Source organism: Pseudomonas sp. 86_A (assembly GCF_017491705.1).
Classification (GTDB): domain Bacteria; phylum Pseudomonadota; class Gammaproteobacteria; order Pseudomonadales; family Pseudomonadaceae; genus Aquipseudomonas; species Aquipseudomonas koreensis.
On sequence record NZ_JAFGYS010000005.1, the window covers coordinates 224,712 to 338,288 of the forward strand.

Below are 113,577 nucleotides of genomic sequence, written 5' to 3' on the forward strand. Positions count from 1 at the left end.
ATTTGTCCAAGTTTGATTTTGATCCATTGGATGCCACCAAGATCTGGCCAAATGTTCCAGAGCGAAAAGTTGGACAAATGGTGTTGAACCGTAATCCGGCGAATGTATTCCAGGAAACCGAACAAGTTGCCATGGCACCGGCCAATGTTGTTCCGGGTATCGAACCTTCCGAAGATCGTCTGTTACAAGGACGAGTGTTCTCTTATGCCGATACGCAGATGTATCGCCTGGGTGCCAATGCTCTGCAGTTGCCGATCAATGCGCCAAAAGTTGCCGTCAACAATGGCAATCAGGACGGTGCGATGAACTTCGGCGCCACCCAGTCTGGCGTCAACTACCAGCCGAGCCGTCTGCAACCGCGTGAAGAGCCACAAAGCGCGCGCTACAGCCAGTTGGCGCTGTCGGGCAGCACCCAGCAGGCGAAGATCCAGCGTGAGCAGAACTTCAAGCAGGCCGGCGATCTGTACCGCTCGTTCAGCCAGCAGGAGCGTCAGGACCTGATCAACAGTTTCGGCGGTTCGTTGGCGACCACCGATGACGAGAGCAAGCACATCATCCTGTCCTTCCTTTATAAGGCCGACCCGGAATATGGGACCGGCGTGACCAAAGTGGCCAAAGGCGATCTGAGCCGGGTCAAGGCACTGGCAGCGAAACTGGTCGACTGATCTCGACGCCATGCAACGCGGGGCCTGTTTCAGGCCCCGTTCTGCCAGGAGAGTGTTTATGCGTGTTTGTCTTTTACTGTTGCTGGGTTGCCTGTGCTGGACAGCGCAGGCCGAGCAAAGCCCTGAGGCGATCAAGGCGCAGTTGCAGGATTACTACTTCGATGCCGCGCGGCGCGGTGATGTGCCGATGCTCGACACCTTTATCGAGTCCGGTTACTCCCTCGATACCCGCGACAGCAAGGGTTACACCGCGCTGATTCTGGCGGCGTATCACGGCCAGGGCGCGGCGGTTGAGCGCTTGCTGGCGGCGGGCGCGGATGCCTGCGCGCAGGATCAACGCGGCAACACGGCGTTGATGGGCGCAATTTTCAAAGGTGAGATGCAGATTGCCCGGCGGTTGATGGCGACTGATTGCAGCCCCGATCAGCGCAACGGCGCGGGGCAAACTGCCGCGATGTATGCCGGACTGTTCAAGCGTGTCGAACTGCTCGATGCGCTCAAGGCCAAGGGCGCCGACCTCAATGCCGAGGATCCTCTGGGCAACAGTGCCGCGCGTCTGGCCAACGGCGAAATCCACACCGCCGCGCCGCGCTGATCGGTGGCTGCGTTATCATCGCGGTTTTTGCCGGGGGATCCAGATGGCCAAGGCCAAGCGCATGTACGGCTGCACCGAGTGCGGCGCAACCTTTCCCAAGTGGGCGGGCCAGTGCGGCGAATGCGGCGCCTGGAACACCCTGACCGAAACCATGATCGAAAGCGGCGGTGCCACGGCGCCCACCGGGCGTACCGGCTGGGCCGGGCAGCAAGCGCAGATCAAGACCCTGGCCGAAGTCAGCATCGAAGAGATCCCGCGCTTCTCCACCGCGTCCGGTGAGCTGGATCGGGTGCTCGGTGGTGGTCTGGTCGACGGTTCGGTGGTGCTGATCGGCGGTGACCCGGGCATCGGCAAGTCGACGATCCTGCTGCAGACCCTGTGCAACCTCGCCAAGAGCATGCCGGCGCTGTACGTGACCGGCGAAGAATCTCAGCAGCAAGTCGCCATGCGCGCCCGCCGGCTGGGGCTGCCACAGGATCAACTGCGGGTGATGACCGAAACCTGCATCGAAACCATCATCGCCACCGCCCGCCAGGAAAAACCCAAGGTGATGGTGATCGACTCGATCCAGACCATCTTCACCGAACAATTGCAGTCAGCCCCCGGTGGCGTGTCGCAAGTGCGCGAGAGTGCGGCGCTGCTGGTGCGGTATGCGAAACAGAGCGGTACGGCGATTTTCCTCGTCGGCCACGTCACCAAGGAAGGCGCGCTCGCCGGCCCGCGCGTTCTGGAACACATGGTCGACACCGTGCTGTACTTCGAAGGCGAGTCCGATGGCCGTTTGCGTCTGCTGCGCGCAGTGAAAAACCGTTTCGGCGCGGTCAACGAGCTCGGCGTGTTCGGCATGACCGACAAGGGCTTGAAAGAAGTCTCTAACCCTTCGGCGATTTTTCTGACTCGCGCTCAGGAAGAAGTCCCGGGCAGTGTGGTCATGGCGACGTGGGAAGGCACCCGGCCGATGCTGGTGGAAGTGCAGGCGTTGGTCGATGACAGCCATCTGGCCAACCCGCGTCGTGTAACACTGGGGCTGGATCAGAACCGCTTGGCAATGTTGCTGGCGGTGCTGCATCGCCACGGCGGCATTCCGACTCACGATCAGGATGTGTTCCTCAACGTGGTCGGCGGGGTCAAGGTGCTGGAAACCGCGTCCGACCTGGCGTTGATGGCGGCGGTGATGTCGAGCCTGCGCAACCGGCCGTTGCCGCACGACCTGTTGGTGTTCGGCGAAGTCGGGCTATCGGGTGAAGTGCGTCCGGTGCCGAGCGGGCAGGAGCGCTTGAAGGAAGCGGCCAAGCACGGTTTCAAACGTGCGATCGTGCCCAAGGGCAATGCACCGAAAGAGGCGCCGGCGGGGTTGCAGATCATCGCTGTGACCCGGCTGGAACAGGCCCTCGATGCACTCTTCGAGTAACCACAATCCCTTGGACGAATGAAATCATGTGGTGAGGGGATTTATCCCCGATGGGGCGCGGAGCGGCCCTGAAACAACGGGTCTGCTGCGCAGCCCATCGGGGATAAATCCCCTCGCCACAGGGTTCATTCCAACCTTTGTTTTTTTGGGTGGGTGCTAGATGTCGATCAGGGCACCCAACTCGCGCTCAAGTTCGGCCTCATCCGCCAGATTGAGTTCGATCAAGCGCCGCAAGCGCTGGATCGACTCCAGGCCGATATGCCGGCAGACAAACCCCAGTTGCCCATGATCTTCATGGGCCAGATGCACGTCCATCTGGATATTCACGTCATCGCTCAGATGAATGTCGACGAAAAAATCCTTCTCCCTACCCCCAAGCCACGGCTCCGGCCGCTCAATCAGCAGCCCCTTGAGCGACAGATCGATCAGCTTTACCGGCCAGATGAATTGGTCCTGACTCAGCTCGGTTCTGGCATCGAACGCAATACGTTTGAAGCGACGGCGATTGGCTGGGTGTTCGCTCATGGCGCAATCCTCGGAAGAGTTCGCTGACTATAGACCCGACCGATGGGGGGCTGCCAATCAACAAGGCGTCTAGACCAACGTCGGGGTATGGCCTTTGGCGCCGTAAGCGCTAAACTCGGGGTGGCTGTCTTTCTTGTCCACCCTGGCTGGAATAATAAAATGAAAAATAATAATAGCCTGCTACGCCATCTACCCTGGCTAGTGCTGGCAATCGTAGGAGCGTGCGCCCTGGGCGTAGTGGCATTGCGCCGAGGAGAGGCGATCAACGCCTTGTGGATCGTGGTCGCGGCAGTGGCCATCTATCTGGTCGCGTACCGTTACTACAGCCTGTTCATCGCAAACAATGTGATGCAACTCGATCCGCGTCGGGCCACCCCCGCCGTGCTCAACAATGACGGTCTGGACTACGTTCCAACCAACAAACACATTCTTTTCGGTCACCACTTTGCGGCGATTGCCGGCGCAGGCCCGCTGGTCGGCCCGGTGCTGGCGGCGCAGATGGGTTATCTGCCCGGCACGCTGTGGCTGATTGCCGGGGTGGTGCTGGCGGGGGCGGTGCAGGACTTCATGGTCCTGTTCATGTCGACCCGGCGCAACGGCCGTTCCCTGGGCGACATGGTGCGTGAAGAAATGGGCCGCGTGCCTGGCACCATTGCCTTGTTCGGCTGCTTCCTTATCATGATCATCATCCTCGCGGTGCTGGCGCTGATCGTGGTCAAGGCGCTGGCGGAGAGCCCGTGGGGCATCTTCACCGTGATGGCGACCATCCCGATCGCGATGTTCATGGGCATCTACATGCGCTACATCCGTCCGGGCCGCATTGGCGAGATCTCGGTCATTGGCGTGTTGCTGCTGCTCGCTTCGATCTGGCTGGGCGGGCAGATTGCCGCTGATCCGGTGTGGGCCAAGGCCTTCAGCTTTACCGGCATTCAAATCACCTGGATGCTGATCGGTTACGGGTTTGTCGCGGCAGTCTTGCCGGTGTGGCTGATTCTGGCGCCACGCGACTACCTCTCCACGTTCCTCAAGATCGGCACCATCATCGCCCTGGCGATCGGCATTCTGGTGACCATGCCCGAGCTGAAAATGCCGGCGCTGACCCAGTTCGTCGACGGCACCGGTCCGGTGTGGAAGGGTGGTCTGTTCCCGTTCCTGTTCATCACCATCGCTTGCGGTGCGGTGTCCGGGTTCCACGCGCTGATCTCTTCGGGCACCACGCCGAAGCTGCTGGATAACGAAACCAACGCCCGCTACATCGGTTACGGCGGCATGCTGATGGAATCGTTTGTCGCGATCATGGCCATGGTTGCCGCTTCGGTGATCGAGCCAGGCGTGTACTTCGCCATGAACAGCCCTGCGGCAGTCGTGGGCGGTGATGTGGCTTCGGTTGCGCAAATGGTCAGCAGTTGGGGCTTTGCGATCACCCCGGAAGCGCTGCAAGCCGTGGCGCACGATATCGGCGAAACCACCATCCTGGCCCGTGCCGGCGGTGCACCGACCCTGGCCGTCGGTATTGCGCAGATCCTGCACAGTGTCCTGCCGGGTGAAAACACCATGGCGTTCTGGTACCACTTCGCGATCCTGTTCGAAGCGCTGTTCATCCTGACCGCGGTCGACGCCGGCACCCGTGCCGGACGCTTCATGCTGCAGGATCTGCTCGGCTCCTTCGTTCCGGCGCTGAAACGTACCGAATCGTGGACCGCCAACCTGATCGCCACCGCCGGTTGTGTGGCGATGTGGGGCTGGCTGCTGTACCAAGGCGTGATCGATCCACTGGGCGGCATCAACACCCTGTGGCCGCTGTTCGGTATCTCCAACCAGATGCTGGCCGGTATCGCGCTGATGCTCGGCACCGTGGTTCTGATCAAGATGAAGCGTCAACGCTACATCTGGGTCACTCTGCTGCCAGCGGCCTGGCTGCTGATCTGCACCACGACGGCCGGCTTCATCAAGCTGTTCGATGCCAACCCGGCGATCGGCTTCCTCTCGCTGGCCAAGAAATACAGCGATGCGCTGGCCAATGGTCAGGTGCTGGCACCGGCAAAAAGCGTCGAGCAGATGCAGCACGTGATCTTCAACGCTTACACCAACGCAACGCTCACCGCGCTGTTCCTGTTCGTGGTCTTCAGCATCCTGTTCTATGCACTCAAGGTCGGCATCGCCGCCTGGGGCAAAAAAGAGCGTACGGATAAAGAATCGCCATTCCAGGCCCTGCCGGACGCGTAACCAGAGGATTGCACCATGTTCAATGACCTGAGTCGCCTCGGTAAATACCTCGGTCAGGCCGCACGCCTGATGGTCGGCATGCCCGACTACGACACCTACGTCGAGCATATGCAAACCAAGCACCCGGACAAACCGGTGATGAGCTACGAGATGTTCTTTCGCGAACGTCAGGAAGCGCGTTACGGTGGCAAGGGTGGGCCGAAGTGCTGTTGAGCTGACAGCCAGAGGTTGATGCAATCCCCCTGTGGGAGCGAGCCTGCTCGCGAAAGCGGTGTGTCATCGAGCAATGATGTCGACTGACGCTACCCCTTCGCGAGCAGGCTCGCTCCCACATTTGTTTTGTGTCGTTCATTCATTTTGTGAAGGGGATCAGTTTTGTCTTCTCCCATACCCGTAACGGTACTCAGCGGTTTCCTCGGCGCCGGCAAGACCACCTTGCTGCGCCATTTGCTCAAGGCCGAGCACGGCCTGAAGATCGCCGTGATCGAAAACGAATTCAGCGATGCCGGCATCGACACCCAACTGCTGGGCGATGAGCCGGTACAAGTCATGACCCTGGCCAACGGCTGCGTGTGCTGCACCATTCACACCGACCTGACCAAGGCCCTGTACCTGCTGCTCGAACGCCTGGACAGCGGCGAGATCGCCTTCGACCGACTGGTGATCGAGTGCACCGGCCTGGCCGACCCGGCCCCGGTGGCGCAGACCTTTTTCATCGATGAAGAACTGCGCGAGCGCTATCTGCTCGACGGCATCATCACCCTGGTGGATGCTGCTCACGCCGACCTGCACCTGACCCAGACCATCGCCCAGGCGCAGATCGGTTTCGCCGACCGCTTGCTGGTGAGCAAGACCGATCTGGTGGACGAGGCGACGTTTACCGCGCTGAGCGAACGCCTGACACGGATCAACCGGCGTGCGCCGATCCGCGTGGTCGAGCATGGCAACATCGATCTGGCCGAACTGCTCGACGTACGCGGCTTCAATCTCAATGCCGACCTTGGCGGCGGGGTGAGCCTGCGCCCGGTGAGCAAGGCGCCCTCCATCGACCGAATATCCAGCCTGGTGCTGCGCACCGACCAGCCGCTGGATATCGATCAGCTCAGCGAATTCATGAATGAGCTGCTGGAAGAGCACGGCAAGCAATTGCTGCGCTACAAAGGCGTGTTGAACATCGCTGGCGAAGATCGGCGTCTGGTGTTCCAAGGCGTTTTGAAGTTGTACGGCTTCGACTGGGACACTGAGTGGGCCGAGGGTGAGGCGCGGGACAGTGTGATTGTGTTTATTGCTGATGATTTGCCGGAAGAGAAGATCCGGGCGGGGTTTGCGAGGGTAGCGGCGGGCTGATGATTTTGCAGCCTCAATGGTGACGCCATCGCGAGCAGGCTCACTCCTACAGGGGAATGCATTTCAAATGTAGGAGTGAGCCTGCTCGCGATAGCCATTTAACCGACAGCACAATGCCCAAAGTCTGAATCCAGCAGTGTCTGCTCAAGATGATCCAGATGCCGATTCATCAGTAACCCGGCCTTGGCAGCATCGCCGCACTCCACCGCCATCACCAGCGCCACATGCTCCTGCCAGACACAACAGCTGTGCGTGTTGCGCGAGCTTCGCGCAATCGCCAGCGACGTCAGCGGCACCAGGCTGCCGAGAAAATGCGCCAACGGTGCATTCCCTGCCATTTGTGCCAACTGCAGGTGAAACTCCCCTGACAACCGAATCGCCGTGCCACGTTGACCCAGCTCCACGGCCTGACGCTCACGTTCGATCAAGGCGCGCAGACGCTTGAGCCCTTCAACCGACGGCCGCTGACAAGCCAGCCGCACCAGCGTGCTTTCGGCAAGTCGGCGTGCGTGCAACGTCTGCCTGGTGTGCTCCGCGTCCAGCTCGGCAACGCGTGGCCGATGATTGGCGCGCAGCACGATGATGTGCTCATGCGCCAACTGCGTAAGCGCTCGCCGCACATCGGCGCGGCTGACGCCGAACATCTGCTTGAGGCTCTCTTCGGTGAAGCGGCTGGCGGGTGCGATACGTTGTTCCAGAATTGCATCGAACAGCCGTGGATACAAATCCTCCACCGGCGCTCGCAGGCGGGAGAAGGGCAGGGCAGTCGACATCTGGCGGTTGTGCGACGGCGTGGCAAGACTGTTCATGGCCGGTCTCCAGTGTGAAGGAATTCAGTTGCTCAAGTTGTCGTCCGGAATGTTCAGCTCGATGCCCATGCGCTGACCTTCACGCAGAATGTGCCGGCGCATTTCGGCGCTGGCCTGGGCGCTGTTCTTGCTGCGGATTGCACGCACTACGGCTTCGTTTTCTTCGAGGCGTTCGGCGAGGTGTTCCGGGGAATTGCGCAGCACTTCGGCGCTCTGCTTGAGGGCATCGCTGGTCTGCTGCACCACGCTCTGGAAGATCGGGTTCGACGTCAGGGTGAACAGCTCTTCGTGGAACGCGATGTAGGCGCTGACCCCGGCTTCGCTGTCGCCAGCTTCGAGGGCTTCGCGCATGTCCATCAGGGTCAGGCGCAATTGCCCGACTTCCTTGCTGCTGATCGACTGCGCCACCAGGCCAACGATAAACGGCTCCAGGGTGTAGCGCAGTTGCAGCACGTCTTCGAGGCTGGCGCCGGCCACGGCGCTGTCGTGGCTCTGGCTGTCGCAGAGCTGGGCGTCGAGTACCACCACGCCTTTGCCCGGCATCGAGCGCACGAGACCGAGGGTTTCCAGGACGATCACCGCTTCGCGCAGGCTCGGGCGGCTGATCCCCAGTTGTTCGGCCAGTTCGCGCTGGCCCGGCAGCATGTCGCCGGAGCGCCACTGACCGCGCGCGAGGGCGGCGCGCAGTTTTTCTACGACTGAGTTGACGACGGTTGATGTGGTTATCACTTGTCTAGCTCCGTAAGCCCATAGGGGATGCCGCCAACGAGATCAAAAGATCGCAGCCTGCGGCAGCTCCTGCAGGGTTGAAAATCAGAACTCTTGCTGGTGCGCCGGAGTTCCGGTTTTACGCGGTTGAAAGGTGTAGCCCTGCTGACCGCTGAGTACTTTGTTTGCCCGTTGCACATCGATGTCCTTTTCCCAGCGGGCGATGGCAACGGTGGCGACGCAGTTGCCGATCAGGTTGGTCAGCGCCCGGCCGATGCCCATGAACCAGTCCACCGCCAACACCAGCACCAGACCCACTACCGGAATCGCTGGAATGGCTGTCAGTGTCGCGGCCAGAATCACCAGTGCCGAGCCGGGAATGCCGTGGGCGCCCTTGGAGGTGATCAGTGACACCAGCAGAATCGTCAACAGGTCGGTCATCGCCAACGGCGTACCGGTGGCATTGGCGATAAACACGATGGCCAGGGTCAGGTAGATCGAAAAGCCGTCGAGGTTGAACGAGTAGCCGGTGGGAATCACCAGTCCGACCGTCGAGCTGCCGATGCCCAGGTGTTCGAGTTTGCGCATGATCTGCGGCAGCACGGCGTCGGAGGAGGCGGTGCCCATGACGATCAGCAGTTCTTCACGCAGGTATTTGAGCAAGGGCCACATGCGCAGGCCGGAGGCGCGCATCACCAGACCCAGGATCACACTGACGAAGGCCATGCAGGTCAGGTAGAACAAGCCAACCAGACTGCCCAGGTGTTGCAGCGAATCGAGGCCGTATTTGCTGGTGGTGAAGGCGATAGCGCCGAACACGCCGATCGGCGCCAGACGCACGATCATGCCCATGATGCGGAAGATCACGTGGCTCAGCTCGTTGATCAGTCGCGAGATGCCCGAAGCGGCTTCGCCCACCAGATTCAAAGCGCTGCCGAACAGCACCGAGAACAGCAGCACTTGGAGGATGTTGTTGTCGGCGAAGGCACCGATCACCGAGGTCGGGATCAGGTCCATCAGGAACTGCGTGGTGGTGTGCATGTGCTGACCGCGCTCGGCGAGGTCGCCCATGTCGGCGGCGGACAACTGCTCCAGATGGATATTTGCGCCGCTGCCGATCCCGGTGCTGAAGGCGAACACCAGGCCGATCACCAGCGCGATGGTGGTCAACACTTCGAAGTAGATCACCGACTTGAGGCCGATGCGCCCGACCTTCTTCAGATCACCCGCACCGCTGATACCACTGACCACCACGCAGAACACGATCAGGCCGATGAGCATCTTGATCAGTTTGATGAAGCCGTCGCCCAGCGGTTTGAGCTGAGCTGAGTATTCAGGAAGGGTCAGCCCGCAGACGATGCCAAGCACCAGTCCGAGAACCACTTGAAGGAAGATTGAACGCGAGCACCATCTGAGCATGGGAGGAATCCTGGTCGGTGTCCTGGCTGCCGTGTGCGGGGCACATCAGATTCAGGACTTAATTATTGTGGTCTTACCGGTATGTCCAGTGCAGGCGCAGTCTACGCCCGGATTTTTCTGGAACACAAGGGGGAAACACAAAATTGGCATGACCGGTCTGACCAGTGGTGCAGGCGTCAGGATTTCGCTGAGGACGACGATGGCTGGCAGAAGCCCGGCCATCATCGACCGGGCGGTGTTGCGCTTACCCTGTGACTCAATAAGGCACGTTACGCTGAAGGATATTCAACTTGAATTCGATAGGACTTGCACTGCGATACGGGTCGGTGCGGACGAAAGTACCGACCACAGGATCGTATTTGTTACGGCTTTTGCCTGCACTCAGCAGATCCCCGCCGCGTGTCTGGATTCTGACGGTGGGTGTGTCGGTATCGATCTGATCCAGGGTGATAATCTTGCCTTTGGAGTTCAGCAAGTTGAACGTGGTCTGGTCACCGTCTTCAGTTGAATAAGCATTCAGGAAGTCCTTTTCCTCTCGGCTGAGCGTTCGGTAGTAATACGCGCCGGGGGTGAAGATATAGATTGTGTAGTAGTCGTCGAGGCAGCGGAAATAGAACGTCAGCGCGTTTGGTGCGACATCGGGTTTGAGAAAAAGATAATCGGAAACATCGATGTGGTGAGAGAAAGAAAAAGTCTCATAATCGGGTCGTAGCGTCTTGGTTGTTCCGCCATAGGTCAACTTCGGGAAGTGCGGATAACCAAAGCGAGTGCTCATGGTTGCAGTAAAGGATTTTTCCTGATCGGTGCTCATAAGTATTTCTCAAATGTCTGAAGTGAGGTAATTGATAGTCGGGGTATGCAGGGCGCAAACAGTAAATGTTTACGGTGTAGTGTCAGACTTCGTCGGGATCACTGAGGAATGAAGCATTGCGTTCAATGATTCGTAGAGTGAACGGAATACCGTCGTTATCGGTCCCGGCGAGGTAGTTGTAGGGCGCGCCTCGGCGGCGCACGGCGCCGATGTGATCGGCGTTGCGGGCCTTGAGCCGAACCCGCTGGATGTCCCGGCCCATGTTCTCCAGGGTGATGGTCCGATTGTCCAGACTCAGCAGGTTGAACGAGGTGGTGTCGCCGCTATCCGGCAGGAACGCACCCAGCACGCCGGCGGCGTCCTTGCTGATGCAGTGGCCGGTGTGAGTGGCGTGGGAGCGGATGTAAAGGTGGTAGTAGTCATCCGTGCAGCGGAAGTAAACCGTCAGTGGCGAAGCATTTCTGACTTCCCCGTGCGGACGGCGACCTAATAGATGCGCATCATCGCGTTCGATGGATGCTCCGGTATAAAAACCACCCGAGAAGGATGCGTCAGTTCGCAAGATCGGGGTTTCGTATAACGCCCCAAGAATGTCCAGGTGATCGTGGTCAAGTTCCAGTGTTGCTATGAAGGATTTCTGTCTGTTAGTGGTCATGAGCTCTTCCTTGAGTTTGAGATGTTTCGATGTTTGATAGTTTTCGTATGGTTTGATAAGGCTTTGTTAGTTGCTTGTTTGTTTGTCTCGGATAAACCCTAACAGCTAAGTTTTATCGAGGGTGATGTTTTTATCTGTGTTGTTGTTTCAAGTTTTTAAGCGGTGATGCTGATAACCCCGAAGTGCGGGATTCAGGGTCACTTTGTTACAGACGAAAAAAAACCGGCCAATCACTTGGCCGGTTTTTTATGCTGCGGGTTTAACGTCGCGATTAAGCGCCGTACACCGGCAGTTTCTTGCAGATGGCTTTGACTTTCTCACGAACGGCGTCGATCACCGCTTCGTTGTTCAGGTCAGCCAGGATGTCGCAGATCCAGCCGGCCAGTTCTTTGCACTCTGCTTCCTTGAAGCCGCGAGTGGTCACAGCCGGGGTGCCGAAGCGCAGGCCGGAGGTGACGAACGGCGAGCGTGGGTCGTTAGGCACGGAGTTCTTGTTCACGGTGATGAACGCTTTGCCCAGAGCGGCGTCGGCGTCTTTACCGGAGATGTCCTGCTTGATCAGCGACAGCAGGAACAGGTGGTTCTTGGTCCCGCCGGACACCACGTCGAAACCGCGGTCGATGAACACTTCGGCCATGGCCTGGGCGTTCTTCACCACTTGTTCCTGGTAGGCCTTGAACTCAGGCTGCAGCGCTTCTTTGAAGCAGATCGCTTTAGCGGCGATCACGTGCTCCAGCGGGCCACCCTGGGCACCCGGGAATACTGCGGAGTTCAGCTTCTTCTCGATCTCGGCGTTGGCGCGCGCCAGGATCAGGCCGCCACGCGGACCGCGCAGGGTCTTGTGCGTGGTGGTGGTCACGACGTCAGCGAAAGGCACCGGGTTCGGGTAGACGCCAGCGGCGACCAGACCGGCTACGTGAGCCATGTCAACGAACAGGTAGGCACCGACTTTGTCAGCAATGGCGCGGAAACGCGGGAAGTCGAGGATCTGCGAGTAGGCAGAGAAACCGGCCACGATCATTTTCGGCTTGTGTTCAACCGCCAGACGCTCGACTTCGTCGTAGTCGATCAGGCCGTTGGCGTCGATGCCGTACTGCACGGCGTTGTACAGCTTGCCGGAGGAGGAAACGCTGGCGCCGTGGGTCAGGTGACCACCGTGGGCCAGGCTCATGCCCAGAATGGTGTCGCCACCTTGCAGCAGGGCCAGATAAACCGCGGCGTTGGCTTGCGAACCGGCGTGCGGCTGAACGTTGGCGTAATCGGCGCCGAACAGCTCTTTGGCGCGGTCGATGGCCAGTTGTTCAACAACGTCGACGTACTCGCAACCACCGTAGTAGCGCTTGCCCGGGTAGCCTTCGGCGTACTTGTTGGTCAGTACCGAGCCTTGAGCTTCCATCACCGCAGGGCTGGTGTAGTTTTCCGAAGCGATCAGCTCAATGTGCTCTTCCTGGCGCTGAGCTTCTTGCTCCATGGCGGCAAAGAGATCGGCGTCGTACTTGGCAATAGTCAAATCACGGCTGAACATGGCGGTCCTCAAGGATCGGGGGCAGAAAAGGGGGGCATTCTAACCCAATGGGTTTTGGATGGCATATGAAACGACATCATGTCGCAGACAAGTGGCGTTCATGACAGATGTGCGGTGCTTTTACCGGCCTGAAAAGATCGCAGCCTTCGGCAGCTCCTACAGTAATCGGAGCTGATCCCGCATATCGTGACCGACATCAATCCCTGTAGGCGCTGCCGAAGGCTGCGATCTTTTCGGCCACTCAACAGGCTCTCAGTCGAACATGAACAGCGCGTCGTTACTGAACTGCGCCTCGAACCGGCTTGCCGGCATCGGCCGCCCAAACAGATAGCCCTGCACCTCGTCGCAACCATGCTCGCGCAGGAAGTCCAGTTGCTCATGGGTTTCCACACCCTCGGCGATCACCGCCAGATTGAGGCTGTGGGCCATGGCGATGATCGCGCGGGCGATCTGCGCGTCCTGTTCGCCGGACGGCAGGCCGTCGACGAAGGTGCGGTCGATTTTCAGTACGTCGATCGGGAACTGCTTGAGGTAGTTGAGCGAGGAGTAACCGGTGCCGAAGTCGTCGACCGCGATGCTCAGGCCGAGGTTTTTCAACCCGGCAAGAATCTGCATCGCCTCGCTGACTTCGCGCATCAGAATACTTTCCGTCAGTTCCAGCTCCAGGCACGCCGGCGGCAGACCGGTTTCGCGCAGGATCGTGGCGATCCGCGTGCCGAGCTGGCCGTCGGAGAACTGTCGCGCGGAAATGTTCACCGAGACTTTCGGCACGCGCACCCGGCTCTGGTGCCAGGTCTTGAGCTGACGGCAGGCCTCGCTGATCACCCAGTCGCCAACGTCCACCACCAGCCCGAGTTCTTCCAGTACCGGAATGAAATCCCCCGGCGGCACCAGCCCACGGCGCGGATGGCGCCAGCGTAGCAACGCTTCGGCGCCGGTCAGGCGTTTGCCGTCGCCGCTGAATTGCGGCTGGTAATACAGGACGAATTCGTTCTGCTCCAGCGCGTGGCGCAGGTCGCTTTCCAGCTCCAGACGCTCCAGCGCACTGGCGTTCATGTCGGCCTGATAGAACTGGAAGTTGTTCTTGCCGCGCTCCTTGGCGTGGTACATCGCGGTGTCGGCGTTCTTCATCAACTGGCTGAGCTCGTTGCCGTCCTGCGGGCTCAGGGCGATGCCGATACTGGCGGTGACGAAGAATTCGCGGCTTTCCAGCACGAACGGTCGCACCAGACTGGCGAGAATCTGCTCGGCCACGTGAATCGCCCGGTTCAGCGCCATTTCACGACTGGAGCGGTGTTGCAGGAGCAAGGTGAATTCATCGCCGCCCATGCGCGCCACGGTGTCGTCATCGTCGACACAGGCCAGCAGACGCGTGGCCATGTCTTTCAACATGCGGTCGCCGGCGGCGTGGCCGAGGGAATCGTTGATCGGTTTGAAGCGGTCGAGGTCGAGGAACATCAGCACCACCCACGACTTCTGCCGCTCGGCCGATTGCAGCGCGGTGTGCAGGCGATCCTGGAACAGCGTGCGGTTCGGCAGGTGGGTCAGGGCGTCGTAATAGGCGAGGCGATGGATGCGCTGCTCGCTGGCCTTGCGCTCGCTGATGTCGCTGAAGAAGCACACGTAACTGGCGAGGTCGCCTTCATCGTCGAGCACCGCGGTGATGCCGACCCACGCCGGGTAATGCTCGCCATTGCGCCGCTTGAGCCAGACTTCGCCTTCCCAGGTGCTGTGCTGATGCAGTTGCTTGAGCACATAGCGCAAGTGCGCGTCCTGTTGCTCGTCGACAGTAAGCATGTTCGGCAATTGGTCGAGAACTTCGGACACGGCGTAACCGCTGACCCGGCTGAACGCTTCGTTGGCCTGGACGATGTAACCGGCCGGGTCGGTGATCAGGATCGCCGAGGTCGAGTGTTCGAATACCGTGGCCGCCATGCGCAGGTCTTTCTCGGCGCGGCGCTGCTGGCTGATGTCGCGGCCGACGCCGAGCACGCCTTCGAACGCACCGTGTTCATCCCACACCAGCACCAGACGCAACTCGATCGGGATCTTGCGGCCGTCGGCGCGCAGGCAGTCGAACAGGAACATCTGGGTCTGCACCTGGCTGCGCAACAGCGCCAGTTGCTCGGGTTTGTCCAGCGACTTGCTGACCCGGTCCATCAGGGTGTAGATGCCGCTCAGTTGCTGCGGATTGGCGATGGTCGATTGCCAGCCGTTCTGGAAAATCCATTCGGCGTCGTAGCCCAGCACGGCTTGCACCGACGGGCTGACGTAGTTCAGCGACAGCTTGCTGTCGGTGGAGAAAATCACGTCGCTGATGCTTTCGGCGAGCATCCGGTAGCGCTGTTCGCTGTCACGCAGCGATTCGCTGGCTTCGATCTGTTCGGTGATGTCCTTGGCGACGCCGATGATCCGCGTGACCTGATCGTGCTTGTCGCGAGCCAACGCCTGCTCACGGATGTCGAAGCGCCGCCACTTGCCGTCGCGATGGCGGAAGCGCAACTGGCATTGCAGCAACTGACTGTAGCCGGCGTGCCGCTGCATCTGCCGCGAACGGTGGTAATAGTCGGCGTCTTCCGGGTGCAGGAGGATTTCCCAGAAATACTCGCCCATCTGGTGCAACTCGGAGCGGTTGTAACCGAGGGTCTGGCCGAGGTGGTGGTTGCTGAAAATCATCCGCTGGCTGATCACGTCCTGCACGTACAGATGATCCGGCACGGTACGCACCACATCCGACCAGAAGCCTTCGCGCTCCAGCAACGACAGTTCGATCAGCTTGCGGCTGGTGATGTCGTTGATGCTCAGGATCACCGCTTTGTAGTCGTGCTGTTCCTGAGGCAGGCGCAGCACCATCCACAGGTGCTGGTCGCGCCCGTTGATGTCCGGCAGCCTGATTTCCAGTTCCAACTGATTCTGTTGCTGCAGGACGGCGTCGAGCACCTGATTGCCGATGGCGCACTGGGTGTGTGGCTGACCGTCGATCAACAGTTGCCAGGCGTGCTCGCAGGAATTGACGTTGAGCAGTTGCAGCGCCACCTGATTGACCTCGGTGACGCGCAGCTCCTGCAGCAATTGCTGGCGCTGGGCCGGTTGGTCGAGCCAGGCCTTGAGCTGGTCGCTGGTCTGGATCTGCGCTTTGTCGAAGACCTGCTTGAGACCGGACAGGTCGAGCACGCACAACGCCACGCCGGTGCCTTCGAAGATGTCCTGATAACGTCGACGGCCTTCATGCAACTGGCGCTGGCGCCGGCGCATGTTGAGCAGGGCGATCACCGGCAACATCGAGAACGCCAGGCCCAGCAGGCATTTGCCAATGAACGCCGGCAGCAGTTCTTCGAGCACGCGCTGGCGATCAAACAGTCCGCGCAACTGCCAGTCGCTGCTGCTCAGTGGCACGGTCAGCACGGTGTTGGCCATGTCGTCCGGGCTCAGCACGCCAGGTCGGGCCAAAGGCTGTGCTTCGTCGCGGCTGATGATCTGATGGTTGAGGCGGTTTTCCACCAGCCACAACGGACGGATGCCGGTTTCGCCCTGTTTGGTCAGCGAGTCGAAGAACGTCGGGGTCAGGCGCAATGCCCAGTAGCCGCGCGTGCTGCCGCTGGCCTGATGCAACAACAGATGCACCACCGAGCCGTCGTCGGCGTTGCTGAAGTAATGCGCCTGGGCGCGGCTGCGGCGCACCAGTTCGCTGAGGTAATCGGCGTCGTGGCTGTCGCCGGCACTGTCGCTGATGATTTTGCCGGAAGGGCTGAGCAGGGCCAGGCTGCGCAGGTCCGGCAGCGATTGCTGGAGTTTGCGCAGCAGCGCCTGCTGTTCGTCGGAGGACTGCGGCTGTTCGACGATCGGTAGCAGGTTGAGGGCGATTTGTGCGTTCAACGACATGTTCAGGCTGACCTGCGAGGCGAGGTCGGCGGTGTAGTCGATGGTGTACTGGCGCTGGTTTTTCTGGGTTTCACGCAGCTGATCGAGCAGTTGCCAGAACAGCAGCGCCAGCAGCAAAAGCACGAGTGTCGCCAGCGCGCCCTTTAATGTTCCGCGCAGGGGCGAACCGGTCCCCGGATTGGACGCGCTCACAGAAGCTGGCGGGGTAACGTTGGACAAGCTGTAATCCTGCGGTTTGGCTGGACTGGCGCGACGTGCACTATAAGCCGGACGCCCGAAGGGCGGCTAGCATGCCTTGAGTTGTGGCGAAGTGCCAGCCCCACTCGGCTGGACTGCCTTCCGTCATTAAGGTAGCTTTGCCGGTTACGCGGGAGCGTTCCAGCTCCTAGAATCAGACTTTTTTCAGCGCGCACGCATTGATGGCCATCAAGTGGTCTAGTGAACGACGCGCATCGGTCTGGCCGGGCATCGCCTGCGCTCCAATCATTCATCTGTCACTGACCCAAGGTTCTCCATGGCTCAATACGTATTCACCATGCATCGGCTGGGCAAAGTTGTTCCGCCGAAGCGGGAAATCCTGAAAAACATTTCTCTGTCGTTCTTCCCCGGCGCCAAGATCGGCGTACTCGGCCTCAACGGTTCGGGTAAGTCCACGCTGCTGAAAATCATGGCCGGCGTCGATACCGAGTTCGAAGGCGAAGCCCGTCCGATGCCGGACCTGAACATCGGTTATCTGCCGCAAGAGCCACAACTTGATCCGACCAAGACCGTGCGTGAAGTGGTCGAGGAAGCGGTTAGCGTGATCAAGGATGCGCAAGCGCGTCTGGACGAAGTCTACGCCGCCTACGCCGACCCGGATGCGGACTTCGACAAGCTGGCCGCCGAACAGGCCAAGCTCGAAGCGATCCTGCAGGCCAGCGATGGTCACAACCTGGAGCGCCAACTGGAAGTCGCGGCCGACGCCCTGCGTCTGCCGGCCTGGGACGCCAAGGTCGAGCACCTGTCCGGTGGTGAAAAACGCCGTGTCGCCCTGTGCCGTCTGCTGCTGTCCGCCCCGGACATGCTGCTGCTCGACGAACCGACCAACCACTTGGACGCTGACTCCGTGGCGTGGCTGGAGCACTTCCTGCACGACTTCCCGGGCACCGTGGTCGCGATCACGCACGACCGTTACTTCCTCGACAACGTCGCGGGCTGGATTCTGGAACTCGACCGCGGCGCGGGCATTCCTTACGAGGGCAACTACTCCGGTTGGCTGGAAGCCAAGTCCGATCGTCTGGCGGCCGAATCCAAACAGCAGTCGGCTCACGAAAAAGCCATGAAGGAAGAGCTGGAGTGGGTGCGCAAAGGCGCCAAGGCCCGCCAGTCGAAATCCAAGGCTCGTCTGCAACGCTTCGAAGAAATGCAGTCGCAGGAATTCCAGAAGCGCAGCGAAACCAACGAGATCTACATCCCGGCCGGTCCGCGTCTGGGCGACAAGGTCATCGAATTCAAGAACGTCACCAAGGGCTACGGCGATCGAGTGTTGATCGACAACCTGTCGTTCTCCATGCCGAAGGGCGCCATCGTCGGCGTGATCGGCGGTAACGGTGCCGGTAAGTCGACCCTGTTCCGTATGCTGATGGGCAAGGAAACGCCGGATTCGGGCACCATCGAAGTTGGCGAAACCGTGCAACTGGCCTGCGTTGACCAGAGCCGCGAAGACCTCGACGGCAGCAAGACCGTGTTCCAGCAGATCTCCGACGGTTCCGACCAGATCCGCATCGGCAACTACGAGATCCCGTCGCGCACTTACGTGGGTCGCTTCAACTTCAAGGGCGGCGACCAGCAGAAGTTCGTCAAGGACCTGTCCGGTGGTGAGCGCGGTCGTCTGCACCTGGCGCTGACCCTGAAGGAGGGCGGTAACGTCCTGCTGCTCGACGAACCGTCCAACGACCTCGACGTTGAAACCCTGCGTTCCCTGGAAGAAGCCCTGCTGGACTTCCCGGGCGCCGCCATTGTGATCTCTCACGATCGCTGGTTCCTGGACCGCGTCGCGACCCACATCCTGGCGTACGAAGACGACTCGCAAGCGGTGTTCTTCGAAGGTAACTACACCGAGTACGAAGCCGACCGCAAAAAGCGTCTCGGCGAAGCGGCTGCCCAGCCACACCGGGTACGCCACAAGAAACTGGCCTGATTCGGGCTGGTGGCATGAAAAAGCGGAGCCTTCGGGCTCCGTTTTTTTTTGCCTGGGTTTTTCAGCAATACCGCGCCGTGGCCATCGCGAGCAGGCTCACTCCTACAATTGAAATGCGTCCCCTTGTAGGAGTGAGCCTGCTCGCGATGGCAGTGTAACTGTTGGTGCATGACTTGAATTTGATCTCCCCATTCAGGTGCAAAATCAGCCCAAAAAACCGCCTTATTTATATCCTGTGCACCATTTAATTTCATAACTGCGACATTTTGCGCTGTTGCTGTGCGCAATTCGTTTGTTACAGTCCGGCTCAATCGCTTCCAACGACAATAAATTTGCCGAGACTTTTCCCATGATCGAATCCGTCGAATCCTTCCTCGCCCGGCTGAAAAAACGCGACCCGGATCAACCCGAATTCCACCAGGCCGTCGAAGAAGTCTTGCGCAGCCTGTGGCCGTTTCTCCAAGCCAATCCGCATTACCTGAGCTCGGGGATTCTGGAGCGCATCTGCGAGCCGGAGCGAGCGGTGGTGTTTCGCGTGTCGTGGGTCGACGATCAGGGCAAGGTCCAGGTCAATCGCGGTTTCCGCATCCAGATGAACAGCGCCATCGGCCCGTACAAGGGCGGCTTGCGATTCCATCCTTCGGTGAACCTGGGCGTGCTGAAGTTTCTCGCCTTCGAACAGACCTTCAAGAACTCCCTGACCTCACTGCCCATGGGCGGCGGCAAGGGCGGTTCGGACTTCGATCCCAAGGGCAAGAGCGACGCCGAAGTCATGCGGTTCTGCCAGGCATTCATGAGCGAGTTGTACCGCCACATCGGCTCGGACGTTGACGTGCCGGCCGGTGACATCGGCGTCGGCGCGCGGGAAATCGGTTTTCTGTTCGGCCAGTACAAGCGCCTGAGCAACCAGTTCACCAGCGTGCTGACCGGCAAGGGCATGACCTATGGCGGCAGCCTGATTCGTCCGGAAGCCACCGGTTTCGGATGCGTCTATTTCGCTGAAGAGATGCTCAAGCGCCGCGGGCAGACCGTCGAAGGCAAGCGCGTGGCGATCTCCGGCTCCGGCAACGTCGCCCAATATGCGGCGCGCAAGGTCATGGACCTCGGCGGCAAGGTGATTTCGCTGTCCGACTCCGAAGGCACGCTGTACTGCGAGTCCGGCCTGAGCGAAGCGCAATGGCTGGCGCTGCTGGAATTGAAGAACGTCAAACGCGGACGCATCAGCGAGCTGGCCGCAGCGTTCGGCCTGGAATTCCGCGCCGGGCAGTTGCCGTGGTCGCTGCCATGCGACATCGCGCTGCCATGCGCTACCCAGAACGAACTCGATGCTGAAGCTGCGCGCACGTTACTGCGCAACGGCTGCGTGTGTGTGGCTGAAGGCGCGAACATGCCGACCACGCTTGCGGCTGTGGATATCTTCATCGAGGCGGGGATTCTGTTCGCCCCGGGCAAGGCTTCGAATGCTGGCGGGGTTGCGGTCAGTGGATTGGAGATGTCGCAGAACGCCATGCGCCTGCTATGGACGGCGGGCGAGGTGGACAGCAAGCTGCACGCGATCATGCAGTCGATCCACCACGCTTGCGTGCATTACGGCGAAGAGAACGGGCAGGTCAATTACGTCAAAGGCGCGAACATCGCCGGCTTCGTCAAAGTGGCCGATGCGATGTTGGCGCAGGGCGTGGTTTAAGCCGGTTCGATGCGGATCACTTCAATCACTTGATCGCCGGCGGGGCGCTGCCACAGCACCTCATCGTTGAGTCGCGCGCCAAGCAATGCCCGGCCCAACGGTGAGCCCCAATTGATCAGGTCTTTGCTGGCGTCGGCCTGATCTTCACCGACCAGTTGCACCCGGCGTTCGGTGTTGTGTTCATCGGCGTAGGTCACCCAACTGCCGATCTGTACCTTGTCGGTGGAGGTGGCTGTGGTCGCGACCTGCGCGCTGCCCAGACGCTGGTTGAAATAGCGCAGATCCCGTTCCAGATCGGCCAGACGTTGCTTGTCGGCCTGTTCGCCCTTGGCCGATTGCTCGGCGTGCAGGCTTTGCAGCTCGGCGACTTTGGCCTGCAGCTGGGCCAACCCCTGCGGTGTGACGTAATTGGGCTGCGCGCTGACCTGTCGTTCGACGGGCTGATCGGCTTGCGCGGCGGCGTTGTCTTCGTTGACGAAAGCGCGGCTCATGGTGTCCTCCTCTGCATAGAGTTTGGGCCATGGTCGCCGGCATTTGGTTTCACTGGATGTCTGGAAACGACCTATTGCGAGCGATACGCCCGTCCGGCGTCCTGATCTTTTTGCTGCTGCCAGGCACGTTCGCGTTCGTCCCAGTGCTCGTTGCGGTACTCCTCGCGATCCTTGTTCTCCAGCATCGCCTGACACTGGCGGAAGCCGTCGGTCCAGCCTTCGGCGTATTGCTTGTCCTTGAGATAGCGCGGCACGTTCTTGCGAAACTCGCCGCTGATCGAGCCGGCGGCTTGTCGCCCACTGACGCAACCGTCATCGAAACCATCGGCGAAGGCCGGCGGATAACCTTTGGCGATCAAGTCTTCATGGGTGGTCTGGCAACCCCCGAGCAACAACAAAACACTCAACAGTCCCGCACACCGCCACATCGCACTCTCCCGCGCCGATATTCGGCTGATAGGGAAAGTCTAGAAGGGGATTCGTTGATGGGGTGTGAAAGAAAGATCAAAAGATCGCAGCCTGCGGCAGCTCCTACAGTTGGAATGCATTTCCCCTGTAGGAGCTGCCGCAGGCTGCGATCGTTTCAGTAGTGATACCACTTCACTTCAAGCATCACTTCAGTCTCCGGCGTCGCCAGATGACTGAATTCACGCTGCGCACTCAGGCGCAAACCGAGGTTGCGCGACAACTCCCACTGCTGGTTCAGGCTCAGGCTGCGACGCACTTCGCCGTTGGTGAAGTAATCGCCCTTGGCCTCGACACTGAGATTGCCCAGCGGGTTTTTCCACAGCACGCCGGTGTTGAAACCACCGGCCGGCGTGACGAACCCGGCGAAGTCACTGTTGTGCTCGATGCGCACGGTACCGAGGGCAAACCCGAGCGTGTCTTCGCCCAACTGCCAAGTGCCGCCACCGCCGCCGTTGACGTGGCTGACCAGGGTTTCGTCATCATGCTTGCCCGGCACGCGCTCAAGGCCGCCGGTGACTTGCCATGACAGCGGTTGCAGCAACTCATTGCGCGGCGTCAGCGAGCGGATGGTCGCCAGGTCCAGTTGCTGGAACTGCCACTGGTTGCCTTCGTATTGGCGCAGTTTCATCTGCAGGATTTCGATCTGCGCGCCGAGGGGGAAGCTTTCGGCGTTGTCGTTGAGGTCGTGATAGGCCATGCGCAAGCCGTACTCACCGAAGGCGCGATCGCCCCGGGTACCGACGCCGGCCTGCCAGGTGCGCGATTCGTGGCCGTCTTCCGGCAAGCCCGGTTGCGGAATTTCCAGCTCCGGCGCCGGGTTCTTGTTGATCGCGCGCAGCAGTTCGAAGCTGCGCTGCGCCCGTTGCGCATCACGTTCCTGACCGTTGGCGCGGTAGCGCTCCAGACGATACGCGGCATCGATGATCAGCGCCTGACGATCCCGGGGCAGGGCCTTGAAGGTCGGGTCCTGCAGCACCTGTTGATCGGCGCTGACTTTCAGCACCCATTGTTGTTCGTCGCTACTCAAGGGCTCGGCGCGGCTGAGCAGTTCGCGCTCGCGGGACGGGCGGTATTCGATACTTTCCACCAGCCCGGCCTCTTTCACCGCTTTGACCGTGTCGGTGGGAATGGCCGTCAGCGGGAATTGCTCGGTCAGGCGCAGGCTCGGGCGCGCCACTTGCAGCAGTTCGAGCAGGCGATACGAGCAGTTTTCGTCGAAGAAGAAATAGTCGAACTGGATCTGCTTCAACTCCCACACGTGCTCGACCATGCGCGCGGTTTCGGCTTGGGTCAGGTTCAGCCGGTATTCCCACAGGTCGCGGTTTTCCAGGCTGCGGTACTCGGAGAGTTTTTCCTGGTAAGGCACCAGCGCGAACAGCCCCGGATAGCCGCCCATCAAACCTTTCCAGGCGTAAAGAATGCTGTTGTCGGAACCCTCGATGTAGGCGCCGAAATTGATCGCGTAGCTGAGCAGCGAGGTCTTGTCGGCCTGCACATCGGCCTGATCGATGCGCAGCAGGGTGTGGCCGAACATCGATGACGGGCTGTTGAGGTACGCCGCCGGGAAGATCATCACCGCGCTGTGCGGCGAGACATCCTTGAACCACTGTTTGAATTCGGCGCAATCGGGGGCGGGCAGGTCGCTGAGGTTGAGCTGTGCTTTCAGCCAGCGCGTGCGCGCCGGGTAGACGCACTGCGCATGTTGCTCGCCGAGACTGGCCGGGGCGTACAGCGCTTGCACGGTGGCGGCCAGTTCATGGTCAGGGTGTTCATTGCCGTCGGCGGCAAGAAAGAATTTCTTGTCGCTGACATAGCTGCGCCAGCCGCCGAGCTTGGCGGTTTCGTAATGGCCGAGGGAAATCCAGAAGCGATCGTTGGCCAGTTGCTGCAAACGTTGAGGGTCGATGTGGGGCGCGGCGGACAGCGGGGCGCAGACACAGAGCGCCAGCCAGGCAAGGCGTTTGAGCATAAGTGGCAACTTAAGTCGAAAGAAAAACAAAGACCCCAAGCAGGTAATACCAGGTCAATTCTGTAAGGAACCTGTGGCGAGGGAGCTTGCTCCCGCTGGAGTGCGCAGCGCTCCCGGCTCTTGAAGGGCGGGGCCGCTGCGTGCGCTAGCGGGAGCAAGCTCCCTCGCCACAGGATTCAGCGTAATGCTTCAACTGACCTGGCTTCGCTCAAAAAGGGCGGGCCGAAAAAAACAAAACCCGCTTCCCGAAGGAAGCGGGTGGGTCGAGCTTAAGCCTGAGTTGCGTACTTGGCCAGACGAGGGTCCGATTTCAGTACGGCCAGGGTGTTGGTATGCACGTCTTCGGCGGTCACGTCAGCCTTGCTGAAGATCTGCTGGAAGTGCTCGTGAGTGACAGCGGCGAAGTGCGCACGGTCTTCCGGCGCCACGCCCAGTACCACGGCATAAGTCGTCAGCGCTTCGCCGTTGCCTTTTGCCATGTCTTCGGACAGCTCGTTCATCATGCCATTCATGGCGAACCAGGATTTACCGCCGTAAGTCAGCGACGCGTTGGTCGAGCAACCGTTGGTGCCGGAAGTCATACCAAACGTGGCGTTACCGGAGGTGCCGTTGGTGGTGGATGCCAGGAAGTGTGCCGGGGTGCCACGCTGACCTTCGAACAGCATGTTGCCCCAACCGCAATCCGGACCGCCTGGCGCTTGAGCCATGGCATTGAGGGAAACAACGGTGAAGAGAGTACCGAGAAGAATCCGTTTCATAGCTTTGTTCTCTTTATGTGCATACCAATGGACAGGGTTCTGGCCCCCCAAGTGCTGCCTAGACAGACCCTTTTGAAGCCAGTGGGCCGGTTATTAGTTCCAGCCGCGCAGTTTGGAGTTTAGGCACGTTCCTGTGGTTCCGTGATTTTTTGCTGATTATTCGTTGAAAACCCCGGTTTCACGGGGCGGGCCGCGCGGCACGGCGTTTGTCTATGCTTTGACACGTGGCGCGCCTTGCCAGTGGGGCACGGGCAGCGCCAGAATGCCGCTATCTGCCCCGCCTGATTGTTAAGGAAGTCCGATGCCTGATCCTGTTGCTGCCAGCTTGCGTCTAGCGCCTGAAGCGCTGACCCGTCCGTTTTCCGCTGAACAGTTCAGCTTCACTACCACCAATGATCTGGAGCCCTTTCGCGGTGTGCTTGGCCAGGAACGTGCGGTCGAAGCCTTGCAGTTCGGTGTGGCCATGCCACGCCCCGGTTACAACGTGTTTGTCATGGGCGAACCCGGCACCGGCCGCTTCTCGTTCGTCAAACGCTACCTGAAAGCCGAAGGCAAACGCCTGCAGACCCCGGCGGACTGGGTCTACGTCAACAATTTCGATGAACCGCGCGAACCCCGCGCGCTGGAGCTGCCTTCGGGCACGGCCGCTGCGTTCATCGGTGACATCGGCGGCTTGATCGACAACCTGCTGGCGACGTTCCCGGCGGTGTTCGAACACCCGTCTTACCAGCAGAAGAAGAGCGCCATCGACCGCGCCTTCAACCAGCGCTACGACAAGGCGTTGGACGTCATCGAGCGTCTGGCCCTGGAAAAGGACGTCGCCCTGTACCGCGACAGCAGCAACATCGCCTTCACCCCGATGCTCGAAGGCAAGGCGCTGGATGAGGCCGAGTTTTCGCAATTGCCGGAAGCCGAGCGCGAACGTTTTCACGAGGACATTTCCGGTCTTGAAGAGCGGCTGAACGAAGAACTCGCCAGCCTGCCGCAGTGGAAGCGTGAGTCGAACAACCAACTGCGTTCGCTCAACGAAGAAACCATCACCCTGGCCTTGCAGCCGCTGCTGTCGCCGCTGTCGGAGAAGTACGCGGAGAACGCCGCGGTCTGCGGTTATCTGCAAGCGATGCAGGTGTACTTGCTGAAAACCGTGGTCGAGCAACTGGTCGACGACAGCAAGACCGACGCCGTCGCCCGCAAGCTGCTGGAAGAGCAATACGCGCCGAGCCTGGTGGTCGGTCATCCACACAGTGGCGGTGCGCCGGTGGTGTTCGAGCCACACGCGACCTACGAAAACCTGTTCGGGCGCATCGAATACACCACCGATCAGGGTGCGCTCTACACCACCTATCGCCAGTTGCGTCCGGGTGCGCTGCATCGCGCCAACGGCGGCTTCCTGATTCTGGAAGCGGAAAAAATGCTCAGCGAGCCGTTCGTGTGGGATGCGCTGAAACGCGCCCTGCAATCGCGCAAGCTGAAGATGGAGTCGCCGCTGGGCGAGATGGGCCGCTTCGCCACCGTGACCCTCAATCCGCAGCACATTCCGCTGCAGGTCAAAGTGGTAATCATTGGTGCACGGCAGTTGTATTACACGCTGCAGGACCTGGATCCGGACTTCCAGGAGATGTTCCGGGTGCTGGTCGACTTCGACGAAGACATCCCGATGGTCGACGAAAGCCTGGAGCAGTTCGCCCAGTTGCTGAAAACCCGCACCTCGGAAGAAGGCATGGCGCCGCTGACCGCCGACGCGGTTGCGCGTCTGGCCACCTACAGCGCGCGTCTGGCCGAACATCAGGGACGTTTGTCGGCGCGGATCGGCGACTTGTTTCAGCTGGTCAGCGAGGCGGACTTCATTCGTCACCTGGCCGGCGATGAAATGACCGACGCCGGACACATCGAACGGGCGCTGAAAGCCAAGGCCACTCGCACCGGCCGCGTATCGGCACGGATTCTCGACGACATGCTCGCCGGGATCATCCTGATCGACACCGACGGCGCGGCGGTCGGCAAATGCAACGGCCTGACCGTGCTCGAAGTCGGTGACTCGGCATTCGGTGTGCCGGCGCGGATTTCCGCCACGGTTTACCCGGGTGGCAGCGGCATCGTCGACATCGAGCGCGAGGTCAACCTGGGTCAGCCAATCCACTCCAAGGGCGTGATGATCCTCACCGGGTATCTGGGCAGCCGTTATGCCCAGGAATTCCCGCTGGCGATTTCCGCGAGCATCGCGCTGGAGCAATCCTACGGTTACGTCGATGGCGACAGTGCGTCGCTGGGCGAGGCGTGCACGCTGATTTCGGCGCTGTCGAAAACCCCGCTCAAGCAGTGCTTCGCGATCACCGGTTCGATCAACCAGTTTGGTGAAGTGCAGGCGGTCGGCGGGGTCAACGAGAAGATCGAAGGTTTCTTCCGCCTCTGCGAAGCACGCGGGCTGACCGGCGAGCAGGGCGCGATCATTCCGCAGGCCAACGTTGCCACGCTGATGCTCGACGAGAAGGTCCTGGCGGCGGTGCGCGCGGGGCAATTCCACGTGTACGCCGTGCGTCAGGCTGACGAGGCGCTGAGCCTGCTGGTGGGCGAGCCGGCCGGTGAGCCGGATGCCGATGGTCAGTTCCCGGAGGGCAGTGTCAACGCACGGGTGGTGGAGCGGTTGCGGGTGATTGCCGAGATGATCAGCGAAGAAGACCTGAAGGAAGCCGAGAAGGAACTGGCGCAGGAGGCGTTGGCGGAAGCCAAGCCGGCCTAAGCCTGGCGCGGTCAAACTGTAGGAGTGAGCCTGCTCGCGATGGCGGTGTGTCAGTCGGCAAAAATGTTGCCTGACGCGCCGCCATCGCGAGCAGGCTCACTCCTACATTTGTTTTCAACATTGGTTATTGCGGTGATCTTCAGGAAAAGTGCCACTACTCTGACGTCAGAATTCACACAATGACCATTCGGCGCCTTCTGGTTCTATCTGGCTTGCGCGGCGGACTTTTCTTCTATTCTCAGCTCAAGGACATCGACAGTATCACTGGATCGAAACAGCCTTCGCGTGAGGGCTGAATACAGGTTTTACCGAGGGTCGCCGCCATGTCGCGCAACCTCTGCCTCACCCGTCAATGCCTGGGTCTTGTGACCCGTATCGAGTGCGCCATCAAGCCGTTGGCCGGCGATAACGGCATGTGGACTCTGCTCTTCGCCGCCGGCATGGCCGGTGAGCAACCTTCCGCGATCAAGGCCCAGGGCCCGTTCCACGGGCCGGTCGCCGCCGAGTCGATTCTCGACACCATTGTTGAAAGCCTGACCATGCACGGCTATGAGTTGGCCGACGATCCGCAGATCTGGAGCCTGCACCTGCAGGCACAGCTGCGCCAGATCAACGGTGGACGCGGGCGTCCGGTCGGCGTGTTCGACCATTAGGCGAAATCACGGCGCAGTGTCGGGCAACTGCGCCTTGTCGAGCTTGACCTCAAAGCCGTATTGCACGGTATTGAGTTCGGTTCGCTGATAGGTCTCCACGCGCGTTGGACGGCCATAGAAATAATGCACGCCAAACAGCGCCGGGCCTTCCGCGCTCGCATCGTGGCTGACCGAGAGAATCTGTTTCAGGTAGTTGCCACTGTCATCCTTGACGAAGAATCGCCAGGCGTTGGCCGGGAACCGTTTCAGGTCCACCACCAACATGTTGTTCTTGATCTCCAGACCTTTAGGCAGCGATTTGGCGTCGTAGGCTTGTTTGTCTACGGTCGCGAGGAACAGCGGCATCGAACCCACGGCAATCGCCGGGGTTTCCGGGAACAGGTTCAAATCATAGGTGATGGTCGCTTGCAGTGGATCGACCTGATACGCCTCGGGCGGCAGTTCGATTGGCTCGTCGAGTTTGCCACTGCGTTTCTCAGTGAAGAACGTCACCGGGCTTTCGCCTGGGCTGAAGTCATCGCCGAGCAATTCATCGTTGAAGGTTCTGCGGTGGGAGAACTCGATGCGTGCAGCGCTCGGCTCTTCTACGGACTGATGGATGCGAACGCCGGCCTTCAGCTCTTCCTCGGTCAGGCTCGCGCCCTTGAGCCAGTTCGGCGCCAGATCGTCATACACCACCACCGGCAGGTCCAGCGGCTGGATGGCTTTGTCCGTGGTGTGTTGGTCGAACGTGCGCACCGGCAGGTCCAGGGCCTTGCGGGTCACGGTCACCGACGAGAAATCGAGCACGCTGACTTCCAGGGTCTCGACAGGGCCGTTGAAGTAGACCTTGTTGTAGCGGCGCGGGTGCTGCTGCTCGAAGGCGTGCTGCTCGTCCTCCAGCTGTTTTTCCAGGATCTCGCTCCAGGTTTTCTGCTGTTGCAGATGCGCCAGTTGTTTCTCGTAGAACGCCACTTGTGCCGGGCTCTCGTTGATCGAGCCGGCGCGCACCAGGTATTGCCCGGTAGTGTCGCGGGCCTGAACGATCAACGGATTGAGCTGCGCCCCTTCGACCTCGGGGGCCAGGGGCAGGCTGTTACTGAATTCGACTTCGGCGTAGTTCTTTTCCAGCTTCAGCAGGGTGACGCTGAGGTTGTCGTCGGTGCGGGTCTGGCCGACGTCTTTCTGGCTCAGGTTGAAGCTGAACAGGCGGCGCGGGGTGATGACTTCGACTTTACCTTGCAGGCTCACCGGTTGCGGCTGGTTCTTCTTGTCCACGTCCAGGCCTTCGATGAACGGGTAGGTCACGGTCAGGTCATCGGGGTTGTTGACGTTGGAACTGGACGGGCTCAACTGGATGCCGGGGTCGGTTTCCGACCACTCCGGCTGATAGGCGATCACGCGTTTGTTGCTCAGCGTCACCGACTGCCATTCCACGCCGTGGGGAAACAGGAAGCCGCCGGGAATGTTGAGATTGAGGGGGAATACCGGTTGCAGGTCGGTGAGGTAGTCGGAGCTGGCGTCCTTGTGCAGCACGAACAGCCCGTTGATGAAGGTATCGACCAGCGTCTGCGGGGAAGGGTAGTGCTTGAGGATGCCCAGGGTGTCTTCGCCGTACACGGTTTTCAGCGGTGTGCTGTCGAGCTTGAGCTGCGCGCGCTCCAGCAACAACAGTGAGCCGCCGAGTTCGGTCACGGCGTCCTTGAGCTTCGGATCGGTAATCGCGTCCAGTGAATGTTCGAACGTCGCCGTTTTGGCTTCGAGGCTGACCGAGGGTTTTTTCTCCTCGCCGGGAGAGCAGCCACCGAGCACCAGCGCGAGGCAAATTCCGGCAGTCGTCAACGGCAATCGCACATCCATTTCCAGTCGTCCTGTCCACTTTCGCTAGGCGGTCAATGGTTTGGACAGTAGCAGAAAAAAAATCATGCACACACGCAGGTTGCGCTGATTTGAGATGCGAGCCGGGCGGTTTCTGGCGGTCACAGGTGACTGTTATACTCGCCCCCGATTACAACCCCCCCTTGTGTGAGATTCAATGGAACGCTTTTTCGAAAACGCAATGTACGCCTCGCGCTGGCTGCTGGCGCCGATCTACTTCGGCCTGTCCCTCGGGTTGCTGGCGCTGGCACTGAAATTTTTCCAGGAAGTCTTCCACGTCATCCCCAACGTGTTCTCGATGGCCGAATCGGACCTGATCCTGGTGCTGCTGTCTCTGATCGACATGGCGTTGGTCGGCGGCCTGCTGGTGATGGTGATGATTTCCGGCTACGAAAACTTCGTCTCGCAACTGGATATCGACGACAACAAGGAAAAGCTCAACTGGCTGGGCACCATGGACTCTTCGTCGCTGAAGATGAAAGTGGCGGCCTCCATCGTGGCGATTTCCTCGATCCACCTGCTGCGGATTTTCATGGATGCCAAGAACGTCGATCCCGAGCACCTGATGTGGTACGTGATTATCCACATGACCTTCGTGATCTCGGCGTTCGCCATGGGTTACCTGGACAAGGTCACCAAGCACTGATCACTGATTGATCGCTGCAAAAACACCGCCCGTCTGTTGCGAAACAGACGGGCGGTGTCGTTTGCGGCTTGTGCTTTGGTGCGCGCGGGCATATCCCTGTAAGGGTCTTCGCTCGCCACCACGTGAGGTGCGTTCATGAACCTGCAAGAGTTGAATGCGTTTGCCATTGCCAGGAAGGTCGATGAGCTGAACCTGATCTCCATGGAGGGCGGGATTTATCTGCTCGAGGCGCGGATGCACGGGGCGGCGTACCCGCTGAGTGATCCCAAAGGGAAGATGCTGACGCTGCGTTCGGTGGAGCATGCGCGGGATTTGCTGCATAACTTTCCGGTGCTGCCGTTCAACCTCGTGCACACCTCGGTACACGATGAAATGTGCGGACTTGGTGCCAGTGACGAGGAAAGCCTGAAAGTGCCGCTGGTCTGGCGCTCGGCCCTGTAGGCCTTGCGCGCCATCGCCAGGCATCTGTGCTAGTCTGCTCGCCCTTTTAGGTTCCGGGCGCGCCGGGACGCGCTGTGCACGCACGGCAAGTCTGATGGCCGTCCGCACAGCGGAGCAGTGTCATGTCCGAAGTAAATCTGTCCACCGACGAAACCCGCGTCAGCTACGGCATCGGCCGTCAGCTGGGTGACCAGCTGCGCGACAACCCGCCACCGGGTGTCAGCCTCGACGCTATCCTGGCCGGTCTGACCGACGCATTCGCCGGTAAGCCAAGCCGCGTGGATCAGGAAGCAATGTCCGCCAGCTTTAAAGTGATCCGCGAGATCATGCAAGCCGAAGCCGCCGCCAAAGCTGAAGCCGCCGCAGGCGAAGGCCGTGCGTTCCTGGCTGAAAACGCCAAGAAAGAAGGCATCACCACCCTGGCTTCCGGTCTGCAATTCGAAGTGCTGACCCAGGGCGAAGGCGCCAAGCCATCCCGTGAAGACACCGTGCGTACTCACTACCACGGCATGCTGATCGACGGCACCGTGTTCGACAGCTCCTACGATCGTGGTCAGCCAGCAGAATTCCCGGTAGGCGGCGTGATCGCCGGCTGGACCGAAGCCCTGCAACTGATGAATGCCGGCAGCAAATGGCGCCTGTACGTGCCGAGCGAACTGGCTTACGGCGCACAAGGCGTTGGCAGCATCCCGCCGCACAGCGTTCTGGTATTCGACGTCGAGCTGCTGGACGTTCTGTAATCCCGGGCCTGCCTTGATGGCAGGCTAATGTAGGAGTGAGCCTGCTCGCGATGGCGTGTTTTCAGTCGACTGATGTGTTGTCTGACACACCGCTTTCGCGAGCAGGCTCACTCCTACAGTTTTTACCGCGTTTCATAGTTCTATCTTGTGATGCAGCTCATGGGTCGGGCGCAAGGCCCGGGCATAGCAGAACAGGAACAGATTGCGCACCAGCTCCTTGAGCACCAGCGGTTCGCTGGAATTCAGGCTGCTGACGTCCAGATCGCCTTGATCCTGCAGCTCATGCAGGGCTTCTTCTTCCAGTACCGCACAGACTTCTCCGGTTTCCCGATGCAGGATCCTGAGGTACGGGTGTGGGCGATCCAGCCAGGCGTCGATCAAATAAGTCATGGGTCTCATCTCCTTGAAAGGTTTCAATGAGAATAATTCTTATTCGTCAAATAGCAAGTGCCTATTGGCGGATTGCGATTTTTTCCGGATAAAGATTGCGTAAGGTCAAAACGGCTGGCGTCTGGCTATTACGCGTCGGTGCAGGAGCAAAGCGGGGAGGGCGAAGCACCATCCCACGCCGGGCGCGGGATGGCTGACATCAGGATCAGACTTTTCTGACGAACTCGGACTTGAGCTTCATCGGGCCGATGCCGTCGATCTTGCAGTCGATGTCGTGATCGCCGTCACACAGGCGGATGTTCTTGACCTTGGTGCCAACCTTGACCACCAGTGAAGTGCCTTTGACCTTCAGGTCCTTGATCACGGTGATGGTGTCGCCATCCTGCAGGACGTTGCCGACCGAATCCTTTTTCACGGCATCATCGGACGCCACTTCGGCTTCGCCGCTGGCCGACCACTCGTGGGCGCACTCAGGGCAGATCAGTTGGGCACCGTCTTCGTAGGTGTATTCGGAATTGCATTTCGGGCAGGGTGGCAACGTGCTCACTAAGGCTCCTTGAGGGATGTGGTTCGCTAAAAGTCGCACATTATATAAGGTTTTAGCGCTCAGAGGGCAGGCAACAAAAAGCCGCAGGCTTCTGGGGAAGGCTGCGGCTCTTTGATTGCGCGGTGATCAGTGTGTGCGGGCGACCGCAAATTCACTCAGTTCCACCAGTGCATCGCGGTACTCGCTGGCCGGCAGTGCGTCGAGGCACTTGATCGCACGGGCCACGTAGTCGCGGGCCAGTTGCGCGGTGTACTCCAGCGAGCCCGAGGCTTCCACGGCAATGCGGATGCTTTCGAGGTCTTCGATCCCGCCTTTCTGGATCGCCTGACGCACCAGCGCCGCCTGTTCAGGGGTGCCTTCGCGCATGGTGTAGATCAGCGGCAGAGTCGGCTTGCCTTCGGCCAGATCGTCACCGACGTTCTTGCCAAGGGTCTCGGCGTCGCCCTTGTAGTCGAGCAGGTCGTCGACCAACTGGAACGCCACGCCCAGGTGATCGCCGAAGGTGCGCAGGGCTTCGCTCTGCTCGGCGGTGGCACCGGCCAGCGCCGCCGCGCTGTGGGTCGAGGCTTCGAAGAGCATCGCGGTCTTGCCGCGGATGACTTCCATGTAGGTTTCTTCGGTGGTGCTGGCGTCGCGCACCTTGGACAGTTGCAACACTTCGCCTTCGGCGATGATGCGCGTGGCCTGGGACAGGATCTTCATCACCGGCATCGAGCCCAGTTCGACCATCATCTCGAACGAGCGCGAGTAGAGGAAGTCGCCGACCAGTACGCTCGGGGCGTTGCCCCACATGGCGTTGGCGGTCGAGCGGCCGCGGCGCATGCCGGACATGTCGACCACGTCGTCATGCAGCAGGGTTGCGGTGTGCAGGAATTCGATGGTGGCGGCCAGCAGACGCAGGTCATCGCCTTCGCGGCCGAGCGCCTTGCCACACAGCAGCACCAACAAAGGACGCAGGCGTTTGCCGCCGGCCGAAGTGATGTAATCGCCGATTTTCGATACCAGCGGCACTCGGGAAGTCAGCTGCTTCTTGATGATGCCGTCGACGGCGCTAAAATCGTCCGCCACCGCGCGGTAGAAAGCTTGGGGTTGCATCAGCGACAGTTGCTCCAGAAGGGTTGCGCGGCATGCTAGGACCCCCACCGGGGCCTGTCAAGGCGCGATGGACGGCCACTTGCGTGACTCTCGCGGCTTGCGTACAATCGCGCACCCTGAACTTCCTGGGCAGCACCTGCCTTACGCAATTGCACTTGGGCCGTTCCAGCCCCATGCAGCCATGCCAGCCAATACCTCTTCTTATAAAGAGCTGGGTGAGCAGGATTATCGGAGAAATACCATGTACGCAGTAATCGTTACCGGCGGTAAGCAATACAAGGTCGCTGAAGGTGAATACCTGAAGATCGAAAAACTGGAAGTCGCTACTGGCGAATCCGTGACTTTTGACCGCGTTCTGCTGGTCGCCAACGGCGACGACGTGAACATCGGCGCACCTGTTGTTGCTGGCGCAACCGTCAAGGCTGAAGTGATCTCCCAAGGTCGTCACGATAAAGTCCGCATCATCAAGTTCCGTCGCCGTAAGCACCACATGAAGCGTATGGGCCACCGCCAGTGGTTCACCGAGATCAAAATCACCGGTATTCAGGCTTAATTACAGCCTAATTCCTCACTAGGAGAATTGAACTCATGGCACACAAAAAAGCTGGTGGTAGTACCCGTAACGGTCGCGACTCAGAAGCCAAACGCCTTGGCGTGAAGATGTATGGCGGCCAGGTCATCAAGGCCGGCAACATCATCGTGCGTCAGCGCGGCACCCAATTCCACGCTGGCTACGGCGTTGGCATGGGTAAAGATCACACCCTCTTCGCGAAAATCGAAGGCGTGATCAAGTTTGAAGTAAAGGGCGCCTTCGGTCGTCGTTACGTGAGCGTTGTCGCGGCTTAATCGCGAGATCGCTGGAAGAGCCCTGTCTTGCGACGGGGCTTTTTCGTTTGTGGGGTGAGTCTCTTGCAAAACTGTTTGTATGGGCTGTCGGCGTGCGATGCAGGTCGTGTTTTGGAGTCGCTGCGCTCATTTTTGCAAGAGTCTTATGTCTTGATTGTTTTTCGGCTCGTCCGTATGGCGAGAGGCGTTGAGTTATGAAGTTTGTAGACGAAGTATCGATCCGCGTAAAAGCTGGCGACGGCGGCAATGGCTGCATGAGTTTCCGTCGGGAAAAATTCATTGAAAACGGCGGCCCGAACGGCGGTGATGGCGGTGACGGCGGTTCCATCTACATGATGGCCGACGAAAACCTCAACACCCTGGTCGACTACCGTTACACCCGGCACTTCGATGCCGAGCGTGGCTCCAACGGCGGCAGCACCGATTGCACCGGCAAGAAGGGTGAAGACCTGATCCTGCGCGTGCCGGTCGGTACAACCGTGATCGACTCGGCCACCCAGGAAGTGATTGGCGATCTGACCAAGGCCGGCCAGAAACTGATGGTGGTGCAGGGCGGCTGGCACGGTCTGGGCAACACCCGTTTCAAATCCAGTACCAACCGTGCGCCACGCCAGACCACTCCGGGTAAGCCGGGTGAGCAGCGTGACCTGAAACTGGAAATGAAAGTGCTGGCCGACGTCGGTCTGCTGGGCTTGCCGAACGCCGGTAAAAGTACCTTTATCCGTTCGGTGTCGGCCGCCAAGCCGAAAGTCGCCGACTACCCGTTCACCACGCTGGTGCCGAACCTCGGTGTGGTCAGCGTTGACCGCTGGAAAAGCTTCGTCATCGCCGACATTCCGGGGCTGATCGAAGGCGCTTCCGACGGTGCTGGCCTGGGCATTCGTTTCCTCAAGCACTTGGCGCGTACCCGCCTGTTGCTGCACCTCGTCGACATGGCGCCGCTGGATGACAGCAGCGCGCCGGATGCGGCTGAAGTGATCGTCAACGAGCTGGTCAAGTTCAGTCCGTCACTGGCCGAGCGTGATCGCTGGCTGGTACTGAACAAATGCGACCAGATCCTCGAAGAAGAGCACGAAGAGCGCGTCAAGGAAATTGTTGAGCGTCTGCAGTGGGAAGGCCCGGTCTATGTGATCTCGGCCATCGCCAAAGAAGGCACTGAGCGTCTGACCCGCGACATCATGCGTTATCTGGAGGATCGTGCCGATCGCCTGGCCAACGATCCTGCGTACAAGGAAGAGCTGGCCGATCTCGATCAGCGCATCGAAGACGAAGCCCGTGCTCAGTTGCAGGCGCTGGATGACAAGCGTGCCCTGCGTCGCAGCGGCGTGAAGTCGGTCCACGACATCGGCGACGATGACTGGGACGAAGAAGATGTGGATGATGAAGACGGTCCGGAAATCATTTACGTGCGCGACTGATTCGTTGCAGTAAACTTAAGCGCCGCTCAATCGAGCGGCGTTTTAGTATCTGGAAATCGATCGCTGGTCACCAATAGCCACGATTAACGTCATGGGCAGCGCTGGGTCGCGCTGTCCTCAAGCTAAGGTTGAAGATGATGCGGAGCAAAGTGACAGGTGCGCAGCGTTGGGTCGTGAAGATCGGCAGCGCTTTGCTGACGGCGGACGGCAAGGGGCTGGATCGCAAGGCAATGGGTGTCTGGGTTGAGCAGATGGTGGCCCTGCATGAGGCGGGCGTCGAGCTGGTGCTGGTGTCTTCCGGTGCCGTGGCTGCCGGCATGAGCCGCCTGGGCTGGACCGCACGACCCAGTGCGATGCACGAGCTCCAGGCTGCCGCTGCAATCGGCCAGATGGGGTTGGTGCAGGCCTGGGAGTCGAGCTTTGCCGAGCATGGTCGTCACACCGCGCAGATTCTTCTGACTCACGACGACCTGTCCGACCGCAAGCGCTACCTGAACGCCCGCAGCACCCTGCGTGCGCTGGTCGAGCTGAAAGTCATTCCGGTGATCAATGAAAACGACACCGTGGTGACTGACGAAATCCGTTTCGGTGACAACGATACGCTGGCGGCGCTGGTAGCCAACCTGGTCGAGGCTGACCTGTTGGTGATCCTGACCGACCGCGACGGCATGTTCGACGCCGATCCGCGCAACAATCCTGACGCGCAGCTGATTTACGAAGCGCGCGCCGATGACCCGACCCTGGATGCAGTGGCGGGCGGTACCGGTGGTGCGCTGGGCCGTGGCGGTATGCAGACCAAGTTGCGTGCGGCGCGTCTGGCGGCGCGTTCCGGGGCACATACGATCATTGTCGGTGGTCGCCTGGAGCGTGTGCTCGATCGGCTCAAGGCCGGCGAGCGCATCGGCACGTTGCTGTCGCCTGAGCGCGGCATGCTGGCGGCGCGCAAGCAGTGGCTGGCCGGGCATCTGCAGACTCGCGGCACACTGGTGCTGGATGAGGGGGCGGTGTCGGCATTGTCGCAGGGCAACAAGAGTCTGCTGCCGGTCGGCGTGAAGCGGGTGCAGGGTAGCTTCCGTCGTGGCGAGATGGTGGTTTGCGTGGCGCCGGACGGTCGTGAGATCGCCCGTGGCCTGGCCAACTACAGTGCTCTGGAAGCGCAAAAAATCATCGGTCAGTCGTCAGATGCGATTGTCGGCGTGCTGGGCTACATGGCTGAACCGGAGCTGGTTCACCGTGACAACCTGATTCTGGTCTGAGGGGAAAAACACATGCGCATGGCAAAAGGATTGTTGGGCCTGCTGATGGCGTTGCCATTGCTGGCCTCGGCCGAGGAAATCGGTCAGGTGTCGACGGTATTCAAGTTCGTTGGCCCGAATGACCGGATCGTGGTCGAGGCCTTCGATGATCCGAAGGTCGACGGCGTAACGTGCTATCTGTCGCGCGCCAAGACCGGTGGAGTGAAGGGTGGTCTGGGTCTGGCGGAGGATCGCGCCGAGTCGTCGATTGCCTGTCGTCAGGTCGGCCCGATCAAGTTCAAGGGTGAGCTGAAGGATGGCGACGAGGTGTTCAAGGAGCGCACGTCGCTGGTGTTCAAGACCATGCAGGTGGTGCGTTTCCTCGACAAGAAGCGCAATACGCTGGTGTACCTGGTCTATAGCGATCGCGTGATTGAGGGCAGCCCGCAGAATGCGGTGACGGCGATCCCGATCGTGCCGTGGGTGCCGGTTCAGCAGTAACAGCGCAAAACCCATTGTAGGGGTGGGCCTGCTCGCGAAGCGGTGTGTCAGTCAGTGATGATTTATCTGACAGATCACTTTGCGAGCAGTCTCGCTTCTACATTTTTTTGCGCTGGATTTGCCAAATCGCAGGCAATAAAAAACCGACCCTAGGGTCGGTTTTTTAATGACTACGTCGATTAAGCAGCTTCTTTCAGTGCCTTGACGTGGCCATTCAGACGGCTCTTATGACGAGCAGCCTTGTTCTTGTGGATGATGCCTTTATCGGCCATACGGTCGATAACTGGCACAGCCAGAACGTATGCAGCTTGAGCTTTTTCAGCGTCTTTTGCGTCGATGGCCTTAACTACATTCTTGATGTAGGTACGAACCATGGAACGCAGGCTGGCGTTGTGGCTGCGACGCTTCTCAGCCTGTTTTGCACGTTTTTTGGCGGAAGGTGAGTTGGCCACCGTCGAGCTCCTCGAAAGACTTTTTAGGAAATAGCAAACAAAATAGGCCGCGAATCATGCCGATGAAGACTTGTCTTGTCAAGGGCACTTGAATCGTTCCGCTAAGTGGTAGGTATGAAGAGGCGGGATATTTATTTCCGGCGCTTGACCTGTAAACTCGCGAGCTTTGGCTCTGTGCTGTTGCGGCGCGGAGTATCGCACAAGTGGGCGCATTGTTCGCCTGCTGTTTATCGACAGGCACAAATTCCCTCAATGAATCTGCTCAAATCGTTGGCCGCTGTCAGCTCTATCACGATGCTTTCCCGGATTCTCGGGTTCGTCCGTGACACGCTCATCGCTCGCACATTCGGCGCCGGAATGGCGACGGACGCCTTCTTTATTGCCTTCAAATTGCCCAATCTGCTGCGACGAATCTTCGCCGAGGGCGCGTTCTCCCAGGCATTCGTGCCGATTCTGGCGGAATACAAAAGCCAGAAGGGCGAGGAGGCGACCCGTACCTTTATTGCCTATGTTTCCGGCTTGCTGACATTGGTGCTGGCGCTGGTCACGGTGCTGGGCATGATCGCCGCACCGTGGGTGATCTGGGCCACGGCGCCCGGTTTTACCGACACGCCGGAAAAATTCCAGCTCACTTCCGACCTGTTGCGGGTGACCTTCCCTTATATATTGCTGATTTCCCTGTCCTCGTTGGCCGGGGCGATCCTCAATACCTGGAACCGCTTCTCGGTGCCGGCCTTCGTGCCGACGCTGCTGAACGTCAGCATGATCGTGTTTGCGCTGTTCCTCACGCCGTATTTCGATCCGCCGGTCATGGCCCTTGGCTGGGCGGTGCTGGTCGGGGGCCTGGCGCAGTTGCTCTATCAACTGCCGCACCTGAAAAAGATCGGCATGCTGGTACTGCCGCGCCTGAACCTGCGTGATAGCGGCGTATGGCGGGTGATGAAGCAGATGCTGCCGGCGATCCTCGGCGTGTCGGTCAGCCAGATTTCGCTGATCATCAACACCATTTTTGCCTCGTTCCTGGTGGCCGGTTCGGTGTCGTGGATGTATTACGCCGACCGTTTGATGGAATTGCCGTCCGGCGTGCTCGGCGTAGCGCTGGGTACGATCCTGCTGCCGACCCTGGCCAAGACTTACGCCAGCAAGGATCGTCACGAGTATTCGCGGATCCTCGACTGGGGTTTGCGCCTGTGCTTTGTGCTGGTGCTGCCCTGTTCGCTGGCGTTGGGCATTCTCGCCGAACCGTTGACCGTTTCATTGTTCCAGTACGGGCAGTTCAGTGGCTTCGATGCCGAGATGACCCAGCGCGCGTTGATTGCTTATTCTGTCGGTCTGCTGGGCATTATCGTGATCAAGGTGCTGGCGCCTGGCTTTTATGCGCAACAAAACATCCGTACGCCGGTGAAAATCGCAATCTTCACGCTGGTGTGCACGCAGCTGTTCAACCTGGTGCTGATCGGTCCGTTGGCTCATGCCGGTCTGGCATTGGCGATCAGTGCCGGGGCCTGCCTCAATGCCGGCCTGTTGTTCTATCAACTGCGCAAGCAAAAGATGTATCAGCCGCAACCGGGCTGGTACATGTTCGGCTTCAAGCTGGTAGTGGCGGTGGTGGTGATGTCGGCGGTGCTACTGCTGGGCATGCATTTCATGCCGGCCTGGGATCAGGGGCACATGCTGGAGCGCTTCCTGCGTCTGGGAGCGCTGGTGGTCGCTGGCGTGGTGGCTTATTTCGGCATGTTGCTGCTGCTCGGTTTCCGCCTGCGCGACTTCAATCGCAAGGCCTTGAGCTGAGGTTTCATCCTTTAAAGACGGGCACGGGCCGGCAGTTTTGTCGGCTCGATCACTTTGCATTACGGTGTTGCCTGTCGTCTGCCGTCGGGTGTGGTTATAATCGACCACTTTATGAGCAAGAAGCGCGTTATGCAGCTGGTTCGAGGCCTCCACAACTTGCGCCCCCAGCATCGGGGCTGCGTCGCCACTATTGGCAACTTTGACGGTGTTCACCGTGGTCACCAGGCTATCCTGGCCCGGCTGCGTGAGCGTGCGCTCGAGTTGGGCGTACCCAGCTGCGTGGTGATTTTCGAGCCGCAGCCACGGGAATTCTTTGCCCCCGAAACCGCTCCGGCGCGTCTGGCCCGCTTGCGCGACAAGCTGCAGCTGCTGGCCGCCGAAGGCGTTGACCGGGTCTTGTGCCTGGCGTTCAACCAGCGCCTGAGCAAGCTTAGCGCCAGCGAGTTCGTCGACACCATTCTGGTGGACGGTCTCGGCGTGCAGCATCTGGAAGTCGGCGACGATTTCCGTTTTGGCTGCGACCGCCTCGGTGATTTCGATTTTCTGATGCAGGCCGGACAAGTTCACGGTTTTACCGTGGAAGCCGCGCAAACCGTCGAGCTGGACGGCATTCGTGTCAGCAGCACCCAAGTGCGCAACGCGTTGGCCGCCGCCGATTTTGCCTTGGCCGAACGCCTGCTCGGCCGCCCGTACCGGATCGCCGGTCGCGTGCTGCATGGCCAGAAACTGGCCCGGCAACTGGGTACGCCCACTGCCAACATTCAACTCAAGCGTCGTCGCGTGCCGTTCACCGGGGTGTATCTGGTGGATGTGGACATCGACGGCAAGACCTGGCCCGGCGTCGCCAACATTGGCGTGCGGCCCACGGTGCAAGGTGATGGCAAGGCCCACCTTGAAGTTCATCTATTGGATTTTGCCGGCGATCTGTATGACCGGCGTCTGACGGTGGTTTTCCACCAAAAGCTGCGTGAAGAGCAGCGCTTCGCCTCCCTGGAGGCACTGAAAACGGCGATCAACGCGGATGTCGCCGCCGCCCGTGCACTAGCCGCACCTAGCGCCCATCGCTAATGAAGAGCCTTAAATGACCGACTATAAAGCCACGCTAAACCTTCCGGACACCGCCTTCCCAATGAAGGCCGGCCTGCCACAGCGCGAACCGCAGATCCTGCAGCGCTGGGACAGTATTGGCCTGTACGGAAAGTTGCGCGAGATTGGCAAGGATCGTCCGAAGTTCGTCCTGCACGACGGCCCTCCGTACGCCAACGGCACGATCCACATCGGTCACGCACTGAACAAGATTCTCAAGGACATGATCATCCGCTCGAAGACCCTGTCGGGTTTCGACGCGCCGTATGTTCCGGGTTGGGACTGCCACGGCCTGCCGATCGAGCATAAGGTTGAAGTGACTCACGGCAAGAACCTGGGCGCGGACAAGACCCGCGAGCTGTGCCGTGCCTACGCCACCGAGCAGATCGAAGGGCAGAAGACCGAGTTCATCCGCCTCGGCGTGCTGGGCGACTTCGCCAACCCGTACAAGACCATGGACTTCAAAAACGAGGCCGGTGAAATCCGCGCCCTCGCCGAAATCGTCAAGGGCGGTTTCGTGTTCAAGGGCCTCAAGCCGGTGAACTGGTGCTTCGACTGCGGTTCGGCCCTGGCCGAAGCGGAGGTCGAGTACGAGAACAAGAAGTCCTCGACCATCGATGTGGCCTTCCCGATCGCTGATGAAGCCAAACTGGCTGCCGCGTTCGGTCTGCCGTCGCTGAGCAAGCCTGCCTCGATCGTGATCTGGACCACCACCCCGTGGACCATTCCGGCCAACCAGGCGCTGAACGTTCACCCGGAATTCAACTACGCGCTGGTTGATATCGGCGACAAGCTACTGGTGCTGGCAGAAGAGCTGGTTGAGGCCTGCCTGGCGCGCTATGGCGTCGAAGGCTCGGTCATCGCGACCACCACCGGTAAAGAACTGGAACTGATCAACTTCCGTCACCCGTTCTACGACCGTCTGTCGCCAGTGTATCTGGCTGACTACGTCGAACTGGGCGCTGGCACCGGCGTGGTTCACTCCGCCCCGGCCTACGGTGTGGACGACTTCGTGACCTGCAAGAAATACGGCATGGTCAACGACGACATCCTCAACCCGGTGCAAAGCAACGGCGTTTACGTGCCGTCGCTGGAATTCTTTGGCGGCCAGTTCATCTGGAAAGCCAACCCGGCCATCGTCGACAAGCTGACCGAAGTCGGTGCGCTGATGCACACCACGGTCATCGAACACAGCTACATGCACTGCTGGCGCCACAAGACCCCGCTGATCTACCGCGCCACCGCGCAGTGGTTCATCGGCATGGACAAAGAGCCGGTCAGCGGCGACACCCTGCGTGTGCGCTCGCTCAAAGCCATCGAAGACACCAAGTTCGTTCCGGCCTGGGGCCAGGCGCGTCTGCACTCGATGATCGCCAACCGTCCGGACTGGTGCATCTCCCGCCAGCGCAACTGGGGCGTGCCGATCCCGTTCTTCCTCAACAAGGAAAGCGGCGAACTGCACCCACGCACCGTCGAACTGATGGAAGAAGTCGCCAAGCGCGTTGAAGTCGAAGGCATCGAAGCCTGGTTCAAGCTCGACGCCGCCGAACTGCTGGGCGACGAAGCGCCGCAGTACGACAAGATCAGCGACACCCTCGACGTCTGGTTCGACTCGGGCACCACCCACTGGCACGTGCTGCGCGGTTCGCACCCGATGGGCCACGAGAGCGGCCCGCGTGCCGACCTGTACCTGGAAGGTTCCGACCAGCACCGCGGCTGGTTCCATTCATCGCTGTTGACCGGCTGCGCCATCGACAACCACGCGCCGTATCGTGAACTGCTGACCCACGGTTTCACCGTCGACGAGTCCGGCCGCAAGATGTCCAAGTCGCTGGGCAACGTGATCGCGCCGCAGAAAGTCAACGACACCCTGGGCGCCGACATCATGCGTCTGTGGGTCGCTTCGACCGACTACTCCGGCGAAATGGCCGTGTCCGAGCAGATCCTGCAACGCAGCGCGGACGCCTATCGCCGCATCCGTAACACTGCGCGCTTCCTGCTTTCCAACCTGACCGGTTTCAACCCGGCCACCGACCTGCTGCCGGCTGAAGACATGCTGGCGCTGGATCGCTGGGCCGTGGACCGTACGCTGCTGCTGCAACGCGAGTTGCAAGAGCACTACGGCGAATACCGTTTCTGGAACGTCTACTCGAAGATCCACAACTTCTGCGTGCAGGAGCTGGGTGGTTTCTACCTCGACATCATCAAGGACCGCCAGTACACCACCGGCGCGGATAGCAAGGCCCGCCGCTCGTGCCAGACCGCGCTGTTCCACATCTCCGAAGCGCTGGTGCGCTGGATCGCCCCGATCCTGGCGTTCACCGCCGACGAGCTGTGGCAGTACCTGCCGGGCGAGCGTAACGAGTCGGTGATGCTCAACACCTGGTACGAAGGTCTGACCGAACTGCCGGAAGGCTTCGAGCTGGGTCGCGCGTATTGGGATCGCATCATGGAAGTGAAGGTTGCGGTCAACAAAGAGATGGAAATCCAGCGCGCGGCCAAAGCCGTCGGTGGCAACCTGCAGGCCGAAGTCACGCTGTTCGCCGAAGACGCGCTGAGCGCCGACCTGGCCAAGCTGAGCAACGAACTGCGCTTTGTCTTGATCACCTCGACCGCCAGCGTTGCGCCGTTCGTTCAGGCACCTGCCGACGCGGTCGCCACTGAAGTCAGCGGCCTGAAACTGAAGATCGTCAAATCGGCCTTCCCGAAATGCGCCCGTTGCTGGCACTGCCGTGAAGACGTTGGCGTGAACCCGGAGCACCCGGAAATCTGCGGTCGTTGCGTGGACAACATCAGCGGCGCCGGCGAGGTCCGTCACTATGCCTGATTCCGTTGGCCGTTTCGGACGGCTGAGCTGGCTCTGGTTGAGTTTGCTGGTTCTGGTCATTGACCAGGCCAGCAAGTTCTACTTCGAAAACAAGCTCGAAATGTTCCAGCAGATCGTGATCATTCCCGATTACTTCAGCTGGACCCTGGCTTACAACACCGGCGCGGCGTTCAGCTTCCTGGCTGATAGCTCCGGGTGGCAGCGCTGGCTGTTCGCCCTGATCGCGATCGTGGTCAGTGCGGTGCTGGTGGTCTGGCTCAAGCGTCTGGGGCGCAACGATACCTGGCTGGCTATCGCACTGGCACTGGTGCTGGGCGGTGCGCTGGGCAATCTGTATGACCGTATTGCCCTGGGCCATGTGATCGACTTCATCCTGGTGCACTGGCAGAACCGCTGGTACTTCCCGGCGTTCAACTTCGCCGACAGCGCCATCACCGTTGGCGCGATTATGCTGGCCCTGGATATGTTCAAACCGAAGAAAACCGGAGAAGCCGTTCATGACTGAACAGGTATTGGCTGAGCAACGCATCGGTCAGAACACGGAAGTCACCTTGCACTTCGCATTGCGCCTGGAGAACGGCGACACGGTCGACAGCACCTTCGACAAAGCCCCGGCGACCTTCAAGGTCGGCGACGGCAACCTGCTGCCGGGTTTTGAAGCGGCACTGTTCGGTTTCAAGGCCGGCGACAAGCGCACGCTGACCGTCGAGCCGGAAAACGCCTTCGGCCAGCCGAACCCGCAAAACGTGCAGATCATCCCGCGTTCGCAGTTCGTCGACATGGAGCTGTCGCCGGGGTTGCTGGTGATCTTCAACGATGCGGCCAATACTGAGCTGCCGGGTGTGGTGAAAGAGTTCGACGACGCGCAAGTGACCATCGACTTCAACCACCCGCTGGCCGGCAAGACGCTGACCTTTGACGTCGAAATCATCAACGTCAAAGCGCTGTAAAAGTACACGGGAGCCTTTGTGGTGAGGGGATTTATCCCCGATGGGGTGCGAAGCACCCCCAATACCTGATACCGCGGATCCATTCAGAATCGCAGTGACGGGATCGGGGGCGCTTCGCACCCATCGGGGATAAATCCCCTCGCCACAGGGCTCGCTCCCACAGTTTTCGTTATTTCTTGCGCGCAAGACACGAGGCACAGCATGCAAATCAAACTCGCCAACCCACGTGGCTTCTGCGCCGGCGTGGACCGGGCGATCGAAATCGTCAACCGCGCCCTGGAAGTCTTCGGGCCGCCGATCTACGTGCGTCACGAAGTGGTGCACAACAAGTTTGTCGTCGAAGACCTGCGCAGTCGTGGCGCGATCTTCGTCGAGGAACTGGATCAGGTGCCGGACGACGTCATCGTGATCTTCAGTGCCCACGGCGTTTCTCAGGCCGTGCGTAGCGAAGCCGCCGGTCGTGGCCTGAAAGTATTCGACGCCACCTGTCCGCTGGTTACCAAGGTACACATCGAAGTCGCCAAATACAGCCGCGACGGCCGTGAGTGCATCCTGATCGGCCACGCCGGTCACCCTGAAGTCGAAGGCACCATGGGCCAGTACGACGGCAGCAATGGCGGCGCGATCTACCTCGTCGAAGACGAAAAAGACGTAGCCGAACTGCAGGTGCGTAACCCGGAAAAACTGGCGTTCGTGACCCAGACCACGCTGTCCATGGACGACACCAGTCGGGTGATCGATGCCCTGCGCACACGTTTCCCGGCCATCGGTGGTCCGCGCAAGGACGACATCTGCTACGCCACACAAAACCGTCAGGATGCGGTCAAGCAATTGGCCGACGAATGCGATGTGGTGCTGGTGGTGGGCAGTCCGAACAGCTCCAACTCCAATCGCCTGCGTGAGCTGGCCGAACGCATGGCCACGCCGGCCTACCTGATCGACGGCGCCGAGGATCTGCAGAAGAGCTGGTTCGATGGCGTCGAGCGCATCGGCATCACCGCCGGTGCCTCCGCGCCGGAAGTGCTGGTGCGCGGCGTGATCCAGCAACTGCAGGAGTGGGGCGCGACCGGTGCTGATGAGCTGGCCGGGCGCGAAGAGAACATCACGTTCTCGATGCCGAAAGAACTGCGCGTTCGCTCGATTTAACGCTTTTCGTTTTCTCGCACAGCGCCTGCGCGTTTTTTTCCCGGGTCAGGCGCACTCGACCGGTCGCCGCCAGCACCACCTGAAGCTGGCTGACCGGCTCGCGTGCCGAACACAGATGTAACGTCCCTGCCTGAAACGCCCGCCCGGGCATCAACGGTTGCCCCAGACTGCTGAAACGCACGTAACGACTGACCGCCCAGTTGCCGACAATCGGTACCCGCCTGTCATTCGCCTGCTCCTGCAGCAGCGGATTGTCGCGGTCCTGCGGGCCCTTGCCGCTGATATCCAGAATTATCCGCCAGCCCTGACTCCAGTCGTCGTTGATACCGTGAATCACCACGCTCTGATTGCGCGTGATGGCCTGCGTGCGGGCATTGCGAATGCCATCGAGCAAGGACTGCGCCGCGTGGTCACGCTGGGTCGATTCGCTGAAGGCGGCAAACGCCGGACTGACCAGCGCCAGAACAATCGCGCCAATCGCCAGTCCCATAAGCAATTCAATCAGACTGAAACCCTGTTGTGGCATGAGCAGTTCCTCCCTGAAGCATGAGGCCCGACGCAATCCTTGCGCCGGGCAGGGCAAATCAACCGACACGGGCCGGTTGAATGTTCTAGTTTGTAGAGGCAGGTATAGCCGACGGCAACGGAGGGCATCGATGGATCATCGTACAAAAGGTTTCACGCTGCCCGAGTTGCTGGCCGCGGTCGCCGTGATGGTGATTCTCATCACCCTGGCGGTGCCGGGTTTTACCCGTTCGATCCAGAGCAGCAAGGCCGACACCGAAATGGGCGATCTGCAGCGGGCCATCAACTATGCGCGGCTCGAGGCGATCAATCGCGGCGTGACCACGCGGCTGCGGCCCAGCGCTGGTGGCAGTGTGTGGACCGGCGAGTTGTCGGTTTACGACAGTACTGGCACTCCGGCCAATGTATTGCGGGTTGTTCCAGCGATGAGCAGCGGCGCGACTCTGACGCTACCCTCAGGAGTGACCGCACTGGATTTCAATAATCTGGGTGGTCTGGCGGCCCCGTCGACGGCGGTGGCCATCAGTTACGTGTTGGGAACGCAAAGCAGGACGCTGAACGTGTGTCTGAACGGACGAATTCAATCGGGTGGAAGTTGCGGATGAGGGCAGGGAGTAAGCAGGCACAGGAGGGCATGTCGCTGATCGAGGTGTTGGTCGCGTTGCTGATTTTGACCGTCGGCATATTGGGCGCGGCAGCCGTGCAACTCAATGCGCTGAAGTACACCGACAGTTCGCGGATGACCAGCCAGGCGAGTTTCATCGCCTACGACATGATGGACCGCATCCGCGCCAACGCCGCCGCCGATTACACGATTACGCCGCCGACTTCGGGCAACCTCAGCGTCGCCCGCGATCAGGATCTCTACGACTTCAGCACCAACATCGTCAATTTCGGCGGGCCGACGGCCACCGGCACGATCAGCCTGAACCAGCGGGTGTACACCATCACCATCAACTGGAATGACTCACGGGCCGCGAATGCCACTGGCACCACGCGCAGCTTCGTCCTGACCAGCCGTGCCACGGTCGATCCGGTGGCCACGCCATGAAGCACTCCAATCGTGGCTTTGGCCTGATCGAAATGCTCATCGCTTTGGCGCTCGGGCTGATCATCGTACTCGGGGTAGTGCAGACGTTCCTTGCCGCGAAAAACACTTACCTCAGCCAGAACACGGCGGCGGCGATGCAGGAAGACGCCCGCTTTGTGTTGAGCAAAATGATTCAGGAGCTGCGCATGGTCGGCATGTTCGGCTGTCTCGGCAGCATTACCGACGCGAGTTCCGCAGGGGATTTCAACGCAGCACAAATCACCCCGATCAGTTGGGACAACAGCAACCTCAAGCTGACCCTGGTCACCGCCGACGTCGGCGGCAATGGCGGCACGCCGACCTGGACGGTGGTCTCCGATTGTCGCAACAGCGCCACGGCGTATACCGGGTTGCGCGCCGCTGCCAGCGGGCAGATCGCCTTTCCGATTCGCCGCCTGATCTACAGCTTCAGCAACAACCAGATCCTCATGGGCACCGGCAGCGGCACCCCGACCCAGCAGGTGCTGGTGAACAACGTCAGTGCCTTCAGCGTCATGTTCGGCTTGGCGACATCAGCCACCGATGTCGCGGCGTCCTCCTACAGTGCCAACCCCAGCGACCCGGCGCGCATCCGCAGTGTGCGCCTGAGCCTGACCCTCACCGACCCGAACAACCGGGTGGCCAATCAAACCTTCAACGTGGTTGCCGCGTTGCGCAACCGCTTGCAGTGAGGGCCGGGTCGATGAGGATTTCTTTGCAGCAGAGGCAATCCCAGCGTGGCATGGTGCTGCTGGTCAGCCTGGTGTTTCTGTTATTGCTGACATTGGTTGGGCTGTCATCGATGCAGAGCGCCAACCTGCAGGAAAAAATGGCCGGCAGTGTCAGCTTGCGCAATCAGTCGTTCCAGACTGCCGAAGCAGCGTTGCGCATCGGCGAAAGTGCGGTGCAGCTCGACGGTTTTTCGCTGGCCGTGTGTGCCAGCACCACACAATGTGCGCCGCCGGCAGAGTCCTCGGTGGTCAGTGCGGCGGGGCTCAATTCGACTTCCGGGGTAACGTGGATCGCTGCCGGTAACGGCTTTTATGGTGTGCAGAACATCGGTACCACCCTGACGGCGGTGAATGTGCCGAGCAACACGTCGGCGACCCTGTATCGAGTGACTGCGGTCGGTATCGCCGGCACTTCGCGCAGCGTGGTGGAGAGTGTCTATGCGAAGTATTGAGCGTTGCTGGACGTTATTGGCCGGCATGCTGCTGAGCCTGTATCTGGCGGCGCCGGCGTATGCGTTCACGCCGTCCGATTCGCCACTGTTGAGCGCTGCGGCGGTGCCGCCCAACGTGATGTTGTTGATCGACGATTCCGGCAGCATGAACAGCATCATTTACGCAGCGGGATTCGATCCGAACGTCACGCGTACACCGGCCCGGCAGTGCAATGCGTTCCTTGGGCTGTGCTCGGCATTGAATGCGCCAGCGATTACTGGCGATCCGGTGTTTTTATCGAGTCTGCCGACCTCTGGTTGTTCCGGCGGCGCCTTCGCCTTCTACAACAACAGCATTGCGCCGTTGTGCCTGAAGCTGCCGGACCCAGTGGGCGGCGGCAACACCCGCTACACGGGTGATTACATCTCCTATGTGGTCGGGCTGGCGATCAACAACGGCACGCACGACTTCACCACCGGCGCAATCCCCAACGACTACCGGATCAACGTGGCGCGCAACGTGTCCACCGCACTGGTCACCAGCAACCGTACCTTGCGCATGGGCCTGTCGACCTTCAACCCGGTGACCAGCAACAACCCCGGCAATGGCGGTTACATTGCCCGCGCCATCAGCGACCTGGCGCCGGTCTCCGGCAGCGTGACCCAGGCCCAGGCCGATACCAACTACAACGCGCTGATTTCATCGATCAACGGCTTGAGCGCCGTGGCCAACACGCCGCTGGCAGAAACCTATTACGAAATCACCCGCTACATGCGCGGCATGGCGCCGTACTACAACAGCACGCCGACGACCTACACCAGTCCGATCCAGTACCGCTGCCAGAAAAACTATGGCGTGGTGATCACCGACGGTCTGCCGACTTACGACCGCACCTTCCCGAGCAACGACCCGCTGGGTGGCAGTCGCCTGCCGAACTGGGACGGCATCAACAATGACGGCAACAACCTCAATGGCGATAACGAGGGCGACACGCTGTACTTGGATGACATCGCCAAGTTTGCCTTCGATATCGACATGCGTTCGACAGGCACCGATCTCGCGGGCAAGAGCTGGAGCTCGGCGGATTTTCCCAAGCAGAACATGAACACCTACACCGTGGGTTTCACTGCCGACAACGACATGCTTTCGGATGCGGCCAGCTACGGGCAGGGCCGTTATTATCAGGCGACCGACAGTGCCGGCCTCAATGCTGCGCTATCCTCGGCGTTGAGCGACATCACGTCCAAGGCAGGCTCCGGAGGCAGTGGTGTCACCAGCGGCACCACGCTGGCCAGTGGCACCAGTTACTTCCAGACCAGCTATGACCCCAAGGACTGGCGCGGCACGATCAAGTCCTTCGGCTTCACCTCGGCTGGCGCGGTGAATACCGCGGCGGCCTTGTGGACCACCGACACCACTATCGTTCCGGGCGCGACCGCACCGACCTATCAATCGTGGAACACCACCAGCAACGCCGCTGTGACCCTGGCCTACGGCAACTTTTCCGCTGCCCAGCAGACCACGCTCAGCCAGAGTCTGCCCAGCGGCATCAGCGGCAACGATCTGGTGGAGTGGAGCAAGGGCACCAACAAGACCGGGCTGAAGGTACGCAGCGTATTGCTCGGCGACATCATCAACTCGCCGCTGGTGCTGGCCTCGCCCAGCGATAAAACCGCCTCTGACCTGTCGGGCGACACTACCTACACCACGTACCTGACCACCAAAGCGGCGAACATGAACGCCAATCTGGTGGTGAATGCCAACGACGGTTTCGTCAACGTCATCAACTCGGCCAACGGCACCCGGCGCTACGCCTACATGCCGTCCAGCGTGTTGCCGTCGCTGCGGCTGATTGCCGACCCGGCGTACATCAATGGCGTCAGCCATAAGTTTCTGGTGGACGGTCAGGTCGGGGTTTACGACCTTCAGTTCAACAGTGCCTGGAAAACCGTCGCCATTGGCGGTACCGGCGCCGGCGGCAAGACCTTCTATGCGCTGCAACTGTTCGATGCGGCCGCGGGGAATGTTCTCAATGCCCTGTGGGAAGTCAGTGCACCTGCCACAGCGAACACCGCCAACGCCTTTAATGATCTGGGTTACGCCTACGCCCGGCCGGAAGTGGCACGCTTGGCCGATGGTCGCTGGGCGGCGTTCATCGCCAATGGCTATGGCAGCAACTCCGGAGTGGCGGCGTTGTATGTGCTGGATGTGCGTGACGGTTCACTGATCAAGAAAATCGTGATCGACAGCAGCGAAACCACCAATGGCCTGTCGTCGGTGAAGCTCAAGGTCAACTCTTCGAACGTGGTGCAGGCCGCTTACGGCGGAGATTTGAAAGGGCGTTTGTGGAAGTTCGATCTGAGCGCGACCACCACTGACAGTTGGGGCGTGGCGTTTTCCGGCAAGCCGTTGTTCACCACGGCGGGCGGGACAACCCAGCCGATCACCGCGCAGCCGCTGCTGGCGGACAATTCACTGGGGGGCAAACAGGTTTTTTTCGGCACCGGCAAATTCAACGAGACCGCCGACAAGACCAACAAGGATTTGCAGGCGTTTTATTCGGTGTGGGATGCCGATGGTGGTTCCGGGCAACTTACGGTCAGTAGTTTGCAGGCGCAAGCAGTGACCGGGGTGTTCTCCGGCAGCACCGGACAGTTCATCACCACCAGCCAGAACGACACGACTTATCCGGGGGAGAAGGGCTGGTATCTGCCCTTGGTGTACAACAACGTACTGACCGGTGAACGGGTGATCAATCAGGCCAGCCTGGTGCTCGGGCGCATCGTGTTTACCACCGCCAGTGTCGACACCACGGACCCGTGCGCCAGTTTCGGTACCGGCAAACTGGTCGAACTCGATGCGTTCAGCGGTAAGATGCTCAACTACGCGGTGCTCGACACCAACGCCGATGGCGTGGTCGACAGCAACGACACGATCTCCAGCGGCGTGGTGTTCACCGGTGGCATTCCGACCCTGAACGCCATCGTCAACGGCGCTACGCGCAAGATCGTCAACGATTCCAGTGGCACCGTTACCACGCTGGTGGAAAAATCCGGCGGCGGCAGCCGTCGTATCATGTGGCGGCAAATACAGTAAGTGAGAGTTTGAGGCATGCGCAGATTCAACCGAGGCTTCACCCTGATCGAAATCATGATCGTGATTGCGATCATCGGGATCATCATCACCATCGCCGCACCGAGCTACACCGAATACCTGAAAAAGGGCCGGCGCGCCGAGGTGGTCTCGTTGCTCTCGGAGCAGGCGCAGAGCCTCGAACGCTTCTATACCAAGAACAACGTCTACACCGGCATCACCGGCCTGAGCACGGGCAATGACTTCTACACGCTCACCCCGACCATTGCCGACCAGACCTTCCTGCTGACTGCCACCCGCAAGGCTGGCACTGCCATGGCGACCGACAAGTGCGGGGACTTCACCCTGACCAATACCGGCGTCAGAAGCATGAACAACGCTACCACCGGGCTGACCACCAAGGATTGCTGGGGCCGCTGAGGTACCTTCTTAAGGGCGCCTTTTTGCGCCCACTGTCTTTTTTACGGTTGGATCAAACATGACCAGGCAACAGCAAGTGGTGATTGTCGGTGGCGGGGTGATTGGCCTGCTGACCGCCTACAACCTCGCCTCCGAAGTGCGCAGCGTGGTGCTGCTGGATCGCTCGAATGTCGGCCAGGAATCGTCCTGGGCCGGTGGCGGCATCGTTTCCCCGCTGTACCCGTGGCGCTACAGCCCGGCAGTCACCGCGCTGGCGCATTGGTCGCAGGATTTTTATCCACAGCTGGGCGAGCGCCTGTTTGCCGATACCGGCGTTGATCCTGAAGTGCACACCACCGGCCTGTACTGGCTGGACCTGGACGATGAAGCCGAAGCGCTGGCCTGGGCAGTGCGGGAAAACCGTCCGTTGCGGGCTGTGGATATCTCGGCGGCGCACGACGCGGTCCCGGTGCTGGGCGGCGGTTTTTCTCGGGCGATCTACGTGGCCGATGTGGCCAACGTCAGAAACCCACGACTGGTGAAGTCACTGAAAGCGGCGTTGCTGGCGCTGCCGAATGTGACTATTCACGAGCAATGCGAGGTCAGCGGGTTTGTGCGTGACGGGGCGCGGGTGGTGGGCGTTGAGACGTCCAAGGGCCTGATCAGCGGCGATCAGGTCGTGCTGACGGCCGGGGCGTGGAGCGGTGATCTGCTCAAGACCTTGGACCTGACCCTGCCGGTGGAGCCGGTCAAAGGCCAGATGATTCTCTACAAGTGCGCGGCGGATTTCCTGCCGAGCATGGTGCTGGCCAAGGGGCGTTATGCGATTCCGCGTCGCGACGGGCACATTCTGATCGGCAGCACCCTGGAGCATGAAGGTTTCGACAAGACTCCGACCGATGTGGCCCTGGAGAGTCTCAAGGCTTCGGCCGTCGAACTGCTGCCAGCGCTGGCCGAGGCCGAAGTGGTGGGGCATTGGGCGGGTTTGCGTCCAGGTTCGCCGGAGGGGATTCCCTACATCGGGCGGGTGCCGGGCGTTGACGGCTTGTGGCTGAACTGCGGGCATTACCGCAACGGGCTGGTGCTGGCGCCAGCGTCGTGCCAGTTGTTTGCCGATGTGATGCTGGGGCGTGCGCCGATTATCGATCCGGCGCCGTATGCGCCTGCGGGGCGGATTTAGAGTCAGGATCAAAAGATCGCAGCCTTCGGCAACTCCTACAGGGAACGCATTCCAATGTAGGAGCTGCCGAAGGCTGCGATCTTTTAGGGGCTAATCCAGTCCCAACTTCTTCAGCCGATAGCGCATCGACCTGAACGACAGACTCAAGCGTTGCGCCGCCGCCGTGCGGTTCCAGCGGGTTTCCTCCAGCGCCTGCAGGATCAGTTTGCGCTCGACGTTCTCCAGATAGTCCTCAAGGTTGTCGATCTGCGTCAGGTCGGCAATGCTGCCCTCGACCGCGCCATGCCCTTCGCTCAAACGCAAATCCTCAGCCTCGATCAACTGGTTTTCGCACAGCGTGTGCGCTCGTTCGAGGACGTTCTCCAGTTCCCGTACATTGCCCGGAAAGCGGTAGCGTTTCAGTGCTTCAAGCGCTTGCGGATGCAGGCGCGCAGCCGCCTGGCCGCTACCGCTGGCCAGACGCTGGAGCATGTGCGTGGCCAGCGCTTCGATGTCGTCGCGCCGCTCGCGCAAAGACGGCACCCGCAGTTCGATCACGTTCAAGCGGTAATACAGATCCTGGCGAAAGCGCCCGGCGGCGACTTCCGCTTCGAGGTCCTTGTGGGTGGCACAGAGAATGCGCACATCGACCACGGTTTCCTGCTGGCCGCCGACACTGCGCACAGCCTTTTCCTGAATGGCCCGCAGCAGTTTGACTTGCATCGACAGCGGCAGGTCCGCCACTTCATCGAGAAACAGGGTGCCGCCGTGCGCGGCCTGAAACAGGCCGGGTTTGTCGTCCACCGCGCCGGTGAAGCTGCCCTTGCGGTGGCCGAAAAACTCGCTTTCCATCAGTTCCGACGGAATCGCCCCGCAGTTGACCGGCACGAACGGCTGATGGGCGCGTGGCCCCTGTTCGTGAATCAGCCGCGCGACCAGCTCTTTGCCGCTGCCCGACTCACCGCTGATATAGACCGGGGCCTGACTGCGGGCGAGCTTGTCGATTTGTTTGCGCAGCGTGCGCATCGGTTGCGAGTCACCCAGCAGTCGACGGTCGATCGACGTGACGCTGCCGCCGGCGGCAGGCATGCGCAGTGCGGTGTTGACCAGTTCGCGCAGGCGGGTGAGATCGACCGGTTTGGTGAGGAAGTCGAAGGCCCCGGCTTTCAAGGCGTTGATCGCGGTTTCCAGGCTGCCGTAGGCGGTGATCATCGCCACGGGCAGTTGTGGATAACGTTGCTGGATGTGCTGCACCAGTTCCAGCCCCGTACCGTCTGGCAGGCGCATGTCGGTCAGGCACAGGTCGAACGTATTGCGCTGCAACAGCGCCTGGGCCTCACCGAGGTTACGCGCGCTGAAGGTGTCGAGTTTCATCCGTCCCAGGGTGATTTCCAGGAGTTCGCGGATATCCGGTTCGTCGTCGACGATGAGGATTTTTTGCCGTGGGCTCGTGTTCAACTTTGTTTCCGTCCGTGAGCAAAGGTGATGCGAAAGCAGCCGCCGCCTTGGCGTGGTTTGAAGTCTAGGCGCGCCTGGTTGCTTTCGCACAGCTCACGGGACAGATAAAGCCCAAGGCCGGTGCCCTGGCTGCTGGTGGTGAAGAAGGGTTCGAACAGATGCGGTTGTTGATCCACCGGCACGCCGGGGCCGTTGTCCTGGACTTCGAGCACCGCCAACTGGCTGTCAGGATCGATGAACAGCACCAGCCAGACTTCGGCTGGATCATGCAGCAGCGCGCTGTGGCGCCAGCCATTGCGTAACAGGTTGTCGAGAATTTGCGTGAGCTGGTCAGGGTCCATCAGTGTGATGAAGTCCCCGGAATTGATCCGCAAATGAATCAACTGCCGGTCAGTGGCCTGTTCGCGGCTTTCAGCGACGAACTGTTCCAGCCACGGCTTGAGATCCAGTCGTTGCGGAGCGCTCTGCTGGCGACGCGACAATTGCAGGACGTTTTCGATGACTCGGTTCATGCGCTGGGAGTGGTCTTGAATGATCTGCGTCAGACGCCGATCAGCGCTATCGAGTTCCTCGGACTCCGCCAATAGCTGCGCGGCATGACTGATGGCGCCCAGCGGATTGCGGATTTCATGGGAAATCCCGGCGGTCAGGCGCCCGAGCGCGGCCAGTTTGAGCTGCTGGGCTTGCTGGGCGACTTGCGCCAGATCTTCAAGAAACACCAGGGTTTGCTGGTTGGGGCTTTGTTCAAGGGCGATGAAGTTGGGTTGCAGCTCCAGGCCGTTGCCGGGAATCTTCAGGCTTTGCGGGCGCAGGGTCGGGTTGTTCAGCCACAACTGCAGGCGATCGACCAGCGGCTTGGAGTAGTCGTCGATCAAATGCCCTTCAAGATGCGACTGGGCCAGCAGGCTTTTCGCGCTGTGGTTGGCCAGTTGCACCCGGCGCTGTTCGTCGAGCACCAGGATGCCGGTGCGCATGCGTTGCAGAATCAGGGCGTTGAGGGCTTCGAGGCTGATGACTTCGCTGGCGCGCTGTTCGGCGAGGTGCTCGCTGACTTCCAGACGCCGGACCAGGCCCTGGACCAGCCATGAGGCGGCAAAGCACAAGGCGCCGAGGGTGCCGGCCTGCAGGTAATCGTTGGCGCTCAGGGGATGGCTGAAACCCAACAAGAAACTTGAACCGACAATGCCGAGGGCGCCGATGGCGGCAATCAGCAGGCCGATGCGCCGCCGCAGCAAAGTGTTGCTGATCGCCACCGAGACAATCAGCAGGTTGCCGATGGCGCTGGCGACCCCGCCCGCCGCGTAGAACAAACCGCACAGCAGCAGGACATCCACCAGCGCCAGGCTGAACAGCTGCGCCGGGCGGCGGGTGTTTTCCAGAAACACCACCAGCAGGATGTTCAGCACCAGATACAGCCAACTGCCGCTGCGCAGCAGGTCGTCGTCGGCCGACGTCAGCAAGCGGTTGTCCATGTTGCTGGAGATCAACAGCACCAGCGTGATGCCGACGCTTAAACGGTAGAGATGATAAAGGCGCAGCAGACGCTGAGCCTGTTTGCTGTCGGCGTTGTCGGCCTCAGCGATCACTGGAGCCTGGGCCTTGCTCAAGGTGAGCCTGGCTGCAATACCACTGTTGCTGAAGGTTCAGCGCGCGATCGCGCGGCAGGTGCACGCCGCAATGGGCGCAACGCACCATCGGCGCGGCGTCCTGCTCGCGGGGCGCTTGGGCAGACGAGGCGGGCGCCTTGAATTTACGCCACAGCCATACCGCAGCGAAAATCAGGACAATCCAGAACAATAAACGAAGCATGATGGGCGGCTTTTCGGCTAATGATTCGGCAGTTTAGCCAAGGAGCCGGCAGGCGCACAGACTATTAACGCGCAGGTATGAAAAAGGGAGATCCGCAGATCTCCCTTTTTTGGACAGCCGGTGTGATCAGTCGAACACGCCGAAGGTCATGTAGCTGAACCACGAGCGGTCGTCATTGTTGCCGGTGGCTTCGTGTTCTTCTTCGATCACGTCGCCATTGTCGTCTTTAGGCTTGAGCTCGTTCGGGATCGCGTCTTTCGCGTCCTGGAACTGCTTCTGCACGTCCTGGTTGGCGCGGGTTTCTCCCGGCGGCAGCGGTGGACGCGATTCGATCAGGCCCAGGGTTGCCTTGCTCAGGAACGAACGGTTGTCGGCTTCGGCAACCGAAGGCACGAACTGACCATCCTGCAGGCTTGGGTGGTTCGGGTAGTTGAGTTTCAGGGTTTCCAGGCTGGTGGCGGCCAGGTCGTCCAGGTGCAGACGCTGGTAAGCCTCGGTCATCACCGCCAGGCCGTCGCCGACCGATGGGGTTTCCTGGAAGTTTTCCACCACGTAACGGCCACGGTTGGCGGCAGCCACATACGCCTGACGGGTCAGGTAGTAGTCGGCCACGTGGATTTCGTAGGCAGCCAGCAGGTTGCGCAGGTAGATCATGCGCTGCTTGGCGTCCGGCGCGTAGCGGCTGTTCGGGTAGCGGCTGGTCAGTTGGGCGAACTCGTTGTACGAGTCGCGGGCAGCGCCCGGATCACGCTTGGTCATGTCCAGCGGCAGGAAGCGCGCCAGCAGGCCGACGTCCTGGTCGAACGAGGTCAGGCCCTTGAGGTAGTAGGCGTAGTCCACGTTCGGGTGCTGTGGATGCAAACGGATAAAACGCTCGGCGGCGGACTTGGCAGCTTCCGGCTCAGAGTTTTTATAGTTGGCATAAATCAGTTCAAGCTGTGCCTGATCCGCGTAGCGACCGAACGGATAGCGCGACTCCAGAGCCTTCAGCTTGGCCGTGGCACTGGTATAGCTGTTGTTGTCCAGGTCGGTCTGAGCCTGCTGGTACAGCTCGGCTTCGCTCAGGTTTTCGTCGACGACTTCCTTCGATGAGCAAGCAGCGGTCAATGCGAGGATGGCGATCAGCAGCAGGTGTTTCACTTGCATGGCGGCTTGCGTCCCTATGACGGCCGCTGTCTTGGGCGGGGCCGTCCTGTTATGATGAGCGCCCCGTTGAAAAGCCTCGGGGCAAAAGACGCCGTATTTAACCACAAGCGCGCAGCCGAAACCAAAGGCTGTGCCGACGCCCAGTCAGAGCATGTCCGATAAAATTGAACTTCGCGCAGAGGTGCCGTCCGATTTGGGCGGCCAACGCCTCGATCAAGTCGCCGCCCAACTCTTCGCTGAGCACTCACGCTCGCGCCTTTCCGCCTGGATCAAAGAAGGTCGCCTGACTGTGGACGGAGCGGTCATCCGCCCCCGCGACATCGTGCACGGCGGTGCCATCCTTGAGCTGACTGCCGAGCAGGAAGCCCAGGGCGAATGGATCGCCCAGGACATCGAGCTCGACATCGTCTACGAAGACGACGACATCCTGGTCATCAACAAGCCTGCGGGCCTGGTTGTGCACCCGGCTGCCGGCCATGCCGATGGCACCTTGCTCAACGCCTTGCTGCACCACGTGCCGGACATCATCAATGTCCCGCGCGCCGGTATCGTGCATCGCCTGGACAAGGACACCACCGGTCTGATGGTGGTGGCCAAGACCATTCAGGCGCAGACCAAACTGGTTGCACAGCTGCAAAGCCGCAGCGTCAGCCGGATCTACGAGTGCATCGTGATCGGCGTGGTGACGGCCGGTGGCAAGATCAACGCCCCGATCGGCCGTCACGGCCAGCAGCGCCAGCGCATGGCGGTGATGGAAGGCGGCAAGCCGGCCGTCAGCCACTACCGCGTGCTGGAGCGGTTCCGTTCGCACACCCATGTGCGGGTCAAACTGGAAACCGGTCGGACCCACCAGATCCGTGTGCATATGTCGCACATCAACTTCCCGTTGGTCGGCGACCCGGCGTACGGCGGTCGTTTCCGCATTCCGCCTGCCGCGAACCCGACCATGGTCGAGTCGCTCAAGCACTTCCCGCGTCAGGCCCTGCACGCGCGTTTCCTCGAGCTGGATCATCCGACCACCGGTGAGCGCATGAGCTGGGAATCGCCGCTGCCGGAAGATTTCGTCTGGCTGCTGACCCTGCTCAAGCAGGATCGCGAGGCATTCGTCGGATGAACTGGCTGACGCCGGACTGGCCTGCGCCGGCCAGCGTCAGGGCCTGCGTCACCACCCGCGAGGGGGGTGTCAGCGAGGCGCCGTTCGACAGCCTCAACCTCGGCGATCATGTCGATGATCGCCCGGAGGCCGTTGCCGAGAATCGTCGGCGTCTGACCGATCACTTCTCGATCAAGCCTGCCTGGTTGCAGCAAGTGCACGGGATCGTCGTGGCCCATGCTGATCCGGCTGTGGTCGCCACCGCCGATGCCAGTTGGACGGCCACTCCGGGTATTGCCTGCGCGGCCATGACCGCTGATTGCCTGCCGGCATTGTTCTGTGATCGTGCCGGCACGCGCGTTGCGGCGGCTCATGCCGGTTGGCGCGGGTTGGCGGCGGGTGTGCTTGAAGCTACCCTCGATCATCTCGACACCGCTCCGGCGGACGTGCTGGTCTGGCTCGGCCCGGCCATCGGCCCGACAGCGTTTGAGGTCGGCCCGGAAGTACGTGAAGTCTTCGTCAATCAACTCCCCGAGGCGGCATCAGCCTTCGTCCCAAGCCACAATGCTGGCAAGTTCATGGCCGACATCTACCTGCTGGCGCGCCTGCGTCTGGCTGAGCGAGGTGTCACTGCGGTTTATGGCGGCGGTTTCTGCACCGTGAACGATCCGCGCTTCTTTTCTTACCGCCGTGCGTCGCGCACCGGTCGCTTTGCCTCCCTCGTTTGGCTCACCCGCTAGACTTGCCTGACCTGAATCAACTCTCTGACGCTTGAATCTCCCAGAATCGACCGCATCTACAGTGGTATCTGGCAGGTTTCTTTATTCAGGATGGTTTCTTAGGTCCGGCCTGCTCAAAAGGAAGGTGACCCATGCGTATAGACCGTTTAACCAGCAAATTACAGTTGGCGTTATCCGACGCCCAATCCCTGGCCGTTGGCCACGATCATCCGGCCATCGAGCCGGCGCACTTGATGCAAGCCATGCTTGAACAGCAGGGTGGTTCGATCAAACCCCTGTTGATGCAAGTAGGCTTTGACGTCAACAGCTTGCGCAAAGAGCTGACCAAAGAGCTCGATCAATTACCGAAAATCCAGAACCCGACCGGCGACGTCAACATGTCGCAGGATCTGGCGCGCCTGCTCAATCAGGCCGATCGCCTGGCCCAGCAAAAGGGCGACCAGTTCATTTCCAGCGAACTGGTGCTGCTCGCCGCGATGGACGAGAACAGCAAGCTCGGCAAACTGCTGCTCGGCCAAGGTGTGAGCAAGAAAGCCCTGGAAAACGCGATCAACAACCTGCGCGGTGGTGAGGCCGTCAATGACGCCAACCACGAAGAGTCGCGTCAGGCGTTGGACAAGTACACCGTTGACCTGACCAAGCGCGCCGAGGAGGGCAAGCTCGATCCGGTGATCGGCCGTGACGACGAAATTCGTCGCACCATTCAGGTTCTGCAACGCCGGACCAAGAACAACCCGGTGCTGATCGGCGAGCCTGGAGTGGGTAAAACCGCGATTGCCGAAGGTCTGGCCCAGCGCATCATCAACGGCGAAGTGCCGGATGGTCTCAAGGGCAAGCGTCTGTTGTCGCTGGACATGGGCGCGCTGATTGCCGGTGCCAAGTACCGCGGTGAGTTCGAAGAACGCCTGAAATCCCTGCTCAATGAACTGTCGAAGCAGGAAGGTCAGATCATTCTGTTCATCGACGAACTGCACACCATGGTTGGCGCCGGTAAAGGCGAAGGCTCGATGGATGCCGGCAATATGCTCAAGCCGGCACTGGCGCGCGGTGAGCTGCATTGCGTCGGCGCCACCACGCTCAACGAGTACCGCCAATATATAGAGAAGGACGCGGCCCTCGAACGGCGCTTCCAGAAAGTCCTGGTGGACGAGCCGAGCGAAGAAGACACCATTGCCATCCTGCGTGGCCTTAAAGAACGTTATGAGGTGCACCACAAGGTGGCGATCACCGACGGCGCGATCATCGCCGCGGCCAAGCTCAGCCATCGCTACATCACTGACCGGCAGTTGCCGGACAAGGCCATCGACCTGATCGACGAGGCCGCCAGCCGCATTCGCATGGAGATCGACTCCAAGCCGGAAGTGCTGGATCGTCTGGAGCGCCGCCTGATTCAGTTGAAGGTGGAATCCCAGGCACTGAAGAAAGAAAGCGATGAAGCGGCCATGAAGCGCCTGGAAAAACTCCAGGAAGAAATCGTCCGCCTTGAGCGTGAGTACTCGGACCTGGAAGAAATCTGGAACTCGGAAAAAGCCGAGGTGCAGGGTTCGGCGCAGATTCAGCAGAAGATCGAGCAGTCGCGTCAGGAACTGGAAGCCGCGCGCCGTAAAGGCGACCTCAACCGCATGGCCGAATTGCAGTACGGGGTGATCCCGGATCTGGAGCGCAGCCTGCAAATGGTCGACCAGCACGGCAAGAGCGAAAACCAGTTGCTGCGCAGCAAGGTGACCGAAGAGGAAATCGCCGAAGTCGTTTCGAAGTGGACCGGTATTCCGGTATCGAAAATGCTCGAAGGCGAGCGCGACAAGCTGATGAAGATGGAAAGCCTGTTGCACCAGCGTGTGATCGGTCAGGACGAGGCGGTGGTGGCCGTGTCCAACGCGGTACGGCGTTCCCGTGCCGGGCTGGCGGATCCGAATCGTCCGAGCGGCTCGTTCATGTTCCTCGGCCCGACCGGTGTCGGTAAAACCGAGCTGTGCAAGGCGTTGGCCGAATTCCTCTTTGATACTGAAGAGGCGATGGTGCGGATCGACATGTCCGAGTTCATGGAGAAACATTCCGTGGCACGACTGATCGGTGCACCACCGGGCTACGTGGGCTACGAGGAGGGCGGTTATCTGACCGAAGCGGTACGTCGCAAGCCTTACTCGGTGATCCTGCTGGATGAGGTCGAGAAGGCGCACCCGGATGTGTTCAACATCCTGCTGCAAGTGCTGGAGGATGGACGACTGACCGACAGCCACGGGCGCACGGTGGATTTCCGCAATACCGTGATTGTCATGACCTCGAACCTCGGTTCGTCGCAGATCCAGGAACTGGTGGGAGATCGTGAGGCGCAGCGGGCAGCGGTGATGGACGCGCTGACCAGTCACTTCCGTCCCGAGTTCATCAACCGGGTCGACGAAGTGGTGATCTTCGAGCCATTGGCGCGGGATCAGATCGCGGGCATTACCGAGATCCAGCTGGGCCGTCTGCGCAGCCGTCTGGCCGAGCGCGAGCTGAAGCTGGAACTGAGTCCGGAAGCGATGGACAAGTTGATTGCCGTTGGCTACGACCCGGTTTATGGCGCACGTCCTCTCAAACGTGCGATCCAGCGCTGGATCGAAAACCCTTTGGCGCAGTTGATCCTGTCGGGGCATTTCCTGCCGGGCGACACGGCGACCGGCAAGGTCGTGAACGACGAAATCGTTTTCGACTGAGCGGCAAAGCCAATGAAATAAGGAAGGCCTCGCTTTGCGAGGCCTTTTTTTCGTTAGGCTGTTGAACTCTAAGGAAAAGGCTTGTAAAGTGCGCCCCGCAGTCAGTCACCCGCAGCATCTCAGCTCACTGAGCTGAAATCTGAAATAAGTTGCAAATCATTAACTTGAAAGCGATTTAGGGGGTTGACAGAGGTGTTCTAGGTTGTAGAATAGCGCGCCTCAGACACACGAACGCAGCGATGCGAACGATGTCTGGAAGCTGTAAGATTCACCGTTGTAAATTGAAATATGTAGTTCCGTGATAGCTCAGTCGGTAGAGCAAATGACTGTTAATCATTGGGTCCCAGGTTCGAGTCCTGGTCACGGAGCCAATTTCAAACCGGGGTATAGCGCAGTCCGGTAGCGCGCCTGCTTTGGGAGCAGGATGTCAGGAGTTCGAATCCCCTTACCCCGACCATTTTTGGGTCGTTAGCTCAGTTGGTAGAGCAGTTGGCTTTTAACCAATTGGTCGTAGGTTCGAATCCCACACGACCCACCATTTTTGAAACCAGGTTACACTGGGATCGAATCTTAAGATCAGAGGCCAAAAGCGCTGATCGAAGAAGGCGATCTTTGAAAGATCGCCTTTTTTTTACCGGGGTATAGCGCAGTCCGGTAGCGCGCCTGCTTTGGGAGCAGGATGTCAGGAGTTCGAATCCCCTTACCCCGACCATATTAAAAATCCTCGTATCGAAAGATACGGGGATTTTTTTTGCCTGCAAAAAACTCTCGATCGCACCGCAGAAACAAATATGGGAGCGAGCCTGCTCGCGAAGGGGGTGTGTCATTCAACAATGGCGTCGACTGACACACCGCTTGCGCGAGCAGGCTCGCTCCCACATTTTTTAGATCAGTGCAGCTTCAGGCGTGGCTCAGTCCCGCGACCGATCTTGCTGCCCAGCATCAGCATTGCCGTGCGGAACGGCCCGTACAGCGCCATCTGGTGCATGCGGTACAGCGAGACGTAGAACATCCGCGCCAGCCAGCCTTCGAGCATCACGCTGCCGGTCAGGTTGCCCATCAAGTTACCCACAGCCGAAAAACGCGACAGCGAAATCAGCGAGCCGTAGTCGGTGTACTTGTACTCCGGCAGGGATTTGCCTTCGATGCGCAATTTCAGCGATTTGGCAAGCAGCGACGCTTGTTGGTGCGCGGCTTGTGCACGTGGCGGCACGTTGCGATCCGAACCCGGTTGCGGGCAGGCGGTGCAATCACCGAAGGCGAAGATGTTTTCGTCACGGGTGGTCTGCAGCGTCGGCAATACTTGCAGTTGATTGATGCGGTTGGTTTCCAGACCATCGATGTCCTTGAGGAAACCCGGCGCACGGATACCGGCGGCCCAGACTTTCAGGCTGGCCTTGATCTCATTGCCATCGGCCGTGATCAGACTGTCGGCGGTCACTTCGCTGACCGACGCGTTGGTCATCACGTTGACCCCGAGCTTTTCCAGAGTCTTGTGCACCGGCCCGCTGATGCGCTCCGGCAGGGCGGGCAGCACCCGTGGGCCGGCTTCGATCAGGGTGATGTGCATGTTTTCCGGTTTGATCCGGTCCAGACCGTATGCCGCCAGCTCATGCGCGGCGTTGTGCAGTTCTGCCGCCAGTTCGACACCGGTGGCGCCGGCACCGACGATGGCCACGCTGATCTGTTCGATCACGTCGGTCTGCCCGGCATGGGCGCGCAGGTAGTGGTTGAGCAGTTGCTGGTGGAAGCGCTCGGCCTGTTTGCGGGTGTCGAGAAACAGGCAGTGCTGCGCTGCGCCCTGGGTACCGAAGTCGTTGGTGGTGCTGCCGACGCTGATCACCAGCGTGTCGTACGGCACTTCACGAGCCGGCACCAGCTCTACGCCGTTCTCGTCGTAGGTCGCCGCCAACTGGATTTTTTTCTCTGCGCGATCAAGCCCGCTCATGCGCCCCAGCTGGAACTCGAAGTGGTTCCATTTGGCTTGGGCAACATAGTTGAGTTCGTCTTCGGAAGAGTTCAGCGATCCGGCGGCCACTTCGTGCAGCAGTGGTTTCCAGATGTGCGTCAGGTTCGCGTCGACCAGCATCACACTGGCCGTGCCGCGCTTGCCCAGAGTCTTACCCAGACGGGTAGCCAGCTCCAGACCGCCGGCGCCGCCGCCGACAATAACAATACGATGGGACATGGGGATAACTCGCAAGGTTTTTAAAGGAAATCGGTGCGGTTACCCGAGCGAGCGCGAGGCAGCTCATAGCGTCAGGTAACTGATAAGTCGGCTCAGCAGGCCCAGACCAACGGTCACTGCAACCACCAGCACGAGGAGCATCCACGGCCGGAAAGGCCGGCGCTCGACTCGGTGTTGGGACAACTGCAGGTACTCTTCGACATGCTTCTGGTCTTCGGGGTTCAGGCGGCTGGTCATAAAGGCCTCGTCAGGTAGACGTTGCTGAAGGTGGGGAAGCTACAGCAGTTTTTATCCCGGGTTGAACGCAGCATAGCCACTGGCCGGAACCGGTTCGACCGAAACACCGTCGTCGAGGCGAATGATCCCGCTTTGTAACACTCGTGCGGTAATTCCGCCATGCCCGCGCACCGCTTGAAAGGTGCCGGGGCCGAGGTTGTTTTGCAGGCGCGCGCAGGGCTGGCACCAGCCAGTAGTTTCGAATATGGCCTGACCAATGCGAAAGCGCCGCCCCTTGAGACTGAACAAATTGATGCCGCTGATGACCAGATTGCGCCGCAGATCTTCAGGCCTCACCGGTTGATCTTCAGGCCGGCCCATCAGCGCGCTGATGACGGCCAGGTGTTCGAACTGAATCAGCGTGACTTGTCGCGCGTTACGCGCCCCGGGACGGGCGTGATCGCCGGTTAATCCGGCCTCCAGACGTGCCTCGACGGCATCGAGTTCGAGCATCGGGCCACGGGATTGCGGGCGCACGCCGATCCAGCGTACGCGGCCGGTCTGCGGGACGTCGGCAATCATCTGCTGCAGTGGTGTCACAGGCTGATCCCGACATCGAAGACGATGCTGCGTCCCAGGTTGCTGCGCAGAAAGTCCGGCGCATCGGGATGGGCGAACAGCACCCGGGCGAAGGTCGGGCCGACCAGCGACAGCGAGCGCCAGCCCTGGCGCAGGTATTCGGTGGGCGGCGGAAAGTGGCTGTTGAGGTCCAGCACTTCGCGCTTGAGGCTGGCGAAGGCAATGATGTCCAGCTCGCCCAGATCCATACCGCGTTCCTTGTAGTTGTGTGCTTTTTTGCGCAGGGTCGGCGCCAGGCGCAACAGAAATTCGTTGGCCGGAATCCGCCGCGGCTTGGCTTCACGGCGCACCAGTTGACTGAGCGAGAACGCGCTGCGCCGCCGCTGCAATTCGTCGCGCCATTCGTCGTTGAGCCGGCGCCCTTCATCGAGGACGAAGAATACTTCGAAGTTGGCGTCGCGAAACAGCACGTCCGGCGGCTCGCCGGCAGGGGCGAACTCGTCGGCGCGGTAAGGGATGTTCAAGCCTTGCAGCAGGCGCTGGCAGACCCAACGCTCACGCTCCCATTTGCGGGCATTGGACAGGAACGCGTTGGCTTGCTCGGCCGCAATGGTCAGCAGGCGTAAGTAATCTGAGTCATCCATAAGCCCAAGCTTAGCGTTCAAATGCGACAAGCTGAAAGCACCGCGCGGCAAAGTGTGTCAGTGGGCAGCCGGAAAGGGCGGTGTAGACTGATGAAAACCGTCCGTTAATGCCATATCGAGGGGATGAACGTGAAATATCGCTGGCTGCTGCTGTTGGCTGTTGTTCCGCTGTGGGCCCAGGCCCTTGAAGTCGGCGAACGCCTGGCGCCCTGGACGTTGCTTGATCAGTACGATCAGGCGTTCACCCTCGACAACCGCACCACGACGCTGCTGGTGGCGCGCGACATGGACGGCGCCAAGCTGATCAAGCAGGCGTTGAAGGATCAGCCCAAAGGCTATCTGGAAGCGCGTCACGCGGTATTCGTCGCCGACATCCAGCGCATGCCGGCATTGATCGCCAAAATGTTCGCCGTTCCGGCCATGCGCGACTTTAGCTATCGGGTCCTGCTCGACCGCGAGGGCCGGGTGGCGTCGCGCTATCCGGGCGCCGAAGGCTCGGTGCTGTGGCTGCAACTCAGGGACGGCCGACTGCTCGAACAACGTGAGTATGCCGACGCGGCCCAGTTGCACGAGGCACTGGAGAAGGCCCGCCCATGATCGGCGCCGAACTGCTGTCACCTGAAAGCCTGACGGTGGGCTGGCTGATTTACGCGCCGGTGCTGGTCTGGGCGATCTGTCGTGCGCCGTGGGTCGAGTTGTTCAGTGACAGTCGCCGTCAGCATTTGCTGTTCGGCACTGTGTTCGCGCTATTTCTGTTGTGGATGGTGCGCAGGGATTTCGACACCGGCGTCTCTTACCACTTCATCGGTATGACCGCCGTGACACTCTTGCTCGACTGGCCACTGGCGATTGTCGGCGGGCTGGTGGCGCAGATCGGGCTGGTGTTGCTCGGGCGTCAGGATCTGGTGGCGGTCGGGGTCAACGGTACGCTGCTGATCTTGTTGCCGGTGTTGATCACCGAGTGTGTGGCGATCGTCGTCGAGCGCGCCCAGCCACGTAATCCGTTTGTGTATATCTTCTGTTCCGGATTCTTTGCGGCGGCGTTGTCGGCCTTGTTGTGCCTGGTGCTGAGCCTGAGCCTGCTCTGGTACGACGGACTGTTTGCCATGCCGGAATGGCTGGAAGATTTTATCGGCTACCTGTGGCTACTGATTTTTCCCGAAGCGTTCATCAACGGCATGGTGATCAGCGCGCTGGTGGTGTTCAGTCCCGAGTGGCTGGAGACCTTCAACCGTACCCGCTACCTTTCGGCGCCGTGGAAGGACGACGATCCCAAGTCTTGATCCACATCAAATCCGCCAACCGCGCGGCATTTCATGCTCGGCCAAATTCCTTCAGGAGCAGCGGCATGAGTGTGTACGAGTGGGCGAGGCAGGAAACGCGGCAGAGTCTGGAGATGGCGCAGGAGGTGGGTTTCGATCCGGGCCTGAGCTTGCGCGCCTTGCTCAGCGCAGTGGTGCAACAGAGCAAGACGGTGCGCAACGCCGAAGACCTGGCGGACGAGTTGCGCTTTCTGGCGGAAAACCTCGACGACGATCAGGACTACGGCTTCATGCGGCCCTGATGGCGATCAGTGGCGCGGGTCGAAATCGCCGGAGAACATTTCGTCTTCGGCGTCCGGTGCCACCTGGATCTTGTGTTCTTCCGACGCCCAGGCACCCAGGTCGATCAGCTTGCAGCGATCAGAGCAGAACGGACGGAATTTGTTCTCGGGGGTAAATTCCACGGGGGCGCCGCAGGTTGGGCATTCGACGGTTGTAGGGCTCATGACTGGCCTCCGGATAAAGTCAGGTAAAAGTGATGCAGGCGCTCGACTTCGCTGTGCAGCCAGGCGAGGTCGCGGTCGTTGACCACCACATCGTCGGCACGGCTCACGCGCTCTTCGCGGCTCGACTGGGCCTTGAGGATCGCCTGGACCTGCTGTTCGCTGGTCTGGTCACGCTGCAAGGTGCGTTCGATCTGCAGTTGTTGCGGGGCATCGATCACCAGGATGCGCTGGGTCATCGTGTATTGCCCGGATTCGATCAACAGCGGTGACACCAGAATCGCGTAAGGCGATTTTGCCAGTGCCAGATGCTGGGCGATCTCCTCGGCGATCAACGGATGCAGTAGGGCTTCGAGCCAGCGGCGTTGCTCCGGCAGTTCAAAAATCAGCTGGCGCAGGGCCGCACGGTTCAGCGTGCCGTCGGCCTGCAACACCTGCGGGCCGAAGTGTTCGGCAATCTTCGCCAGCGCCGGACGTCCCGGCTCGACCACCCAGCGTGCCGCATGGTCGGCGTCGACCACGTGGACCCCGAGGTCGATAAAGTGCTGGGCCGCAGCGCTTTTGCCGCTGCCGATGCCGCCGGTCAGGCCGAGAATCCAGGGTTTTTCCACAGGGGTATTCATTTCAAACCGACAAACTGCCAATAGAAGTCGGTTATTTGACCACCCCAGAGCAAGGCAATCCAGCCGGCAATGGCCAGATACGGGCCAAAGGGGATCGGCGTCGAGGTTTTCTGCTCGCGCAGACGCAGCAGAATCACTCCGACAATCGCGCCCACCAGCGATGACAGCAGGATCGTCAGCGGCAGAATCTGCCAGCCGCCCCAGGCGCCGAGCAACGCCAGCAGCTTGAAATCGCCATGGCCGATGCCGTCCTTGCCGGTCAGCAGCTTGAACAGCCAGAACACTGACCACAACGCCATGTAACCGACCACCGCACCCCACAGCGCCGCGTGCAGTGAGACAAATACCCCGAAACTGTTGACGATCAACCCCAGCCACAGCAACGGCAGCACCAGCACATCGGGCAGCAGTTGATGCTCGGTGTCGATCAGGCTCATCGCCAGCAGCCCCCAGGTGAGGACGATCAACAGGCACGCCGCCCAGCCAAAACCCACCTGCCAGGCGATGAACGCCGAGAGCAGGCCGCAGGCCAGTTCCGTCAGGGGATAACGCTTGCTGATCGGTGTGGCGCAAGCGGAGCAGCGCCCGCGCAGGGCCAGATAGCTGAGCAGGGGAATGTTCTCCCACGCACGAATCCGATGGCCGCAGTGCGGGCAAGTGGAGTGCGGCAGCATCAGGTTGTAGGTGGGCAGGGGTGTGTCGGTCGGCAGGCCGAGGACGTCCTGGGCCTGCTGGCGCCAATCGCGCTCGAGCATTTTCGGCAGACGCCAGATCAGCACGTTGAGAAAACTGCCGACCACCAGACCCAGCAGCAGTGCGGTGCACACAAAGGCCAGCGGATACAGACTGAAAAGTTCGTCGATAGGCATGTCAGATCGCTGAGCCGAGTTGGAAGATCGGCAAGTACATGGCCACGACCAGACCGCCGACGATGACCCCGAGCACCACCATGATGAACGGCTCCATCAGGCTGGTGAGGTTGTCGACCATGTTATCCACTTCGTCCTCATAAAAACCGGCGACTTTGTCGAGCATGTCGTCCAGCGCGCCGGACTCCTCGCCGATGGCAGTCATCTGCACCGCCATGTTGGGGAACACGCCGGTGCTGCGCATGGAAAAATTCAGCTGCATGCCGGTGGCGACGTCCTGGCGGATGCGCAGCACCGCGCGCTTGAACACCACATTGCCGGTGGCGCCGGCCACTGAATCGAGCGCTTCTACCAACGGCACGCCAGCGGCGAACGTGGTCGACAGGGTGCGGGCGAATCGCGCCACCGCCGACTTGTACATCAGCGTGCCTACCAGCGGCAGTTTCAGCAGCCAGGTGTCTTTGCGGTCACGCAGTGCCTGGGATGTTTTCAACGCGCGACGCGTACCGAAAAACACCGCAACCAGTGCGCCAAGCACCGCCCACCACCATTGCTGCATGAACTCGGAAATGCCGATCACCATCAGCGTGAAGGCCGGCAGTTCCGCACCGAAGCCGGAGAACACCGCCTGAAACTGCGGCACCACCTTCACCAGCAAAATCCCGGTGACGACCATCGCCACCAGCACCACCGCTGTCGGGTAGGTCATGGCTTTCTTGATCTTGGCCTTGAGTGCTTCGCTTTTTTCCTTGTAGGTCGCGACCCGCTCAAGCAGCGTGTCGAGGGCGCCGGATTGCTCGCCGGCATCCACCAGGTTGCAATACAACTCATCGAAATACTGCGGCTTCTTGCGCAGGGCAGTGGCGAAGCTGTTGCCGGCGGCCACTTCCTGCTTCACCTCGTCCACCAGTTTGCGCATCGCCGGATTGTCGAAGCCTTCGCCAATGATGTCGAACGACTGCAGCAAAGGTACGCCAGCCTTCATCATGGTCGCCATCTGCCGGGTGAACAGCGCGATGTCCTGGGCCTTGATGCGTTTGCCGAAGCTCAGCAGGGACGCGGATTTCTTGCGCACCTTGCCGGGGTTGATCCCTTGCTTGCGCAGTTGGGCCTTGATCAGCGCGGGGTTCTGCCCACTCAATTCGCCGGTAACCTTGCTGCCTTTGCGGTCCGTGCCTTCCCAGGCGTAGACACTGATTTTTGCTGCCTTGACCGCCATGTTCAGTCCTTGGTGACCCGGTTGATTTCTTCCAGGCTGGTAATGCCTTGCATGGCCTTGTGCAGGCCCGAGGTGCGCAGATCGTCGAAACCGTCGCGACGCATCTGGCTGTCGATTTCCAGCGAGTTGCCTTCGGCCATGATCAGCCGTTGCAGCTCGGGGGTGTTTTTCACCACTTCATAAATTCCCACGCGTCCTTTGTAGCCGCCGTTGCAGTGATCGCAACCGACCGGCTCATAGATTGTGAAACTGCCGATCTGTTCCGGCGCAAAGCCCTCCTTGATCAGTGTTTCGCGAGGGATCTCGATCGGTGTCTTGCAGTGGCTGCACAGCTTGCGCGCCAGGCGCTGGGCGATGATCAGGCTCACCGAGGTGGCGATGTTGAAGCCGGGGATACCCATGTTGTGCAGGCGGGTCAGGGTTTCGGCGGCGCTGTTGGTGTGCAGCGTGGACAACACGAGGTGCCCGGTCTGCGCAGCCTTGATCGCGATCTCGGCAGTTTCCAGGTCGCGGATCTCGCCGACCATGATCACATCCGGGTCCTGGCGCAGAAACGAGCGCAGCGCCTGGGCAAAATCCAGCCCCTGTTTCGGATTGACGTTGACCTGGTTGATGCCTTCCATGTTGATTTCCACCGGGTCTTCGGCGGTGGAAATGTTGATGTCGACGGTATTGAGGATATTCAGGCCGGTGTACAGCGATACGGTTTTCCCCGAGCCGGTTGGCCCAGTCACCAGAATCATCCCCTGCGGTTGCTTGAGCGCCGCCATATACAGGTCTTTCTGCGCCGGCTCGTAACCCAGCGCATCAATGCCGATCTGCGCACTGGACGGATCGAGGATCCGGATCACCACTTTTTCGCCCCACAGGGTCGGCAGGGTGTTGACCCGGAAGTCGATCGACTTGCTCTTCGACAGACGCATCTTGATCCGCCCGTCCTGGGGTTTGCGTCGTTCCGAGATATCGAGGCTGGCCATGACTTTCAGGCGTGCGGCAATCCGGCCGGCCAACTGGATCGGCGGTTTGGCCACTTCGCGCAGGATGCCGTCGGTCCGCACCCGCACCCGGAAGTTCTTTTCGTAGGGTTCGAAGTGCAGGTCTGAGGAACCACTCTTGATCGCGTCGAGCAGCATCTTGTGCACGAAGCGAACCACCGGGGCATCATCGGCATCGAGTCCGCCGATGGCGTCCTGGCGGCTGTCGTCGACGGATTCGACATCCACGCCGTCAAGATCAACATCGGCCATGTCTTCGAGTCCGCTGGCGTGGGTATCGAAGAATTTCTCGATGGCATCGGTGAGCTTGTCGTCCTCTACCAGAATCGCTTCGGTGCTCAACCCGGTGCTGAACTGGATGTCGTTGATCGCCTGGTGATTGCTCGGGTCGGAAATGCCCACGAACAGTTTGTTGCCGCGCCGCCACAAGGGCAGGGCGTGATGCTGGCGCACCAGTTTTTCACTGACCAGGCCCTTGGGCTGGGTTTCCTTGTCGAGGCAATTGAGGTCCATGAAGGCCATGCCGAAATGCTCGGAAGCGATTTCGGCCACCTGTGAACTCTTCACCAGTTTGTTCTGCACCAGATAGCTGACCAGCGACAGCCGATTGCGCTGCGCCTGTTGCCAGGCCTGCTGGGCGCTTTTTTCCGTCAACAGTTCAGCCTGTACCAGTTGCTTGGCCAGACCGCTCAAAGCGATGTCATTCATGGGGATTCCGCACGCTTGCCGTTCATGACTTATAGCCTAGTCAAGTGACAGCGCCAAACACGTCGGGCACAGGTGACAAAAAGTGTCAGATAGTGCGGTTGTCGGTTGTAGGAAAGGCCGTCGCATCGCGCTCATGCCGAGTATTCGGGGGCATGGCACGGTTGGCATGGGCTATGCTGAGCCCATCTCAGATCATGAGATTCCGACTCATGCATGGAGCGTGGCTATGAAAAAACAACAGGGCTTTACTCTGATCGAGCTGCTGATCGTCGTGGCGATCATCGGCATTCTGGCGACCATCGCCTTGCCGCAGTATTCCAAGTACCAAGCGCGTTCGAAAGTGACGGCGGGTCTGGCGGAGATCAGTGCACTGAAAGTGCCGTTCGAAGACACCATTAATCAAGGCACGGATCCGACTTTGACGCTGGTCGCCGGTAGCGCCACGGCAACGACGTCCAATTGCACGCTGGCCGCTAGTGGCACCGCATCGACGGGTGCTGGCACGATTACCTGCACCTTGGTGAACGCTCCAGGCCCGGTACTGGCTAAAACCATCACGCTGACTCGTTCCTCTGGTACCGGTGCAGGCGTATGGACTTGCGGCACTACTGTTGCACCGGACTACTCGCCGAAAGGCTGTGTCGCAAGCGGTACGTAATTCCAGCTCTTTGCTGATAAATGAATGCCCCGCCAATGCGGGGCATTTTTCATTGCGCAAGGGTTCTCAAAAGCTCCAATATTTTCAGCACCTTAGGAACTTTTCAAAAAGCCGCAACTTGCATGTGAATATTGCGCAAGTCATGCAAATTGCATGAATCCGAAAATTCATGATATTTGTAAGCTATTGATTTATATGGATTTTACCTTGTTTTAAAAGTTGGCACAGCGTTCGCAATATATCCAGTAACCCTGCTGACAAGACAACCAGCAGACTTTCCAGAAAAACAGGAGTTACTCGTATGAAGAAGTTCGCTATCACTGCCGCTGCTGCTACCGCGCTGACCCTGACCATGGCTTCCGGTGCCTTTGCACAATCCACCCAGGCTACTCAGGCTCCAATGACTCTGGCTGCTGGTGAAGTCACCAAGGCTAAAGAAGCTACTTCCGATACCTGGATCACTACCAAAGTCAAAAGCGACCTGGTAACCGAAAAAGGCATTCCAGGCACCGACATCAAAGTTGAAACCAATAAGGGCGTTGTATCGCTGTCCTCTGAAGTCGCTATCACCGAGGCTCAGAAAACCACCGCAGTGAACATCACCAAGAAAATCAAAGGCGTTAAAGCGGTCTCCGCTGACGGCCTGAAAGCCGAGTAAGGCATGACTTCTCGCCTGGACCGGGAGAAGGCGCGACAGACGGGCCGAGCAATACGTCTGCCGCAACTTTAGAGTTCATGCGAACGGTCACACGGATGTGACCATTACAGGCCCCGGCACTTGTGTCGGGGCCTGTTCTATTTCAGGGGCACCACAAAACAACTGTACGAATGAGCCTGCTCGCGATAGCGGTGTGTCAGTCAGCAAAACGTGCCGCTGAAAGACCGCTATCGCGAGCAGGCTCACTCCTACAGAGGGATGGTGTGACTCAATTGCCGCGCTTGCTGTTGATCTGTCGCAGGCGATTGCCTTCAAAGCGCAGGTACTGGTACATGCCGTTGCTCGGGCCGTAGGTCCATTCCTCGACCTGAAACTCTTCGCGGCGATTGGCGCTGCGCTTGTAGCCGAGGGCGTCGCGACTGACCGGCTCGCCGCACTTCTGCAGCACTTCGCTGGCGCGGTCGCCGAGGCTGACCAGTTGGCTGCCACAGCGCAGCGTGTCGGAGGCCAGGGCAGGGCTGGCGGCGAGTATCAACGTCAGCGCAACCAGCCATTTGTGGTTCATCATTCGGCGTCCAGATGCATTTGCGTCACGACCCGGCCATCGCTTTCGGCCTCACCCAGATTGGTGTCGATGAAGTACACCCGATCATCCGCCAGTTGACCTTTGTCGACCAGATAGTCCTTGATGCTGCTGGCGCGTTCCTGACCCAACTGGCGCAGCAGCACATCGCTGGAACTCCAGAACTTGATGATGCCTTCACGCATTTTCGCCGTGCGCTCTTCTTTGCCCAGGTCCTTCCATTCGGCCGGTGGCTGGGTTTTCAGGCGGGTGCGGTAGATGCCTTCGAGCAACGGGCCTTTCTCGTTTTCCGGGACCTGCAGCAGCGAGGCTTGCGCCGGCACCTTGTCGCCACGGCGCTGGAGCATCTTGTAGTAGTTGTATTGATATTCGCGTTCCAGACGCTGTTCGGCGATCAACGGACCGTCGCTGCTTTGCGCGGCGGTGCCTTCGATTTCCAGGCGCAGGGCCGGACGCTCCTTCAGGGCTTTGGACAGTTTATCCAGGGCCGACTCGGCGTCCTTGCTCAGGTCGCTGGAACCCGGGGCAAAGGACACGGTGCCGAGGTCTTCGGAACCGCCGCCGTTGATCAGCCCGCCAATCATCTTGAACGGTGCTGCAGCCGCTTTGACGATCAGATTGCGCAGGGTTTGCCAGACAATCGGCATCACGCTGAACTGCGGATTGTTGAGGTCGCCGGTGACCGGTAGCTCGATGGAGATTTTGCCGTCGACATCCTTGAGCAGGGCAATCGCCAGTTTCAGCGGCAGGCTCACGGCATCCGGGCTGTCGACTTTCTCACCGAGTTGCAGTTGTTCCACCACCACTTTGTTTTCAGCCTTCAACTGGCCCTTGGTGATCAGGTAATGCAGGTCAAGGTTGAGACGGCCCTTGCGGATGCGGTAACCGGCAAATTTGCCCGAGTACGGGGTCAGGGTGGTCAGCTCGACACGCTTGAAGCTGGTGGCGATGTCGAGGCTGGCCATTGGGTCGAACGGATTGACGGCCCCCTTGATGGTGACGGGCGCATAGCGGTCGACCTTGCCCTTGATGTCGACGCTGGCCGGTTTCGCCTGACGACTGTCGATGGTACCGATCTGGCCGTTGAGCTGTTGAACTGCGGTGGCGAAGTTCGGCGTCAGGCTGAAGTCGGCGAAGTTGGCCGAGCCGTCGTTGATTGCAATCGCGCCGATGTGAATGCCCAGCGGCTTGTCCTTGCTGGCCGGTTTGGCGGCGGCAGTCTTCGCACCGCTGTCGGGCGGTTGCGGGATCAGCAGATCGTCAATGTTGGTGGTGCGGTCATCGTTGATCATGAATCGCACGTACGGCTGGAACAGGTTGACCTTGTCGATCGACAGGCTGTCACCGTGTTGATAGTTGATGCCTTCAACCACCACTTGCTGCCACTTGAGGAAGTCGCGGGTTTTCAGGGTGTCGAGGGTATGCAGTTGATCGATCTGCGCACGTCCGGTCACGCCGAGTGCCAGTGGCTCGGTGCTCTTGAGGTTGACCTTCAGGTCGCTGCCGAGCATGCCGCTGCGCAGTTCAAGGCGAATGAACGGATTGATGTAGGACTGCGCGACGCGCAGGTCGATGTCCTGGGTTTTCACGTTGAGCTGGGCGGTGACCGGGGCGAGGTTGACCACGCCGTCGGCGTTGATCTTGCCTTGTTTGCCCAGCCCGCTGTCGAGTTTGACCTTGAAGGGCGAACCGTTGAGGCTGTCGAAATCCTGCAGATCAATGTTCAGCGGCGTGACATCCAGCGCCACCGGCGGTTTCGCCGAACGGTCGGCCAGATGCACCGTGTAGTTGCGCAACTGCACGTCTTTGAGCAGCACTTGCCATGGCTTGCTCGGCGCGGGCGATGTTTTCGGAGAGTCGGCGGCTGCCGGGGTATTGGCAGGTTCCGCCGCGGCTTTGGCTGCGGGTTTGGACGGTTGGCTGGCGAACAGTTTCTGCCAGTCCAGTTGACCGTCGGCCTCGAGCGCGGCCCAGGTTTCCAGTTTGTTGCTGCGAATCTTGCCGACCACCACTTGTTGTTTGGCCAGGTCCACCGAGGTTTCGCTGACGTCGAGGCGTTCAAGTTTTGCCAACGGGCGGCCGTCCGGCGCCTTGATCGCGAATGGCGCAATGCTCACCGCGACGTTGTTGAGCAGCAGTTCGGTTTCTTTCGACAGATTGAGTTTGTACTCGGTGCTGAGGTTGATCACACCGTCTTCGAGCACCAGCGGCAGCGCGTCACGCACGTAGGGCCAGAACGATTTCATCTTGCCATCGGTGACCTTCAGCGTGCCTTCAGAGGTGAAGGGGATCAGGCTGAAGTTGCCCTTCCAGTCGATCTGCCCACCGGCCGGGCCGGCAGCCACCAGCGTCATGTCGGCATTGTCTTCGGGCAGGGTGCTGAGGTTTTTCAGTTCGAAGTCGAGCTTGTCGTAGAGGAACTCGATCGGCTCGCTCGGCCGGGCGTCTTCGAAATGCACATTGCCACTGGCCAACTGAATGCGGTCGATGCGCAGCGGGAACGGCTTGGCATTCGGATCGGCCGGGGTCGGCTCGCTGGCGGGGAGTTTGAACAGGCCCAGCAAATTCAGCTGACCGTCCTTGGCGAAGAGGATTTCAGTCTTCGGCTTGTCCAGCTCGATATCGGCCAGGTGCAGGGCTTTGGTCCACAGGCTGTCGAGTTGCAGGTTGGCGTACAACCGCTCGAAGCCGACTTGTTCCTTGCCCGGCTCACCAATGATCAGGCCCCACAGGGTGACTTCAAGGCTGAACGGATTGAGTTCGATGCGCTGGATATGCGCAGGCACCGTGGCGTAGTTGGCCAACTGCTGGTTGGCAATGCGCAGGGCGATGCCCGGCAAAATCAGAAACCCCAGCAGGCTGTAGAGGGCCAGAGCAGTCAACAAGGCGCCAATCGCGCGAATCAATCCTTTGGGCATGTGCGGCTTCATCTGTCTGAATCGGAGTGCCTTGGAGTATGGCACGCGATTCCGGTTCCGAAGTACATCGTGGGGGGCAGGATTGTTCAGATTTGTCCGCAATCGTTGTAGGAGCTGCCGCAGGCTGCGATCTTTTGATCTTGTTTTTTTAACAATCAAAGTCAAAAGATCGCAGCCTGCGGCAGCTACCACGGGGGATTACTATCAGAGCTGGAGGATCAGGGTTTTCAAAGGTGGTTGCTGGTCCATGGAAGGGAAGTCCGCACCCGGGGTCATCACACTCCACTCGCGTACCGGACGCCCAGCTTTTTCCGCGCAGCGCAGGACCTGTTCGCGCCAGTCGTCCATGCTGACTTTTGCCAGGTTGTTGCAGCAGATCAACACGCCGTTGTCGGCGGTGGTCAGCAGGGCCGGTTTGAGCAGGCTCTGATAGTCGCGCAGCAGGTCGACGGTGCCGAATGCGCTCTTGGCCCACGCCGGCGGATCAAGCAGGACGAGGTCGTATTGACGCTGTTCGAGACGCTGATAGCTCGGCAGTTTCTGCCCGCGCCGTTGGCTGATGGGCAGACCGGCGAGTTGGCGGATTGCCGGGAAATAATCGGACTGGATGAATTGCATCTCGGGCAGTTGCGGGTTGAGCAGACCGTTTTCGCGACCGACCGCCAGGTTGCCTTCGGCAAAGTCCAGGTTGCACACCTCACGCGCACCGCCGGCCGCCGCGCTGAGGCCAACGCCGCAGGTGTAGGCGAACAGGTTGAGGACGCTTTTGCCTTTGGCGTGATCCTTGACCCAGCCGCGGGTGTTGCGCAGGTCGAGGAACAGCAGCGGATCCTGCCCGGCATGGCGCCCGCGCACGCGGTAATTGAGGCCCCACTCATGACCGATGAGATCCGCCAGCGCGGCGTCGTCGGCTTTGTAGACGCTGTCTTCGCGATCAATCCGCGAGTTGCCGCGGGAGCGGTCGTTGTAGACCAGCAGGGTATCGAAGCCCAGCGTCTGGTTGACCATGGCGTGCAGTTGCAGCAGGTCATCCCGTTCCAGCGTCTGGTGGAAACTCTGCACCAGCAATTGCGCACCGTAGCGGTCGATGGTCAAGCCACCGGCGCCTTCCTGGCTGCCGTGGAACAGCCGATAGCAATCAGTGCCCTGACTGTGCAATGTCGCGAGCAGGTCCTGGCGTTGGTCGAGGGCGGCGCGCAGCGCCTGATTCAAGGAAGACATGCGGGCGCCTTGCTGGAGAGAATTGGGGCGCGGGAGTTTAGCAGTTACCGATGCCCTGAGACATTGCGCAGATTTGTGGCGAGGGAGCTTGCTCCCGCTCGAGTGCGAAGCGCTCGCAACATTCCGAGGGTCGCTGCGCAATCCAGCGGGAGCAAGCTCCCTCGCCACAGGTTCTGTGCATAGATCAGGTCAGCAGCCCCATTCGGCGTTTGGCCCGCTGTAGCGAGCCATTGCGCATTGCCCAGCGCAGCATCGGCGCACTGCGTTTGACGCTGGCGCGAATCAATTGGCGCTGCAGCAAACTCTGGTGGACATCAAGCATGGCGCTGGCCCAGTCCGGCAGCAGGTCGATACCGGCCTTCATCATCAGATCGCCAAACGGTCGCGCCAGCACACTCGGAGCCGGAGCGTCGAGCAGCAGGCGCAGGACTTCGCGGCTGCGATCATCAAACAGCAACTGTGGACGCATGCGTTGCAGATAATCAGCCACGGCGTGGCGGGATTTCGGTACGTCCCGCGCACCGAGGCGCTCGGCGACCACGGCGATTTCCGCGTAGTAACGGTCCTGATCCGCCAGCGACAGCTGCGGGTTGCGGTAACGCAAATGCGCGGCGAGGAAGTTGCTGACTTCGGCCACATGCACCCAGGTCAGCAAGTCCGGATCGCTGGCGGCGTAAGGCCGGCCGTCCGGCGCGGTGCCGACCACTTGCAGGTGAATGGTGCGCACTTTTTCGATCAGCCATTCGGCGTCGCGGCGCGAGCCAAAGGTGGTGCCGGAGACAAACTGGCTGGTGCGGCGCAAGCGTCCGAGCATGTCCTGACGAAAATTCGAATGGTCCCAGACCCCGGCCAGCGCCAGCGGATGCAGGGCTTGCAGCAACAACGCGCTGATGCCGCCGATCAGCATGCTGCTGAAGTCGCCATGAACTTGCCAACTGATCGAATCGGGGCCGAACAGCCCGGGATCGCCCTTGGGATTTTCCAGGTCAAGCTGACCCAGCGACAGCCCGGTCAGGCTCATGAGTTGCTGTTCGATACGGCTGCGGATGAATTCCATGACAACTCATTGCGGGTGGACGGGCGCGGCCGGTTGACCGCGCCGCAGACGTTACTGATTCAGGCGCTTGTCGATCAAGCCCTGTACGACGCTCGGATCGGCCAGGGTCGAGGTGTCGCCAAGGCTGTCGAGCTCATTGCAGGCAATCTTGCGCAAGATGCGGCGCATGATCTTGCCTGAACGGGTTTTCGGCAAGGCCGGCGCCCATTGGATCAGGTCCGGTTTGGCGAAGCTGCCGATTTCCTTGCTGACGTGGGCCAGCAGTTCTTTCTTCAGCTCATCGCTCGGCTCGACGCCGTTCATGGGGGTGACGAAGGCGTAGATGCCCTGACCTTTGACGTCGTGCGGGTAACCGACCACGGCGGCCTCGGCGATGCTGTCGTGCAGCACCAGCGCACTTTCCACTTCGGCGGTGCCGATGCGATGGCCGGAGACGTTGATCACGTCGTCGATGCGCCCGGTGATCCAGTAGTCGCCGTCCTCATCGCGGCGCGCGCCGTCACCGGTGAAGTAATAGCCGGGGTAGGGTTTGAAGTAGGTGTCGACCATCCGTTGCGGGTCGCCGTAGACGCTGCGGATCTGCGCCGGCCAGCTCGACTTGATCGCCAGCACGCCGCTGCCGGCGCCTTTGATTTCCTTGCCGTGCTCGTCGAGCAGCACCGGTTGCACGCCGAACATCGGCTGTGTGGCGCAACCCGGTTTGATTCGCTGCGCACTCACCAGCGGGCTGAGCATGATGCCGCCGGTTTCGGTCTGCCACCAGGTATCGACAATCGGGCAACGCTGTTCGCCGACCACGTTGAAGTACCATTCCCACGCTTCCGGGTTGATCGGCTCACCGACGCTGCCGAGCAATCTGAGGCTCGCGCGCGACGTTTCCTGCAATGGCCCGGCACCCTCGCGCATCAGCGCCCGCAAGGCCGTCGGCGCGGTGTAGAAGATGTTGACGTGGTGTTTGTCGATCACCTGCCAGAAGCGCGACGTGCTCGGGTAGCTCGGCACGCCTTCGAAGATCAGCGTGGTCGCGCCATTGGCCAGCGGGCCGTAGACGATGTAGCTGTGGCCGGTGACCCAGCCGACGTCGGCGGTGCACCAGAACACTTCGCCGTCGCGGTAATCGAGCACGTACTTGAAGGTCATCGCCGCTTGCAGCAGGTAGCCGCCGGTGGTGTGCAACACGCCTTTGGGTTTGCCGGTGCTGCCGGAGGTGTAGAGGATGAACAGCGGGTCTTCGGCGTCCATCGGCTCTGGCGGGCAGTCGTCGCTGACGTCACGCACGGCCTGGTGATACCAGAGGTCACGGCCCTCGACCCAATCGACCTGGCCTTGGGTGCGTTCGACCACCACCACGGTGCTGACGTCCGGGCAGTTTTGCAGGGCTTTGTCGACGTTCTGCTTGAGCGGCACGAACTTGCCGCCGCGCACGCCTTCATCAGCAGTGATCACCGTGCGGCAGTCGGCGTCGAGGATGCGGTCACGCAACGAATCCGGGGAGAAACCGCCGAACACCACCGAATGAATCGCGCCGATCCGTGCGCAGGCAAGCATGGCGTAGGCCGCTTCGGGGATCATCGGCATGTAGATGCACACCCGGTCGCCTTTTTTCACGCCACGGCTTTTCAGCACGTTGGCCAGTCGGCAGACATGGTGATGAAGTTTTTTGTAGGTGATCTGCGCCGATTCGGCCGGGTCGTCGCCTTCCCAGAGTATCGCTGTCTGTTCGCCGCGTTGCGCGAGGTGGCGGTCGATGCAGTTGTAGCTGACGTTCAGTGTGCCCCCGGCAAACCAGGAGGCTTCACCGGTTTTCAGGTCGTAGCGCTGGACGGTCTGCCACGGCGTGCTCCAGTCGAGGAAGCGGGTAGCCTGTTCGGCCCAGAAGGCACTGGGGTGTTCAATGGATTCGCGGTACAGGCGCTTGTAGTCGTCCTGACTGAGTTGAGCTGCCCGGCGGACGGCATCGGCTTTGGGGAACGTGCTGATATCGAACATGACGGTTCCTTATTCTTGTTGTGCGAAGAATAAAGATGCGCCGAGAGCACCGCAGGTTCAAGTCATCCCCAAAACAACTGTGGGAGCGAGCCTGCTCGCGAATGCGCAGTGTCAGCCAACAAAGATGCTGAATGACAAACCGCATTCGCGAGCAGGCTCGCTCCCACTGTGGAGAAGTGTTGCCCGCAGGATCTGTGGGCAACACAGTCCAATCACCCGCGGTGACGACCGCGGAAGTAGTTGATCAGGCCTTGGGTGGAGGCATCGTCAGCGCTGGTTTCATCGCTGCCGACCAGACGGTTGTAAACGCCTTTGCCCAGTTCCTTGCCCAGTTCCACGCCCCACTGATCGAAGGCGTTGATGCCCCAGACCACGCTTTGCACGAACACTTTGTGCTCGTACATGGCGACCAGCGCGCCGAGGCGACGCGGGCTGATGCGTTCGACCACAAGGGTGTTGCTCGGACGGTTGCCCGGGATCACCTTGTGCGGAGCAAGCTTGTGCACCTGGTCTTCGCTCATGCCTTTGTCACGCAGTTCGGCCTCGGCTTCCGGCAGGGTCTTGCCGAGCATCAGCGCCTGGCTCTGCGACAGGCAGTTGGCGTACAGCCACTGATGGTGGTCGGAGACCGGGTTGAAGCTGACGATCGGCACGATGAAATCGGCCGGAATCAGTTGGGTGCCCTGGTGCAGCAACTGGTGGTAAGCGTGCTGACCGTTGCAGCCGACGCCGCCCCAGATGACCGGACCGGTATCGGTCGACACCGCGGTGCCGTCCTGACGCACGCTCTTGCCGTTGGACTCCATGTCCAACTGCTGCAAGTGCTTGGTGATGTTGCGCAGGTAGTGGTCGTACGGCAGGATCGCGTGGCTTTGCGCGCCCCAGAAGTTGCCGTACCACACGCCGAGCAGGGCCAGCAGCACCGGCATGTTCTGTTCGAACGGCGCGCTCTGGAAATGCTGGTCCATGGTGTAGGCACCGGACAGCAGCTCCTTGAAGTTGGACATGCCGATGGCCAGGGCAATCGGCAGGCCGATGGCCGACCACAGCGAGTAACGACCGCCGACCCAGTCCCACATCGGGAAGATGTTTTCTTCACGGATGCCGAACGCGACCGCTGCGGCGTTGTTGCTCGATACCGCGATGAAGTGGCGATACAGCTCGGCTTCCGAACCACCTTGAGCCAGATACCAGGCGCGCGCGGCCTGGGCGTTCTTCAGGGTTTCAAGGGTGTTGAAAGACTTCGACGAAACGATGAACAGCGTGGTTTCGGCGCGCAGCTTTTGCGTCAGTTCGTGGAACTCACTGCCGTCGATGTTCGCCAGGTAATGGCAACGCACGCCTTTCTGCGCGTAGGACAGCAACGCCTCGGAAACCAGCTCCGGGCCGAGGAACGAACCACCGATGCCGATGTTCACCACATCGGTGATCGGCTTCTCGGTGTAACCCCGCCACAGGCCGTCGTGAATGCGGCCGACCAGATCAGTGATCTGGTTCAGCACCTTGTGCACTTCCGGCATCACGTTGACGCCATTGACCGACAGCTTGTCGCCCACCGGACGGCGCAGGGCCGTGTGCAGGGCCGGGCGGCCTTCGGAGGCGTTGACGATTTCGCCGTCGAACAGCGCTTTGATCGCGCCTTTCAAATCGACTTCATTGGCCAGGCCCACCAGCAGATTGCGGGTCTCGGCGTTGATCAGGTTCTTCGAATAATCGAGAAACAGTCCGCAGCTGCTGAGGGTGAATTGATTGAAGCGCTGCGGATCGGCGTTGAAGGCTTCGCGCATGCTGAAATCCTGCATGGCTTGGCGGTGATCTTTCAACGCTTGCCAGGCAGGCAGAGCGGTAACGTCGTGAGGAGTGCGGTAGTACGCCATCGCTGCGGTTTTCCTTTTTACTTGAACGGCCTTTTGAACACAGAACAGACCGATACGCCATGTTTGGGCGAGGGTCAAATGCGTCGACACGATTTTTCGATGCAGGGCGAATACAGTAAACCTCGCGCTGCGATCTGTCTTGACTTCTTCTGACCTGTTCCCTGTACTTTTTTAACATCGATACCGGGAACAAGCCGACCAACGGAAGGGGAGTGGCACGTCGAAGCGGCTCAGGCCACCTGCACCGGGATGGCGTTGCTGGTGTGACTCAGCTCATTGCCGGGTGCCATGTACAGCATGCGTGGCTTGAAATTCAGCAGTTCCGCTTCGCTGTAATGGGCGTAGGCGCAAATGATCACCCGGTCGCCGACCTTGGCCTTGTGTGCGGCTGCGCCGTTGACCGAGATCATCCGCGAACCTTCTTCACCACGGATCGCGTAGGTGGTGAAGCGCTCGCCGTTGTCGACGTTGTAAATCTGGATCTGCTCGTACTCACGGATGCCGGACAAGTCCAGCCACTCGCCATCAATGGCGCAGGAACCTTCGTAATCGAGTACCGCATGGGTGACTTCGGCGCGATGCAACTTGGCCTTGAGCATGATGGCGTGCATGAGGGATTTCCCGGGTTGGAAGCGAACGGCGGGCAGTGTGCCCGAAGGCTTTGGGGGCGGCAATACGCCTTGAAATGCAATCTTGCGGACAATGAAAACCACTGTAGGAGTGAGCCTGCTCGCGATAGCGGACTGTCATTCAACCATGATGTCGAAAGTCAGGCCCTCATCGCGAGCAGGCTCACTCCTACAGGGGGTATTGCGGTGTTTTTCAGACAGAGCTATCGAGGTTCAGGTGCAGGTTGTCGATCAACCGGGTAGTGCCGAGGAACGCGGCCACCAGAATCACCAGATCGCGGTCTTCAGCCGTCGCCGGGCGCAGGGTCAGAGCATGGCGGATTTCCAGGTAATCGGGGCGCAGGCCGGCGGCTTCCAGCTGTTGCACCTGGGCGGCGATCAGCGCCGGGTAATCGCGCTCACCGTGCTTGATCGACTCGGCGATGGCGCTCAGGGTGCGATAGACCACCGGGGCCACCGCACGTTGGTCTTCGCTGAGGAAACCGTTGCGCGACGACAGCGCCAGGCCGTCGGCCGCACGCACGGTCGGTTCGCCGATGATCTGGATCGGCATGTTCAGGTCGTGCACCAGCGCGCGAATCACCGCCAGTTGCTGGAAGTCTTTCTGGCCGAAGATCGCCAGGTCCGGCTGGACCATGTTGAACAGCTTGCTGACCACCGTCGCCACGCCTTCGAAGTGCCCCGGACGGCTGGCGCCGCACAGGCCTTCAGACAGCTGCGGGACGCTGACCCGGGTCTGCCCGGCCATGCCGTCGGGGTACATCTCTTCGACCGTCGGGGCGAACAGCAGATGGCAGCCGGCTTGCAGCAGCTTTTCCTGATCCGCCGCCAGGGTGCGCGGGTATTTGTCGAGGTCTTCGCCAGCGCCGAATTGCAGCGGGTTGACGAAGATGCTCGCGACCACGAAATCCACCCGTTGGCTGGCTTTGGTGATCAGCGCGATGTGGCCGCTGTGCAGGTTGCCCATGGTCGGCACGAAGCCGATGCGCTTGCCTTCACTGCGGGCGCGCGCCACGGCTGCGCGCAGTTCGCGTACGGTTTTAACGGTGTTCATGCAGAGAATCCGTGTTCGATGCCAGGGAAAGTAACGCCTTTGACTTCGTTGACGTAAGCCTTCAGTGCGGACTGGATGCTGTCCTGACCGTGCATGAAGTTCTTGACGAATTTCGGTACGCGGCCGGTGATCGACAGGCCGAGCATGTCGTGCAGCACCAGCACCTGACCGTCGGTGGCACTACCGGCGCCGATGCCGATGACCGGGATCTTCACGGCCTGGCTGATTTCCGCAGCCAGTTCGCTCGGTACGCATTCGAGCAGCAGCATGGCCGCGCCAGCCTGTTCCAGCGAGATCGCGTCGGCACGCATCTGCCGTGCCTGGTTCTCGTTGCGGCCTTGCACTTTATAGCCGCCGAGAATGTTCACCGCTTGCGGGGTCAGGCCCATGTGCGCGCAGACCGGCACACCGCGTTCGGCCAGCAGGCGGATCGACTCCGCCAGCCACAGCGCACCTTCAACCTTGACCATGTGCGCACCCGCCTGCATCAGCATGGCGCTGTTGGTCAGGGTTTGTTCGACGGTGGCGTTGGCCATGAACGGCAGGTCGGCCAGGATCAGGGCATCGGTGTTGCCGCGTTTGACGCAGGCGGTGTGGTAGGCCATTTCTGCGATGGTGACCGGCAGGGTGCTGTCGTGACCTTGCAGAACCATGCCGAGGGAGTCGCCCACCAGCAGCACTTCGACACCGGCCTCGTTGCAGGCGTGGGCGAAGGTCGCGTCATAGCAGGTCAGCATGGTGATCTTTTCACCTTTCTGCTTGAGGCTCTGGAGCGTGGTCAGGGTGATGGCTGGCATGTAAAAAATCCTCGTTCAGGCGCTCTGAAAACTACTGCGAGTAACGCGCGTGATTCTTCGTCTACTCAGGCGCACGGTCTTTTGTCGTGCTTATAAGGCCTGGATTGCGCCCGTATGTGCCGGGTTGGCGGCAGCGGGACGCCTATAGTCGTGATGAGCCAACAGGAAGTCAATTGCGTGTGTTACCGCATTGTTACGAGGGGAGTGTTACCGGCGTTACTGATGCGATTCAGCGGCGCGGCGGGCCTGATTCGAAGGCTTTTTGTCCGACAAAAATGGCAATGCCGCATGCTCTCTGTGTAGGCGCTGCCGGAGGCTGCGATCTTTTGATCTTGCTCTTGTTTCTAAACAAACAGGATCAAAAGATCGCAGCCTTCGGCAGCTCCTACAGGGGATTTCTGTCAGGCGTGGGAGAGGCGTTCCAGGCCGACGAACGGGCACGCGGCCAACAGGTCGGGCAGTGCGCGACCATCGGCCAGGCGCAGATCCTCGGGGGCCAGTTCGGCCAGGGGATAGAGAACGAACGCGCGTTCCTGAATCTGATAATGCGGGACTTTCAGACGTGGCTCGTCGATCAGGCGATCGCCGTACAGCAGGATATCCAGATCCAGCGTGCGCGGTCCCCAGCGTTCCAGGCGCTCGCGACCCTGATCGTTTTCGATGGCTTGCAGGGCATCGAGCAGATCCAGTGGCGCCAGTTCACTGTCGAGGGCCGCAACCGCGTTGGTGTAACGCGGTTGGCCCGGCAGCAGTGAATCGCTCTGATAAAACGCCGAGACACCGGCGAGGCGGGTCTCTGGCAATTGCTCCAAGGCGTTGAGCGCGCTGCGCAATTGTTCGGCTGGGTCGGCGAGGTTGCTGCCCAGGCCGATATAGATGCGTTCCATGCCTTATTCGCCCGATGCGCTCGGAGCTCCGGCGCGCTTGCGCTTGGAACCGCTGCTACGGCGACGTTTGCGCGGAGCGCCACTGGCGTCATCACCCTTGCCGCTGAGGTCGCGGATCATGTCGCGACGTTCGCTGTCGTTGGCGTCCTGATAGTCGGTCCACCATTCGCCCAGACCATCGGTCTGCTCGCCGGCGCTTTCGCGTAACAGCAGGAAATCGTAGCCGGCGCGGAAACGCGGGTTGTCCAGCAGCAGGTCGGCACGTTTGCCGCTGCGGCGTGGCAGGCGTTCCTGCATGTCCCAGATCTCGCGGATCGGCATGGTGAAGCGTTTTGGAATCGCGATGCGCTGGCATTGTTCGGCGATCAACTCGTGCGCGGCTTCCTGCATCGCCGGAATCGGCGGCATGCCGCGCTCTTGCAGACGCAACACGCGGGCTGGCAGGGCAGGCCACAGCAGGGCGGCAAACAGGAACGCCGGGGTCACCGGTTTGTTCTGCTTGATGCGCAGGTCGGTGTTGGTCAGCGCTTCGCTGATCAGCGTATGGGTGTATTCCGGGTTGTGCTCGAGTGCATCGGCACTGGCCGGGAACAACGGAGCGAACAATTGCAGATCGACCAGCATCTCGAAGGTGATCGCGCCGTGGCCGGAGAGGAACAGCTTGAGCACTTCCTCGAACAGACGGGCTGATGGGATCTCGCGCAGCATCGGCGCCAGTTCACGGATCGGCTGCACGGTGTGCTTCTCGATACCGAAATTGAGCTTGGCGGCGAAACGCACGGCGCGCAGCATGCGCACCGGGTCTTCCTGGTAGCGCTGCTTCGGATCGCCGATCAGGCGGATCAGGTGATTGCGGATGTCGTGTACGCCGTTGGCGTAATCGAGAATGCGCTCGCTGACCGGATCGTAATACAGGGCGTTGATGGTGAAGTCGCGGCGTTGCGCGTCTTCTTCCAGGGTGCCGTAGACGTTGTCGCGCAGAATCCGCCCGCTCTCGTTACGCGAAGACTGATTGCTGTCTTCTTCGTCTTCGTTTTGCGGGTGATTGGCGCGGAAGGTCGCGACTTCGATGATTTCGCGACCGAAATGGATATGCACCAGTTTGAAGCGGCGACCGATGATCCGCGCATTGCGGAATTCGGCACGGACTTGCTCGGGGGTGGCGCTGGTGGCGACGTCGAAATCCTTGGGTGTGATGCCCAGGAGCATGTCACGCACGCAACCACCGACCAGATAAGCCTGGTAACCGGCACCTTGCAGGCGTTCGACGATATTGACCGCATAGCGGCTGAATTGCCCTTTTTGCAGCGAATGTTGGCCGCTGTTGAGGACTTCAGGCGTGCTACGGATGTGTTGCGTACGACGCAGGGGAGTTCGGAATGACTGGAACAGCTTCTTCAGCATGGGATGCACTGTTTGAAGGAATGTTCGGCCATACCAAAGAATGACCGCATGATGGGCGCAGATTCTAGCATTTAGTCGGGGGATGGTGTAGGAGGCTGCCGATTTGCCCTGAAAGCCGCTGGCTACAGGCGTCGAGCGGGATGTAGGCCGAGGATTTTGCCGAAAGGCAGAAACCACAAGGGGAGCCGAAGCTCCCCCAGAAGTAGTTGCGTGCTCTTTTTATTATTGATTCGGGCTTCTTGTTTTTGTTGAGTGCCCTCGCCATGAAGTGTTTCCTTCATGACCCTCCCAATCGGGAGCCAAGAGCAAACGGATTGCTTTGGTCGCTGAGTTGCAGTGATCTTGCGATCCAACCAGTACAGGCTCTGTCTTAGGACAGTTTTTGTTGTTCTCGGCCTGGTCGCGGGGCTAGCCCCAAATACAACGCCTCTCCAAAAGAATCAGTTAGCTGCGCCTCTCGCCGTCTTGTTTTTATTGTGCGTGAGTCGATTCGTCTTATTTTTATTGTCTTGTGCATTGCTTGTTATTGTTCTTGTACCAAACATATAGCAGGTGCCGTGCCAACTTTTGCGAGGTCCAATAAAACAAGGGGTTAGGTCGATATAACCGTTTTCTCGGGGCGTAAAAAAGCCGGGGTTTCGTTACCGATAACCCCGGCTTCTGTTACGTGAAAGGACTGAGGTAACAGTTTTTTCACATCTTCAAGCGTTACCCGCACACTCGACAGGTAACGTTCAGCTCTCGCTGGTGACGCCGGTCTTGCGTCGTGGAATGCCCAGGCGCTGACGGCGTTCCCACAGACACTTGCGGCTGACGCCCAGTTTGCGCGCCAGTTCGGTCTCGGTCATGTGGTCCTGATGCTCAAGCACGAAGTGCTGGAAGTAGTCTTCCAGCGACAGGTCTTCGGTCGGCTCATGGCTGCTGTTGCTGGTGTTACCCGCGGTTTGCGCCGGCAAGCCGATGAACTCGTCGTCTTCCAGATCGCTCAGCTCGATGTCGATGCCCAGCAGTTCGGCAGAGATTTCCGGGCTTTCGCTCAGGATCACCGCACGCTCGACCGCGTTTTCCAGCTCACGCACGTTGCCCGGCCACGAATAGTGACGGATGGCCTGTTCGGCATCGGCGGCAAATTTCAGGTCGGTACGGTTGATGCGCGCGCTCTGGCGGGCGAGGAACGCCGTGGCGATTTCGTTGACGTCGGCGCCACGTTCGCGTAACGCCGGCAGTTTCAGGGCGATCACGTGCAGACGGTAATAAAGGTCTTCGCGGAACTGGCCGATTTTCGCCAGGCTCTTGAGGTCCCGGTGAGTCGCGGCGATCAAACGCACATCGACCTTTTGCGACTGCACCGAACCCACGCGGCGAATTTCACCTTCCTGCAGCACTCGCAGCAGACGTGCCTGGGCTTCCAGCGGCAGTTCGCCGATCTCGTCGAGGAACAGCGTGCCGCCGTCCGCCGCTTCCACCAGACCGGCACGACCGGCGCTGGCGCCAGTGAACGCACCTTTTTCGTGGCCGAACAGTTCGGACTCGATCAGGCTTTCCGGGATGGCTGCACAGTTCACCGAAATCATCGGTGCCTTGGCGCGCTTGGACAGGTTGTGCAGGGCGCGGGCGACCAGCTCTTTACCGGTGCCGGATTCACCCTGGATCAGGACATTGGAGTCGGTCGGCGCGACTTTGCGGATCTTGTTGTACAGATCCTGCATCGGCGGGCACGAACCAATGATACCGATCTCGCCGTTGCTGTTGTCGACAGACGACTTGCCGCTGCCATTGGCCGCTTTGCCGGCAGGCACTTCGCCGGCAGCAGGTGCCGACTGGTGATCTCGCAGGATCCGTGCGACCGCCTGGAGCATTTCATCGTGATCGAAAGGCTTGGCGATGTAGTCCACCGCGCCCATCTTCATCGAGTCCACGGCCGAACGCAGGCTGGCGTAACTGGTCATGATCAGCACCGGCTTGCCCTGACCAAGCTTGATCAGCTCGGTACCGGGGGCGCCAGGCAGGCGCAGGTCGCTGACGATCAGATCGAATGTGGGAATACTGAAGCGTTCTTGTGCTTCCTGCACAGAACCGGCTTCGCTGACCTGATACTGGTTGCGTTCCAGCAGGCGGCGCAAGGCGGAGCGGATAATGGTTTCGTCTTCGACGATCAAAATGTGCGGCATTGATTCGATACTCTCGACGGTCTCAGTTCACAGCGGACGTCGCTTCGACATGACGCGGTAAGGTCACCCGGATACGGGTGCCGCGCTGGCTTTGTACATCAGCCGGGCTGTCGATGGTGATTTGTCCATAATGCTCTTCAACGATGGAATAGACCAGTGCAAGGCCCAGACCGGTACCTTCACCCGGGTCCTTGGTGGTGAAGAAAGGTTCGAACAATCGATCCATGATGTTCTGCGGAATGCCACTGCCTTCGTCCTCGACGATCAGATCGACCGTGTGTTCGCCGGCTTCGCTCTTGACCCGCACCGCACTGCCCGCAGGCGAGGCGTCACGGGCATTGGAGAGCAGATTGATCAGTACCTGGGCGAGCCGTTGCGGGTCGCCTTCGACCCAGTGATCCGGGTCGCACAGGTTGTAGAACTGCACTTCGAAGTTGCGCCGGTTCAGCGCCAGCAGGCCAATCGCATCCTGCGCGACTTCGGCCAGGCAGACGGGCTCGTCGCTGTGCTGGTGGCTGCCGGCGTGGGCGAAGCTCATCAGCGACTGCACGATGCGCGACACGCGCTTGGTCTGTTCGAGGATCTGCCCGCTGATTTCCGTCAGCTCGCCGTCTTCTTCGCGCTCTTCGCGCAGGTTCTGCGCCAGACAGGCAATGCCGGTGATCGGGTTGCCGATTTCATGGGCCACACCCGCCGCCAGTCGGCCGATGCTCGCCAGACGCTCGGAGTGCACCAGTTTGTCTTCGAGCATCTGGGTTTCGGTCAAGTCTTCCACCAGCAGCACCAGGCCGCTGTTGCCCGGCGCCAACGGTTCATCGATCGCCGCTTTGTGCAGGTTCAACCAGCGGGTCTGGCCGTCGAGGGCCAGGTGCTGCTTGTGCAAATGCTCGTCGGGCAGGTTGATGAAGCCTTGCAGCAATTGCTTCCACGGATTGGCAATGGTGCTCAGGCGCGAACCGACCACCCGTTGCGCAGCGATCCCGGTGAGCTCTTCCATGGCCTTGTTCCACATCAGGATCTCTTGATCCTTGGCCAGCGAACAGACGCCCATCGGCAGTTCCTGCAGGGTCTGGCGGTGGTAGCGGCGCAGGGCGTCGAGTTCGGCGGCCAACCCGGTGAGCCGCGAGTGGTAGTCCTCGAGGCGGCTTTCGATGAAGTGGATGTCTTCGGTGACGTAGTTTTCACCTCCGGCCTTGTACGGCAGGAAGGTTTCGACCATGTCTTGCGCCACGCTCGGGCCCATCAGGCCGGAGAGGTTGGCTTCGATCCGGTCGCGCAGGCGGCGCAGCGCATAAGGGCGGCGTTCGTCGAACGGCAGATACAGATCGCGCAGCGCCTGCTCGACTTCTTTCTGTGCCGCTTTGGCGCCCAAGGGTTTGGCCAGTTGCGTGGCGAATTCCTGGGGCGAGGCCGCGTGCAGTTCGCGGCGTTGCGGACGACGCACGTTATCAACCGCGCAGGCTTCGGCAGCGCTGGCTTCTTCGGGGCTGGCGTTGGTGAACAGCGAGATCAGGGTGAACATCAGCACGTTGGCCGCCAGTGAGGCAATGGCCGCCATGTGCCAACTGGTGTCGTCCAGCACGTAAATCATGTTCAGCAGGGGAATGTAGAAGCCCTGCAGATTGCCGACCAGCGGCAACAGCATGGTCACCACCCACACCAGAATCCCCGCCAGCAGACCGGCGATAAAGCCGCGACGGTTGGCGGTCGGCCAGTACAGCACCGAAAGCACGCCGGGCAGGAATTGCAGGGTCGCGACGAAGGCGACGATGCCGAGGTTGGCCAGATCCTGTCCGGCGCCAAGCATCAGATAGAAGCAGAAACCGGCCATGATGATCGCGACGATCAGCGCCCGGCGCGTCCACTTCAGCCAGCGATAGATATTGCCTTCGGCCGGCGGCTGATAGAGCGGCAGCACCAAGTGGTTCAGCGCCATGCCCGACAGCGCCAGGGTGGTGACGATGATCAGGCCACTGGCGGCCGACAATCCGCCGACATAGGCCAGCAGGGCCAACGGCTTGCTGTTGGCGGCAATGCCGATGCCGAGGGTGAAGTATTCCGGGTCGGTGGTGGCGCCGAGCTTCAGGCCGGCCCAGAGAATCAGCGGTACCGCCAGGCTCATCAGCAACAGGAACAGCGGCAGGCCCCAGCTGGCGCTGACCAGCGAGCGCGGATTGAGGTTTTCGGTGAAGGTCATGTGATACATGTGCGGCATCACGATCGCCGAGGCGAAGAACACCAGCAACAGTGTGCGCCATGGGCCTTCCTGCAGTGGCGTATGTAACGCGGCGAGGGCGGTCTGGTTTTGCAGCAGCCACAGTTCGAGCTGTTGCGGACCGTCGAACACGCCGTACAGCGCATACAGACCGACGCCGCCGAGGGCGATCAACTTGATCACCGATTCGAAGGCAATCGCGAACACCAGCCCTTCGTGCTTCTCGCGGGTGGCGATATGCCGGGAGCCGAAGAAAATCGTGAACAGAATGATCAGCGCACAGAACGCCAGTGCGACCCGGCTCTGGATCGGCTCGCCGGTGAGGATGCCGATGGAGTCGGCCACCGCTTGAATCTGTAGAGCCAGCAGCGGCAGCACGCCGATCAGCATGAAGATCGTGGTCAGCGCGCCGGCCCAGGTGCTGCGAAAGCGGAAGGCGAACAGATCCGCCAGCGACGACAGTTGATAGGTGCGGGTGATTTTCAGGATCGGATACAGCAGCACCGGCGCCAGCAGAAACGCGCCGGAGACCCCGAGATAACTGGAGAGAAAGCCGTAGCCGTATTGATAGGCCAAACCCACCGTGCCGTAAAACGCCCAGGCACTGGCGTAGACCCCCAGCGACAGGGTGTAGGTCAGCGGGTGGCGAATGATCGCCCGCGGGATCATGCCCCGTTCACTGATCCAGGCAACGCCGAACAGCACCGCCAGGTACGCGGCGCTGATCAGGATCATCTGGGTCAGGCTAAAGCTCATCGGCATCTTTTTGGCTCTGCAGGATGAAGGTCACGACAATCAGGATCAACCAGAGCAGATACGGCCGATACCAGGCGCCCGTGGCGTCGATCCACCAATCCATGATGGCTGGCGAAAACAAATAGATTCCCACGACCAGAAGCAGGACCAAGCGATAGATGTACATCCCGGCCTCTCTTTTTTATGCGCGTGCCCGAAAACGTGCGGCGATGGTAACGGATGGCGGCGCGACTGCAAGTGTCGTCATTGCAGTTGCGCCTCGGGCAACGTCAGTGTGCGCGGGATCCTGGATGCATCCCAGTGGGCTGCGCCCCATTTCAGCAACTCCTGCGGTGAAGCGTGGGCCAGTTCGGTGCCGGGGTTTTGCCCTAGTGCACGCAGGGCCCGCAGCAGCAGCGGGGTGGCTTGATCGGCCTCAAGGGGCGGCGAACGGTAGGATTTGCCGAGCTTGTTGCCGTCCGGCTGCGTAATCAGTGGCAGGTGCAGATAGCGCGGCTGGCGCAGTCCCAGCAGTTCCTGCAGGTAGAGCTGGCGCGGCGTGGAGTCGAGCAGGTCGGCGCCGCGCACGATGTCGGTGATGCCTTGCCAGGCGTCATCCAGCACCACCGCCAGTTGATAGGCGTAGAGGCCGTCGCGGCGGCGAATCACGAAATCGCCGACATCACGCCCCAGATGCTGGCGAAACTCGCCCTGCACCCGGTCGATGAAGTGATATTCCAGCTCCGGCACGCGCAGGCGGATCGCCGCGTCTTGCTTTTCATGCCCGGCATTGCGGCACAAGCCCGGATAAATGCCGTTGTAAGACTCCAGCTGTTTGCGCGAACAGGTGCAGGCGTAGGCCAGGCCGTGATTGAACAGGCTGTTGAGGACTTCGCCGTAGGCGGCATGCCGGTCACTCTGACGCACCATCTCGCCGTCCCATTCGAACCCGTAGCTTTCCAGCGCCTTGAGGATTGCCGCCTGCGCGCCGGGCTCTTCCCGGGGAGGATCGAGATCTTCCATGCGCACCAGCCAGCGTCCGCCCACCGCGCGCGCGTCGAGGTAAGAGGCGAGGGCAGCGACCAGCGAACCGAAGTGCAGGTGGCCACTGGGGGTGGGGGCGAAGCGGCCGATGTAGGCGGGGGAGGTTTTGGCAGTCATGGAGTGAAACTACTTTTCAGGGCGTTCGCAGGTCAACTTGTAGGAGTGAGCCTGCTCGCGATAGCAATAGGTCAGACAACATAGACGTTGAATGTCAGGCCGCTATCGCGAGCAGGCTCACTCCTACAGGGCAAAAGGCAGAAACAAAAACGGAGCGTTCGCACGCTCCGTTTTTCGTTCAGGTCGAGATTACTTGCCGACCTGCTTTTCCTTGATTTCAGCGAGGTTCTTGCAGTCGACGCACATGTCCGCTGTAGGACGGGCTTCTAGGCGCTTGACGCCGATCTCGATGCCGCAGGATTCGCACCAGCCGTAATCTTCGTTCTGGATCAGATCAAGCGTCTTGTCGATCTTCTTGATCAGCTTGCGCTCGCGATCGCGGGCGCGAAGCTCCAGAGCGAATTCTTCTTCCTGGCTGGCACGGTCGGCCGGGTCAGGGAAGTTGGCCGCTTCGTCTTTCATGTGGTCGACAGTACGGTCTACTTCCTGCATCAAGTCCTGCTTCCACTTGTTCAGGATCTTGGTGAAGTGGGCGCGCATCGGAGCGCCCATGTACTCTTCGTCTTTGGCCTGAACATAAGGTTCGAAACCGCTGACGGTCGGATTAGCCTGTTGCTTTGCTTGGGTGGGCATGAAATGGACCGCCTCTACTCTTGTAATCCATTGCGCAGGATTGCTCCATCACCGACACCTGCCGGCCCTGCGGCTGCAAGCGGGCGAACTTACCAGATCAATTCGGCCTGCGCTACTCCCGGATGTCGAGGCCCCGGCGAGTGGCGCTTGCAAATGTTTGGCAAGCCGTGTCTGGCGGTGTGGGAGACCTGTTCAATCACTGATTTTAGTCAATCCTGGAGCGTACGTGCGTATCGTTACAGTCCAGCGTTCTTGAGGCTGTGACCGCGACGGGTTCTCGCTCGTTCCGGCAGATGGGTAGAATCGTCTCTTTTTCGCCGCCGAAGGAAAACCAATGGCTCAGCCCTACAGTGCGCGCAGTCGTGCGATCGAACCGTTCCATGTGATGGCGCTGCTGGCGCGGGCCAACGAATTGCAGGCCGAGGGTCACGACGTGATCCACCTGGAAATCGGCGAGCCGGACTTCACCACGGCCGAGCCGATCATCCGTGCCGGGCAAGCGGCGCTGACGGCGGGCAAGACTCGCTACACCGCCGCGCGGGGCATTCCCGAGCTGCGCGAGGCGATCTCCGGTTTCTATCAAACGCGTTATGGCCTGAACATCGATCCGCGGCGGATCCTGATCACGCCCGGCGGCTCCGGCGCCCTGTTGCTGGCCAGTGCCTTGCTGGTGGATCCCGGCAAACACTGGCTGCTGGCCGACCCGGGTTATCCGTGCAATCGGCACTTCCTGCGTCTGGTCGAAGGCGCGGCGCAGTTGGTTCCGGTCGGGCCTGAGGTGCGTTATCAACTGACTCCGGATCTGGTGGCGCGGCACTGGGACCACGACAGCGTGGGCGCCTTGGTGGCTTCGCCGGCCAACCCGACCGGGACAATCCTGACCCGTGATGAACTGGCCGGGTTATCCACGGCGATCAAGGCGCGGCACGGGCATCTGGTGGTGGACGAGATTTATCACGGTCTGACCTATGGCACCGACGCAGCGAGCGTGCTGGAAGTCGATGACAGCGCGTTTGTCCTCAACAGTTTCTCCAAATATTTCGGCATGACCGGTTGGCGTCTCGGCTGGCTGGTGGCGCCAGAGGCGGCCGTCGGCGAGCTGGAAAAACTCGCGCAGAACCTCTACATCAGTGCCCCGAGCATGGCGCAGTACGCTGCACTGGCCTGTTTCGAGCCGGATACCATCGCCATCCTGGAAGAGCGCCGCGCCGAGTTCGGCCGCCGCCGTGACTTCCTTCTGCCGGCGTTGCGCGAGTTAGGTTTCAACATCGCCGTTGAGCCGGAAGGGGCGTTCTATCTTTACGCGGATATCAGCCAGTTCGGCGGCGATGCCTTCGCGTTCTGCCGACATTTCCTCGAAACCGAGCACGTAGCCTTTACGCCGGGGCTGGATTTCGGTCGTTATCAGGCCGGTCACCATGTGCGTTTTGCCTACACGCAAAACCTCCCTCGCTTACAAGAAGCGGTGGAACGAATCGCCCGTGGCCTGAAGAGCTGGCAAGGCTGATGCGCTTTTATCCGGCTCTGGAGGAGGCGCGGCTGATCCGCCGCTATAAACGTTTTCTCGCTGATGTTGAAACGCTCAACGGCGAACTGTTGACCCTGCACTGCCCGAACACCGGGTCGATGCTCAATTGTCAGGTCGAGGGCGGGCAGGTGTGGTTCAGCCGCTCCAACGACCCCAAACGCAAGCTGCCCGGGACCTGGGAAATCGGTGAAACCCCGCAGGGCCGGCTGTTTTGCGTGAACACCGGGCGCGCCAATGCGCTGGTCGAAGAAGCGTTGCAGGCTGGGGTTATCAGCGAGTTGAACGGCTTCACGGCGCTTAAGCGAGAAGTGGCGTACGGCCAGGAAAAGAGCCGCATCGACTTTCGCCTCGAATACCCGAGCGGCCCGGCCTACGTGGAAGTGAAAAGCGTCACTCTGGGGTTCGACGGGACAAATGTGGCGGCGTTTCCCGACGCAGTCACCCAGCGTGGCGCCAAGCATCTGCGGGAACTGGCGCATCTGGCCCGTGACGGCATTCGTGCGGTGCAGCTGTATTGCGTCAATCTCAGCGGGATCGACGCGGTGCGTCCGGCCGAGGAAATCGATGCGGCCTACGCGGATGCCCTGCGCGAGGCCGTCGCGTGCGGGGTCGAGGTGCTGGCGTACGGCGTGCGGTTAAACCATGAGGAGATGGTGATCGACCGCCGACTGGACGTCTTGCTCAACGGTTAAACATCGATCCACAGCCCTTCGGCATCTTCGCGGCAAGGGATAGCCGTCAGTGATTGCCCGGCACAGGGGCCGGCAACACATTCGCCGTCCTCGATCAGAAACAGTGCGCCGTGGGTGGCGCACTGGATCAGGCTGTTGCTGTGGTCGAGAAACTGGTCGGGCTGCCATTCCAGGCCAACGCCGCGGTGCGGGCAACGGTTGATATAAACATAGGCCTGACCATTGCGGCGCACGGCAAACAGTTTGTTGCCGTCGATGTCGAACCCACGGCTGCCGGCCTCGGCCAGATCGGCCCCCGCGCACAAAAACTTCATGGCTATCCTCAAGTGTCGGCTCGTAACGGGAAATGTCCAAGCTTGACGTTTAAATGCAAACAATTATCAAATGGCCGCCTTCATTCGCCATACGGTGACCGATGCCTAGGATACTGGGCCCGTTGTCCGGCTGCGCGGAAAAACCTGTTCAAGGAAGCTGTGTATGCGCCTGAAAACCCGCGTGGCTGTGCTGTGTGTCGGACTGCTCGCCAGCCTGCAGGTGCTGGCCGCCGATTTGCCACAACGCTGGGTCAGTGCCGGTGGGGCGCTCTCGGAGTGGGTGAGTGCCTTGGGCGGCGAATCGAAACTGGTCGGCGTCGACACCACCAGTCAGCATCCGCAGTCCCTGCAGGCACTGCCAAGCATCGGTTATCAGCGCAGCCTGTCGGCAGAAGGCATTCTCAGCCTGCGCCCGGACATTCTCATCGGCACCGAAGAAATGGGGCCACCGCCGGTCATCGCTCAAGTGAAGAGCGCCAAGGTGCGGGTCGAACTGTTCTCGGCGCAACCGGATCTGCCGACGCTGGAGAAAAACGTTACGCATCTGGGGCAGTTGCTGGGGGCGCAAGCGCAGGCGACGCAGTTGTTGGAGCGTTATCAACAGCAGCTGACGGCGCAGCAATCCCGGGTCGCCAAGTTACAGGCCCAACATGAAGCTCCCGGTGTGCTGGTGCTGATCGGGCATGCCGGTGGCAAACCGTTGATCGCCGGCAAGGACACCGCGGCCGACTGGCTGTTGCAACAGGCCGGCGGGCATAACCTGGCGACGCATACGGGTTACAAACCCTTCTCCGTGGAGTCGCTCGCCGGGCTCGATCCCGAGGTGCTGGTGTTCGCTGATCGCGCGCTGAGCGGTGAGGCGGCGAAAGCGGCGCTGTTCAAGGAAAACTCGATTCTCCAGGCAAGTCGCGCAGCCAAGGCCGGCCGGGTGCTGGAGCTGGATCCGACGCTGCTGGTTGGCGGGCTCGGGCCACGTTTGCCAGCGGCGGTGCAACGTCTGGCTGACGGTTTCTACCCGGCCAAGGGCAACCCATGACCCCATTGGTCAAACCGCGCAGCCTGTTCCTCGGCCTGACACTGCTGTGTCTGCTGGCCATCTGGCTGTCACTGGCGCTGGGGCCGGTCAGCCTGCCTCTGTTCGATACCTTGCGCGCTGCATTACGCATGCTCGGCTTGCCGCTGGCGCCGGACGGCCTGGAGCAGGCTGAGCTGATCCTCGGGCAGATTCGCTTGCCCCGCACCTTGCTCGGGCTGGCGGTCGGCGGCGTGCTGGCGCTGTCCGGTGTGGCAATGCAGGGCTTGTTTCGCAATCCGTTGGCCGACCCCGGGTTGGTCGGGGTGTCCAGCGGTGCGGCGTTGGGCGCGGCGGTAGCGATTGTTGGTGGCTCGTTGTTTGGCGGTTTGCCGGAGTGGTTCGGGCCGTATCTGTTGTCGTCGTGTGCGTTTCTCGGTGGGCTCGGGGTGACCGCGCTGGTTTATCGGCTCGGCCGCCGCAACGGTCAGACTAATGTGGCGACCATGCTGCTGGCGGGGATTGCCCTGACGGCGCTGGCAAGCTCGGCGGTGGGACTGTTTACCTATCTGGCGGATGACGCGACCCTGCGCACGCTGACGTTCTGGAACCTCGGTAGCCTCAATGGCGCCAGTTACGCGCGGCTCTGGCCGTTGCTGATCATCAGCACCGGTGTGGCACTGTGGTTGCCGCGTCGCGCCAAGGCCTTGAATGCCTTGTTGCTCGGTGAGTCCGAAGCGGGGCACTTGGGTCTTGATGTCGAGCGACTCAAGCGCGAGTTGGTGTTTTGCACGGCGCTGGGTGTCGGTGCGGCCGTGGCGGCCGCGGGGATGATCGGCTTCGTCGGGCTGGTGGTGCCGCACCTGGTGCGCTTGCTGGCCGGGCCGGATCATCGCGTGCTGCTGCCGGCCTCGGTATTGGCCGGGGCCAGTCTGTTGTTACTGGCGGATCTGGTTGCGCGGCTCGCGTTGGCGCCGGCGGAGTTGCCGATCGGTATTGTCACTGCGTTTATCGGTGCGCCGTTCTTCCTTTACTTGCTGTTGCGAGGACGTGCCTGATGCTGCGTGCGCACAATCTGCACGTCCGTCGCGGGCGCGAAACAGTGCTCAGCGATGTGACCCTGCACCTTGAACCGGGTGAAGTGCTGGGTGTGCTCGGGCCGAACGGTGCCGGTAAAAGCACACTGCTCGGCGCACTGTGCGGAGAGCTGGCGGCCAGTGAAGGCGAGGTTTCGCTGGAGGGGCAGGCCTTGAGTCACTGGGCGGGCACGCAGCGCGCTCAGCGTCTGGCGGTATTGCCGCAGGTGTCGACGCTGGACTTTGCCTTTCGCGTCGAAGAAGTGGTCGGCATGGGCCGCTTGCCTTACCAGAGCGGTCGGGTGCGCGATGACGAGATTGTCGCGGCAGCCCTGAATGCCGCGGATGCCGGGCATCTGAGCGGTCGCAGTTATCTGGCGTTGTCGGGCGGCGAGCGTCAGCGCGTGCATCTGGCGCGGGTGCTGGCTCAGTTGTGGCCGGGGCAGGCCGGGCAAACCCTGCTGTTGGACGAACCGACATCGATGCTCGATCCGCTGCATCAGCACACGACGCTGCAAGCGGTGCGCGCATTTGCCGACCGCGGCGCGGCAGTGCTGGTCATCCTGCATGATCTGAATCTGGCGGCGCGCTATTGTGATCGTGTGCTGTTGCTTGCAGGCGGACGCCCGGTGGCGCTGGATACACCGCAGCAGGTATTGCGACCGGATACGCTCAAAGCCGTGTTCGGTCTTGAAGTCTTGGTGCAGCCGCACCCGGAGCGTGGGCATCCGCTGATCATCGCCCGCTGATTCTCATCGAGGTGATGGCATGCGTGGGATGTGGCTATTGATCGTGTGGTTGCTGGCGGGGTGTCAGCATGTTGCCGCGCCGCCGCCGATCAGCGGCGAGATTCGCGATCTGCGCAGCGGTCAGGTGCTGACGGCGCAGGAACTGCTGACGCGTCTGGCCAAGCCGCAACAGCTGATCATTGGCGAGCAACATGACAACGCCGATCACCACGCCGCGCAGTTGTGGCTGTTGCAGGCGCTCGGTGAACAGCGGCCCCAGGGCAGCCTGCTGCTGGAAATGCTCACGCCAGATCAACAGCCGAAAGTTGATCAAGTTCGTCACGCGCCAGCGCCGCCCACTGATCTTGCCGGCGCCTTGGCCTGGCAGGACGGTTGGGACTGGAATCTCTATGGTCCGATCGTTCGGTTCGCCCTCACGCAACCGTATCCGCTGTTGGCGGCCAATCTGGATACCAGCGAAATTCGCGCGTTTTATCGTCAGCCGCCAGATTTGAGCGGTGCGCGCAGCAATGCGGCCTCGGTGCAGGCCACGCTGCTGGAGCAGATCAGCGACTCACACTGCGGCTTGCTGCCCACATCGCAGATGCCGGCGATGCTCGCCGTTCAGCAGCAACGTGATCGGCGCATGGCTCATCGGTTGCAGGCAGCGCCCACGCCAGCCGTGCTGTTGGCGGGGGCCTGGCATGCGCGCAAGGATGTTGGCGTGCCGCTGCATGTTCTGGATTTGGGCGCTGCTCAGGCGCCGACGGTGCTGCTGTTGGCCGAGCAGGGGAGCGAAGTCAGCGCAGCGATGGCTGATTACATCTGGTACACCCCGGCAACACCCAAGCAGGATTACTGCGCGCAGATGCGCAAACAGTTCGGCCAATGACTTTTCCACAGGCAAAAAAAGACCCGGTAAAAACCGGGTCAAATAACCGTGATTAGCCTGATGAGGAGATAATCTGAGAGTCCGAACCAAGGGCTTTTCAGAATATCGACTGATCTCGCGACCAGTTGTGATAATCATAGCGATTCTCATTACCGAGTCAACCACTGTTTTTGCATTTGCTTGATTTAGTCATGCCGACGGTCGCAGCGCCCCGGAAACACGGGGCCTGGCGCTAACCTTTGAGTGCGCTCAGCTGGGTGATCTGCTGGTTGAGTTGGCCGATCCGGCGCGCCATGCTCTCAATCAGGCTGTGAGCGATTTTCGGATTGTTGCGGGTCATGCTCAAAAACTGATCGCCGGGAATCAGCATCACCGTGCTCGGCTCGCGAGCGATGACCGTGGCATTGCGCGGCTCACCGGTGAACACCGCCATGGCACCGAAAATCTCGTCTTTGGGCACGTCGCCGACCTTGTGCCCGTCAACAAATGCTTCGGCATGCCCATCGATGATCACAAAGACGTGATCGGCCACATCGCCCTGCTGGATCAACACCTCACCGCTCTCGACCCGCTTGAAGCCATTGGTGCTGCGAAACTCCCGCGGCTTCAGCTCAGCCACCGCGTGGGCCAGCATTGCCATCTGCCCCAGCAGATACTCCAGCAGTTGCTCGGCCCGTTCGGGTTCAGCAAACACATGTTGCAGCAGTTCAGTGCGCCTATAAGGCAGCAACCGCAATGGCCCGTCACTGCACAGACGGCAGTCGGCCCAGGCTTGACCTTGCTGCAGACCGATCAAGTCGCCTTCCTGCCAATAAAAAACCGCGCGGCCTCCGAGGCAGCCGTTGATCACGCCTTCTGTCAGCAGAAACAACTGATCGGCAGGTAATTGTTGCAGCAGATCGTCAGTAGTTTGCAGCTCCAGCGCCGGCCCGCACGGCGTAAGCCCTTCGAGCCAGCGTCCAGGCAAGCTCTGCAAACGATTGATCAGTGCATCGACCGGTGCCGATTGTTCCCCGAGCAAATACATGGCCGTCAGCGCCCGTTCAATTCTTGTGCCGCGCGGAAATGGCCTCGAGCTGCTTGTTCAAGGCGTCTTTGCGTTCGGCCGGGATGTCGTTCCAATGCACATCCATCAGCGCCCCTTCGATCGCATACAGCAACACCTTCGATGCGCGAAACCCACGGGTACGCACCGCCCGATAGGCGTCCACCGCCCCCAGGCGACGCAAGTCCGAGGCGCTGTGGATGCCCACGGCATGCAGCCACTGCGCCGACGTCTTGCCAAGATTCTTCAAGTGTTGCAGTTCATCATTCATCAAGCCTCCTTGCGACGGCCGAATGGTGCGTGGGCGAGCTTCTCAGGAGTGTAGCCATCAGTAGGAAAAGCGTGGTTGTTTGGTCGGATTAGACGCAAACGCTTCTAAGAAAGGGTGGTGTAGGAGGGGGCGAAAGGTCTGCGGACGCAGGTAGACGGGGAGAGTTGCCAATAAATGTGGGAGCGAGCCTGCTCGCGAAAGCGGTTCAACTCTCACATTCATGTCGACTGACACTGCGTATTCGCGAGCAGGCTCGCTCCCACCGGGCGGGTGTCGTGTCGGAGAAACGGGTGTATCAGCGGGTGCGATAACGCAAGCGGGTACCAAAATTCATCGACATCAGGATTTCGTCGGCACTCAGTTCCGGCGGGAAGTACGCTCCGGAAATCTGTGCGTGGGCCAGGCTTGCGCCTTCCAGTGATGAATTTCGGAAATCAATGCCACGCAAATCGGCGGAACGGAAGTACGCGTCCCGGAAATCCACGCCATCGGCATTCAGTTCACGCAGATCGAGACCGCGGAAATCGCCACCGACCATGTCGATCGGGCCGTCTTTCGGGCGTTCCTTGTTGAAGCCTGCGATGTCGTCTTTGTGCAGCAAGGCATAAAGCGGGGTGTCGAGAAGTTTCGGCTGGCTCATGTCACATCACCTGTTGGTTTTATGACGCCAGTATAGTGCCACTATTTGACGGCCGTGAAGCAAGCGAGGGCTTCACGGCCGAAATAGTTTCTTACAGGCCCGGCAGACGCTGGCGGATTTGCGCTACGACGGTGTCGAGGGTCCCGCTTTCATTAGTTTGCACGCGTTTGCTGCGCAGGATTTCTTCTGGCGTCAGGGCTTCGCGGTTGGCCTGTTGCGCCTCGATCACGGCCAACGTGGCGTCAGACGGATCTTTTTTGTCGGCCTGACGAATCGCCAGCCAGCTCTCGATCACTGCTTGCGGCGCGTTGCAGTCAAGGATCAGGAACGGTGTGCCAGTGGCTTCGGCCACTTTCGCGGCGTCGTCGCGTTGCTCGCGCTTGAGGTAGGTCGCATCGATCACCACCGGGAACCCGGCGTGCAGGATGACGTCAGCGATTGTGTGCAGGCGGGCGTAGGTGGCAGCGCTGGCATCGGCGCTGTAAATCCCGGCCTGCACGTCGTTGGCCACGGTTTGCTCGCCGAACAGGCGCTTGCGCTCGACGTCGGAACGCAGGCGAATCGCGCCCAGTGCTTCGACCAGGCGCATCGCCACATGGCTCTTGCCGACTGCCGATACACCGTGGGTGATGGCCATGAAACGCGAAGGAATGGTGCTGTAGCTTTCCGCCAGGTTGGCGTAGTTGCGGTACTGGCGCAGGGTGGTGGCGCGCTGCACCGGGGTAGCGTCCGCTGGCATGCTGAACAGCGCAACCTTGGCGCGAACCAGGGCGCGGTAGGCTTTGTAGAAGTTCAGCACTTCCAGGCCTTGATAGTCGCCGGTCAGTTCCAGGTATTGACTGATGAAACGACGGGCCAGGGATTTCAGGCCACGGTCTTCAAGGTCCATCGCCAGGAAGCCGGTGTCGGCCCAGACGTCGGTGAAGCGGAACGGTTCGTTGAACTCGATGCAGTCGAAGATCACCACTTTGCCGTCGATGACCGTGGCGTTGCCCAAGTGGATGTCACCGTGACATTCGCGGGTGAAACCCTCGGCCTTGCGCTGGGCGAACAGTGGCTTGAGGCGTTCGAAGCTGCTTTCGGCCCAGGCTTTCAGCGCTTCGAGTTGCAGCAGATCGTTCTTGTCGCTGAGGAACGGCAGGATCTGTTCGAAGTTTTGCGAGACCGGGGCCATCACTGCATCCGGTGTGCCGGCTTCGTGCTCGGCCGGAACCTTCGGTGCGCTGAGGTGGAAGTGGGCGATCTGCTCGGCCATTTCATCGATGTGCTGAGTGGTCAACTCACCGTTGGCCTGCAGGGTGCTGAGCAGGCCGGCCTGCGGGAACTGACGCATTTTCAGCACGTATTCGATCACCGGGCCGTCGCCGCCCAGTTGTGGCGCCTCGACGCTGCCGGTGACCGGCAACACGTCCAGATACAAATCATCGGTCAGGCGCTGGTTCAGGCGCAGTTCTTCAGCGCAGAAATGTGCGCGCGATTCCAGACCGGTGAAGTCGAGGAAACCGAAATTCACCGGCTTCTTCACTTTATAGGCAAAGGGACCGGTGAGGATCACCCAAGAGATATGGGTTTCGATGACCTGGAACCCTTCGACGGGGTGCGGGTAGAGGGCCGGGTTTTGCAGGGCAGCGATCAGGGACTGGCTCACGGGCGATCCTTCAGAGACTGGGAAATTCGAGGTCGCCATTATGGCCGCTCGCCAGCCTGACGCAAACCTCGGAGCGCTCCTGTTGAGTATGAATAAAGTGCGTATAATCCGCCGCCATGACTCGAACTCGATCCCCCCGTACCAAGAAAAAACCACCTGCCAAGGGCCTGCGCCCGTGGTTGGGCTGGGCCATTAAACTCAGCCTGGTCGGCCTTGTGGTGCTGGCCGGCTTCGCCGTTTACCTCGATGCCGTGGTGCAGGAGAAGTTCTCCGGCAAGCGCTGGACCATCCCGGCCAAGGTATACGCGCGTCCGCTTGAGCTGTTCGTCGGACAAAAGCTCAGCAAGGACGATTTCCTCACCGAACTCGACGCCCTCGGCTATCGCCGCGAAGCCGTGAGCAATGGCCCCGGCGCTGCTGCAGTCAACGGCAATACCGTTGATCTGAACACCCGCGGCTTCCAGTTCTATGAAGGCCTGGAAAAAGCCCAGCCGGTGCGCGTGCGTTTCTCCGGCGACTATGTGGCCGAACTCTCCGGGCTCAACGGTTCGAAACTGTCGGTGGTGCGGCTGGAGCCGCTGATGATCGGCGGTATTTATCCGAAAAACCTTGAAGACCGCATTCTGATCAAGCTCGATCAGGTGCCGCCGTATCTGCTGGATACCCTGGTAGCGGTGGAAGACCGCGACTATTACAGTCACTGGGGCGTATCGCCGAAATCGATTGCCCGGGCCATCTGGGTCAACACTTCTGGCGGCAAAATGACCCAGGGCGGCAGTACCCTGACCCAGCAACTGGTCAAGAACTTCTACCTCACCAACGAACGCAGCCTGAGCCGCAAGCTCACCGAAGCGATGATGGCGATGCTGCTGGAGCTGCATTACGACAAGAAAGAGATTCTTGAGGCCTACCTCAACGAAGTCTTCGTCGGTCAGGACGGTCAGCGTGCGGTGCACGGTTTCGGTCTGGCCAGCCAGTTCTTCTTCGGCCAGCCTCTGTCCGAGCTCAAGCTGCATCAGGTTGCGTTGCTGGTCGGCATGGTCAAAGGCCCGTCCTACTACAACCCGCGTCGTAACCCGGAACGTGCGCTGGAGCGGCGTAACCTGGTGCTCGACGTGCTTGAGCAGCAAGGCGTGGCGACGGCCGAACAGGTTGAAGCGGCGAAGAAAATGCCGCTGGGCGTGACGACGCGCGGCAAGCTCGCCGACAGCTCGTTCCCCGGCTTTATCGATCTGGTCAAACGTCAATTGCGTGAAGACTATCGCGACGAAGACTTGACCGAAGAAGGCCTGCGGATCTTCACCAGTTTCGACCCGATTCTGCAGATGAAGGCCGAGGCGTCGGTCAACGACACCTTCAAGCGTCTGGCGGGGCGCAAGGGCTCCGATGACGTGGAAGCGGCGATGGTCGTGACCAATCCGGAAACCGGCGAAGTCCAGGCGATGATTGGCAGCCGTCAGGCCAGTTACGCCGGTTTCAACCGGGCGCTGGATGCCGTGCGGCCAATCGGTTCCCTGGTCAAGCCGGCGGTATATCTGACCGCGCTGGAGAAACCGAGCCACTACACGCTGACCAGTTGGCTGTCGGATGATCCGTTGTCGATCAAAGGCGCGGACGGCCAGGTGTGGAAGCCGCAGAACTACGACCGCCGCTCCCACGGTACGGTGTTCCTCTATCAAGGGCTGGCGCACTCCTACAACTTGTCGACATCGCGTCTCGGCCTGGAAGTCGGTGTGCCGAATGTGCTCAAGACCCTTGCGCGTCTGGGCGTGACCCGGGAATTCCCGGCGTTCCCGTCGATGCTGCTGGGGGCCGGCGGCATGACCCCGATTGAAGTGGCGACCATGTACCAGACCCTCGCCAACGGTGGTTTCAATACACCGATGCGCGGGATTCGCAGCGTCCTGACCGCCGAGGGCGAGCCGCTCAAGCGTTATCCGTTCCAGATCGAGCAGCGTTTCGATCCGGCGTCCATTTACCTGATCCAGAACGCCATGCAACGGGTGATGCGTGAAGGTACCGGCAGCTCGGTCTACAACGTACTGCCCAAGACCCTGACCCTGGCCGGCAAGACCGGTACCAGTAACGATTCGCGTGACAGCTGGTTCGCCGGGTTCAGTCAGGACCTGCTGGCGGTGGTCTGGCTCGGTCGTGATGACAACGGCAAGACTCCGTTCACCGGTGCGACCGGTGCGCTGCAGGTCTGGACCAGTTTCATGCGCAAGGCCGACCCGCTGCCGCTGGACATGCCGCAGCCGGACAACATCGTTCAGGCGTGGGTCGATTCGCGTACCGGACAAGGCTCTGATGCCAACTGTCCGGGGGCGGTGCAGATGCCGTATATTCGCGGCAGCGAACCGCCACCCGGCGCCGCGTGTGCAAGCGAAACGCCTGCTTCACCGGAGTCGGTGATGGATTGGGTCAAGGGCTGGATGAATTAAGCAAAGAGGGTTTCAAGTGAACAAGTGGTTGATTCCAGCGGTGACCGCCGTGGCTTTGCTCAGCGGCTGCTCTACCGTACAGCGTGGTTCGATCCCGGTGGTGGACTCCGGCACAGCCGTATCCAACAGCGAACGTCTGTCGTCCAACGGCGGTTTCCGCAAGACGACAGTCAAGCGTCCGGTACAAGGCCAGGCGCAATCCCAGGCCATCCCGCAGGGTGATACCGGCGTGGTGGTGATGGTGCCGGGTGGCGGCGCCACGACATCGGCGCCGATCAGCACCTCGCCGATCGTGCCAGGTCCGGCTTCCGGCGGTATCACCGCGGGGCCGTACAATCCGTCGCCGGTCGAGTCGGCGCCGATCAACACCGGCAGCTACAGCATGCCGTCGACACCAAGCGGAATTCCTTCGGCCAGCAGCGGCGGTGGTCTGTCGGCAGACGAGCAACTGGACGGCCCGGTGCTCGCCTTGCTGACCACCGCACAGCAACAGCAGGCCGGCGGCGACCTCAATGGTGCGTCCTCCAGCCTGGAGCGTGCCCAGCGCGTTGCCCCGCGTGAGCCGCAAGTGCTTTATCGTCTGGCGCAGGTGCGCATGGCGCAAGGTGATGCGCCGCAGGCCGAGCAGTTCGCCCGTCGCGCGCTGACCATGGCTAACGGTCGTCCGGATCTGCAAGCCAACCTGTGGGAAATCATCGCGCAGTCCCGTGAGAAGCAGGGCGACTCCGCCGGTGCAGCGCTGGCCCGTCAGAAGGCCAAGGTTTCGCTCTGATGGATACTCGTTTCCCGAAAATCGCCGATCAGTTGCTGCTGATCGAACGTGAACTGCGCACGCAGGGTTGGTGGGATGAGGTTCAGCCGTCGCGCGAAGCCCTGAGCAGTGTCGAGCCGTTTTCGGTCGACACGCTGGATTTCGAGCAATGGCTGCAATGGATCTTTCTGCCGCGGATGAAAATGATCCTCGAACAGGACCAGCCGCTGCCCAATGCCTCGGGCATCCAGGAAATGGCTGAAATGGTCTTCGCCCAGCGCAATCTGCAGGGCAAGGATCGACAACTGCAGGTGCTGCTCAAAGAGTTCGACCTGCTGATCACGGCCTCGCGCTAGCGCCGATCCCTGTAGGAGCTGCCGAAGGCTGCGATCTTTTGATTTTGCTTTCAAAGATCTAAAGATCGCAGCCTTCGGCAGTTCCTACAGGTACCTAGTTACAATTCTCGGCTATCTGTTTCTGAGCCTCGACAATACGCTCCTGTCGCTGCGCATCATCCAGCCTTCGCAACTGTCCCTCGACCTCTTCCCTCAACCGCGGATTGTTCTGCAATTGCGCCAGGTTCGTCCGCGCCTGCTCGCAAAACTGTTTGAGCTGCGCCTGTTGGTCGGCCACCTGTTTCTTGACCTTGTCGTCGATGGCTTTCTGATCGCCCAGCGCACCGCTGCCAGGCATCGCTGCGGGTTTGGGCGGGGGCGAGGAGGGCGTCTGCACGGTCGTCGTCGGCAAACCTTGCGGGGGCTGTGCATCGAAGTGCGTGACGCCTTGGGCATCGACCCATTTGTAGATTTGAGCGGCCGAGCACCAGGGGCTGAGGCCGATCAGCAGAGTTAACAGAAGCGTTCGCATGCTGATTCCTTGGCAAAATTGCGCAATTGACGCTAACAGAGTAGCGGTTTTCAGGTTTTTTCTTGCGTTCTCATGTGCTTACCCACAATTAAGCACATTGACGGCTTGACTTGGAGAGGGCGAAACAGAAGAATCCAAAGTCCGCTGTAGAGGGACTGCCAGAAGCAGACCCACTCGGTAGATCATGAGGCGCATATCCGCGTCGACCTGTTACACCCGCAACGCGTTACCTCGCGCTGGGTGGGAAAGGCCCGCAACACTTGGGACGATCCCAATACTTGCTCAGTCAGTGCTGACGTAGTCGGCGACCACCGTCGCTCATGCTCTGCCGAGAAGTAAACCTATTAAGACCCGCCCCTTTTGTGTGGACGGTATTCTGGCGTTTTAGAGGTGAACAACGTGGAGCTTTTATCTGGCGGTGAGATGCTCGTCCGCTTCTTGCGTGACGAAGGCGTCAAATATATCTACGGGTACCCGGGTGGTGCTCTCCTTCATGTTTACGATGCCCTGTTCAAAGAACCGGAAGTGACCCACATCCTGGTTCGTCACGAACAAGCGGCGACCCATATGGCTGACGGCTACGCCCGTGCTACCGGTAAAGCCGGCGTGGTATTGGTGACTTCCGGTCCAGGCGCCACAAACGCCATCACCGGTATCGCCACCGCCTATATGGATTCGATTCCAATGGTGATCATTTCCGGTCAGGTGCCAAGCACCATGGTCGGTACCGACGCGTTCCAGGAAACCGACATGATCGGTATCTCCCGGCCGATCGTGAAGCACAGCTTCATGATCAAGCACGCCTCGGAAATCCCGGAAGTCATGAAGAAGGCGTTCTACCTGGCGCAATCCGGTCGTCCGGGCCCGGTCGTGGTCGATATCCCGAAAGACATGACCAACCCGGCCGAGAAGTTCGAATACGTCTTCCCGAAAAAAGCCAAGCTGCGCTCCTACAGCCCGGCCGTTCGCGGTCACTCCGGGCAAATCCGCAAGGCGGCAGAAATGCTTCTGGCGGCCAAGCGTCCTGTGCTCTATTCCGGTGGCGGGGTAATTCTGGGCAACGGCTCTGCGCCGCTGACCGAACTGGCGAAAATGCTCAACCTGCCCGTGACCAACACCTTGATGGGCCTGGGCGGTTTCCCTGGCACCGACCGTCAGTTCATCGGCATGCTCGGCATGCACGGCAGCTACACCGCCAACCTGGCGATGCACCACGCCGACGTGATCCTGGCAGTGGGCGCGCGTTTCGATGACCGTGTGATCAACGGCGCGGCGAAGTTCTGCCCGAATGCCAAGATCATTCACATCGACATCGACCCGGCTTCGATCTCCAAGACCATCAAGGCCGACGTGCCAATCGTTGGCCCGGTGGAGAGCGTCCTGACTGAAATGGTCGCGATCCTCAAGGAGATTGGCGAGACCCCGAACAAGGAGTCCGTTGCCAGCTGGTGGAAGCAAGTCGATGAATGGCGCGGTGATCGCGGCCTGTTCCCTTATGAAAAGGGCGACGGCAGCCTGATCAAGCCGCAGACCGTGATCGAAACCCTGTGCGAAGTGACCAAGGGCGATGCCTTCATCACTTCCGACGTGGGCCAGCACCAGATGTTCGCTGCTCAGTACTACACGTTCAACAAGCCGAATCGCTGGATCAACTCCGGTGGCCTGGGCACAATGGGCTTCGGTTTCCCGGCGGCCATGGGCATCAAGTTGAACTTCCCGGATGACGACGTTGCCTGCGTCACCGGCGAAGGCAGCATCCAGATGAACATCCAGGAACTGTCGACCTGCCTGCAATATGGCTTGCCGGTGAAAATCGTCATCCTGAACAACGGTGTTCTGGGGATGGTTCGTCAGTGGCAGGACATGAGCTACGGCAGCCGTCACTCGCACTCTTATATGGAGTCGCTGCCTGACTTCGTCAAACTGGCTGAAGCCTACGGTCACGTCGGCGTGCGCATCACCGATTCGAAAGATTTGAAATCGAAGATGGAAGAAGCGTTCGCCATGAAAGATCGTCTGGTGGTGATCGATATTTCGGTCGATACCAGCGAGCACGTCTATCCGATGCAGATCAAAGACGGCTCCATGCGCGATATGTGGCTGAGCAAGACGGAGCGTACTTAATCATGCGGCACATTATTTCCCTGCTTCTGGAAAACGAACCCGGCGCTTTGTCTCGCGTAGTCGGCCTGTTCTCGCAGCGCAACTACAACATTGAAAGCCTGACGGTGGCCCCGACCGAAGACCCGACTCTGTCGCGTCTGACGCTGACCACCGTCGGCCATGATGAAATCATCGAGCAGATCACCAAAAACCTGAACAAGCTGATCGAAGTGGTCAAGCTGGTGGACCTGTCGGAGAGCGCTCACATCGAGCGCGAGCTGATGCTGGTCAAGGTCAAGGCCACTGGCGCCCAGCGCGCCGAGATCAAACGCACCACCGATATTTACCGTGGACAGATCGTCGACGTCAGCGCCAGCGTGTATACCGTTCAATTGACCGGTACCAGCGACAAGCTCGACAGCTTCATTCAGTCCATCGGCACCGCATCGATTCTGGAAACCGTCCGTAGTGGCGTGACCGGCATTGCCCGCGGCGACAAAGTACTCAGCATTTAAACCAAATTAGCGAATGGCCTGAACGGCCTGGATATATAGGGGAAATTCATGAAAGTTTTCTACGATAAAGACTGCGACCTGTCGATCATCCAGGGCAAGAAAGTTGCCATCATCGGTTACGGTTCCCAGGGCCACGCCCAAGCGTGCAACCTGAAAGATTCCGGTGTCGACGTTACCGTTGGTCTGCGTAAAGGTTCGGCCACTGTTGCCAAAGCCGAAGCTCACGGCCTGAAAGTGACCGACGTGGCTGCCGCTGTTGCCGGCGCCGACCTGGTCATGATCCTGACCCCGGACGAGTTCCAGTCCCAGCTGTACAAGAACGAAATCGAGCCGAACATCAAGAAAGGCGCCACCCTGGCCTTCTCCCACGGCTTCGCGATCCACTACAACCAGGTTGTTCCGCGTGCCGACCTCGACGTGATCATGATCGCGCCGAAAGCCCCGGGCCACACCGTGCGTTCCGAGTTCGTGAAGGGCGGCGGTATCCCTGACCTGATCGCGATCTACCAGGACGCTTCGGGCAACGCCAAAAACGTAGCCCTGTCCTACGCTGCTGGTGTGGGTGGCGGTCGTACCGGCATCATCGAAACCACCTTCAAGGACGAGACCGAAACTGACCTGTTCGGCGAACAAGCCGTACTGTGCGGCGGTACCGTTGAGCTGGTAAAAGCCGGTTTCGAAACCCTGGTTGAAGCTGGCTACGCGCCGGAAATGGCCTACTTCGAGTGCCTGCACGAACTGAAACTGATCGTTGACCTCATGTACGAAGGCGGTATCGCCAACATGAACTACTCGATCTCCAACAACGCTGAGTACGGCGAGTACGTGACCGGTCCGGAAGTGATCAACGCCGAATCCCGTCAGGCCATGCGCAACGCCCTGAAACGTATTCAGGACGGCGAATACGCCAAAATGTTCATCAGCGAAGGCGCAACCGGCTACCCTTCGATGACCGCCAAGCGTCGTAACAACGCCGCTCACGGTATCGAAATCATCGGCGAGCAACTGCGCTCCATGATGCCGTGGATCGGTGCCAACAAGATCGTCGACAAAGCCAAAAACTAAGTCGTCGTCCCTTGTATGAAAAAACGCGGCCTCGGCCGCGTTTTTTCGTTTGAACCGGAGGTTCTGGTATAAAGCTGCAGCGTTTGTGGCCGAACCGTCGTCCCAGACACCTGTCGAAACTTTCCAAATACGTTGCAAGGTAATGTCCATGAGCGAACGTCCCGAAGAGCCGAACCAGGCTTCTGACGCCGAAAGCCTGCTGCCCATCGATGAACACATCGAGGAAGGGCACGACGCAGAAGGTCGTAAAGTCCGGCATCGTGGTATCTATCTGCTGCCGAACCTGTTCACCACTGCGAACCTGTTTGCAGGGTTTTATTCCATCATCAACTCGATGAGTGCCCAGGCGGCCTTGAGCGCCGGGGACTCGGCGAACGCGAGCAAGTATTTCGCGTTCGCTGCGATCGCGATCTTTGTCGCGATGGTGCTCGACGGCCTCGATGGCCGCGTGGCGCGCATGACCAATACGCAAAGTGCATTCGGCGCCGAGTATGACTCGCTCTCCGATATGGTTGCCTTTGGTGTGGCGCCGGCGCTGCTGGCCTTCGGCTGGGCGTTGGGTGACATGGGCAAAGTCGGCTGGATGGTCGCCTTCATCTATGTGGCCGGTGCAGCGTTGCGTCTGGCGCGCTTCAACACTCAGGTCGGTACGGCCGACAAGCGCTACTTCATCGGTCTGGCCAGCCCGGCAGCTGCCGGCGTGGTGGCGGGGATCGTCTGGGCGTTCAGCGATTACGGCATTCAAGGTTCGAAGATGTCGTTCCTGGTTGCCTTGATGGTCGCGGCTGCCGGCATGCTGATGGTCAGCAACATCAAGTACAACAGCTTCAAGGAGCTGGATTTGAAGGGCCGGGTGCCGTTCGTGGCGATTCTAGCCGTCGTGCTGGTGTTTGCCGTGGTCTTCAGCGATCCACCGCGCATTCTGCTGCTGGTGTTCCTCGCTTATGCGGCTTCCGGCCCGGTGCAATACCTGCTGCATCTTCGTCGTCACAAAAACGCCGAGTGATGTAATTTCCCGCATACTCCGCAGTCTATGGGTGCATCTGTCCTCCAAAGCTGCGGAGTTGCCATGCTGATCAAAATCCCCAAAGCTTCCGACTGCCATGAGTCGGAAGTCACGCCTGAATCCATTTATCTCTCCCGTCGTCAATTGCTCGGAGCTACCGCCGCCGGCATCGCCGTGAGCAGCTTGCCGCGTTGGGCTACCGCGGAAGAGGCGGCACGTTATGCCGACGTCGAGCCGGGGAAGGCGCCGGCCTGGTTTGCCGACAAGCTTTCCTCTACCAAGTGGGGAGCGGTCAACGTCAAGGATGAGGCGATCACGCCTTATAAAGACGCGACCCATTACAACAACTTCTATGAGTTCGGTACTGACAAAGGGGATCCGGCAGCCAATGCCGGTTCGCTGAAAACCGAGGCGTGGAGCGTGGTCGTGGATGGGGAGGTCGGTAAACCCGGGCGCTATGCGCTGGAAGACTTCATGAAGCCCTATCAGTTGGAGGAGCGTATCTATCGCCTTCGCTGCGTTGAGGCCTGGTCGATGGTTATTCCGTGGATCGGCTTTCCGATCTCTGCGCTGCTCAAGCAGGTCGAGCCCACCTCCAAGGCCAAGTACATTCGCTTTGAAACCTTGCAGGATCCCAAGAGCATGCCGGGCCAGCGCTCGGGTTTTGCCCTGATCGACTGGCCTTATGT

106 protein-coding genes and 4 tRNA genes (2 of these 110 running past the window's edge) are annotated in these 113,577 nt (G+C 60.3%); 57 read left to right on the forward strand and 53 right to left on the reverse strand.

Annotated features, from left to right (window positions below; all coding sequences use genetic code 11):
• The 3 genes in view from katB to radA are tightly spaced (at most 58 nt apart) and all read left to right on the forward strand, a layout consistent with a single transcriptional unit that may run on beyond the window.
• On the forward strand, positions 1 to 665 hold the 3' portion of the coding sequence (gene katB / locus J5M57_RS09965) for a catalase KatB (RefSeq protein WP_169843314.1). Its footprint begins 877 nt before the window's first position; only the last 665 of its 1,542 coding nucleotides appear in the window; the start codon falls outside the window, past its left edge; its stop codon occupies positions 663 to 665.
• Positions 666 to 723: 58 nt separating this feature from the next.
• Complete coding sequence (locus J5M57_RS09970) at positions 724 to 1,260, forward strand: ankyrin repeat domain-containing protein (protein WP_207849057.1); 537 nt, start codon at positions 724 to 726, stop codon at positions 1,258 to 1,260.
• A 43-nt stretch (positions 1,261 to 1,303) separates the two neighbouring features.
• Positions 1,304 to 2,671, forward strand: coding sequence for a DNA repair protein RadA (gene radA, locus J5M57_RS09975; RefSeq protein WP_003228407.1), 1,368 nt, complete (start codon positions 1,304 to 1,306; stop codon positions 2,669 to 2,671).
• A 156-nt stretch (positions 2,672 to 2,827) separates the two neighbouring features.
• On the opposite strand, the gene J5M57_RS09980 is transcribed toward radA, so the two are convergent.
• The gene (locus J5M57_RS09980) at positions 2,828 to 3,196 is read right to left on the reverse strand and encodes a PilZ domain-containing protein (RefSeq protein ID WP_207849058.1); all 369 of its coding nucleotides are present in this window, start codon (positions 3,194 to 3,196) and stop codon (positions 2,828 to 2,830) included.
• A gap of 159 nt (positions 3,197 to 3,355) precedes the next feature.
• Between J5M57_RS09980 and J5M57_RS09985 the strand changes: the two genes are divergently transcribed.
• The 3 genes from J5M57_RS09985 to yjiA all read left to right on the forward strand — a co-directional run bounded on the left by J5M57_RS09985 (position 3,356) and on the right by yjiA (position 6,769).
• Positions 3,356 to 5,422: a carbon starvation CstA family protein gene (locus tag J5M57_RS09985; protein WP_064589275.1), complete on the forward strand. Its 2,067-nt coding sequence runs from the start codon at positions 3,356 to 3,358 to the stop codon at positions 5,420 to 5,422.
• A 15-nt stretch (positions 5,423 to 5,437) separates the two neighbouring features.
• The gene (locus J5M57_RS09990) at positions 5,438 to 5,635 is read left to right on the forward strand and encodes a YbdD/YjiX family protein (RefSeq protein WP_003228401.1); all 198 of its coding nucleotides are present in this window, start codon (positions 5,438 to 5,440) and stop codon (positions 5,633 to 5,635) included.
• Between the two features lie 162 nt (positions 5,636 to 5,797).
• A complete protein-coding gene (gene yjiA / locus J5M57_RS09995; protein ID WP_207849059.1) occupies positions 5,798 to 6,769 on the forward strand; it encodes a GTPase in 972 nt (323 codons plus the stop codon).
• 98 nt (positions 6,770 to 6,867) lie between these two features.
• Here yjiA and J5M57_RS10000 read toward each other — a convergent pair whose 3' ends face one another.
• From J5M57_RS10000 to morA, 7 genes are all read right to left on the reverse strand, one after another.
• Entirely contained in the window at positions 6,868 to 7,578 is a 711-nt protein-coding gene (locus J5M57_RS10000) for a GntR family transcriptional regulator (protein WP_207849060.1), read from the reverse strand.
• Positions 7,579 to 7,602: 24 nt separating this feature from the next.
• Positions 7,603 to 8,307 carry a FadR/GntR family transcriptional regulator gene (locus J5M57_RS10005; protein ID WP_207849061.1) on the reverse strand — a complete coding sequence of 235 codons (705 nt, stop codon included), beginning with the start codon at positions 8,305 to 8,307 and terminating at the stop codon, positions 7,603 to 7,605.
• A gap of 84 nt (positions 8,308 to 8,391) precedes the next feature.
• Positions 8,392 to 9,705: a C4-dicarboxylate transporter DctA gene (locus J5M57_RS10010; RefSeq protein ID WP_207849062.1), complete on the reverse strand. Its 1,314-nt coding sequence runs from the start codon at positions 9,703 to 9,705 to the stop codon at positions 8,392 to 8,394.
• A gap of 256 nt (positions 9,706 to 9,961) precedes the next feature.
• Positions 9,962 to 10,516: a hypothetical protein gene (locus J5M57_RS10015; RefSeq protein ID WP_156792140.1), complete on the reverse strand. Its 555-nt coding sequence runs from the start codon at positions 10,514 to 10,516 to the stop codon at positions 9,962 to 9,964.
• A gap of 82 nt (positions 10,517 to 10,598) precedes the next feature.
• On the reverse strand, positions 10,599 to 11,171 hold the full coding sequence (locus J5M57_RS10020; protein ID WP_207849063.1) for a hypothetical protein: 573 nt from the start codon (positions 11,169 to 11,171) through the stop codon (positions 10,599 to 10,601).
• Positions 11,172 to 11,442: 271 nt separating this feature from the next.
• On the reverse strand, positions 11,443 to 12,696 hold the full coding sequence (gene glyA / locus J5M57_RS10025) for a serine hydroxymethyltransferase (protein WP_207849064.1): 1,254 nt from the start codon (positions 12,694 to 12,696) through the stop codon (positions 11,443 to 11,445).
• A gap of 252 nt (positions 12,697 to 12,948) precedes the next feature.
• On the reverse strand, positions 12,949 to 16,797 hold the full coding sequence (gene morA, locus J5M57_RS10030) for a cyclic di-GMP receptor MorA (RefSeq protein ID WP_169843321.1): 3,849 nt from the start codon (positions 16,795 to 16,797) through the stop codon (positions 12,949 to 12,951).
• Between the two features lie 295 nt (positions 16,798 to 17,092).
• Between morA and ettA the strand changes: the two genes are divergently transcribed.
• Both ettA and gdhA read left to right on the forward strand, forming a co-directional pair.
• Positions 17,093 to 18,757, forward strand: coding sequence for an energy-dependent translational throttle protein EttA (ettA, locus tag J5M57_RS10035; RefSeq protein WP_003228391.1), 1,665 nt, complete (start codon positions 17,093 to 17,095; stop codon positions 18,755 to 18,757).
• Positions 18,758 to 19,106: 349 nt separating this feature from the next.
• On the forward strand, positions 19,107 to 20,444 hold the full coding sequence (gene gdhA / locus J5M57_RS10040; RefSeq protein WP_207849065.1) for an NADP-specific glutamate dehydrogenase: 1,338 nt from the start codon (positions 19,107 to 19,109) through the stop codon (positions 20,442 to 20,444).
• Here gdhA and J5M57_RS10045 read toward each other — a convergent pair.
• The 4 genes from J5M57_RS10045 to J5M57_RS10060 form a co-directional block, all read right to left on the reverse strand.
• Positions 20,441 to 20,935, reverse strand: a complete 495-nt coding sequence (locus tag J5M57_RS10045; protein ID WP_083367870.1) for a GreA/GreB family elongation factor — start codon at positions 20,933 to 20,935, stop codon at positions 20,441 to 20,443. The two genes, gdhA and J5M57_RS10045, sit on opposite strands and share 4 nt — an antisense overlap.
• Before the next feature lie 71 nt (positions 20,936 to 21,006).
• Entirely contained in the window at positions 21,007 to 21,363 is a 357-nt protein-coding gene (locus J5M57_RS10050) for a hypothetical protein (RefSeq protein ID WP_064589267.1), read from the reverse strand.
• 155 nt (positions 21,364 to 21,518) lie between these two features.
• On the reverse strand, positions 21,519 to 23,372 hold the full coding sequence (locus tag J5M57_RS10055) for a DUF4105 domain-containing protein (RefSeq protein WP_169843325.1): 1,854 nt from the start codon (positions 23,370 to 23,372) through the stop codon (positions 21,519 to 21,521).
• 269 nt (positions 23,373 to 23,641) lie between these two features.
• Complete coding sequence (locus tag J5M57_RS10060) at positions 23,642 to 24,130, reverse strand: DUF3015 domain-containing protein (RefSeq protein WP_041065261.1); 489 nt, start codon at positions 24,128 to 24,130, stop codon at positions 23,642 to 23,644.
• 301 nt (positions 24,131 to 24,431) lie between these two features.
• Between J5M57_RS10060 and J5M57_RS10065 the strand changes: the two genes are divergently transcribed.
• Positions 24,432 to 26,870 carry an ATP-binding protein gene (locus J5M57_RS10065; protein WP_207849066.1) on the forward strand — a complete coding sequence of 813 codons (2,439 nt, stop codon included), beginning with the start codon at positions 24,432 to 24,434 and terminating at the stop codon, positions 26,868 to 26,870.
• A 323-nt stretch (positions 26,871 to 27,193) separates the two neighbouring features.
• Positions 27,194 to 27,523 (forward strand): hypothetical protein, encoded by a 330-nt coding sequence (locus tag J5M57_RS10070; protein ID WP_064589264.1) that lies wholly within the window; start codon positions 27,194 to 27,196, stop codon positions 27,521 to 27,523.
• A 6-nt stretch (positions 27,524 to 27,529) separates the two neighbouring features.
• On the opposite strand, the gene J5M57_RS10075 is transcribed toward J5M57_RS10070, so the two are convergent.
• A complete protein-coding gene (locus J5M57_RS10075; RefSeq protein WP_207849067.1) occupies positions 27,530 to 29,362 on the reverse strand; it encodes a hypothetical protein in 1,833 nt (610 codons plus the stop codon).
• A gap of 175 nt (positions 29,363 to 29,537) precedes the next feature.
• Between J5M57_RS10075 and J5M57_RS10080 the strand changes: the two genes are divergently transcribed.
• The 3 genes from J5M57_RS10080 to J5M57_RS10090 all read left to right on the forward strand — a co-directional run bounded on the left by J5M57_RS10080 (position 29,538) and on the right by J5M57_RS10090 (position 31,207).
• Complete coding sequence (locus tag J5M57_RS10080) at positions 29,538 to 30,026, forward strand: TIGR00645 family protein (protein ID WP_003228371.1); 489 nt, start codon at positions 29,538 to 29,540, stop codon at positions 30,024 to 30,026.
• 135 nt (positions 30,027 to 30,161) lie between these two features.
• Complete coding sequence (locus tag J5M57_RS10085) at positions 30,162 to 30,467, forward strand: DUF6482 family protein (protein WP_207849068.1); 306 nt, start codon at positions 30,162 to 30,164, stop codon at positions 30,465 to 30,467.
• A 122-nt stretch (positions 30,468 to 30,589) separates the two neighbouring features.
• Positions 30,590 to 31,207 carry an FKBP-type peptidyl-prolyl cis-trans isomerase gene (locus J5M57_RS10090; protein WP_003228367.1) on the forward strand — a complete coding sequence of 206 codons (618 nt, stop codon included), beginning with the start codon at positions 30,590 to 30,592 and terminating at the stop codon, positions 31,205 to 31,207.
• A 132-nt stretch (positions 31,208 to 31,339) separates the two neighbouring features.
• On the opposite strand, the gene J5M57_RS10095 is transcribed toward J5M57_RS10090, so the two are convergent.
• The 3 genes from J5M57_RS10095 to J5M57_RS10105 form a co-directional block, all read right to left on the reverse strand.
• The gene (locus J5M57_RS10095) at positions 31,340 to 31,597 is read right to left on the reverse strand and encodes a hypothetical protein (RefSeq protein WP_064589261.1); all 258 of its coding nucleotides are present in this window, start codon (positions 31,595 to 31,597) and stop codon (positions 31,340 to 31,342) included.
• A 205-nt stretch (positions 31,598 to 31,802) separates the two neighbouring features.
• Positions 31,803 to 32,144 carry a zinc ribbon domain-containing protein YjdM gene (locus J5M57_RS10100; protein ID WP_025108781.1) on the reverse strand — a complete coding sequence of 114 codons (342 nt, stop codon included), beginning with the start codon at positions 32,142 to 32,144 and terminating at the stop codon, positions 31,803 to 31,805.
• A 126-nt stretch (positions 32,145 to 32,270) separates the two neighbouring features.
• Positions 32,271 to 33,239, reverse strand: a complete 969-nt coding sequence (locus tag J5M57_RS10105) for a polyprenyl synthetase family protein (protein WP_007963807.1) — start codon at positions 33,237 to 33,239, stop codon at positions 32,271 to 32,273.
• A gap of 241 nt (positions 33,240 to 33,480) precedes the next feature.
• Between J5M57_RS10105 and rplU the strand changes: the two genes are divergently transcribed.
• The 5 genes from rplU (at position 33,481) to J5M57_RS10130 (ending at position 37,239) form a co-directional block, all read left to right on the forward strand.
• Entirely contained in the window at positions 33,481 to 33,792 is a 312-nt protein-coding gene (gene rplU / locus J5M57_RS10110; protein ID WP_003228361.1) for a 50S ribosomal protein L21, read from the forward strand.
• Positions 33,793 to 33,827: 35 nt separating this feature from the next.
• Complete coding sequence (rpmA, locus tag J5M57_RS10115) at positions 33,828 to 34,085, forward strand: 50S ribosomal protein L27 (protein WP_003228360.1); 258 nt, start codon at positions 33,828 to 33,830, stop codon at positions 34,083 to 34,085.
• Positions 34,086 to 34,279: 194 nt separating this feature from the next.
• On the forward strand, positions 34,280 to 35,503 hold the full coding sequence (gene cgtA / locus J5M57_RS10120) for an Obg family GTPase CgtA (protein ID WP_064589260.1): 1,224 nt from the start codon (positions 34,280 to 34,282) through the stop codon (positions 35,501 to 35,503).
• A gap of 137 nt (positions 35,504 to 35,640) precedes the next feature.
• Entirely contained in the window at positions 35,641 to 36,759 is a 1,119-nt protein-coding gene (gene proB / locus J5M57_RS10125) for a glutamate 5-kinase (RefSeq protein WP_169843328.1), read from the forward strand.
• A gap of 12 nt (positions 36,760 to 36,771) precedes the next feature.
• Positions 36,772 to 37,239, forward strand: coding sequence for a CreA family protein (locus J5M57_RS10130; RefSeq protein ID WP_064589258.1), 468 nt, complete (start codon positions 36,772 to 36,774; stop codon positions 37,237 to 37,239).
• A gap of 179 nt (positions 37,240 to 37,418) precedes the next feature.
• On the opposite strand, the gene rpsT is transcribed toward J5M57_RS10130, so the two are convergent.
• Complete coding sequence (gene rpsT, locus J5M57_RS10135; RefSeq protein WP_003228351.1) at positions 37,419 to 37,691, reverse strand: 30S ribosomal protein S20; 273 nt, start codon at positions 37,689 to 37,691, stop codon at positions 37,419 to 37,421.
• A gap of 252 nt (positions 37,692 to 37,943) precedes the next feature.
• Between rpsT and murJ the strand changes: the two genes are divergently transcribed.
• The 6 genes from murJ (at position 37,944) to ispH (ending at position 45,491) form a co-directional block, all read left to right on the forward strand.
• Positions 37,944 to 39,482 (forward strand): murein biosynthesis integral membrane protein MurJ, encoded by a 1,539-nt coding sequence (gene murJ / locus J5M57_RS10140; RefSeq protein WP_169843329.1) that lies wholly within the window; start codon positions 37,944 to 37,946, stop codon positions 39,480 to 39,482.
• A 129-nt stretch (positions 39,483 to 39,611) separates the two neighbouring features.
• Positions 39,612 to 40,550 (forward strand): bifunctional riboflavin kinase/FAD synthetase, encoded by a 939-nt coding sequence (gene ribF, locus J5M57_RS10145; RefSeq protein WP_064589256.1) that lies wholly within the window; start codon positions 39,612 to 39,614, stop codon positions 40,548 to 40,550.
• Positions 40,551 to 40,563: 13 nt separating this feature from the next.
• Complete coding sequence (gene ileS, locus J5M57_RS10150; RefSeq protein WP_169843330.1) at positions 40,564 to 43,395, forward strand: isoleucine--tRNA ligase; 2,832 nt, start codon at positions 40,564 to 40,566, stop codon at positions 43,393 to 43,395.
• Entirely contained in the window at positions 43,388 to 43,900 is a 513-nt protein-coding gene (gene lspA / locus J5M57_RS10155; RefSeq protein WP_169843331.1) for a signal peptidase II, read from the forward strand. The genes ileS and lspA overlap by 8 nt, the downstream gene beginning before the upstream one ends.
• A gap of 7 nt (positions 43,901 to 43,907) precedes the next feature.
• Positions 43,908 to 44,345, forward strand: coding sequence for an FKBP-type peptidyl-prolyl cis-trans isomerase (fkpB, locus tag J5M57_RS10160; protein WP_169843368.1), 438 nt, complete (start codon positions 43,908 to 43,910; stop codon positions 44,343 to 44,345).
• 201 nt (positions 44,346 to 44,546) lie between these two features.
• Positions 44,547 to 45,491: a 4-hydroxy-3-methylbut-2-enyl diphosphate reductase gene (gene ispH / locus J5M57_RS10165; RefSeq protein WP_207849069.1), complete on the forward strand. Its 945-nt coding sequence runs from the start codon at positions 44,547 to 44,549 to the stop codon at positions 45,489 to 45,491.
• On the opposite strand, the gene J5M57_RS10170 is transcribed toward ispH, so the two are convergent.
• Positions 45,448 to 46,017 (reverse strand): GspH/FimT family protein, encoded by a 570-nt coding sequence (locus tag J5M57_RS10170; RefSeq protein ID WP_207849070.1) that lies wholly within the window; start codon positions 46,015 to 46,017, stop codon positions 45,448 to 45,450. The genes ispH and J5M57_RS10170 overlap by 44 nt on opposite strands.
• A gap of 130 nt (positions 46,018 to 46,147) precedes the next feature.
• On the opposite strand from J5M57_RS10170, the gene J5M57_RS10175 reads away from it, so the two are divergent.
• Genes J5M57_RS10175 through thiO form a run of 7 tightly spaced genes read left to right on the forward strand, consistent with a single transcriptional unit; the run spans position 46,148 to position 52,920 of the window.
• Complete coding sequence (locus J5M57_RS10175) at positions 46,148 to 46,621, forward strand: GspH/FimT family pseudopilin (protein WP_207849071.1); 474 nt, start codon at positions 46,148 to 46,150, stop codon at positions 46,619 to 46,621.
• Positions 46,618 to 47,067, forward strand: coding sequence for a type IV pilus modification protein PilV (pilV, locus tag J5M57_RS10180; protein ID WP_083367878.1), 450 nt, complete (start codon positions 46,618 to 46,620; stop codon positions 47,065 to 47,067). The genes J5M57_RS10175 and pilV overlap by 4 nt, the downstream gene beginning before the upstream one ends.
• Positions 47,064 to 47,777: a prepilin-type N-terminal cleavage/methylation domain-containing protein gene (locus J5M57_RS10185; protein ID WP_169843334.1), complete on the forward strand. Its 714-nt coding sequence runs from the start codon at positions 47,064 to 47,066 to the stop codon at positions 47,775 to 47,777. Before pilV ends, J5M57_RS10185 begins: the two co-directional genes overlap by 4 nt.
• A gap of 11 nt (positions 47,778 to 47,788) precedes the next feature.
• Entirely contained in the window at positions 47,789 to 48,268 is a 480-nt protein-coding gene (locus J5M57_RS10190) for a PilX N-terminal domain-containing pilus assembly protein (protein ID WP_207849072.1), read from the forward strand.
• Positions 48,255 to 51,344, forward strand: coding sequence for a PilC/PilY family type IV pilus protein (locus J5M57_RS10195; protein WP_207849073.1), 3,090 nt, complete (start codon positions 48,255 to 48,257; stop codon positions 51,342 to 51,344). The genes J5M57_RS10190 and J5M57_RS10195 overlap by 14 nt, the downstream gene beginning before the upstream one ends.
• Before the next feature lie 15 nt (positions 51,345 to 51,359).
• Positions 51,360 to 51,761, forward strand: coding sequence for a type IV pilin protein (locus tag J5M57_RS10200; RefSeq protein WP_064589246.1), 402 nt, complete (start codon positions 51,360 to 51,362; stop codon positions 51,759 to 51,761).
• A gap of 58 nt (positions 51,762 to 51,819) precedes the next feature.
• Entirely contained in the window at positions 51,820 to 52,920 is a 1,101-nt protein-coding gene (gene thiO, locus J5M57_RS10205; protein ID WP_207849074.1) for a glycine oxidase ThiO, read from the forward strand.
• 90 nt (positions 52,921 to 53,010) lie between these two features.
• On the opposite strand, the gene J5M57_RS10210 is transcribed toward thiO, so the two are convergent.
• From J5M57_RS10210 to J5M57_RS10225, 4 genes are all read right to left on the reverse strand, one after another.
• Complete coding sequence (locus J5M57_RS10210; RefSeq protein WP_207849075.1) at positions 53,011 to 54,357, reverse strand: sigma-54 dependent transcriptional regulator; 1,347 nt, start codon at positions 54,355 to 54,357, stop codon at positions 53,011 to 53,013.
• Positions 54,354 to 55,943 carry an ATP-binding protein gene (locus J5M57_RS10215; RefSeq protein WP_207849092.1) on the reverse strand — a complete coding sequence of 530 codons (1,590 nt, stop codon included), beginning with the start codon at positions 55,941 to 55,943 and terminating at the stop codon, positions 54,354 to 54,356. Before J5M57_RS10215 ends, J5M57_RS10210 begins: the two co-directional genes overlap by 4 nt.
• Positions 55,933 to 56,166 (reverse strand): PP0621 family protein, encoded by a 234-nt coding sequence (locus J5M57_RS10220; RefSeq protein ID WP_082920358.1) that lies wholly within the window; start codon positions 56,164 to 56,166, stop codon positions 55,933 to 55,935. Before J5M57_RS10220 ends, J5M57_RS10215 begins: the two co-directional genes overlap by 11 nt.
• Before the next feature lie 126 nt (positions 56,167 to 56,292).
• Positions 56,293 to 57,312, reverse strand: a complete 1,020-nt coding sequence (locus J5M57_RS10225) for an outer membrane protein assembly factor BamD (protein ID WP_207849076.1) — start codon at positions 57,310 to 57,312, stop codon at positions 56,293 to 56,295.
• Positions 57,313 to 57,463: 151 nt separating this feature from the next.
• Here J5M57_RS10225 and rluD point away from each other — a divergent pair, with 151 nt between their 5' ends.
• From rluD to J5M57_RS10260, 7 genes are all read left to right on the forward strand, one after another.
• Positions 57,464 to 58,426 (forward strand): 23S rRNA pseudouridine(1911/1915/1917) synthase RluD, encoded by a 963-nt coding sequence (rluD, locus tag J5M57_RS10230; RefSeq protein WP_007963852.1) that lies wholly within the window; start codon positions 57,464 to 57,466, stop codon positions 58,424 to 58,426.
• The gene (gene pgeF / locus J5M57_RS10235; RefSeq protein ID WP_207849077.1) at positions 58,423 to 59,145 is read left to right on the forward strand and encodes a peptidoglycan editing factor PgeF; all 723 of its coding nucleotides are present in this window, start codon (positions 58,423 to 58,425) and stop codon (positions 59,143 to 59,145) included. The genes rluD and pgeF overlap by 4 nt, the downstream gene beginning before the upstream one ends.
• 131 nt (positions 59,146 to 59,276) lie before the next feature.
• Positions 59,277 to 61,841, forward strand: a complete 2,565-nt coding sequence (clpB, locus tag J5M57_RS10240) for an ATP-dependent chaperone ClpB (RefSeq protein ID WP_064589239.1) — start codon at positions 59,277 to 59,279, stop codon at positions 61,839 to 61,841.
• A gap of 295 nt (positions 61,842 to 62,136) precedes the next feature.
• A tRNA-Asn gene (locus J5M57_RS10245) sits at positions 62,137 to 62,212 on the forward strand.
• Positions 62,213 to 62,221: 9 nt separating this feature from the next.
• A tRNA-Pro gene (locus J5M57_RS10250) sits at positions 62,222 to 62,298 on the forward strand.
• Between the two features lie 5 nt (positions 62,299 to 62,303).
• Positions 62,304 to 62,379, forward strand: a tRNA-Lys gene (locus tag J5M57_RS10255).
• A gap of 97 nt (positions 62,380 to 62,476) precedes the next feature.
• Positions 62,477 to 62,553: transfer RNA gene (locus tag J5M57_RS10260), tRNA-Pro, on the forward strand.
• Between the two features lie 177 nt (positions 62,554 to 62,730).
• Here the strand turns inward: J5M57_RS10260 and J5M57_RS10265 are convergent.
• The 4 genes from J5M57_RS10265 to J5M57_RS10280 form a co-directional block, all read right to left on the reverse strand.
• A complete protein-coding gene (locus tag J5M57_RS10265) occupies positions 62,731 to 64,029 on the reverse strand; it encodes an NAD(P)/FAD-dependent oxidoreductase (protein WP_207849078.1) in 1,299 nt (432 codons plus the stop codon).
• 63 nt (positions 64,030 to 64,092) lie between these two features.
• A complete protein-coding gene (locus tag J5M57_RS10270; protein WP_169843341.1) occupies positions 64,093 to 64,266 on the reverse strand; it encodes a DUF3094 family protein in 174 nt (57 codons plus the stop codon).
• A gap of 51 nt (positions 64,267 to 64,317) precedes the next feature.
• Complete coding sequence (locus J5M57_RS10275; RefSeq protein WP_207849079.1) at positions 64,318 to 64,845, reverse strand: MOSC domain-containing protein; 528 nt, start codon at positions 64,843 to 64,845, stop codon at positions 64,318 to 64,320.
• Positions 64,842 to 65,468, reverse strand: a complete 627-nt coding sequence (locus J5M57_RS10280) for a DUF1780 domain-containing protein (protein WP_003228301.1) — start codon at positions 65,466 to 65,468, stop codon at positions 64,842 to 64,844. The genes J5M57_RS10275 and J5M57_RS10280 overlap by 4 nt, the downstream gene beginning before the upstream one ends.
• 129 nt (positions 65,469 to 65,597) lie before the next feature.
• Here J5M57_RS10280 and J5M57_RS10285 point away from each other — a divergent pair, with 129 nt between their 5' ends.
• The 3 genes from J5M57_RS10285 to J5M57_RS10295 all read left to right on the forward strand — a co-directional run bounded on the left by J5M57_RS10285 (position 65,598) and on the right by J5M57_RS10295 (position 67,032).
• Entirely contained in the window at positions 65,598 to 66,065 is a 468-nt protein-coding gene (locus J5M57_RS10285; RefSeq protein WP_169843343.1) for an FAD/FMN-containing dehydrogenase, read from the forward strand.
• Positions 66,062 to 66,751 (forward strand): energy-coupling factor ABC transporter permease, encoded by a 690-nt coding sequence (locus J5M57_RS10290; RefSeq protein WP_207849080.1) that lies wholly within the window; start codon positions 66,062 to 66,064, stop codon positions 66,749 to 66,751. Before J5M57_RS10285 ends, J5M57_RS10290 begins: the two co-directional genes overlap by 4 nt.
• Before the next feature lie 65 nt (positions 66,752 to 66,816).
• The gene (locus tag J5M57_RS10295) at positions 66,817 to 67,032 is read left to right on the forward strand and encodes a hypothetical protein (RefSeq protein WP_064382081.1); all 216 of its coding nucleotides are present in this window, start codon (positions 66,817 to 66,819) and stop codon (positions 67,030 to 67,032) included.
• Positions 67,033 to 67,038: 6 nt separating this feature from the next.
• Here the strand turns inward: J5M57_RS10295 and yacG are convergent, their stop codons facing one another.
• Genes yacG through pilB form a run of 5 tightly spaced genes read right to left on the reverse strand, consistent with a single transcriptional unit; the run spans position 67,039 to position 71,647 of the window.
• Positions 67,039 to 67,236, reverse strand: a complete 198-nt coding sequence (yacG, locus tag J5M57_RS10300; protein WP_207849081.1) for a DNA gyrase inhibitor YacG — start codon at positions 67,234 to 67,236, stop codon at positions 67,039 to 67,041.
• On the reverse strand, positions 67,233 to 67,856 hold the full coding sequence (coaE, locus tag J5M57_RS10305; protein ID WP_064589234.1) for a dephospho-CoA kinase: 624 nt from the start codon (positions 67,854 to 67,856) through the stop codon (positions 67,233 to 67,235). The genes yacG and coaE overlap by 4 nt, the downstream gene beginning before the upstream one ends.
• Positions 67,853 to 68,725: an A24 family peptidase gene (locus tag J5M57_RS10310; RefSeq protein WP_207849082.1), complete on the reverse strand. Its 873-nt coding sequence runs from the start codon at positions 68,723 to 68,725 to the stop codon at positions 67,853 to 67,855. The genes coaE and J5M57_RS10310 overlap by 4 nt, the downstream gene beginning before the upstream one ends.
• Before the next feature lies 1 nt (position 68,726).
• Positions 68,727 to 69,944 carry a type II secretion system F family protein gene (locus tag J5M57_RS10315; RefSeq protein WP_207849083.1) on the reverse strand — a complete coding sequence of 406 codons (1,218 nt, stop codon included), beginning with the start codon at positions 69,942 to 69,944 and terminating at the stop codon, positions 68,727 to 68,729.
• Between the two features lie 2 nt (positions 69,945 to 69,946).
• Positions 69,947 to 71,647, reverse strand: a complete 1,701-nt coding sequence (gene pilB, locus J5M57_RS10320) for a type IV-A pilus assembly ATPase PilB (RefSeq protein ID WP_207849084.1) — start codon at positions 71,645 to 71,647, stop codon at positions 69,947 to 69,949.
• 226 nt (positions 71,648 to 71,873) lie between these two features.
• Between pilB and J5M57_RS10325 the strand changes: the two genes are divergently transcribed.
• Both J5M57_RS10325 and J5M57_RS10330 read left to right on the forward strand, forming a co-directional pair.
• Positions 71,874 to 72,305, forward strand: coding sequence for a pilin (locus tag J5M57_RS10325; protein WP_064589230.1), 432 nt, complete (start codon positions 71,874 to 71,876; stop codon positions 72,303 to 72,305).
• 301 nt (positions 72,306 to 72,606) lie between these two features.
• A complete protein-coding gene (locus J5M57_RS10330; protein WP_007959598.1) occupies positions 72,607 to 72,963 on the forward strand; it encodes a BON domain-containing protein in 357 nt (118 codons plus the stop codon).
• A 268-nt stretch (positions 72,964 to 73,231) separates the two neighbouring features.
• Here J5M57_RS10330 and J5M57_RS10335 read toward each other — a convergent pair whose 3' ends face one another.
• The 16 genes from J5M57_RS10335 to dksA all read right to left on the reverse strand — a co-directional run bounded on the left by J5M57_RS10335 (position 73,232) and on the right by dksA (position 94,294).
• Positions 73,232 to 73,528, reverse strand: coding sequence for a DUF2845 domain-containing protein (locus J5M57_RS10335; RefSeq protein ID WP_064589229.1), 297 nt, complete (start codon positions 73,526 to 73,528; stop codon positions 73,232 to 73,234).
• A complete protein-coding gene (locus J5M57_RS10340; RefSeq protein WP_207849085.1) occupies positions 73,528 to 76,476 on the reverse strand; it encodes a DUF748 domain-containing protein in 2,949 nt (982 codons plus the stop codon). Before J5M57_RS10340 ends, J5M57_RS10335 begins: the two co-directional genes overlap by 1 nt.
• A 192-nt stretch (positions 76,477 to 76,668) precedes the next feature.
• Complete coding sequence (locus J5M57_RS10345; protein WP_064589227.1) at positions 76,669 to 77,685, reverse strand: class I SAM-dependent methyltransferase; 1,017 nt, start codon at positions 77,683 to 77,685, stop codon at positions 76,669 to 76,671.
• Between the two features lie 184 nt (positions 77,686 to 77,869).
• Positions 77,870 to 78,742: an oxygenase MpaB family protein gene (locus tag J5M57_RS10350; RefSeq protein ID WP_207849086.1), complete on the reverse strand. Its 873-nt coding sequence runs from the start codon at positions 78,740 to 78,742 to the stop codon at positions 77,870 to 77,872.
• A 51-nt stretch (positions 78,743 to 78,793) separates the two neighbouring features.
• Complete coding sequence (gene acs, locus J5M57_RS10355) at positions 78,794 to 80,731, reverse strand: acetate--CoA ligase (protein ID WP_169843350.1); 1,938 nt, start codon at positions 80,729 to 80,731, stop codon at positions 78,794 to 78,796.
• A gap of 212 nt (positions 80,732 to 80,943) precedes the next feature.
• The gene (gene pgi / locus J5M57_RS10360; RefSeq protein ID WP_064589224.1) at positions 80,944 to 82,608 is read right to left on the reverse strand and encodes a glucose-6-phosphate isomerase; all 1,665 of its coding nucleotides are present in this window, start codon (positions 82,606 to 82,608) and stop codon (positions 80,944 to 80,946) included.
• A gap of 230 nt (positions 82,609 to 82,838) precedes the next feature.
• Complete coding sequence (gene panD, locus J5M57_RS10365; protein ID WP_003228271.1) at positions 82,839 to 83,219, reverse strand: aspartate 1-decarboxylase; 381 nt, start codon at positions 83,217 to 83,219, stop codon at positions 82,839 to 82,841.
• 211 nt (positions 83,220 to 83,430) lie between these two features.
• Positions 83,431 to 84,291, reverse strand: a complete 861-nt coding sequence (gene panC / locus J5M57_RS10370) for a pantoate--beta-alanine ligase (protein ID WP_169843351.1) — start codon at positions 84,289 to 84,291, stop codon at positions 83,431 to 83,433.
• Positions 84,288 to 85,088 (reverse strand): 3-methyl-2-oxobutanoate hydroxymethyltransferase, encoded by an 801-nt coding sequence (gene panB / locus J5M57_RS10375; protein WP_169843352.1) that lies wholly within the window; start codon positions 85,086 to 85,088, stop codon positions 84,288 to 84,290. The genes panC and panB overlap by 4 nt, the downstream gene beginning before the upstream one ends.
• A 401-nt stretch (positions 85,089 to 85,489) precedes the next feature.
• Positions 85,490 to 85,975: a 2-amino-4-hydroxy-6-hydroxymethyldihydropteridine diphosphokinase gene (folK, locus tag J5M57_RS10380; RefSeq protein WP_207849087.1), complete on the reverse strand. Its 486-nt coding sequence runs from the start codon at positions 85,973 to 85,975 to the stop codon at positions 85,490 to 85,492.
• A 3-nt stretch (positions 85,976 to 85,978) separates the two neighbouring features.
• The gene (locus J5M57_RS10385) at positions 85,979 to 87,379 is read right to left on the reverse strand and encodes a polynucleotide adenylyltransferase PcnB (RefSeq protein ID WP_064589220.1); all 1,401 of its coding nucleotides are present in this window, start codon (positions 87,377 to 87,379) and stop codon (positions 85,979 to 85,981) included.
• 734 nt (positions 87,380 to 88,113) lie between these two features.
• Positions 88,114 to 89,550, reverse strand: a complete 1,437-nt coding sequence (locus tag J5M57_RS10390; protein ID WP_207849088.1) for a sigma-54 dependent transcriptional regulator — start codon at positions 89,548 to 89,550, stop codon at positions 88,114 to 88,116.
• A 22-nt stretch (positions 89,551 to 89,572) separates the two neighbouring features.
• Complete coding sequence (locus J5M57_RS10395) at positions 89,573 to 92,527, reverse strand: sensor histidine kinase (RefSeq protein ID WP_007963899.1); 2,955 nt, start codon at positions 92,525 to 92,527, stop codon at positions 89,573 to 89,575.
• On the reverse strand, positions 92,511 to 92,687 hold the full coding sequence (locus J5M57_RS10400; RefSeq protein WP_003176118.1) for a hypothetical protein: 177 nt from the start codon (positions 92,685 to 92,687) through the stop codon (positions 92,511 to 92,513). Before J5M57_RS10400 ends, J5M57_RS10395 begins: the two co-directional genes overlap by 17 nt.
• 77 nt (positions 92,688 to 92,764) lie before the next feature.
• Positions 92,765 to 93,661 (reverse strand): tRNA glutamyl-Q(34) synthetase GluQRS, encoded by an 897-nt coding sequence (gene gluQRS, locus J5M57_RS10405; protein WP_207871965.1) that lies wholly within the window; start codon positions 93,659 to 93,661, stop codon positions 92,765 to 92,767.
• Positions 93,662 to 93,850: 189 nt separating this feature from the next.
• Positions 93,851 to 94,294, reverse strand: a complete 444-nt coding sequence (gene dksA / locus J5M57_RS10410; RefSeq protein ID WP_042561095.1) for an RNA polymerase-binding protein DksA — start codon at positions 94,292 to 94,294, stop codon at positions 93,851 to 93,853.
• A 334-nt stretch (positions 94,295 to 94,628) separates the two neighbouring features.
• On the opposite strand from dksA, the gene J5M57_RS10415 reads away from it, so the two are divergent.
• On the forward strand, positions 94,629 to 95,801 hold the full coding sequence (locus tag J5M57_RS10415; protein ID WP_169843355.1) for a pyridoxal phosphate-dependent aminotransferase: 1,173 nt from the start codon (positions 94,629 to 94,631) through the stop codon (positions 95,799 to 95,801).
• Complete coding sequence (gene sfsA, locus J5M57_RS10420) at positions 95,801 to 96,514, forward strand: DNA/RNA nuclease SfsA (RefSeq protein ID WP_083367899.1); 714 nt, start codon at positions 95,801 to 95,803, stop codon at positions 96,512 to 96,514. Before J5M57_RS10415 ends, sfsA begins: the two co-directional genes overlap by 1 nt.
• Here sfsA and J5M57_RS10425 read toward each other — a convergent pair.
• Complete coding sequence (locus J5M57_RS10425) at positions 96,511 to 96,828, reverse strand: Rieske (2Fe-2S) protein (protein WP_207850140.1); 318 nt, start codon at positions 96,826 to 96,828, stop codon at positions 96,511 to 96,513. The two genes, sfsA and J5M57_RS10425, sit on opposite strands and share 4 nt — an antisense overlap.
• Before the next feature lie 163 nt (positions 96,829 to 96,991).
• Between J5M57_RS10425 and J5M57_RS10430 the strand changes: the two genes are divergently transcribed.
• Genes J5M57_RS10430 through J5M57_RS10445 form a run of 4 tightly spaced genes read left to right on the forward strand, consistent with a single transcriptional unit; the run spans position 96,992 to position 100,536 of the window.
• Positions 96,992 to 97,864, forward strand: coding sequence for an ABC transporter substrate-binding protein (locus J5M57_RS10430; protein WP_207850141.1), 873 nt, complete (start codon positions 96,992 to 96,994; stop codon positions 97,862 to 97,864).
• A 50-nt stretch (positions 97,865 to 97,914) separates the two neighbouring features.
• Entirely contained in the window at positions 97,915 to 98,898 is a 984-nt protein-coding gene (locus J5M57_RS10435) for an iron ABC transporter permease (protein ID WP_207850147.1), read from the forward strand.
• The gene (locus J5M57_RS10440; protein WP_207850142.1) at positions 98,898 to 99,665 is read left to right on the forward strand and encodes a heme ABC transporter ATP-binding protein; all 768 of its coding nucleotides are present in this window, start codon (positions 98,898 to 98,900) and stop codon (positions 99,663 to 99,665) included. The genes J5M57_RS10435 and J5M57_RS10440 overlap by 1 nt, the downstream gene beginning before the upstream one ends.
• A gap of 19 nt (positions 99,666 to 99,684) precedes the next feature.
• Positions 99,685 to 100,536 (forward strand): ChaN family lipoprotein, encoded by an 852-nt coding sequence (locus J5M57_RS10445; protein ID WP_207850143.1) that lies wholly within the window; start codon positions 99,685 to 99,687, stop codon positions 100,534 to 100,536.
• A 232-nt stretch (positions 100,537 to 100,768) separates the two neighbouring features.
• Here J5M57_RS10445 and J5M57_RS10450 read toward each other — a convergent pair whose 3' ends face one another.
• The 4 genes from J5M57_RS10450 to J5M57_RS10465 form a co-directional block, all read right to left on the reverse strand.
• Positions 100,769 to 101,563 carry a Crp/Fnr family transcriptional regulator gene (locus J5M57_RS10450; protein ID WP_207850144.1) on the reverse strand — a complete coding sequence of 265 codons (795 nt, stop codon included), beginning with the start codon at positions 101,561 to 101,563 and terminating at the stop codon, positions 100,769 to 100,771.
• A 16-nt stretch (positions 101,564 to 101,579) separates the two neighbouring features.
• On the reverse strand, positions 101,580 to 101,852 hold the full coding sequence (locus J5M57_RS10455; protein ID WP_016773175.1) for a TfoX/Sxy family protein: 273 nt from the start codon (positions 101,850 to 101,852) through the stop codon (positions 101,580 to 101,582).
• 295 nt (positions 101,853 to 102,147) lie between these two features.
• Positions 102,148 to 102,492, reverse strand: coding sequence for a pentapeptide repeat-containing protein (locus tag J5M57_RS10460; RefSeq protein ID WP_064589208.1), 345 nt, complete (start codon positions 102,490 to 102,492; stop codon positions 102,148 to 102,150).
• Between the two features lie 91 nt (positions 102,493 to 102,583).
• Positions 102,584 to 104,140 carry a bifunctional aminoglycoside phosphotransferase/ATP-binding protein gene (locus tag J5M57_RS10465; RefSeq protein ID WP_169843360.1) on the reverse strand — a complete coding sequence of 519 codons (1,557 nt, stop codon included), beginning with the start codon at positions 104,138 to 104,140 and terminating at the stop codon, positions 102,584 to 102,586.
• Positions 104,141 to 104,256: 116 nt separating this feature from the next.
• Here J5M57_RS10465 and mrcB point away from each other — a divergent pair, with 116 nt between their 5' ends.
• The 3 genes from mrcB to J5M57_RS10480 are packed head-to-tail and all read left to right on the forward strand — an operon-like array spanning position 104,257 to position 107,688.
• Complete coding sequence (gene mrcB / locus J5M57_RS10470; RefSeq protein WP_064589206.1) at positions 104,257 to 106,581, forward strand: penicillin-binding protein 1B; 2,325 nt, start codon at positions 104,257 to 104,259, stop codon at positions 106,579 to 106,581.
• Between the two features lie 16 nt (positions 106,582 to 106,597).
• Positions 106,598 to 107,353: a hypothetical protein gene (locus J5M57_RS10475; RefSeq protein WP_169843361.1), complete on the forward strand. Its 756-nt coding sequence runs from the start codon at positions 106,598 to 106,600 to the stop codon at positions 107,351 to 107,353.
• The gene (locus J5M57_RS10480; RefSeq protein ID WP_169843362.1) at positions 107,353 to 107,688 is read left to right on the forward strand and encodes a YqcC family protein; all 336 of its coding nucleotides are present in this window, start codon (positions 107,353 to 107,355) and stop codon (positions 107,686 to 107,688) included. Before J5M57_RS10475 ends, J5M57_RS10480 begins: the two co-directional genes overlap by 1 nt.
• A gap of 94 nt (positions 107,689 to 107,782) precedes the next feature.
• Here the strand turns inward: J5M57_RS10480 and J5M57_RS10485 are convergent, their stop codons facing one another.
• Complete coding sequence (locus J5M57_RS10485; protein WP_207850145.1) at positions 107,783 to 108,199, reverse strand: DUF4124 domain-containing protein; 417 nt, start codon at positions 108,197 to 108,199, stop codon at positions 107,783 to 107,785.
• 399 nt (positions 108,200 to 108,598) lie between these two features.
• On the opposite strand from J5M57_RS10485, the gene J5M57_RS10490 reads away from it, so the two are divergent.
• The 5 genes from J5M57_RS10490 to msrP all read left to right on the forward strand — a co-directional run.
• Positions 108,599 to 110,323: an acetolactate synthase 3 large subunit gene (locus J5M57_RS10490; RefSeq protein ID WP_064590094.1), complete on the forward strand. Its 1,725-nt coding sequence runs from the start codon at positions 108,599 to 108,601 to the stop codon at positions 110,321 to 110,323.
• A 2-nt stretch (positions 110,324 to 110,325) separates the two neighbouring features.
• On the forward strand, positions 110,326 to 110,817 hold the full coding sequence (gene ilvN / locus J5M57_RS10495; protein WP_003205610.1) for an acetolactate synthase small subunit: 492 nt from the start codon (positions 110,326 to 110,328) through the stop codon (positions 110,815 to 110,817).
• A 48-nt stretch (positions 110,818 to 110,865) separates the two neighbouring features.
• A complete protein-coding gene (gene ilvC, locus J5M57_RS10500; protein ID WP_007959661.1) occupies positions 110,866 to 111,882 on the forward strand; it encodes a ketol-acid reductoisomerase in 1,017 nt (338 codons plus the stop codon).
• Positions 111,883 to 112,030: 148 nt separating this feature from the next.
• The gene (pssA, locus tag J5M57_RS10505) at positions 112,031 to 112,888 is read left to right on the forward strand and encodes a CDP-diacylglycerol--serine O-phosphatidyltransferase (protein ID WP_064589202.1); all 858 of its coding nucleotides are present in this window, start codon (positions 112,031 to 112,033) and stop codon (positions 112,886 to 112,888) included.
• A 63-nt stretch (positions 112,889 to 112,951) separates the two neighbouring features.
• A protein-coding gene (gene msrP / locus J5M57_RS10510; protein ID WP_207850146.1) for a protein-methionine-sulfoxide reductase catalytic subunit MsrP crosses the window boundary here: on the forward strand, positions 112,952 to 113,577 show its 5' portion. The gene runs 388 nt beyond the window's last position; the window shows 626 of its 1,014 coding nt (coding positions 1–626); the start codon lies at positions 112,952 to 112,954; its stop codon lies beyond the right edge, outside the window.

Coding starts and splice junctions, on each gene's coding strand:
- J5M57_RS09970 (WP_207849057.1), top strand. CDS start 724: ATGCGTGTTTGTCTTTTACTGTTGCTGGGTTGCCTGTGCTGGACAGCG.
- radA (WP_003228407.1), top strand. CDS start 1,304: ATGGCCAAGGCCAAGCGCATGTACGGCTGCACCGAGTGCGGCGCAACC.
- J5M57_RS09980 (WP_207849058.1), bottom strand. CDS start 3,196: ATGAGCGAACACCCAGCCAATCGCCGTCGCTTCAAACGTATTGCGTTC.
- J5M57_RS09985 (WP_064589275.1), top strand. CDS start 3,356: ATGAAAAATAATAATAGCCTGCTACGCCATCTACCCTGGCTAGTGCTG.
- J5M57_RS09990 (WP_003228401.1), top strand. CDS start 5,438: ATGTTCAATGACCTGAGTCGCCTCGGTAAATACCTCGGTCAGGCCGCA.
- J5M57_RS10000 (WP_207849060.1), bottom strand. CDS start 7,578: ATGAACAGTCTTGCCACGCCGTCGCACAACCGCCAGATGTCGACTGCC.
- J5M57_RS10010 (WP_207849062.1), bottom strand. CDS start 9,705: ATGCTCAGATGGTGCTCGCGTTCAATCTTCCTTCAAGTGGTTCTCGGA.
- J5M57_RS10015 (WP_156792140.1), bottom strand. CDS start 10,516: ATGAGCACCGATCAGGAAAAATCCTTTACTGCAACCATGAGCACTCGC.
- J5M57_RS10020 (WP_207849063.1), bottom strand. CDS start 11,171: ATGACCACTAACAGACAGAAATCCTTCATAGCAACACTGGAACTTGAC.
- glyA (WP_207849064.1), bottom strand. CDS start 12,696: ATGTTCAGCCGTGATTTGACTATTGCCAAGTACGACGCCGATCTCTTT.
- ettA (WP_003228391.1), top strand. CDS start 17,093: ATGGCTCAATACGTATTCACCATGCATCGGCTGGGCAAAGTTGTTCCG.
- gdhA (WP_207849065.1), top strand. CDS start 19,107: ATGATCGAATCCGTCGAATCCTTCCTCGCCCGGCTGAAAAAACGCGAC.
- J5M57_RS10045 (WP_083367870.1), bottom strand. CDS start 20,935: ATGAGCCGCGCTTTCGTCAACGAAGACAACGCCGCCGCGCAAGCCGAT.
- J5M57_RS10050 (WP_064589267.1), bottom strand. CDS start 21,363: ATGTGGCGGTGTGCGGGACTGTTGAGTGTTTTGTTGTTGCTCGGGGGT.
- J5M57_RS10055 (WP_169843325.1), bottom strand. CDS start 23,372: ATGCTCAAACGCCTTGCCTGGCTGGCGCTCTGTGTCTGCGCCCCGCTG.
- J5M57_RS10060 (WP_041065261.1), bottom strand. CDS start 24,130: ATGAAACGGATTCTTCTCGGTACTCTCTTCACCGTTGTTTCCCTCAAT.
- J5M57_RS10065 (WP_207849066.1), top strand. CDS start 24,432: ATGCCTGATCCTGTTGCTGCCAGCTTGCGTCTAGCGCCTGAAGCGCTG.
- J5M57_RS10070 (WP_064589264.1), top strand. CDS start 27,194: ATGTCGCGCAACCTCTGCCTCACCCGTCAATGCCTGGGTCTTGTGACC.
- J5M57_RS10075 (WP_207849067.1), bottom strand. CDS start 29,362: ATGGATGTGCGATTGCCGTTGACGACTGCCGGAATTTGCCTCGCGCTG.
- J5M57_RS10080 (WP_003228371.1), top strand. CDS start 29,538: ATGGAACGCTTTTTCGAAAACGCAATGTACGCCTCGCGCTGGCTGCTG.
- J5M57_RS10085 (WP_207849068.1), top strand. CDS start 30,162: ATGAACCTGCAAGAGTTGAATGCGTTTGCCATTGCCAGGAAGGTCGAT.
- J5M57_RS10090 (WP_003228367.1), top strand. CDS start 30,590: ATGTCCGAAGTAAATCTGTCCACCGACGAAACCCGCGTCAGCTACGGC.
- J5M57_RS10095 (WP_064589261.1), bottom strand. CDS start 31,597: ATGACTTATTTGATCGACGCCTGGCTGGATCGCCCACACCCGTACCTC.
- J5M57_RS10105 (WP_007963807.1), bottom strand. CDS start 33,239: ATGCAACCCCAAGCTTTCTACCGCGCGGTGGCGGACGATTTTAGCGCC.
- rplU (WP_003228361.1), top strand. CDS start 33,481: ATGTACGCAGTAATCGTTACCGGCGGTAAGCAATACAAGGTCGCTGAA.
- rpmA (WP_003228360.1), top strand. CDS start 33,828: ATGGCACACAAAAAAGCTGGTGGTAGTACCCGTAACGGTCGCGACTCA.
- cgtA (WP_064589260.1), top strand. CDS start 34,280: ATGAAGTTTGTAGACGAAGTATCGATCCGCGTAAAAGCTGGCGACGGC.
- proB (WP_169843328.1), top strand. CDS start 35,641: ATGCGGAGCAAAGTGACAGGTGCGCAGCGTTGGGTCGTGAAGATCGGC.
- J5M57_RS10130 (WP_064589258.1), top strand. CDS start 36,772: ATGCGCATGGCAAAAGGATTGTTGGGCCTGCTGATGGCGTTGCCATTG.
- murJ (WP_169843329.1), top strand. CDS start 37,944: ATGAATCTGCTCAAATCGTTGGCCGCTGTCAGCTCTATCACGATGCTT.
- ribF (WP_064589256.1), top strand. CDS start 39,612: ATGCAGCTGGTTCGAGGCCTCCACAACTTGCGCCCCCAGCATCGGGGC.
- ileS (WP_169843330.1), top strand. CDS start 40,564: ATGACCGACTATAAAGCCACGCTAAACCTTCCGGACACCGCCTTCCCA.
- lspA (WP_169843331.1), top strand. CDS start 43,388: ATGCCTGATTCCGTTGGCCGTTTCGGACGGCTGAGCTGGCTCTGGTTG.
- ispH (WP_207849069.1), top strand. CDS start 44,547: ATGCAAATCAAACTCGCCAACCCACGTGGCTTCTGCGCCGGCGTGGAC.
- J5M57_RS10170 (WP_207849070.1), bottom strand. CDS start 46,017: ATGCCACAACAGGGTTTCAGTCTGATTGAATTGCTTATGGGACTGGCG.
- J5M57_RS10175 (WP_207849071.1), top strand. CDS start 46,148: ATGGATCATCGTACAAAAGGTTTCACGCTGCCCGAGTTGCTGGCCGCG.
- pilV (WP_083367878.1), top strand. CDS start 46,618: ATGAGGGCAGGGAGTAAGCAGGCACAGGAGGGCATGTCGCTGATCGAG.
- J5M57_RS10185 (WP_169843334.1), top strand. CDS start 47,064: ATGAAGCACTCCAATCGTGGCTTTGGCCTGATCGAAATGCTCATCGCT.
- J5M57_RS10190 (WP_207849072.1), top strand. CDS start 47,789: ATGAGGATTTCTTTGCAGCAGAGGCAATCCCAGCGTGGCATGGTGCTG.
- J5M57_RS10195 (WP_207849073.1), top strand. CDS start 48,255: ATGCGAAGTATTGAGCGTTGCTGGACGTTATTGGCCGGCATGCTGCTG.
- J5M57_RS10200 (WP_064589246.1), top strand. CDS start 51,360: ATGCGCAGATTCAACCGAGGCTTCACCCTGATCGAAATCATGATCGTG.
- thiO (WP_207849074.1), top strand. CDS start 51,820: ATGACCAGGCAACAGCAAGTGGTGATTGTCGGTGGCGGGGTGATTGGC.
- J5M57_RS10220 (WP_082920358.1), bottom strand. CDS start 56,166: ATGCTTCGTTTATTGTTCTGGATTGTCCTGATTTTCGCTGCGGTATGG.
- J5M57_RS10225 (WP_207849076.1), bottom strand. CDS start 57,312: ATGCAAGTGAAACACCTGCTGCTGATCGCCATCCTCGCATTGACCGCT.
- rluD (WP_007963852.1), top strand. CDS start 57,464: ATGTCCGATAAAATTGAACTTCGCGCAGAGGTGCCGTCCGATTTGGGC.
- pgeF (WP_207849077.1), top strand. CDS start 58,423: ATGAACTGGCTGACGCCGGACTGGCCTGCGCCGGCCAGCGTCAGGGCC.
- clpB (WP_064589239.1), top strand. CDS start 59,277: ATGCGTATAGACCGTTTAACCAGCAAATTACAGTTGGCGTTATCCGAC.
- J5M57_RS10265 (WP_207849078.1), bottom strand. CDS start 64,029: ATGTCCCATCGTATTGTTATTGTCGGCGGCGGCGCCGGCGGTCTGGAG.
- J5M57_RS10270 (WP_169843341.1), bottom strand. CDS start 64,266: ATGACCAGCCGCCTGAACCCCGAAGACCAGAAGCATGTCGAAGAGTAC.
- J5M57_RS10280 (WP_003228301.1), bottom strand. CDS start 65,468: ATGGATGACTCAGATTACTTACGCCTGCTGACCATTGCGGCCGAGCAA.
- J5M57_RS10290 (WP_207849080.1), top strand. CDS start 66,062: ATGATCGGCGCCGAACTGCTGTCACCTGAAAGCCTGACGGTGGGCTGG.
- J5M57_RS10295 (WP_064382081.1), top strand. CDS start 66,817: ATGAGTGTGTACGAGTGGGCGAGGCAGGAAACGCGGCAGAGTCTGGAG.
- yacG (WP_207849081.1), bottom strand. CDS start 67,236: ATGAGCCCTACAACCGTCGAATGCCCAACCTGCGGCGCCCCCGTGGAA.
- coaE (WP_064589234.1), bottom strand. CDS start 67,856: ATGAATACCCCTGTGGAAAAACCCTGGATTCTCGGCCTGACCGGCGGC.
- J5M57_RS10310 (WP_207849082.1), bottom strand. CDS start 68,725: ATGCCTATCGACGAACTTTTCAGTCTGTATCCGCTGGCCTTTGTGTGC.
- J5M57_RS10315 (WP_207849083.1), bottom strand. CDS start 69,944: ATGGCGGTCAAGGCAGCAAAAATCAGTGTCTACGCCTGGGAAGGCACG.
- pilB (WP_207849084.1), bottom strand. CDS start 71,647: ATGAATGACATCGCTTTGAGCGGTCTGGCCAAGCAACTGGTACAGGCT.
- J5M57_RS10325 (WP_064589230.1), top strand. CDS start 71,874: ATGAAAAAACAACAGGGCTTTACTCTGATCGAGCTGCTGATCGTCGTG.
- J5M57_RS10330 (WP_007959598.1), top strand. CDS start 72,607: ATGAAGAAGTTCGCTATCACTGCCGCTGCTGCTACCGCGCTGACCCTG.
- J5M57_RS10335 (WP_064589229.1), bottom strand. CDS start 73,528: ATGAACCACAAATGGCTGGTTGCGCTGACGTTGATACTCGCCGCCAGC.
- J5M57_RS10340 (WP_207849085.1), bottom strand. CDS start 76,476: ATGAAGCCGCACATGCCCAAAGGATTGATTCGCGCGATTGGCGCCTTG.
- J5M57_RS10345 (WP_064589227.1), bottom strand. CDS start 77,685: ATGTCTTCCTTGAATCAGGCGCTGCGCGCCGCCCTCGACCAACGCCAG.
- J5M57_RS10350 (WP_207849086.1), bottom strand. CDS start 78,742: ATGGAATTCATCCGCAGCCGTATCGAACAGCAACTCATGAGCCTGACC.
- acs (WP_169843350.1), bottom strand. CDS start 80,731: ATGTTCGATATCAGCACGTTCCCCAAAGCCGATGCCGTCCGCCGGGCA.
- pgi (WP_064589224.1), bottom strand. CDS start 82,608: ATGGCGTACTACCGCACTCCTCACGACGTTACCGCTCTGCCTGCCTGG.
- panD (WP_003228271.1), bottom strand. CDS start 83,219: ATGCACGCCATCATGCTCAAGGCCAAGTTGCATCGCGCCGAAGTCACC.
- panC (WP_169843351.1), bottom strand. CDS start 84,291: ATGAACACCGTTAAAACCGTACGCGAACTGCGCGCAGCCGTGGCGCGC.
- panB (WP_169843352.1), bottom strand. CDS start 85,088: ATGCCAGCCATCACCCTGACCACGCTCCAGAGCCTCAAGCAGAAAGGT.
- folK (WP_207849087.1), bottom strand. CDS start 85,975: ATGGAACGCATCTATATCGGCCTGGGCAGCAACCTCGCCGACCCAGCC.
- J5M57_RS10385 (WP_064589220.1), bottom strand. CDS start 87,379: ATGCTGAAGAAGCTGTTCCAGTCATTCCGAACTCCCCTGCGTCGTACG.
- J5M57_RS10390 (WP_207849088.1), bottom strand. CDS start 89,550: ATGCCGCACATTTTGATCGTCGAAGACGAAACCATTATCCGCTCCGCC.
- J5M57_RS10395 (WP_007963899.1), bottom strand. CDS start 92,527: ATGCCGATGAGCTTTAGCCTGACCCAGATGATCCTGATCAGCGCCGCG.
- J5M57_RS10400 (WP_003176118.1), bottom strand. CDS start 92,687: ATGTACATCTATCGCTTGGTCCTGCTTCTGGTCGTGGGAATCTATTTG.
- gluQRS (WP_207871965.1), bottom strand. CDS start 93,661: ATGACTGCCAAAACCTCCCCCGCCTACATCGGCCGCTTCGCCCCCACC.
- dksA (WP_042561095.1), bottom strand. CDS start 94,294: ATGCCCACCCAAGCAAAGCAACAGGCTAATCCGACCGTCAGCGGTTTC.
- J5M57_RS10415 (WP_169843355.1), top strand. CDS start 94,629: ATGGCTCAGCCCTACAGTGCGCGCAGTCGTGCGATCGAACCGTTCCAT.
- sfsA (WP_083367899.1), top strand. CDS start 95,801: ATGCGCTTTTATCCGGCTCTGGAGGAGGCGCGGCTGATCCGCCGCTAT.
- J5M57_RS10425 (WP_207850140.1), bottom strand. CDS start 96,828: ATGAAGTTTTTGTGCGCGGGGGCCGATCTGGCCGAGGCCGGCAGCCGT.
- J5M57_RS10430 (WP_207850141.1), top strand. CDS start 96,992: ATGCGCCTGAAAACCCGCGTGGCTGTGCTGTGTGTCGGACTGCTCGCC.
- J5M57_RS10440 (WP_207850142.1), top strand. CDS start 98,898: ATGCTGCGTGCGCACAATCTGCACGTCCGTCGCGGGCGCGAAACAGTG.
- J5M57_RS10445 (WP_207850143.1), top strand. CDS start 99,685: ATGCGTGGGATGTGGCTATTGATCGTGTGGTTGCTGGCGGGGTGTCAG.
- J5M57_RS10450 (WP_207850144.1), bottom strand. CDS start 101,563: ATGTATTTGCTCGGGGAACAATCGGCACCGGTCGATGCACTGATCAAT.
- J5M57_RS10455 (WP_016773175.1), bottom strand. CDS start 101,852: ATGAATGATGAACTGCAACACTTGAAGAATCTTGGCAAGACGTCGGCG.
- J5M57_RS10460 (WP_064589208.1), bottom strand. CDS start 102,492: ATGAGCCAGCCGAAACTTCTCGACACCCCGCTTTATGCCTTGCTGCAC.
- mrcB (WP_064589206.1), top strand. CDS start 104,257: ATGACTCGAACTCGATCCCCCCGTACCAAGAAAAAACCACCTGCCAAG.
- J5M57_RS10480 (WP_169843362.1), top strand. CDS start 107,353: ATGGATACTCGTTTCCCGAAAATCGCCGATCAGTTGCTGCTGATCGAA.
- J5M57_RS10485 (WP_207850145.1), bottom strand. CDS start 108,199: ATGCGAACGCTTCTGTTAACTCTGCTGATCGGCCTCAGCCCCTGGTGC.
- ilvN (WP_003205610.1), top strand. CDS start 110,326: ATGCGGCACATTATTTCCCTGCTTCTGGAAAACGAACCCGGCGCTTTG.
- ilvC (WP_007959661.1), top strand. CDS start 110,866: ATGAAAGTTTTCTACGATAAAGACTGCGACCTGTCGATCATCCAGGGC.
- pssA (WP_064589202.1), top strand. CDS start 112,031: ATGAGCGAACGTCCCGAAGAGCCGAACCAGGCTTCTGACGCCGAAAGC.